The following is an 89,991-nucleotide window of genomic DNA, read 5'->3' as shown; positions in this document are numbered from 1 at the left end:
GACGCAGAAGTCGCTCTGCCCGCTGTGCCGCGCGAGCAGCACCTGATACGCCGCCAGCAGCACCATGTACGGCGTGCAGCGCAGCTTCCGGGCCAGCTCGTGCACGGCGCCGACCAGCGGGGCCGGGAGCGCGATCTCCGTCTGGCCGCCCGCGGACGTGCGCTCGGCGGGGCGCGGCCGGTCGGTCGGCAGCTCCAGGTCCGGCGCCCCCGCCAGCCGCTCCACCCACCAGGCGGGGTCGCCGGGCGGCTCGTCCGCGGCGGCCAGCTCGCTGTACTGGAGCGGCGGGGGCGGCAGCGTCCGGCCCGCGTAGTGCGCCGCGACCTCCTCCTGGACGACGTTGAGGGACCAGCCGTCGCCGTTGATGTGGTGCAGCGTCACGCACAGCACGTGGTCGTCCGCGGCCAGCCGTATCACCGTGACGCGGAAGGGCGGCTCCGCGGCGAGGTCGAAGCAGGTGTTCGTCCGCGCCGCGACGATCCCCCGGGCCTCCTCGGCGGACGCGGCGTCGAGCCGCTCGACGGTGACGGGTGCCGGGTCCTCGACGACCGCCCTCGGCTCGCCGTCCTCGTCGGTGAAGCGGGTGCGCAGGGCGTCGTGGCGGGCGACCACCGCGGTGAAGGCCGCCTCCAGCGCCGGGACGTCCAGCGCACCGTGCAGCCGGTAGGCGTAGGCGAGGTTGTGGGAAGGGTCCTCCGGGTCGAAGGTGTGCAGGAACCACAGCCGCTGCTGGGCGTACGTGAGCGGTCCGGTCTTCACTCGTCTTCTCTCCGGGATCAAGGGGGCGGGTACGGACGGCGTGCGATACGGCACCGGCTCAGGGGCCGGCTACGGCAGTGGTTCGGTTCCGGGAGCCGTGCGCGGCGCTGGGCGCCGGAGAGGCCGCCCCCGCTGCCTGCTCCGGCGCCGGTCGGCGCGCGGCACCCCCGACTCCACCCTCTCCCGAGGCACCCCCTGTGTTTCGGCACCGCCCGGGTCACGGGACGCTGCCCGCCGGCACCCCGGGCGGGGCCGCGAACAGCCGAACCCCGTGGGAGCGCTCCCCGCGTTCGGCCGCTATATCAGCAGCCGCGCGTCCCGCCGGTCAAGAGCCGACCGCCGGGTGGTTTCCGGCCGGACCCCAGGCGCCCGGCGGCGGCGCCCGCATCCCGCCGCATGCCCGGCGGCCGCCTCCGTGCCGCCTCACCTGCCCGTTCGGGCGGGGATTGACGGCCTGTCGGGCACCTGGCAGACTGACGCGCGTCCAACGATATTGGTCTAGACCAATGGTGGACGGAGTGCCAGGAGCGTGCCGAGCCGCCGGCCGCCCCGCGTGCACAATCCCTGCGCGTCCCCGCCCGCTACGGGGGCCGTTCCGTCGTGGGAGCACTTCCGTCCACCGTGCGGGCACACCGGCGCGCCCCGCCGCCGGTGCGGTCCGGTCCGACAGGAAGGCGGCAGCACATGACGACCGACGCGGCGGTGCCCGGACTCCTGCCCCGCCACCGTACGATCGACATCCACGCCGCCCCGGCCCCCGGGCCCGCGGACGGCCCCCTGACCTGGGCCCAGCAGCACATGCTCCTGCTCTTCGAGGAGCTGCACCCGCAGACCGACCCGCTCAACCTGCGCTTCGCCGCGAAACTGCGGACGGGCCTCACCGAGGACGAGGTGCTCGACGCCCTCGCCGACCTCGTCCGCACCTACGACACACTGCGCACCCGGTACGCCGCCACGCCCGAGGGCCCGGTCCAGCGCGTCTCCGCCACCGTGACGCTGGGCGTCACGATCCACGACTGCCCCGCCGAGGCGGGGGAGACCGTCGCCACGCAGGTCCTGGCCGAAGCGGCCGCCCGCCCCTTCGACATCGGCGTGGACTGGCCCGTCCGCGCCGCGCTCGTCTGCGTCGACGGCGCCCCCCGCCACCTCCTCCTCGTGCTGTGCCACCTCGCCGTCGACCACGAAGGCGCCGCGTGGATACGGCACCACCTGCGCGCCCTGCTGCCACCGCAGCCCGTCCGCGCCCCCGTGCCCGCGACACCGCACCGGATGCTCGACGAGGCCGCAAGGGAGCGCTCGCCCGCGGGTGTGCGCGGCGGCGTGCGGGCGGTCGCGCACCACGAACGCACCTTCGACGTGATGCCGCAGACCATGCTGCCGAGAGCCCTCGCCGAGGCGGAGCCGCCCCGCTACCGCTACCTCGAATTCCACTCGCCCGCCCTCGCGCTGGCCCTGCCCGCGCTCGCCGCCCGGCACAACTCCAGCCCCGCCACGGTGCTGTTCGCCGGTCTGGCCGCGGTCTCCGGCTTCGTCGCCGGCCTGCCCCGCGCCTTCCTCCAGCTGACCGTCGGCAACCGCGCCCGGACCCGGCTGCACGGCGCGGTGGGCATGTTCACCCAGGACGTCCCGGTCGCCGTCGACCTCACGGACGCCACCGTCGCGGACGTCATCGGCCGTGCGACCCCGACCGTCTTCCAGGCCGCCCGCTTCGGCGCCTACCCGCCCGCCGACCTGGCCGCCACGCGCCGCGACGCCGAACTGCGGCGCGGTTGCGCCTTCGACCTGTCGTGCTGGCTCAACTTCCGCACCTCCGCCGAGCACACCGCGCCCGCCACCGTCCGCCCGACCGCCGCCGAACTGGACGTGGCCGCGGCCCGCACCCGGTGGCGCTGGCTCGACGGCACCGACAACAGCACCAGCACGTACTTCGTCTTCGCCGACAGCAGGCCGCGCCGGGTCACCCTCACCACGATCGTCGACACGGCCCTGCTGCCCGCCGGGGAGGCCGTCGCGTGGCTGCGCGCGGTGGAGGGCGTGCTGTGCGGGTCGCTCACCGGCGACGTCCCGGTGGCCGCGATCGGCGACCGCACCGGCCTCGTCCCCGACCCGCGCGGCGACGACTGGTTCCTGGCGGACGCGGGCTGGGCCCACCTCCCGACCGTCACCGCCCTCGTCCGCCGCGCCACGGGCGCGGAGCACGCCGCCGTCCTCCCGGAGCCGTCCGCGGAAGGGCCCCGCCTCGTCGCCTACCTGCACGGTGCCCGCACCCTCCCCGACCCGGCCGCCCTGCACGCGGCCTGCACGGCGGCCCTCCCCGGCCTGCGCACCGCCGTGGCACCGCACGACTACGTGGTGTGCGCGGCGCCCCCGCCCCGCGCGCCGGACGGCACCGCCTGGCAGCAGGCACCCGTCCTGGCCCGCGGCAGCGGCCGTCCCCCGGCCGCGCCGCGTCGCCCGGCCCCGTAGGGCTGCCACGGCCGCCCGGGCCGCCGGGCGGGGGAGGGGCCCCGCTCACCGAGCCTCCGCGCCTCCGGCGGGCGGTACGCAGGACCGGCCCCCCGGGCGCTGCCGCGGGCCGGGCCCCGCGGACGGCCGGGAGCCGGAATGCCCGCAGCGGCGACGGTGTTCGTACCGTAATGAGCGATTCGCACCGGAAGGCCGCCCCCGCCGTCGACACCTCCGCCGTCCGCGAACGCCTGGCCGAGGCGCGGGAGGCCGCGGCCGCCCAGATCGCCGCGCTCGGCCGGGACATCGACGCGATCGTGGCCGCCAACGCCCTCGCGGCGGTCGACGACGAGCACGACCCGGAGGGGTCGAGCACCGCCTTCGAGCGGGCCCACACCGCCGCCCTGCTGGACCAGGCCCGGCAGCGGCTGGCCGCCCTGGACGACGCGCTGGAACGGCTCGGCGACGGCGCGTACGGACGCTGCGAGGGCTGCGGCGAGCCGATTCCGCCGGAGCGCCTCGCCATCCTTCCCGCCGCCGCCTTCTGCACGCGCTGCGCGGAGGTCCGCGGCCGCTGAGAGCCCCCCGCACCGCTGTCGGGAGCGCCACGCACCTGCCCCGGGGCGGCCGGACCGGGGGTGGGCCGGACCTGGAGGCCCGGCGCCCGGCTGCCGGCCCGGCACCGGCCCGGCTGTGCGCGCCCCGCGAGCTTCGCCACCCCCTGCTTCCGCCGCGTCCTCCGCGGTGGGACCGCCTGTCGCAGGGCGCCGCGCCCCGGCCGCCGGCGCGTCCCCGCCGTCCTGCCGGTGGAGCGGGGGCGCGGACGGAACGCCCGAAAGTGCCTTGTCCGTACCCCTGCTGTACGTCCTGCTGTACGGTCGGTTCATGTCGAAGCAGGTGACGATCCGGGTCTCCGAGGAACTCCACGCCGAGCTGAAGCAGCGGGCGCAGGCCCAGGGGACGACGGTGACCGCGCTCATCACCGAAGCCGCGCACAACGCTGTGCGCGATCCCCGCCTCGACGGCGCGGCCGACGCCTTCCGCCGGTTCGTCGCGGAGAACGCAGCCGACTTTGACGCCGCCTTCCCCGGCGACGCCCCGGCCGCCGAGGACGCCTCGCGGGCGGCGTGAGGTGGAACTGCTCATCGACATCCGCTGGCTGCTCGAACGCCAGGCGGAGGTCCTCCCCAAGCAGCCCGAGGTGCACGACTTCTCGGGCCTGGCCGCGGCTGTGGCCAGGCACCGGGTGAGCGTCCCGGCGGTGGGCGCCGCCGCCGACAGCGCCTGGCGCGCCGCCGCCCTCCTGCACACCGTCATCCGGCTGCGCCCGCTTCCGGCCCGCAACGCCCTGTACGGTGTCGCGGTCGCGATCGCCTACATGAACGCCGCGGGCGAGCCCGTCGACCCGCCGCGCGGCGCGGTGATCGACCTCGCCCGGGACATCGACGCCGGCCGTGCCGACGGGTACGGCACGGCGGACCGCATCCGCTCCTGGCGGCTCTGAGCATCCGGAGGCGGGAGCCGGAACGGCCGGCGGCGAGGGCCGGCAGCAGCGAGCGCGGCTGCGCCGCCGGCTCCCCGTCGAGGCGCTCCACGCCCTGCCGCTCCGGGCCCCGTTGGAGCTGCTGATGGAGGCTGTCCGGCTGTGCGCCGGGCACGGCGGCCGCACCGCCGGGCCGTAGTTCACCACCGGCGAGGAGCGCGTGGCCTGTTCCCCCCCCCCCCCCCGTGCTGCAGCGGGAGGGCTCGGCCTCACGGCCCTGACCGGTGCGGTGCGGCCCGACCGCGACGAACGCGTCCACCACGCCCTCGCCCCGCTCGGCGGCGGTGCGCACGTCAGGGGCGCGACGCCGAGCGCCTGCGCGCGCTGCGCGACGGGCTTGACGCCCCGCAGCACCGAGCCCGCGAGGAGGAGGCCGACGGCATCGCCAGGGTGTCCGGCGTGCCGACCCGTCCGGAGAGGACAACGCCCCGGCCGTCAGCCGTGGTCGTACACGGTGACCGCCACACCCGCGCCGACGAGCCGCGCCGCGATCAGCGGTTCCACCCGCGTCCATGTACCGCCCGCCAGGCCGCAGCCTATTCGGGGCATGTGGACGGAGGCGCCGAGTTCCTTCGCCCGGGTGGCCACGATGCCGAGGGCGGCGTCGATCGCCTCGTAGCGCACGGGCACCCCCTTGCTGCCGGTGCGTGTCCCGCGCTGTCCGACCATGTTGGCCACCCACACCAGCCGTTCGACCTGGACCATCTGCACCGCCCCGAGCCCGAAGTCGTTCCCGGCCCGCTCCCGGTGCCAGCGCCGGAAGGCCGCCTCCGGCTCGGCCCAGCGCCGCGAGAGCGCCAGCACGAAGCCCTTCCCCCAGCCCCCCAGGTCGTTGCAGACGTGCGCGATCACCTTCGGGCCCTTGCCCAGCGGCGTCGTGGCGTCCCCGCGCACATAAGTGATGCCTCCGGTCATGCACGGGACGCTACCCGCAGCCACTGACAAGGACCGGTGACCGACCGCCTCGTGGGCCTGTGCGCACCGGCGTGCGTCCGCCCGGCGGGCCGCCGGTTCCGTGGCCCGCTGTGCGCCCCCCGGACGGCGATCCCGTGGGCCGTGCCCGGGCCGCTGAGCGGCCCGGGCCCGGCGGCCTTCGCCGCCGCGACCGGTGTCCCGGCGTGCACCTCCGCCGCCGCGGTCCCGCCCGGTCGCGTCCTCGTCCGCGCCCGGGATCGCGGCGGGTGGCCGGAGCTTCAGCCCTGCCCGTCGAGCCACCGGGCGAGGACGGCGGCCTCGCTGTGATCCACGTCCTTGGTGGCGGTCAGGAGCGTGACGTCGTCGTGCGCCGCCAGATCGCGCAGCTTCTGCGCCGCCGCCCGGTGCTCCGGGTCGTTCAGCTCGGTGAGGTAGCGGCGGCGGAATTCGTCGAAGCGTTCCGGGTCGTGGTGATACCAGTGGCGCAGCTCGGTGGACGGCGCGACGTCCTTGAGCCACTCGTCCAGATCGGCGTCCTCCTTGCTCACCCCGCGCGGCCACAGGCGGTCGACGAGCACCCGCCTGCCTTCCTTCGGAGACCGCTCCCCGTAGATCCTGCGGTAGTCGACCTGTCCGGCCACGGCGGCACCTTCCCCGGCTTCTCCGTACCTGTTCCGGCGTGAACGCGCCCCGCCGGGCGGGCTCAGACCCCGGCCCGCGACGACGCGTCCCCCGCCAGTGCCCCCCGGAAGCGGCCTGCCGTCCTGGCCGCGGGCCCGGTGCGCCCGGGCCGCGGCCACGGGACGGACGGGGCGGCCGGGAGGACCTGCGTTGCAGGGGCCCGGGACGGGGCCAAGACTGGAGGAACGACGGCTCGGGAGGACGCGGCGCGGAGGGATGTGGGGCGATGGGCGAATACGCGCCGCTTCCCGGGCTCCGGACGTGGTACGAGGCCGAGGGGTCCGGCGACCCGCTGGTCCTGCTGCACGGCGGCCTGTGCACCAACGAGACGTGGGGGGAACTGCGCGCGGGCCTCGCCGCGCGGCACCAGGTCCTCCTCCCGGAACGGCGCGCGCACGGGCACACCCCCGACGTCGAGGGGCCGCTCACCTACCAGGACATGGCCGAGGACACCGCGGCCTTCCTGGAGAAGGTCGTGGCCGGGCCCGCGCACCTGGTCGGGTGGAGCGACGGCGGGATCGTGGCGCTGCTCGTGGCCGCCGCCCGCCCGGACCTGGTGCGCAGGGCCGTGCTGATCGGCACCAACTTCCGCCCCGGGCCGGAGTGCTTCGCGGCGCCGTCGATGCTGGACGCGATGACACCCGACGGCCCCGACCTGGCGTTCTTCCGCGAGCTGTACGAGCCGGTGTCGCCGGACGGCGCCGGGCACTGGCCGGTGGCCGCGGCCAAGGTCCTCACGATGTGGCGCACCCAGCCGGACCTCACCGCCGCGGATCTCGCGCGGGTGCGGACGCCCACGCTCGTCATGGCCGGGGACGACGACCTGATCACCCTGGAGCACACCTGCGCCCTCTACCGCGGCATCCCGGACTCCCGGCTGGCCGTCGTCCCCGGGGCCTCGCACCTGCTTCCCCTGGAGCAGCCGGACCACGTGCGCCGGCTCGTACTGGACCACCTCGCACAGGAGGGACCGGTCGAAACCATGCTGCCGGTCCGCCGTGCGACGCATCCGGACACCGGCACGAGCTGACCGGCGTACCGCCGCGCCCGCGCCGGCCGCGGGGTCCGGTACGCGGCCCGTGCCGGCCCGGCGCCGGCCGGCGGAGCACCACCGCCTGGGACATCCGCCGGCCACCTCGCCCCCGCGTATCCCGCAGGGCGTCCGTCACGGGCCGCCCGTCCGGCTTCCGCGCCGGCTTCCGCCGTTCTCCGGGCGACCGGGGCCGCTGCTCCCCGGGGTAATGTGACGGCATGCTTTGACGTCAGCAAGCCGCCCGGGCTCCTCCGTGGCCGACGCCGTTCGCCGTCCGTCCGACTGCCACGCGCGCCACCACGAAGGAGTTCCCTGTGCGCATTTTGACCGTTGCCCTGCTGCAACTCGCCCCGGCCGGTCCCGAGCTCGAAAGCGGCCTCGCCGCGGGTGAGGCCGCTTGCCGCCGCGCCCGGGCGATGGGCGCCGACATCGCGGTGTTCCCGGAGATGTGGAGCAACGGGTACGCCTCCGCCGTCCCCGACGAACTGCGGGGCGGCCTGTACCGGCATCCGCAGCGCTGGGACGCCGCCGCGCCGCCGCCCGCGCCCCTGCCCGAAGCCGTGTGGCTGGGGGAGGCGATCGACCGGGACTCACCCTTCGTACGCCACTTCCAGGCGCTTGCGGCAGAGCTGGACATGGCGATAGCGCTGACCTACCTCGAACGGTGGGACGGGCCGCCGCGCAACACCGTCTCGCTGATCGACCGGCACGGGCGGCCGGTCCTGCACCAGGCGAAGGTGCACACGTGCGCGTTCGGCCTGCCGGAAGCCCTTCTCACCCCGGGGGAGTCCTTCGGTACGTGCGAGCTGGACACCGCCGCGGGCACGGTGCGCGTCGGCGCGATGATCTGCTACGACCGGGAGTTTCCCGAGAGCGCCCGTGCGCTGATGCTGGCCGGGGCGGAAATCGTCCTGGTCCCGAACGCGTGCGAGATGGAGTTCAACCGGCTCACCCAGTTGCGGGCCCGCGCCTACGAGAACATGACCGCCGTCGCCCTGGCCAACTACGCCGGGCCCGGCTTCGGTCACTCGGCAGCGTTCGACGGCATCGCCTTCGCCGACGGGCGCTCCCGCGACACGCTCGTCGTCGAGGCAGGCGAACTCCCCGGCGTCTTCCCGGCGGTGTTCGACCTCGACGCCCTGCGCGACTACCGCCGGAGGGAGACGTGGGGCAACGCCTTCCGCCGCCCGAGGGCGTACGGATCCCTGACGGACACGACGGTGAGCGAGCCTTTCGTCCGCGTCGACTCCGCAGGTCGCCCGCTCCGCGGCCCCGCCCGACGGTGACGTCCCCGTCGTGGGGCCGGGCGCCGGCCCCACGCGGCTCCGTTCCCCCGGTCCACCGTTGCGGTCGTCCGGCCGGCCGCGAGGACCACGCGTGAGCTTCCGCGGGGCACGGGATAGGGTCGTCCGCTGCGGCAGCGGACGGCGGCGTGAGCTCTCGCGGTTCGGACTGCGGCGACACGGAGGGGGTTTGTCATGACGGTCGACGTGACCCGGGCGAGGGAGGCGGGGGAGTCCGGCGGCGTCAGCAGTGCGCGAGCGGTGGTCGCGGTGGTGGCGCTGTCCGTCGCGCTGTTCGTGTGCACCACGGTGGAGAGCCTGCCGGTGGGGCTGCTGCCGCAGATCGCGCACGGGCTGGATGTCTCGCTGTCCTCGGTGGGGCTGCTGGTCACGGGGTATTCGCTCGTGGTCACCACGGCCGCCGTGCCGCTGACCGCGGCGACGCGGCGGGTCCCCCGCCGCCGGCTGCTGGCCGTCACGCTGGGCATCTACACCACGGGCACCCTGCTCTGCGCCGCCGCTCCCGGATACGCCTTCCTGTTCGCGGCGCGCATCGTGATCGCGCTGACCCACGCGGTCATATGGTCGGTGGTGGCGGCGACCGCCGCCGGGATGTTCCCCGAGCGGGTCCGGGCGAAGGTGGTGGCCGCTCTGTTCACCGGGTCGTCCCTGGCGCAGGTGGCGGGCGTGCCGGCGGGGACGTGGCTGGGGCAGCAGACCGACTGGCGGATCCCGTTCCTGGTGACCGGAGTCCTCGGCCTGGCCGCCGCGTCGACCGTGGTGGCCCTTCTGCCGTCGGCGCCCGTGGAGGACAACCCGGCCGCCACGGCCCCCGAGCCGAGCCGCCTGCGTTTCGGCCTGCTGGTGTCGGTGATCGCCGTCGTCATCGCCGGCTTCTTCGCGTTTTACACGTACGTCACGGTCTTCCTCACCCGCGTCTCCGGCATGTCCCCGCACTCCGTCAGCGCCGTACTGGCCGTGGGCGGAGTGGCGGGCCTGGTCGGCACGACCGTTTCCGGGGCCCTGTCCGACCGCAGCACCCGGGGCACCATGATCGGGTCGGTGGCGCTGGTGACCGCCGCGCTGGCGCTGCTGGCGACCGCCGGGTCCCGGGCGGCCGCCGCCGTGACGGCGGTGGCGCTGCTGGCGCTCGCCATGGCGGCCATGATCACCGCTCTGACCAGCCGGATCCTGCGCATCGCCCCGGGCAGTGTCGACATCGCGTCCGCCGCCGGTTCCGCGGCCTTCAACGCGGGCATCGCCGCGGGCTCCCTGCTCGGCGGGCAACTCCTGAACGCCCACGGCCCGCACAGCACCGCCGTGGTCGGCGGCTGCCTTGCCGCGGCAGGTCTCGCCGTCCTCCTCGCCGAGGATCTGCTCGCCTCGTCGTTCACCGGGCGCCGCCCTGCGTGACCCGGGCCGGCTGATGCCGCGCCCCGGCGCGCCCCGGTCCCGGTCTCCCGGTGCGGACGCGCGTCCGGTGACGGCGGACGGCTGCTCCGGCAGTGTCAGCCGATCACCTCGTCCGCCGCACGTCCCGGTCGGGAGACGGTGAGGGCCCAGGGGGGCGGGTGGAGGAAGTCCCCGGCGTGCCACTCCGGGTGCTTCCGGAGGAACGTACGAGGTGGCGCGGCTCCGCCGTCCCACCCGCCTGCCGCCGCGGGCCGCTCAGTAAGCAGCCGGTGGCGTGTCCGGACGGGCGTGGCCGTCCGCCGGGCGTGCGGCGGCCTTGCGGCCGGGGGGTGTGGCTGTGGCGGAGGGGTCGGTCTCGGTGGCGTTGTGCCGGTCGGGGCCGCCCACGGTGGCCTCCTCCGCGTCGTAGCCTGCGGCCTCACGGGGCCGGTCGTCCCGCCGGCCGTCCCGCCGGCCGTCCTCGGAGGCCGGTGCGATGCCGGGGCCGCCGGCGGGGTCGGTGCCGGCCGGGGCGGTCTCGCGGGTGGGGTCGCTGCCGATGCCGTTGCCGGTGGCCGCCCGCGGGTCGTGGCCCGGGTGGGCCGCCGTCCGCCGGCGGGTGTCCGTCGGCCTGGGGGACCGGTCGGTCGTCCGGTCGCTTTCCGTGCGGTGGTTCATCGTCTGCCTCATCTGCCGGGTGTCGTGTTCTTCGGGTACCCCGCAGCCGCGGTATCGATCACTTCGGGAGCCCTGCTCCGCCTCGGCCGTACCAGCGGGGGCCGAGTACACGCGTCCTCGACGTCGACGTCGCTACCGGGCCGGAAGGGTCCGGGTGCGCGCAGAAGCCGTGGAGGCCCGCCCGCACCGTGCCGGCGAGGTCGAAGGCGGCGGCGGGGGAGCGACCGGCAACAGGCCGCCCGGGGCGCCGCCACGCACGCGACGGCCACCGGCGGGAACGGTCACCGCCTTCGTCCGCGCGCGCCGCGCCCGGCGTCTGTGGCGTCCGGGCCCTGGCGCCGAGCCCCCTTCCTGGCGCGTCCGCCGGCAGGGCGGACCGGTGCACGTGGTGCGGGGGAAGAGGAGCGGTGTGCGCGGTCTGCGTCAGGCACGCAGGACGACCTTTCCGGCGACGGTGCCGGATTCGGCCAGCCGCATGGCCTCGGCGACCTGGGTGAGGGGCAGTTCGGCGGCGATCTGGGCGGTGATCTCGCCGCGGCGCAGGGCTTCGAGGACGTGGGTGAGGTCGGTGCGCAGCCGGGCCCGGAAGCGGCGCGGGTTCAGGGCGCGGCCGCCCCAGACGTTGTAGAAGCAGGCGTGGCGGCGGTTGGGCAGGGTGTTCCACAGCCATACCCGGCCCAGCAGCTTGAGGACGGGCCACTGCTTGGAGCCCTCGTCGTCGCGGGTGGAGGCGCTGCCGTAGGAGACGAGGGTGCCGCCGGGCGCGAGCAGGCCCCAGGAGTCGACGGCGCTGCGGCCGCCGACGTGGTCGAAGACGGCGTCCACGCCTCGCGGGGCGAGCAGGCGGACGCGGGCGGGGACGTCCTCGGTGCGGTAGTCGACGGGGATCACGCCTCGTTCCCGCAGAGCGGGGTGGTGGCGTGCGGAAGCGGTGCCGATCACCCTCGCGCCGGCGGCTCGGGCGAGCTGGACCAGGACGGAGCCGACCCCTCCGTTCGCGCCGTGCACCAGGACGGTCTGCCCGGCGCGGACGTGGGCCCTGCGGTGCAGCATCTGCCAGGCCGTGATGCCGTTGACCACCACCGTCTCCGCCTGCGCCGCGCCGATCCCGTCCGGGACCGGCACCACGTCGGCGGCGTCGACGACCACGTGGCTGGCCCAGCCGCCGACCTTGAGCAGCGCGGCCACCCGGGTCCCGACCAGGCCCGGGCCGACACCGCCGCCGGCCGCCGAAACGGTGCCCACCACGTCGTAGCCGGGGACGAAGGGGAAGGGCGGCTGGTCGTAGTAGCGACCGCGGCGCATCTGCTGCTCGGCGAAGGAGACACCGGTCGCTTCCATGCGGACCACGACCTGGCCGGGCCCCGGGACCGGAACGGCGCTCCGGCGTATCTCGAGCCCTTCCGGTTCGACCTTGCCCGGCAGTACGACCTCGACCATCGCTGCGGCGTCCATGACGACCTCCTTCGATCCCACCAGCTCCGTTAGCTGGTAGCGCGTTCGTTAGAAGTTATAACTCGCCTATGCTGTGACAGTCAAACGTCTTCGCAAGAGGCTCTAACTCAGAGCGTGCGGCCGGCCGCCCGCCGGCCCTCGGGCCGACGGGCACGGCAGGGAAGGAACGAGCCCATGGCAGTCGCGGGCAGGGAAACTCCGCGCGAGCGCTACCGCGCCCAGTTGCGCGCCGAGATCAAGGAACGCGCCTGGGAGCAGATCGCCACCGCGGGAGCGCCCGGCCTGTCCCTCAACGCCATCGCCAAGCAGATGGGCATGAGCGGCCCCGCCCTCTACCGCTACTTCGCCGGCCGGGACGAGCTGATCACCGAACTGATCCGCGACGCCTACCGCAGCCTCGCCGACGCCATCGGCGCCGCCGCCGCGGCGGGTGCCGACCTGGCCGCCCTGGGACGCGCACTGCGCACCTGGGCGCTGGAGGACCCGCAGCGCTACTTCCTCGTCTACGGCACGCCCGTCCCCGGCTACCACGCACCGGACGACATCACGGTGATCGCCTCACAGATCATGGACGCCCTCCTCGATGCCGCCCAGGCGGCCGGTGCGGCCGTGCCGGACCCGGACGGCGACCGCCCCGGCGAACGCCTGGAAGCCCACCTGGCCGGACACCGCCAGTGGGCCGCCGACCATCCCGCGACGCCGGCCGCCCTGCGCCGCGCCCTGCTCGTGTGGACCCGTCTGCACGGTGTCCTCTCCCTGGAGCTGGCAGGTCACTTCACCGGCATGGGGTTCGACCCGGCCGAACTGTACGAGAGCGAACTGCGCCACCTGACCGCGTGAGCGCCCCGCCGCGGCGGCCGCGCTCCCGGCCGCGCCGCGGCTCGGGCCCCGCCCTGCCGGTGCCGTCCCCCAGCCCCCGGGCGGACGGCTCCGTTCACAGGGGTCCCCAGGTTCGGGCCTGCCGGCGCAGCTGACGCAGCACCAGGGCCACGGGCCCCGGCGGCGGTCCCGAGGGGGTGACGAGGTACAGCGTGTTGAGCGGCTGGACCTGCGTGTGATGCAGCAGTTCCAGCGAGCCGGCCGCCAGGGCGGGGCCGGCCAGGTAGCGGGGCAGCACGGAGATGCCGGCGCCGGCGACGACCGCGGCCAGCACGGCCCGCAGGTCCGGCACGGTCATCGAGACCGGGTTGGGCGGCCGTCGGCCGAATTCGCTGCGCCAGTAACGGCGGACGATGGGCAGTTCGTGGCTGTAGGCCACGATCGGCAGATGGGCCAGGGCGGCCGCAGGGTCCTCGGCCAGACGGGCGCGGTCGATCGAGCGGGCGGTCGTGGGGGTCGCCACCAGGACGAACTCCTCGTCGACGAACGGCATGGCGGTCAGGCCCCGGCGGTCGGCCGGGGGCCGGACGGAGGACACCACCAGGTCCGACCGCCCGTCGGCGAGGGCGGTGAGCAGGTCCTCGGCCAGCCCCAGCGTGATGTCCAGGCGCAGGCCGCCGCTGACCAGGGGGGCCAGTGCCGGGACCAGCCGGGAAGCGGTCAGCTCGCCCGCCGCGCCGAGCCGGACCGTGCCGCCACGGGCCCGGCCGTCGGCGTCCTCGTCCAGGGCGCCGCGCAACTGGTCCAGGGGAGCGGCGACGCGCCGGGCGAGCTCGTGTGCCTGCTGCGTCGGAACGGCCCCGCGCCGGGAACGTTCGAAGAGCACCGTGCCCATCTGGTCCTCGAGCCGGGCCAGTTGCCCGCTCACGGCGGGCTGGGACAGGCCGAGGGCGGCGGCAGCGGCGGTCAGCGAACCGCGACGGTAGATCTCCAGGAAGCCGGCCAGCAGATCGAGGTCGCTCACGCAAGCCATTTTACATAAGAAAACTTATGGATGATTCCGGATGGCAACAGGATGTTGATGGAAAGTGGAGGGCGTCCCGACGTACCTGAGCACGGAGAGAACCACCATGGCGAAGATCCTGATGATCGTCTCGGCCGCAGACACCCTGGCGCTGGCCGACGGCAGCGCTCACCCCACCGGCTACTGGGCGGAGGAGGTGGCCGCCTCCCACGAGGTGCTCGTCGAAGCCGGCCACCAGGTGGACATCGCCACCCCGGCCGGGGCCCGCCCGACCGTCGATCCGCTCTCGCTGGACGAACGCGGCGGCGTGCAGGCCGCCGACGGCGCCCGGTTCCGCGCCTACCTCGAGTCGATCTCCGCCACCCTCGACGCGCCCCTCGACCTGGGCTCGGTCCAGGCTGCCGACTACGACGCGTTCTACCTGCCGGGGGGTCACGCCCCGATGGCTGACCTGGCCGACAACCCCGCGCTGGGAGCGCTGCTCGGCGAGGCCGACCGGCACGGCCGGACCGTGGCCGCGCTGTGCCACGGCGTCGCCGCCCTGCTCAGCGCGACCGACGCCGCCGGGACTTTCCTGTTCGCCGGCCGCAGCCTCACCGGCTTCACCAACGACGAGGAGCGCCAGGGCGGCCTCGGTGACGCCGCACCCTGGCTCGTCGAGGACCGCCTCGGTGAGCGCGGCGCGCACTTTCGCGCGGGTGCTCCGTGGTCGGACACCGTCGTCGTCGACGGCAACCTGATCACCGGACAGAACCCGCAGTCCAGCGTGACCACGGCGAAGGAAGTCCTTGCGGCCCTGCAGGACGCCTGAACGCCGCCTGTCCGGCCGTGCGCGCAGACGGAGGAGCGTGAACGGCGCGACCGGACGCGGGCAGGCTTTCGCGGCCGCCGGCCGCCCGTTGCAGCAGCCCCCGCCCTGCTGAGGGCTGCCGGGCGGCCCGGCGGATGACCCGGCCGTTCACGCTCCCGTGGCGGGGGAGTGGCGCCCGGGACTGGTGGACCGGTGCCGTTCCGGTGGGCATGCGGAGGTCCGAGGAATGGGCGCAGTCGAGGACGGGACCAACGCCGGGGCCGTTGAGGAGCTCGCCGAATCGGCCGCACCGGGCGGATCCGCAAAGGCTGCCGGAACGCCTGTGCCCACCCCCGCACGGGCTCGCTCGCACAGGGGCCTCGACCGCGCGCTCGCCACAGCCCGCGCCGCACCCGCCCAGGTCGGCGACGGGGGGTGACGCCGCCTCAGGCCCGGGAGTCCTCAGCTCAGTGAACGGAGAATCCGCCGTCGACGAAGATGGCCTGTCCTGTGACATAGGCGGAGGCGCGGCTCGCGAGGAACACCGCTGCGCCCGCGAAGTCCTCGGCCAGACCGTTGCGCCCGACCATCGTGCGGGCAGCCAGGGCCGCGACCCTGTCAGGATCGGACGACAGCCGCGCGTTGAGCGGCGTCATGACGAACCCTGGGACAAGGGTGTTGCAGGTGACACCGTACGGCGACCAGGCCTCCGCCTGCGAACGGGCGAGCGACTCCAGCGCTCCTTTGGACACGCCGTAGGCGCCGCTCTGGACGAACGCCCTGTGCGCCTGCTGGGAGGAGATGTGGACGATCCGGCCGAAGCCCCGTTCGGCCATGCCGGGCCCGAAACGCTGTCCCAGCAGGTAGGGCGCCTCAAGGTTCACCGCCATCGTGGTGTCCCACACCTCCTCGCCCAGCTCGCCCATCGGGGGCCGCAGGTTGACCCCGGCGGAGTTGACGAGGATGTCGGGCTCCCCGAATGCTCCTGCCGCTTCCTCGGCCGCCGCGCGCACGCCCTCGCGAGTGCTCAGGTCGGCGCTCACCCAGGCCGCCCGGCATCCGTCGGCAGCCAGTTCGTCCACCGTCGCGACCAGCTCCGCCTCCTTGCGTGCCACGACCACGACGCCGGCCCCCGCACGCGCGAGGGCTCCGGCGATGGCACGGCCGATGCCGGAACTGCCGCCGGTCACCACGGCGGTCCGTCCGTCCAGCGAGAACAGTTCGGAGAGGTAGGTCTGCGAGGTCATGCTCGCACCCTAGACGGCGAGCCCCTGGCGGCGGTGGCTGGGGCAGCGCGGATCCGGAGGAGCTGCCGCCGTGGGCCGCCGGGGGCGCTCGGACCCGAGGGGACCTGGCGGACGGTCGGCCGGTGCCGGAGGTGGAGTGCGGGCCGGGGCGGTGGTGCGGGCACGTTCCGTGCGGCTGGGCAGGGCCGGCGGATTCCCCGGACGCTCGCCGGCGGGGAGGCCGCCACCGGGCGGGTCAGGAGGACGGGGACGCCGGCGCCGAGTGCGAAGGCTGCGGCGGGGGACCGAAGCTGATGCTGATGTCGGTGAAGCCGAGGGACGTGAGCATGCCCTGAAGCATGGACCGGGTGTTGGCCTCGGCCCGTGCCGTCAGCTCCGTCTTCTTGGCCGCGTCCTGGATCTTCTTCGCGGCCAGGATGCTGAGCTTCTGTGCGTTGCCGGTGTCGCTGCCGAAGAAGTCGCCGACGCGGTCGAACAGCCCGCGCTTCTGCGAGACGACGTAGGAGCGCTCGGGGTCGAGGTTCGTCCGCTCCAGCGCCGCGTGCGGCAGCCGGATCGCCGTCGACTTGCGGTCGTCGCTGACCGTCACGGCGTCGGACTTCAGCGAGCCCAGGTCGACGTACGCGTCCACGCTGCCCGCGCCCACGTACAGGGTCCGCTCGCCGTGCACGATGTCCGGCAGGTACTTGGCGTCCTTCTGGAGGTCCACGACGACCTCGAAGTTGCCGCTCGCACCTTCGTAGCGGCTCATGTCCTGGATCGACTTCAGCAGGACCGGCCCGCTGCGGTCGTTGGTCCGTTCGGCGAACGGGTTGGGCAGTCCCGGCAGCAGGTGCAGCCCGCCGAGCAGGAGGACCAGCACCATCAGCCCCGCCAGCGCGATGACGGCACGCGCCCACCACGGGGTGCGGCTCACCACGTTTTCTGCGTTCATGACATTACCTCCTTGTCGGTCCGTGTGCCCGCCGCGCGCCCGAAGATGGCCGGATCCCCCGGGGATTCCGTGCAACGGCCCTTTCCGGCATATGCGTTGTTGTCCACCGGCCCCACGCCGGCGCGTATGGGCCCTCGTGGGACGCGCGGGCGGGAACCCCCCTGGGCCCTGCCTCCGCTCTCACGCAGAACCTGAGAACCGGGGTCGGTTCGTTGCAGGGATGCCGCTTCGGTTGCCGTGTCGTCCGCGGCGCCCCGGGGACCTTCTCCGCCGATGTCCTAAGGATCCCGGGGCCGGACGCCCCGGCGTCCGCGTGACCGGGGTCGCCGAAGGGGCGGCCGACAGCGTCCGTCCAGTGGCGCCTCGCCCGCCCTGGACGGCCGGGCAGCGCTCCGCCGGGGGACGCACCGGTGTGCGGGCAGCAAGCCGGGCGGGCTCGTCTCGGCTCGGCAGAAGTGCGCGTCGGCCGGCGGCAGTTTGTGGCCGATCGCGCCGGGAAGCCGGGCAGGCATGACTGAAGAGACAGCCACCACCGCAGAAGAAGACCACCTGCTGCTCAGCGCCGACACCAACGGTGACGGAAAGCCGGACGTGTGGATGACCGATACCACCGGCGACGGGAAGGCCGACCTGTACCAGTTCGACACCACCGGCGACGGCACGGTCGACGTCACCATCACGGACGTGACAGGGGAGGGCGAAGAGCACCGCACCGTCATCGAAGGCGACGGCGGACACCCGCGCTCCTCCTGAACAACGGTGCGGCCACCGCCCGTTCGGCCCCTCCGGGGAACCCGAACCGCCGGACCCGGCCTTCACGTCCGGACCTCACCCATGTGATCCTCCGGGCGACACCCCTGCACGACCTGGCCCCCCAGGCCTTCGCCCGGCTTGGGCGTCCTTCCCGGCCCCGCCCCGGATCGCGGCGAGCCCGTGCCCTGCCCGTTCCGGCCGAGGCGCAGGCCGGCGCGCGCATGTTCACGCTGGGTGGCGGCACCTTCCGGGCGATCAAAGATGCGTCACGGTGATCAGTGCGACCGGCGGAGTCACATGGCCGGCTGCCTGGACGCCGCACTTCCCGCGCCGGTTTGGAGAGACCGCGTCACCGGTGGATCCCCCCGGCCGCCGCGGCCGGTGACGCATCGAGCAACGTTCGTCCCGCGTGCGGTGTGGGATATGTTCCTCGGCCATGGGCGAGTTGCTGTTGATCAGGCACGGTGAGACCGCGTGGAGCCGCACCGGCCGGCACGCCGGCCGCACCGACCTGCCGCTGACCGAGGCGGGGGAGGCTGCGGCACGTGCGCTCGCACCTCGACTGGCCGGACGGGAGTTCGTCGCCGTCCACAGCAGCCCGCTGACACGCGCCGTGCGGACGGCCGAGCTGGCGGGGCTGAGCGGCGCGGAAACCGACGCCCACCTCACCGAGTGGGACTACGGCCGCTACGAGGGGCTGACCGCCGAGCAGATCCAGGAGCTCAAGCCGGGCTGGGAGCTGTGGCGTGACGGCGTGGACGCAGGCGAGGACCTCGGTCACGTGACCTCGCGGGCCGACGCGTTCCTCGGCCGGATCCGGCCGCTGCTGGACAAGGGTGACGTGGCCGTCGTCGCACACGGCCACCTGTCACGCATCCTCACCGCGCGCTGGCTCGGGCTCGACGCGTCGGCCGCGCGGCAGTTCGGGCACCCGCATCCGGGGACGATCAACACGCTGGGTTACGAACACGGGCTGCCCGTCGTGCTCGGGTGGAACGTGCTGTAGCGGCGACCGTCCGCATCCCGTCCGGGACGTACCTGCCACCGCGTCACGCGACGTTCGCCCTGCACGGCCTCATGCCGCCCCTCGCCCGGCCTCCGGCCGGGCCGCCCCGGGGCCTGACGTCACCCGAGTCCCCCTTCTCCCGGCGCCGCATCTCGCGCCGTGCCGCCGCATCCCGGTGCCGGCCCTCCTCCCGGCGCCCGGCCCCGGAGCGCTGCGGGCGCTCCTCCTCGCGCTCTCCGACCGGCAGGCGGAACGGGGGGCCGGCCCGGCGCCCACCGATGCGCGCCCGCCGCTCACCGATCGTGACCGCAGTGGTGACGTCCCTGCGGGCGCCCGCCAGGTGCCGACCACGCATCCCTGCGGCATCGGCCCCCGCCGATACCGCGGGCAGGGCAAGGCCCCCATGGCCGAACCGCGCCCGGGCGGTCCACCGGGACGGCCGTACCGGGGTGGTGGCCGCGCCCTACGGCCGCCGTGGCGGCACGGGGACTTCGCGGGGTCGGCGGACACCCAACGGGAGCCGGCCGGGAGAGGCCGGAAGCCGGGCCGGCAAAGCGCCACGAACGGGACATCGGCACCGGCGCGCCGACCGGGCTACCGGCGGCCGCGCCGACCGGGCGCGTCGCGGCCGACGGCCTTATGCTCGGCTGCGCGTGAACGGTTCGCGTGGCTGAGGGCGGGGGGAAGGCGGGTTCGTGACAGGCATGGAGGATTCCGCCTTCGCGAAGGCGATGAGAGGTCTGCTGGAGCAGGCCCACACCTGTGATCCGGGCCGGTTGCCGGATCTGGTGTCGCGGGCGGCCGGCACCATGGGTGCGGCGTCGGCGGTGGTCTATCTGGCTGATCTGCAGCAGCGTGATCTGGTGCCGCTGCCGGGCAGCCGGGGGGCCGGAGGTGAGCCTGCCGGTCCGGTGACGATCGAGGGCACCCTTGCCGGGCGGGCCTACCGCACGATGACCGTGCAGACGTCCGAGGAGGGCGGGCCGGGGTTGTGGCTGCCGATCCTGAACGGTTCCGCACGCGTCGGGGTGCTGTGGACGGGGTTGCGTGAGGTCACCGCGGAGGTGACCGAGGACTGCCGGGCGCTGGCCTCGGCGACCGGTCTGCTGGTGGGCTCGCAGGCGGCCTTCAGCGACGAGCTGGCCCGGGTCACGAGGAGCAGGCCCATGCGGGTGGCCGCCGAGATGGTGTGGGCCTTCCTGCCACCGACGACGATCGGCAACGGCCAGGTGACCTCCACCGCGCTGCTGGAACCGGCCTACCAGCTCGCGGGCGACGCCTTCGACCACACCCTGACCGAGGACCGGCTGCACCTGACCGTGGTGGACGCCATGGGCCACGACCTCGCCTCGGGCCTGTCGTCGGCAGTGGCCCTGGCCGGGGGCCGGGCCGCCCGCCGCGCCGGCGGCACCCTGGCCGACATCGTCACCAGCATCGACGAGGAACTGAACCGGTGGGTGCCCGGGCGGATGCTCACCGGCATCTTCGCCGATCTCGACCTGTCCGCCGGCACACTGGAGTGGATCAACTGCGGCCACCTGCCCCCGCTCCTCATCCGCGAGGGCAGCGCCGTGCGCGGAGCCCTGGAACGCCCGCCGGTGCTTCCCCTGGGCCTGGGCCCGCGCTTCCCGCGTGAGCGCCCCGTCCACCGCGCGTCGCTGCAGCCGGGTGACCGCGTCCTGCTCTACACCGACGGCATCACGGAGGCCCGCTCGGCCGGCGGCGAGGTCTTCGGCGAGCAACGCCTGATCGACTTCGTCGTCAAGGCCACCGCCGCGGGTGAGCCCTCGCCGGAGGCCACCCGCCGCCTGCTGCACGCCATCCTGGAGCACCACGACCACCAGCTGCGCGACGACGCTGTCGTGATGGCCGTCGAGTGGCACCCCGCGTCCTGACCGGCACAGCCGAGGGGCGGCGCCCGGTGCGGTGGCCGCCCCGCCGCCCCGCACCGGCTGTGCGATCTCTACACTCGGCTGCCGGCATCGCAGCGCCGGTGCTCCCGGCATCCGGGCCGGAGCCAGACACAGCAGGGGGCAGGCGTGGAGCGAGACGACATGGCCAGACTTGACGTCCAGGTCGCCTACAGCGACGGCATACTGACCGTGACCCTGACCGGTGAGGTCGACCTCGACTCCTCGCCCCAGCTGTTCCGGGCCGTCCAGGAAGCCGGCGCGCCGTGGGGCACGCACGTGGTGGCGGACCTGTCCGGGGTGACGTTCATGGACTCCACCGGTGTCCGGGTGCTGCTGACCTGCTACGAGCGCGCCCAGGAGCACGGCGGGACGCTGAGCGTCACCGGTGCCCACGGCCTGGTCGAACGGATCCTGTATCTCAGCGGCGTCCTGTCCCTGTTCCGGCCACCCCCTCCCGGCAGCACCCGCCCCGGCCTGAACTGACCGGAAGGCTCGGGCCGGGCACCGGAGCGGCACGGCCAGGTGCCGCCGGAACCAGCGGCGAACACCCGCGCGAATACCCTCCCGCCCGGTGCGCGCACCCTGCGGGCACCTCTTCCCGCCCGTCGCTGTCGGCCCCGGGAAGTACCAGCTCAGGGCACCTGCGCATGGGCCGGCGCGGTGCTGCGGGGGCCGGCCTGCACAGCACCGGGCCCGGGGGTGTCTAGATCGACCGCGGGAGGGAAGGCGCCCGGCACCAGTTTCTTGTGACGATCGCTGCCTGGCGGTTCATCGTGTGCCCCGGCGCACTGCGTGCGGAGCGCGAGAGAGGAGCGGTCGTGACCAAAGCGCCCCACGAGGGAGAAATCGTGTCTCGTGACGGCACACTGCGGGCCACCACCACCTTCTCCGGGGCACCGCCATCCATCGCGCAGGCCCGGGACTTCACCGCCGCCTTCGTGGACCGGGCAGCCTGGGCCGACCCCCGGATCCAGCCCGGGCGGCGCGGCGACGCCCTGCTGGTGATCAGCGAGCTGGTCACCAACGTGGTGCGGCACGCGCCGGGGCCGTGCGAGGTGACGCTGGAGGTGACCGGCGTGGAACTGGTCATCACGGTTTGTGACAGCAGTGTGCAGCCGCCGACTTTCCACCCGCGCGCACCCCATCGCATCGGGCGTCACGGCCTGGAGATCGTCCTGGCCCTGTGCACGAGCGTGGACAGCCGCCCCACACCGCAGGGCAAGGCCGTACGGGCCGTCATGTCCCTGGCCTGAAGCCGCACCGCCCGCACAACCGCCCCTGGCAGGGGGCTCCCCACGGTGTGCGGGACGCCGGGAGATGCCGCACCGGCGCGCCTGCCGGACCGTCGCCGCCGCCGGTACGGCCGGTGACCCCACGTCCGTGGCCCCTCGCGAAAAGTGTGAGGAATACGTGGCCGGTTGGGGGAAGACAGTGAGTGTAGCGTGAGATCACCCCCGCTGCGGCGCTTTCTTCGGACTGTCAGGAGAGGAGTCACGGCCATGTCGTGTTCGAACATCAACTGCCGCAAGGGCGGCTGCACCACTGAGCCGCAGCAGCCCCGCATACCCACCACGGGCTGACGCTCCTGGGACACCCAACCCCCGTTACGGCCCGGCGGACCACGGCCGGGCCACTGTTCGGGCCTGGTTCCCTCCGAGGAGCACCGCGACGACCGGCTCCCGGTCCGACTGTCGGGGGCAGACGGACGACGGTCTGTGCGGCGGGGGCGGGGGACACGCCGGGACGCGACCGTGCTCGTAGGCACCCGGCCGCCCGTGCGCTGTCGGTGGTGGGCTGCGGGCCGAGTGGTCATGGACCGCGAGGTGGCTGCAGCGGTGGGTGCGCGGCGCCGCACAGGATCAGGACGAGCCGTGTGCCTGAGTTCCGGTGGAGGAGGCGACGGCTCGGACGCACGGCCGGGTATGCGTCGTCATCCGTCTCGGCCTCCGCTTTCCTGCCGGCCGTCGCCGTCTCCGATCCCGCCTCTCACCTGCCGGATGGTTACGCACTTCGAAGTACCTACTTCCCGTCAGAGAGTTTCTCTCCAATGCTGATGTGAGGGGGCTGGAGACACCGCCCCTGGCGCGAAGTGAAAGGCACCACGATGAACACGTCCTCCACATCCCTTCCCGGCGGGACCTGGACGCTTGGTAACTCGGTTGTCACCCGGTTCGGTTACGGCGCGATGCAGCTCGCGGGTCCGTGGGTCATGGGGCCGCCCGCCGACCACGACGGTGCCCTGGCCGTGTTGCGCGAGGCGGTCGGCCTCGGAATCACCCACCTCGACACCAGCGCCGCCTACGGGCCGCGGATCACCAATGAGCTGATCCGCGAGGCGCTGCACCCCTACCCGGAGTCGCTGTTCATCGCCACCAAGGTGGGCGCGACCCGCGACGCACAGGGCGGCTGGCCCACAGCCCGGCGCCCCGAGGATCTGCGCAAGCAGGTCCACGAGAACCTCGAATCCCTCGGCGTCGAGACCCTCGACCTGGTCAACATGCGCATGGGCGATGCCCAGGGCCCGCAGCCCGGATCGATCGCCGAAGCGCTCGAGACGCTCGTCGACCTCCGGAACGAGGGCCTGATCCGCCACCTCGGTGTCAGTAATGTCACCGCGGAGCAGGTCACCGAGGCGCGCAGCGTCGCGCCGATCGTGTGCGTGCAGAACATGTACAACCTCGCCCACCGCCACGACGACGACCTCGTGGACCGGCTCGCCGCCGACGGCATCGCCTACGTGCCGTTCTTCCCCCTGGGCGGCTTCACGCCGCTGCAGTCCGAGGCCCTCGCGCGGGTCGCGAACCGACGGGGGGCGACGCCGATGTCGGTCGCGCTGGCCTGGCTGATGCAGCGCTCGCCGAACATCCTGCTCATCCCCGGTACGTCGTCCACCGCCCACCTGCGCGAGAACATCGCGGGCGCCGGCCTCTCCCTCTCGGACGAGGACGTGGCCGAACTGGACAGCATCGGCCGCTGAGCAACGCAGGCCACCCGCGGGGAAGAACCGCCGGGCGGACCGGGCCAGGATGCCCGGGATGCGGAGACCGGCCAGGTGGACGGTGGCGGCCTTCCCGTGGCGGGTGGCGATGCCTCGCCACCCGCCAGGCGGTCGACGCACCGCTCGGCGGTGTCGCGCTGTTACGACCTCCGGGTGACGATCCGGGGGTGGGGCGGCTCGGCCGACCGGCAGCCAATGGGGACCGGTGCCCAGGGCCGGCCGTCCCCGGCCGAGCCGCCACGCCGTCATGGTGCGACGTGCCTGCCGACCGGTGACGCCCCCGGCACGTTCAGGCTCCGAGTCCGAGCCCGAGCCCGCCGGCGACGGTGACCTCCTGACCGGTGACGTAGCCGGCGGCGTCCGATGCGAGGAAGGCCACGACCTCGGCCACCTCCTCGCTCGTCGCGAACCTCTGGAAGGGGATGCCCGCGCTCATGGCCTCTCGCGCCTGTGCCGGAACGCCGAGCTTGTCGTACAGCGGGGTCTCCGTCGATCCAGGGCTGACGGCGTTGACGCGGATGCCCCGTGGAGCCAGTTCGAGCGCGAGCGTCGGCAGCATCGCCAGCAGCGCCCCGCGGGTAGCCGCGACCACGGTGGCGCCGGGGGCTCCCCGGCCGGCCCCGACGATTCCGGCGGTCAGGACGACTGCGCCGCCGTCGGCCAGCAGGGGCAGTGCCTTCTGCAAAGTGAAGAACTGGCCCTTGAAGTTGACCTCGACCGACTCGTCGAAAGCCTCTTCGGTCACCTCGGCAACGGGTGCGGGCCGGAAGACGCCCGCATTGAGGAACAGCAGGTCCAGCGAGCCGAAGTGCTCACGGACCGTCCGGATCAGGGCGTCGGTGTCTGCCATCACGCGCGCGTCGGCGCGGACGACGAGCACGTCCTGCGGCAGCTCACGCCGGGCTCTCGATATCGACTCGGGGTTCTGGCCGGTGACCGCGACGCGGTATCCGCGCTTGTGCAGCAGCTCGGCGGTCGCTCTGCCGATACCGCTCGTGCCGCCGGTGATGAGGGCCACGGGCATGAAGGGCTCCTTGGGTGAGGGGGTGAGGGGGTGAGGGGGTGAGATGAGAGTCTTCGATCGGCAGCGCCCGGTGCGGGGCGGTGACGACAGAAGTGGTCGGGCGTGGTGCACGGGTCGGTATGAACTGCTGCAACACCTCTACCGTTCGCCCGCGGGGCCGCGGCCGGCGTGATCGCCCGGCAGCGTCACAGCCGTCTCCTCGATCCGGACGAAGCGGCCGTCGGAGTCCCGCTCGGCGAACACGTACACCTCCTGGACAGCCCGGACTCCGTCGCGCCGCACCAGTTCCACGATGTGGCGTTCGGCGTAGCTGTTGCCGTCGGTGAGCTCGTCCAGGACGGTGACGGTGGCGTGCGCGACGGTCCCGCGGAGCCGGACGACGCGCGCGAGGAACCCGGGACGGTCGTCCCAGCTTCCGTCCACGCGCTGGCGGAACGAAGGGGCGAAGTGCCGTGCGACCGCCTCGTCCGCCGACAGCTGTGGGTTGTTGAACAGGTCGTCGATGGCGGCCTTGACCGTTGTCATCGAGGTCTCCCGTCGTCGTGGCGGCTCGCTTCTCGTTGCGGCGTCCGCGAACGGCTCGCCCTCATGCGACGGTGAGCACGATCTTGCCCTGGAGGTGCCCGCGAGCGGCGCGTTCGTGCGCCTTCCGGGCATCGGCGAGCGGGAAGGTGCTGTCGATGGCGACACGGAGCACGCCCGTGTCGAGCAGGTGCCCGAGCTCCTGGAGCTGCCGGCCGTTCGAGCGCACCTGGGTGCCCGAGGTCGTGACGCCCAGCCTCGCGACCTCAGCCGGGTCGTACGCGGCGACGAAGACGAAGTACAGCGCGCCGCCGCGCCTGAGCGTCTGCAGGAAGCGACCGCTCCTGGGGCCGCCGACGGTGTCGAGCACCAGGTCGGCGTCGCGGACGGCCTCCTCGGGGCGGGTCGTGGTGTAGTCGATGAACTCGTCCGCGCCGAGCTCGCGCAGGAACTGCTCGTGCACGCCCGAGGCGACCGCGATGACGCGCGCGCCCTTCCACTTGGCGATCTGCAGCCCAAGGTGCCCGACACCGCCGGCCGCGCCGTTGACCAGCACCGTCATCCCCGCGCTCAGCGGCACAGGGCGGTGCTGCGCCTCCTGAAGGGGGTTCGGACGGTCGTGCCCGAGGTCGACCAGGTGCTGCCACGCGGTGAGCCCCGACATGGGCGCCCCCGCGGCGTGCACGTGATCGATGCCGGCGGGCTTGCGGGCGAGGTCGGCGGCGGGTGCCGCCACGTACTCGGCGTACGCGCGGCCGTCGAAGCTCGGGAAACGGAGCATCCCGAAGACTTCGTCGCCGACCGAGAAGTTCTCCACGTCCGCGGCGACGGCTGCGACGACGCCCGACACGTCCGACCCCGGAACGGCGGGGAAGCTCACGGGCGGCCTCAGCTCAGGAGGGATGCCGGGCATCCCGTCACGCAGGTACCAGTCCGGGGGGTTGAGGCCGACGGCGTGAACCCGAAGGAGCACCTCGCCCGGTTTCAGGTCGGGGATCGGCACTTCGTCACAGCGCAGCACCTCAGGACCGCCGAACTCATGCAGCCGGATCGCCTTCATCGTGTTCGCCGGCATCGGTTCTCCTTCTTTCCCCCGGAGGGGCTAGGCTAAGTGTAGCGCTGCTACGAATATACGTAGCACTGCTACGTTTGTCAAAGGAGGGCCCATGCGAGCCGATGCCAGGAAGAACCGCGAACACCTGCTCGCCGTCGCGCGCGTCGTCGTCGCGGAACAGGGCGCCGATGCGTCCCTGCGCGACATCGCCCGGAGGGCCGACGTCAGCCTCCCCACGCTCTACCGCCACTTCCCGACGCGCGAGGCGTTGCTCGACGTCCTGCTCCGCGAAAGCTTCGACGAGCTGGCGGGACGGGCGGTCGAGCTCGAAGCGTCGGACTCGCCCGAGGACGCCCTTGTCACGTGGCTGCGCGACTGTGTCGCGGTCGCACGTGAGTACCGGGGGGTCACCGAGCTGATGGCGGCCGCCATCGAGGACACCGGATCCGCACTCCACGCCTCGTGCGTCACCATGCGCGCGGCGGGCACCCGGCTCCTCACCCGCGCCCAGGCGGAGGGCGCAGCACGGGCCGACCTCGACGGCAGGGAACTGTTCGCCCTCATCGCCGCCCTCGCATGGCTCGGCGACCAGGACTCGTTCGCACCGCTCGCCGATCACCTCTTCGCTGTCGTGGCGAGCGCGATCCTGACCGGGCAGGCGAGCCGCGGTGTCAGTGAGGATCGCCCCTGAGGCTCTGACGGGTGCGGTGCGAGGGCGCAGCCCTGCCCTTGCACCGGCGCGAGGACGGCCTCGGCGCCCTGCATCCCCCTGGCGGTCCGGGGGTTCGTTCCGGCGTACGGCGGAGCGTGCGCTGCTGGTACAGCCCAGACGCACCGCTGGGAGACTCCGCGTGCGGTACGGCACGGTGTCCGCGTCTACGCAGCCGGTGCCGCCAGGCGGAAGCCCACACCGATCGCTTCGAGATCCGGCTCGTAGGCGCCGTGGCGGCGAGCGCACCGCGCCAGGTCCCGATCGTGACGGAAGGCGCCGCCCCGGGTGATGTGCCGGTCGAAGGCCCAGGGCTCGGTGGCCGGCACCTCAGCCGGCGCACCGGGGTAGGGAGCATAAGGGGTGGAGGTCCACTCGTCGGCGTTTCCCGCCATGTCGAGCACGCCGAACGGACTGGCGCCCTCGGGAAACGCACCGACCGGTGTCGTGGTGCCGATCCCGAGGTCCACCAGGTTGGCCAGGCCGGGGCGGTACTCCTCGCCCCAGGGGAACTCCCGGCCGTCGTCACCCCGGGCGGCGCGCTCCCACTCGTCCTCCGTGGGCAGCCGCACACCGAGTCCCAGCCGTCCGCCGAGCCAGCGGCAGTAGGCGACCGCCGCCGCCCAGGGGATCCCGATGACCGGGTGGTCCTGCGCCCCGTGGGGGACCGGAGCGCCGGTGGCCTCCGCGAAGAGTGCCCACCGGCCGACGGTGACCGGGGTACGAGCGATCCGGAACGCAGGCACATGGATCCTCGTCCGTGGGGACTCCTTCATGAACCACTCCGGCAGCGCTCCGGTGTCCGCGTAGCGGCCGGCCACTGCCGTCACCTCCTCCGCCGGCGTGCCCCGGTGCAGCAACCCGGCCGGGACCTCGACCCAATCCACCTGCTCCGCCCGCATGGACCCTCCTCGACTCGGACCGGCAACCCACATGATCACCTCGACGGCGGTGGACGCGTCGGTCGATGGACCCGTCTCGGAAAGCGACCTTCGGCCTAGGGCGTGGGCGCAGAGTCGGCGAGCCGGAGTCGTGGCGGTGTCCGTGCCGGCGCTGCGACGCTGCCGTGCAGCGGCCCGGCCCGTCCACGCCGCTCACGTCCGCGCGGGCCGCCGCACGCCCGGGAGGAGCGCCTACGCGCGGTCGTGGACAGGGCGAACGTCGCCCGAGGGGGCCGCATCCCGACGGAACAACGCGGTCCACAGGAAGGTCGCGCCGAACAGTGCCGAATCAGGGGGTTCCTCCCGCATGCGGCGCAGTTCCACCTCGACCAGGTCGGAGAAGATCCAGCGCAGCGATTCGGGGGTGTAGGCGAGACCGCCCTGCAACTGGTGTGCCCGGTAGAGGTCGGCGTCGCCGAGCTCCGACCCCATTCCGGCCTCGCCGGCGGCGAAACTGGTGAGCGCGAGGTGACCGCCAGGGGCGAGGACCCGGTCGAGGAGGGCCAGGTAGCTGACCCGGCGGTGAGGCGGCAGGTGGTGGAAGCATCCTGAGTCGACGACGAGGTCGTACGGGCCGCTCAACTCGGCAGCGGGGAGAGCGAAAGCGTCACCGCACAGGAAACGGACGTCGAGTCCGGCCGCTTCAGCCCGGTCCTCACCCCAGGCGACGGCCACCGGGGAGAGGTCGACGGCGTCCACCGTGAAGCCGCGCGAGGCGAGGTACAGGGCGTTGCGGCCGGGTCCGCTTCCCAGGTCCAGGGCCCGGCCGGGAGCGATCAGGCCCTGGTCGAGACAGGCGGCCAGGTTCTCGTCGGGCTTGGCCACGAAGAACGGGACCGGCCTCGACCGGTCGGCGTAGAAGCGGTCCCAGAAGTCCTTGCCGTCGCCCGTCGCCAGGCGGCCGTCCTCGGACTCAGAGGCGAAGAGCCCGTCCAGGAGCGCGAGAACGTCCTCGACGGTGCGTACGGTCCGGTCCATCCGGCCCCCCTTTCGACCGATGCCGACCATAGGAGCGGGAGTGGTCGAAGACCAGTTCCGGCGGTGTGGGGCGACGGCTGGAACGGGCTGTTGCGAGCCGGGAAGCCACCGGCGAGCACCCCCATTCCGCCCCCTGGGCCCACGTGCGCCCAGCCGGCTGCCAGGGGCCGGCAGAGGGCCGTCCTCGGCTGCCGCGGCCAGGCCTTTTCGGCGAGTTTCCCGCGGTGCCGCAGGGCGCACGTTGCCCGACGCGGCACCAGCAGCCCCGCGGCCGACGGCGGGCACGCAGGCAGGCCGCCTCGCGCGGCGACAACGTCATCGAGACGATCCGGTGGGGGAGCGGCGGCAAACACCGCGCCCGGTGAAGGACGCGGTGGCCGTCGCGGTGTTCCGGCACGACGAATCCGGGAAACCTCTGCTGCACGACCACATGGCCGCCCTGGTGGTCGACCGTACGGACGTGCAGGGGCATCCGCCGGGGGAGCGGGCCTCCTACGCGCTGGGCCGGCAGGCTGCCGACGGCTCCCGCCCGCCGAAGCGGGGGCGACGTGGTCGCTGCCACCCCTGCGGGCACGGTGGCGGCGATCCCGCGCGGCCACCGCGGCCGTACCGGGCCCTGACGAACGAATCGTGCAGACGGCGATGGAAGGCTCCACCCGGCCCGTCGGCCGCGGCCGGGCGATGACAGCCGATCTGCAGGCGCTGTACCCGCGCGGGGGCGGGAACCAGGCCGTGGTGCGGCCGCTGACCCGGGCCCGCCGGCGGTGGTTTCTTGCCGGCAGCAGCGCCCGCCGCCGTACGAAAGCCGTGGCGGACATCTGCTGTCCGCTCACGCCCGGGAGGGGAATCTGCCAGAGTGTGGTGCCCATGAGGACGTCTTGCTCGACGCGCCGGTTACGCATGATCGCCGCGGCGGCCGCAGTGGCCGGCGCCGTGGCGGCCTGCAGCGGGAACACGGTGCCGGCGCCCCCCGCCGCCACGTCCCCGGGCGCACACGGCGGCGCCGAGCCGCGGGCGAAGCTCCAGGACCCGCCGCAGGCCTTCGCGCCCGACCACGCCTCGGTCCTCCGGGGGAACTGGTTCTCGTCGGTGCGCAACCAGGATGCCGGCGACGTCATGACGGTCGGCGACGGACGCGCGTACGCGTACGACACCGAGCTCGTCGGCGTCACCGGCCTGCGGCTGGCGGACGGCGGAACAGCCTGGCGTACCCGGGTCCCCGACGCCGACACCCTGGTGGGCGCGCCGCGTTTCGGCGGTGGGATCGTGGCGGGCGCCTTCCGTACCGACGTCGCGGGGACCGGCACCGCCGAGGACCGGGCCGCGAACGTCGTCGTCGGCTTCGACGCGGCGAGCGGGAGGACGCTGTGGTCGCAGGACGTCGGCGGCGCGGAGAACGACGACGGCGACATGCTGCTCGCCCAGGACGACCCGGTGCCCGAGGTCGTCGGCATGGACGCCGGGCACGTCCTGGTCACCGTCGCCTCCCAGGGCTCCTCCGAGACACCGGCCAGGTCCGTGCTGCTCGACGCCCGTACCGGAAAGGTGCTGTGGACCGACGACGACCTGGGCGCCGTCGACCTGGACGGCTCCGCGGTCGACGGCCTTCGCCGCGACGGCGACTATGCGGGCGTGTCCGTGGCGGACGGACACCAGCTCTGGGAGCGCAGCCTCGGCGTCGGTGAGGCGCAGACGTCGGACGCGGGACCCGGGCTGACGCTCGCCGTGGCGATCGAGTTCGACCTGCTGATCGACCCGGCCACCGGCAAGGTCGTCGTCGACTTCGGCGACACCTCGATCACGCGCTGCGACTACGACGGCAGGGACACCACCGTCTGCTCGGGCCGCGGCGCCGATCAGGGCGCGGCCGTGTGGGCCGTCGACGTCCACACCCACCAGGTGCTGTGGCGGCTGCCGGACGCGGCCGCGAACCGCGAGGCTCCGGGCGTGACGGCGGCCTGGCACGGCGTGGTCTACGGCGTCGGGCACGACCCGATGACGCTCGACGCCAGGACCGGCAAGGACCTGCGCCCCACCACAGGCCTGGACGACTCGCCCTTCCTGGTCACCGCGGGCTACGGCCTGGTCTACGACGACCTGTCGCACTCGGTCACCGTCTACCGGGCAGCGGGGGGCTGAACGGCGCGTCGCCGCACGTGCGTTGCTCCGTCCACGCCCGCCTCCTCCCGGGCGGACAGCGAGCGCAGGGCGCTCCCACACCATCGGATTCACCTGCTGAGGCCTCCGTGCGAGGCCGAGCTCCCCGGGAGCCTCGACTGAGCGCTCCACGACCGGCCGGCTCAGCCACCTCGCGCCGTCGTGTGGACTGCTGTGGGCAGGACCGAGCGTGCCGCCGTTGTTCGGAAGCCGGTCGGGACCGGTGCCGGTGCGGCGGCGTCACCGTCACCGTGCCCCTGGGACTGCGGGCCAGGAGGACGGGCGCCAGGCTGCTGAGCAGGGCGGTAGGCAGGGTGTTACCCTCCAGGGCGATCTCCACGTCCGCCGCGCCGACGACGCCTTCCGGCCTGGGACCGGTGGACGCCGGAGGCCTTCCCCCGTCCGGGCTGCGGCATATGCCTGCACGGATCTTCCTGATCCCCTCTTCCGGCGTCTAGAGTCCTCTCCGGTGATCGTTCCGGCCACCACCCCGACCTGTCGCCCGGGAGAACCCCTGTGCTTTCGACCTCGTTCCGCCGCCGGGTGCTCGCCCGTGTCGCCGTGCCCCTCACCGCCGCCGCGCTGGCAACCGGAATCGCCGCCGCGACGGCCACCCCGGCTGTCGCGAGCGGCAGCTACAACGGCAACGCCTACATCTCGGGCTCGGGTTCTCCGGATGACGACCTCAACGACGAGGGCGCCCTCAACCTCACCACCAACACGGTCTCCAACGCCACCTGCTTCTGGCAGAACATCCTCTACGTAGACGGGCAGCTCAAGGCCACCGACATCGACGGCTCGTTCGGCCCCGACACACAGGGCGCCACCAGGACATGGCAGTTCCTCCACGGCCTGACCCAGGACGGCTCCGCGGGGAAGGCCACGTTCACCAAAGCGGGTACCAACGTCAACCTGCTGAGCCTGGTCGGCAGCGACGTCTACAACGGCAGTTACACGGGCGTGAACAGAAACCTGCCGATCAGCCGCGCGGCGAACGGCGTCTGGTCCTTCTACAACCTGCGCGACGAGAAGTGGTACACGACGAGCTACAACACCCGCACCTGCCCCCACCCCGTGTGAGCTGCAGCCGTCTCGGCCACGGCGGGGCGCCCAGGCATGCGCCCTTGCCCCGCACCGCCGATCGGACCGGCACGCGTTCCACCGCCCAGCTCGTTTTGAAGTGACCAGGAGGCCCGCGGCGGCGGTCTCGGCGCACATCGGGTCGAGGCCGCCGGCGCCGACCGGATCCTCCAGCCGGTCGTGCACCGCGGTCAACCGGGTGCGGGGGCGAGATCGACGGCGTACTGGCGCGGGCGGCCGCGCACACCGCGACACGGCTGGTCCCGAGGCCCGCGCAGCCGCAGACGCGGTTTCTGCTCAAGGCGAGAAAGGGCTCCACCCAGCGCCGTGGCGGCACCGCTCGGCGTCACCCGGCGCACGGTGGAGCGCTACCTCAAGGGCACCCTGCGGCAGCCGCGGCGGGCCCTGGCGGCCCGTCTGGAACGCGGGGTCCGCAAGGACCGGCAGCCCCGTGTCCAGCAGCGCGCCAGGAACACGCCGCCCCGCGACGGCACCGTGATCGGGCTCCGGGGGCCGGGCCCCGATCCCGGCTCAACCCCCGCGCCCGGATCGACGGACGACGGGCGGATCCGCCGGATCACCCGGCACCGGCCGCCCGCCCACGCCGGCCGGCTGTCCGACGCGCAGGCCGCCGGCGCCACCGAGCAGCAGCTCGGGGCCCCGCGCTACGGAAGGCCTCCAGGAGATCTCGTGCAAGGACCGCGGCCGCCGCGCCCAGGCTGAGCCCCAGACCCCGGTGCCCTTGCCGTTGGCCCGATCGCACTGGCCGGCGCTCAACCCGCTTCGCCAACAACGGGGTGGCTGCCGCAGAACGTGGCCACAGAAAAGTGCATGCAGGCAACCACGACCAGTACCGCGGTGTACGAGGTCACGACGGCGACCTGCAGCAAGTCCAATCCCTGGCAGAAATGGGCCTTCCAGAGCGGCCACGCTGTCGCGATCGTCGGCGGTACCCAACAGGTCTGTACGGGTGTGCAGAAGTCGCCTTCGGGAGACTTCGCCCGCGAGGTCGTCACGACGGCATGCGCCTCCAGCAGCGCCTGGGGCATCAACTTCAGCACGGGCATCACCTCCAACTACCCCGTCGCGTCCATAAGCCCCGCGTGCTCCGTCCTGGGACGGCTCACGACCTGTCCGTCAGCGTCCGGTCGTGCGGTGGCTCGGCGCCGAACCAGGCGCGGGTCCGGCGTCCCGCTCCCCGGGCGCATCCAGAGGTGTCCCCTCCAGCGGCGGCGACCAGGGCCGGCCCATGCGGATACCGGTGGACGGCCGCCTGGGGAACCGACTTTCCGGCGGTTCATGACCCGGTCCGCAGGGACGGGGACGGTTGCCCTGATGCCGCGTCCTCGCAGGCAGGCCCGGTCAGCGCGGGATTCGTACGCCTGTCAGCAGCCCCGGCCGGGTTCGTCGTCCCGCGTCGGCGGGGCAGTCGGCGCCGTGCACAAGGGCCGGGCCAGGACCCCTCGGCGTAAGTCCGTGCCCGGCACTTCGCCGCGCAGCTCCACCCGCGCGTGCCGAGGGCGCCGGGTTCCGCGCGCCGTTCTTCGCTTTCCCCCGGCTTCGAGCAGTGGATACGTTGGAGACCGTGAAGCGATACTCGATCCGTGGGCGGGACGGCCTCGATACGGGCCCGGGGGCGGGTCTGCTGGCATTCGGGCAGGAGCGCGCCGAGGTCACCCGCGCGCTGGGCGGCGACCCGGCGGTCTTCCGTGTGGAGGGCCGGCTGAGGGACTACTTCAACCAGTGGTCGCTGAACCTCTTTTACGACGAGGCGGAGCGCCTCGGCTTCGTCTCCGTCGAGCTCGGGCCGGAAGTGCGTTACCGCGGCGTCCAGTTGCTGGGCCCGCCGTACGAGGACGTGTACCGCGAGTTGACCGCGCTCGGCCTGCGTGGAGTCGAGGGCGAGGCCGGGATCGTCTTCAACGACCTCGGCTTCGCGATCCTCGGCGCTCCCGAAGACCCCGGAGTCCACACCTGGGGTGTCGAGGTGTTCCCGCCCGGCACCGACCTGGACCTGGACGACTACTGAGCGGGTGAGCGCCCGCGCGGACCGACCGGAGGGTACGGGTGAGGCCAGGCCCCGTCCCGCAGAAGGCAACCTCCCGGCAGGTGGTGCGCCGCGCGGCCTTCCCGCTGACCACCCCCGCTCCTTGGAGGGGCTACGACGTCCACCTGACCGCCGTGGTGGTCGACGGCGGGCAGCTTCGACGGTGCGGCCTTCTCCGCAGCACGGTCCTCCTCGCCGGCGCGTCGGCGAGGAGGCGGGTGATCTCAGCGCAGGAGGTCGCGCAGCAATCTGGCGTGCTTCACCGTCCGGCTCGTTCCGGTGCGGGCGGCCACCGCCTCGACCTCCGGGATAGCGCCTTGGGCCGCGCAGCGCGAAGCACACTCGACCGCGAGGGTGGGCTGGGAACCCGAGATCCTCATCAGCCTTCTAGGACGGGAGGAGGGCCGTCGCCCTGGCGAGGGCCGGGTCCTTGCCCGCGGACAGGTCGGCTGCGGTCAGCGGGGCGTAAACGTCCGGGGGGACGCCGACGCCGTCGGTGAGCTCGCCGTTCGCGCTGACGGCATGCTGCGAGGGCATGCGGATCAGGGTGCCGTCGCCGAGTTGGTACAGGTAGGCCGGGCCGGAGTTGACGCCCGCGGTGCGGGTGCCGACGAGGGTGCCCAGACGGAGGTCCTTGACGCCTGCCGCGAACACCTCGCACGCCGAGGCGCAGCCGTCGTCGGTGAGGGTGGCCATCCGCAGGTGCAGCAGCGGGGTGCTGTTGTCGACGGGCTGGGGGACGCAGTCGCCCTCGGCGTCGCAGAAGGAGACGGGCGCCGCGTCGTGGACGAACGCGCCCAGCAGCGTGTTGCCCTCGGCGGCGACGCCACCGTGGTTGCCGCGCAGGTCGAGGACGACACCGGTGAGTTCCGTGGTCGCCCGGAGGTCGGTGATGGCCTTCAGCACCTCCTGGGCGACGCCCGGGGCGAAGGCGTCGAGGCGGATGTCCGCGACGCCGCCGGCGACCAGGGTGGCGGTCACGTGCGGCCGGGGCTGCGCGGGCAGCTCGCCGGGGGTGACGCGTACGTGCCGGGTCCGGCCGGTGGAGGGCCGCCGTACGGTGAGGGTCACCGGGGTGCGCTGGGGATACGCGGGGTGGAGGAGGTCCACCACTCCCGGGTTGAGCTGCCCGCCGGTGAAGACCGGGACGCCGTTCACCGACTCGACGACGTCCCCCGGCCTGAGCCCGGCCGCGGCGGCGGGCGTGCCGGCGGCGACCGCGGTGAGGAAGAGCGGACCCGTGAAGTCCGGGGCGGTCTCGGCCGCGGGGAGGGTGCGGTTCAGGGTGACGCCCAGGCCCCAGGGGTGGGCGTCCTGCGTGCCCGGGCCGCCCGGGGCGTATCCGGCGTGGTTGTCGTGCAGGGCGGCCAGCAGTCCCTGGATCGCGGTGACGCACAGCGCGGAGCGCAGTGACGCGTCGTCCGGCACCGCGTCCAGCACCTCCTGGAGCCGCCGGGCGAAGAGCGGCCAGTCCTTGTCGTGGTCGCCGGTCAGCGCCGGCAGTACGGCGACCGGGCGGTCGACGCCCCGCTTCCGCAGTTCTCTGACGACGGCCTGGAAGGCACCTTGGAGCAGCGTACGGTCGTCGAGCCGGGAACCGCCGTAATAGTGGTCGAGGACGCAGTGGTACGCCTGCTCCACGGTGCTGACGGAGGTCGGTGCCGGGGTGTTCTGACCGGGCTGCCCGGGGCCGCCCTGCTGCACGCAGCCGCCGGCCCGGCCGGCGTCCTCCGGCGCCGCCAGCGGGCTGGCGGACGCGTTCAGCGCGGTGACGACCAGGCTGCCCGCGAGTACGGCGATCGCGGTCACGGCCAGTGCGCGCCGCTGCCGCGGCAGCCCGATCCTCCGGTGCCCGCGCCCGCGCCCTGCCGGCGGGTCTCCCGCCGCAGACGGCACGTCAGCCGGTGCGCTCGCCACTGACTGCGGGTCGGACGGCAGGTCGGGCGGTGTGGTGCTCATGGGGGTGCTCCTGAATCGCGTCAGTCGGTCGGGGGCGCCGCCGCGGACGGTGCGGCGGCGCTGACCGACGTTCTACGCGGCGGGCGGTTTCAGGAGGGTTGCGTCGGCACGGCGGGGAAGCCGACCGTGACGACCAGGCCGCCGCCGGGGCGCGGGGCCGCGGTGAGGGTGGCGTCGTGGGCGGACGCGACGGCCGAGACGATGGACAGGCCCAGTCCGAAACCCTGGGACGGCGTGCCCCGGGGGCCGCCGCCGGTTCGGGCCCGGCCGAGGCGCTGGAAGGGCAGCAGGATCCGCTCGACGGCTTCCGCGGGTACTTCCGGGCCGGTGTTGGCGACCGTGAGGACGGCACGGCCGTCCCGGGTGCGGGTGGTGACGTCCACCTGCCCGCCGGGCGTGTTGTAACGGATCGCGTTGTCCAGCAGATTGGCCACCAGCCGTTCGGCGAGCGCCCGGTGGCCGGAGGACACGGCGGCGCCGGTCGTGGGGCGCAGCGTCACCTGCCGTTCGCGGGCCGCGTCGGCGCGCGCGGCCACGGCCTCCCGGACGAGCCCGGCCAGGTCCAGGGGGTGGCGCTCGTCGAGGCCGGCGTGGCCGCGGGCCAGGGTCAGCAGCGCCTCGATGAGCCGTTCCTGCTGCCGGCCGGCGGCCAGTATCCGTTCGTGGGCGGCACGCAGCGACTCGACGGTCGGATCGGGGTCGGCGAGGGCGACCTGGCCCAGCACGCGCTGGCGGGCCAGCGGGGTGCGCAGCTCGTGGGAGGCGTTGGCGACGAACTGCCGCTGCGCCTGGAAGGAGGTGTCGAGCCTGGCCAGCAGGGCGTCGAAGGTGTCGCCCAGTTCGCGCAGTTCGTCGTGCGGCCCGTCCAGGGCGAGCCGCCGGTGCAGGCTCGTCGCCGAGATGTCGCGGGCGGTGGAGGTGATGGTCCGCAGCGGGCTCAGGACGCGGCCGGCCACGGCCCAGCCCAGCAGCACGGACGCCACCGACATCAGGCCCAGGGCGATCCCCGACTGGGCCAGCAGGGTGTGCAGCATGGCGGTCTTCTGGTGGTCCACGGTCCGCTGGACGTCCTTCCGGAGGGCGGTCATGGACGGGTCGGGTCCGGCGGGCCGTGCGGCCGGTCCCGGGGCGGCCACGCTCACCTCCCGCTTCAGGACCGTCGGCGCGCGGTGAAGGGCCCCGGCCACCAGCCCGTACGTGACCGCGAGCAGTACAGCGCCGGAGACGAGGAGCAGCCCCGCGTACAGGGCGGTCAGCCGCAGCCGCACGGTGCGGCGGGGGAGGCCCGCGCGCACGATCCGGCCGGTGAGACGGCGCAGAGCGGCCGGAAGCGGGAGGGGTACGGGCATGGCGGCCACCTTTCGGCTGGGTCCTGCGCCGTGCTGGGCCGGAGCGGCGCAGGCTCGGGGATCGTCGTTGCGGTCGTTGCGGTACGGAGGGTCCCGAGCGGCAGGCGCGTCCTGAACGGCGACCGGCCGGGCCGCGGCCGCACCCCGGGCACCGGCCGGGTCCGGCGGCGCCCCGCCGCCCCTCAGATCCGGTAGCCGCTCCTGGCCACCGTCTCGATGACCGGCGGCGCCCCGAGTTTGGCCCGCAGCCTGCTGACCGTGATCTTCACGGCGCTGGTGAAGGGGTCGGCGGCCTCGTCCCAGACCCTTTCGAGCAGCTCCTCGGCGGAGACGGTACGGCCCCCCGCGGCGAGCAGCAGTTCGAGGACGCCGAACTCCTTGGGCGTGAGGGCCAGGGCCCGGCCCGCCCGTACGGCGGTGCGCCGTGCGCTGTCGACCAGGAGGTCGCCGTGCCGCGCCACGGGCGGTACGGCGGGGTGGGCGCGGCGCGCCAGCGCGGCGATCCGGGCGACGAGTACGGGGAAGTCGAAGGGCTTGGGGAGGTAGTCGTCGGCGCCCAGGCCCAGCCCGTCCACGATGTCGTCCGCCGTGCCCGCGGCGGTGAGCATGAGGACGCGCGCGCGGCACCGGGCGGTGGTGAGCGCCGCGCAGACCTCGTCGCCGTGCGTCCCGGGCAGATCCCGGTCCAGGACGACGACGTCGTACGCGTCGCCGTCCGTGGCCAGCCGCTCCAGCGCCGCCGTGCCGTCGAACACCACGTCGACGGCCATCCGTGCGCGGCGCAGGCCCACGGCGACGGCCTGGGCCATCTCCTCGTCGTCCTCGACGATGAGTACGCGCATCCCCCGGCCCCCCTCTCGCGCCGCCGTACGCGGCAGATGCCGTGCGGGGACGCGGACCGCCAGCGTATCCGCACCGGCCGGGGCCGGGCGGGCCACCCGGGGGGCCCGGCGTTCCCGCTCATCGCGCCGAACCCGTCCTGGCGGCGGCGTTGTTGAGCATCGGATGCCTGCCGCGCACGAACCCGCGGCGAGCCCGGGCCGGTCGGGTCCGGCCCAGGGCTCCGCTCGTCCGCCGGTGACCTCAGGTCACCAGGAACCGCCGCCGCCCCCTCCGCCGCCCGAACCGACCGAGCCGCCCCCTCCGCCACCGGAGGAGGAGCCGCCCCCGCCTGAGGAGGTGGCGGAGTTGCCGGAGGCTGCGGCGGTCGCGGCCAGGGTGACGGCGAGCGCGACCGTCGGGAAACGGCGGTGCCGGTCGGCGGGGGCGGCCCGCCGGGCCGACGCCTCGGCGGCCGCGGACCAGGCACGGGCCACTCCCAGCGCCACCGCCCAGCGGGTGTACCGCTCCACCTCGTCGTCGGAGAGGGTCTCCAGCAGCGGCCCGGTGCGGGACGGGTCGGACAGGAACGTGCGGAACGCGGCGACGCGCAGCCACAGGTCGGCCCCGCGCGTGGTGGGGCGGAGCAGTTCCCAGCCGAGTACCAGGAGTGCCAGCGCGGTGCCGCCGGCGAACGCGCCGGGTATCGCGTACGCCCACCACGCCTGCCCGGGGTGGCCGGCGAGCACGGCGCCGGCGATCGTCAGCCCCAGCGCGGGCAGCACCAGCAGCAGACCCAGCAGCAGGGCGATCCCGTCGGCGGCGGGGCGGCCGGGGCGGGGCTGCTCCCGCAGGTCCGCCGTCCGGCTGTCCCGTTCCAGCCAGTCGCCGAGCCGCTGCCAGCCGAGGCCGAACTCGCGGTTGTAGCCGCCCAGGGTGACCTGGTTTCCGGGGAGGACGATCCAGTCGAGCGCCTCGCTCAGTTCCGGGGCGGCCGCGTCGTCCGCGGCCCGCTTCTGCTCGGAGGTGCGGGAGAGCACGGGCGGATCGGTCCGGGAGATGGAGAGCCAGCCGCGGCCCGCGGCCTCCATGAGGAGGGCGGTCCGGTGCTCGGGAAGGACGCGCCCGGCGTAGAGCACGCCCGCGCGGTCGGCGCTCAGGTCCTCGGGCGGGGCGTCGGCGGGGAGGAGCTTCTTCTCGCGGCGGGTGAGGTCTACCAGGCGGACGGGGGGCCCGGATCCTTCGGGATCGGCCTGCCCGGCGGACCGCGGGGTGCTGCGCTCGCCGAGGGGGCGCTCGGCGAGCGGGGCACGGCCGAGGCGGCGAAGCAGCAGGGCGGTGAGTGCCGTGCCGAGGAGTGTGGCCCCGGCCACCCAGGCGGCGACCGCCCAGGGGTGGGGCCGGTCGGCGGCGCGGGGGCCGGTGACGGGCCCGGAGGCGGGTGCGGCCGCCTCGACCCGTTCGGCGGTGGTCCCGGAGAGGGTGACGCCCCGGTGGGCGGCGAGGGTAGCGAACTCGGCGACCAGGTGACCGGGCCGGGGCTGCGCCACCGGGCAGCCGTCCCGCGCTCCGGAGGCTCCCCGTACACAGCGGACGCCGGTCAGCCGGAACGGCGCGATGACCTGCACCTGCACGTCGTCCACCCGGACGTTCCAGCCGGTGCCGACGGCGTTCCAGGCGAGCCGCCGCCCGGACACCAGGGTGGCGAGCGGGTAGGTCAGCCGGTAGCGGTGCACGCCGGGCGTGACGGTGCGGTTCTCGTCTCCGACGCGGATGCGGGTCTCGTGCTCCGACAGGTACTCGGTCTCGGCCGTGACGGGCTTGCCGTCGACCGTCGCCGTCACCTCGGCCCTGTCGTCGAGGTCCGGGACGTCGCGGTAGATGCCGTGTTTGGGTGCGTGCGGGTTCCCGAAGTCCCAGTCGATGATCTCGGTCACTCGTGCGCTGCCGTCCGCCGCCACCGTCGCGCTCGCCTGGAACCGGGTGATCCGCTCGGTGTTGCCGACCGTCGGCAGCACCCAGGCGACGCATCCCATCGCGAGCGCGGCGATCACCAGCCAGACGGCGTTCACCCGTCTCCGCGAGCGCGGCGCGGCATGCCCCTTGAGTTTCAACGGCCCTCCAGGCTCATCCATCGAACTTTGTTCGACGGTCCAACGGGTGAGCTTAGGGGGCGAGGCCAATCGGGTGACCACCACCGCCGTCCGACGCCCGCCGGCGAGTTGTCGCCGACCGGGCAGACGCCGAACCATGCCCACGTCCACGCCCCTCGCTCCTGCCGAACGAGGCGTCGCCCGCGTGAAGGGCACGGGAGGTCGACGGCCATGAGGTTCGCGTCGTCGAGGGGGGAGCGGCTGGCGTTCGGGAGCGGGGCGGGTCCTCGCCGCATGAGTTGCGGGCCCTATCCGGCGCGCCCGGCCGACGCCGACCCGCACCGGACGACTGAAACGACGAGTAACACGTAGGCTCCGCATCGCCCGGTGACTTCAGAGCTTTCCCGGACGCCCGCAGCCGCGGGGTCGTCTCCGGCGAGCCCGTCGCCTTCCACCCACGTGGGTCGAGCCCGTTGCTGAAGCGCACGCTCAGGACCCACAAGCTCGGCCGGGCTGTTTCAGCCGAGGCTGTCCGTGGTCGTGGGCGCAGTGGTCGTCGCGGTGGGGCTGGGCTCCGTAGTGGCGGAGGACGGCGGGGTCGTCGGCGGAGCGGTGGTGGGAGACGAATCAGGAGCATCGAGTGTGGGCGAGGGGGCGGGGGCGGCCGGCTCGCTGCTGCCCGGCGTTCGCCGAGGCGCGACCACGGATGTGTCGACCGGGCCCGTGGTGGTGCTTGGCGCGGCGGATCGTGACGTCTCCTCGTCGCTCACGGGCAGGGTGTTTTCTCCCGGCGCGGAGGTGCGGGACGGGTGGGAGCCGGAGTCCGGTGTCGCCCGGTGGGGGGTGTCGGTGGTGACGTGCGCCGTGGAGTGGGCGCCAGGCCGCGGGGGCGGGGTGTGCCCTTCGGAAGCCGGCCAGGCCAGGGCCATGACGGCCGTCGAGATCACGGCCACGGCCGCGGTCGCGCCGACGGCGGTGGCCGGGCCCTTGCGGTGGACGCGGGCGGGCGACGGGACCGTCACCGGCGCGGGGCCGCGGTCGCCGGGGCGCGGGCCGGGCGGCAGGTCAGGGGCCTGCACGGTCACGGGGACGGCCGGAACAGCAGGCGCGGCGTTCTGCTGGGCCGCGGCCGCGCACCAGTCCCGTACCTCCAGCGCTGTCGGCCTGGCCTGCGGGTCCTTGGCGAGCATCCGCCGGACGAACGCCTCCAACTCCTCCGGCAGCCCGGGCCGGAACTCCCGCAGCGGCGGGGCAGAGCACTCCACCTGCTGGCACAGCACGGCCAGCGGGTGCTCACCGACGAACGGGGGCCGGCCGGCCAGGAGCTGGTACAGGGTGCAGCCCAGCGAGTAGATGTCCGCCGCGGGAGTGAGCGCGTGCCCGCGCGCCGCCTCGGGCGCCATGTAGGCGCTGGTACCGGTGACCGTGCCGGCGCGGGTGATCCGGGTGGTCGTCTCCTGGTCCAGGCTCTGGGCGATCCCGAAGTCCGCGATCTTCACCGACCCGGTTCGGTCCAGCAGGATGTTCGCCGGCTTGATGTCCCGGTGCACCACTCCCAGCCGGTGCGCCTCCGCCAGACCGTCGGCGATCTGGGCGCCGACATCGGCCACCCACCGTGCCGGGCGCGGCTCGCGCTCCTTCACCACGTCGGCGAGAGTGGGGCCGTCGACCAGCTCCATCACCAGGTACGACCGGCCGTCCTGCGTACCGAAGTCGTAGATCTCGGCTATGTGCCGGTGGTGGAGGTGGGCCTCCGTCCTGGCTTCACGCCGGAAACGCGCCACCGTCTCGTCCGAGGCCCGGGGGGAGACCAGCTTCACGGCCACGGGCCGCGCCAGCCGGAGGTCCCAGGCCGCCCAGACCTCTGCCGTGCCACCCCGTCCCACCACCCGATCAAGTCGATACCGTTCCGCCAGCACCACCAGGACCACCTCCTCCGCCTCCGACCCCCACAGTCGGCTTGCCCCGAAACCCGCAGGCAAACAGCGGAGCGTCCCGGCCCTGCGGAACGCGCGCCCCCCGGCCGCAGGACCGGGGCGCCTGCGAGGACGGGTCGCGGAAGGGGAGGGCGGACCACGCTCTGATGCGTTCGTGCCCGCGCCAAGGACCGTAAGGACCGTATTTCCTCCGCTCGGGTGCGCCGGACGGTCGCGGCGCGGCACCGGCCGGGCCGGTCCGTGGGGCGATGTCCCGGGCGCCGCGCGGTGCCCGCGAGAGGCGTACGTGGGGCCCGCCCGCCGCGGCCGGCGGGCCCCACGTCATGCGTGCCTCAGCGGCTCAGCTGCATGCGGTTCCGTTGAGGGTGAAGGAGCCGGGCGAGGTGTCGTTGGACGTCCAGGTGCCCTGGAAGCCGAAGTCGACTGTGCCTCCCGGGGCGATGGTGGAGTCGTAGCTGACGTTGGTGGCCTTGACGGTGTTGCCGGACTGGGTGACGGTGGCGTTCCAGCCGTTGGTGACCTTCTGGTCGCCGGGGAAGGAGAAGCCGAGCGTCCAGCCGTTGACGGACGTGGTGCCGGTGTTGGCGACGACGACGTCGGCGGTGAAGCCGCCCGCCCACTCGTTCTTGGTGTAGGTCACGTGGCAGTTGCCGCCGGTGCCACCGGTCGTTCCGCCCGCGCTGGTGGTGCCACCGGTGGTGGTGGTCCCGCCGGTGGTGGTGCCACCGGCGCTCAGGGCGTTGACTGTGGCGTTGTAGGCGGGCTTGGGCTGGTAATTGCTGTCGTACATGGTGGCCGCGCCGTAGCCGGGGAAGGTGCCGGGGATCCAGGAGTGGCCGTCGTCCACGCCCCACTGGCTCACGCCCACGCAGCGCGTGACCGCCAGGCAGTCGTTGACCACGGTCGCGTAGTCGTTGCCCTGCTGCTGCAGGGTCGCGCTGGAGGTCGGCAGCTGGATGCGGTCGTCCAGTTCGGTGATGGCCACGTCGAGGCCGAGGTCGGCGAAGCGCTGCATGTTCGCCAGCATCGAGGACGGGAGCTGACCCTCGATGAAGTGGGCCTCCAGCCCGATGCCGCCCAGCGGCACGCCCTGGGACAGCATCTGCTGCGCCAGGGTGTACAGGGCGTTGCTCTTGGCGTTCTCGCCCTCGATGTTGTAGTCGTTGATGTACAGCTTGGCGTTCGGGTCGGCGGTGTGCGCGGTGCGGATCGCGTCGGCCAGGTAGCCGGAGCCCATCGCCTTGTAGAAGACGTCCTGGCGCAGGCTGCCGTCCTCGTTGAACGGCTCGTTGATCACGTCCCAGGCGTAGACCTTGCCCTTGTAGTGGGTGGCCTCCGTGGTGATGTGGGACTCCATCACGCCCTGGACCTGGGTGAGCGGCAGGCTGCTGACCCAGTTGGGCAGCTGAGAGTGCCACACCAGGTTGTGGCCGCGCACACGGGCGTTGTGCGCCTGTGCCCAGTTGACGATCTGGTCGCCCGGGCCGAAGTTGTACGACCCGTTGGACGGCTCGGTGGTGTCCCACTTCATCTCGTTGCCCGGGGTCACCATGTCGAACTGCGTGTTGGCGATGGCCATCTCGCCGCTGATGTTCAGATCGCCGTCGGTCAGCGCGGTACCGAAGTACTTGCCCTTCCCCTCGGCCAGTGACCGCAGCGGGGAAGCGGCCTGGGCGGGCGTGGCCGACAGGACGGCCAGGGCCGTCGCGGCGACCACGGCCACCGTGGCGGTGAGCGCGCCCAAGCGGCGGCGTGGTGTGCGGGGCGTACGTATGCCCGATGTCATCGCGGACCTCCATGTCTTCGTTGCGGATCGTGCTTCGGGGCACGGGTCCGCACCCACCGGAGCGGGCACGGCGGTGCCAAAAGGGGTGTCGCACGGGCGCCGTCGGCGGACACGTGGCGGCTTCCGCTGTCGGTGCGGGCGGCTGCCCGTCCGCTGCGGCCACGGCCGCGTCGCCTTGCGCCGAATCGGTGGACGGCGACGGGGCGAGGCGGGCGGCAGGGAGGGCAGGCTCGGCGTGGCGGTTCTACGGGGTCCCGCAGGACCGCCGCCTTCCCCGCCGATGCGGTCCTCGGGTCAGCGGTTGCCGGTCGGCGGCAGGACGCCTGATGCCTGCTCCTCCGCCGGGCTGTGCCGGCCGGGCAGCGCGCCGCCGCGCACGGTGATGGGACCGCCGGCCCCCGCGTCGCCCCGGCTGCGGGCGGGTCGCGACGTCCCGTCGTCCGCCGGATTCGCGGGCCGGCGCTCGCGGTGCGGCGGGCTTCCGGGCGAAACGTATGAAGGCTGCATGGTTCTGTTCCTCGAAAATGTGGGGGACCAAGGTGACAGAGTGCGTGGCCGTCCAAGGCTGACCGTCGGCTGGGACGCACCGCGGTGCGGGGTGTGGGGACCCCTTCGGTGGACTGTGGCCGCGAATCGCGACCCAGCGACATGGGATGAATGTATAGAGGCAACCGGGGTGCAGTCCATACCGCGCCGGACACCGGCAGGGGCTCGGGAGACCGGCGCGGCGGCCGCTGCCGGTCGGCGCCGCCCCGCGTGCCGCCGGTGGTCGACGGGCTTCCTCCGGGGCGCCGCACGCCCACCGCGACCGTCCTGCGCGATGGCGAGGTCCGGTCTTCGTCATGTCGGTTGTTCGCCACGGTTTCCGCTGGTCACGGCGATCGGGCGCCCGATAGACCCGTGGCATGCGATCCCTCTCAAGACGCCGGTACCTCCCGGCTGCTACGGCGCTCGCCGTGGCACTCATCGGATGGCCGGGAGTGTCGACCGCGTCGGCGGACGCTCGGCCGGCGGCAGGCGATCCGGCCGCCGTCGGCCCGTCCTACGACGTCACCCTGGTCACCGGCAACCACGTGCACTTCACGGACGTGCCGGGCGCCCAGGACCTCGTCACGGTCGACCCCGCCGACGGGAGCACCGGCGGGGTACAGGTCCAGACCCACGGCGGTGACACCTATGTCGTCCCCCGGCAGGCCATGCCGCTGCTCGCCGCCGGCAAGCTGGACCCACGGTTGTTCGACCTCACCACCTTGGTGGCCATGGGGTACGACGACGCACACGCCGCTTTCCTGCCACTGATCGCCACCGCCGCGGGCAACGGCCGCTCCGCCCGCCCCCCGGCCGCGCCCAAGGGCTCCACGTCCCTGCGCACGCTCACGTCGATCGACGCGACCGTCCTGCGCGCCGGCAAGGACGACGCCCGTACGTTCTGGAAGGCCATCGCGCCTGGCTCCGCGCCACGCACGCTGAACGGCGGAATGGGCAAGCTGTGGCTCGACGGCCATGTGAAGGCACTGCTCGCCGACCAGACCGCGCAGATCAAGGCCACAGACGCCTGGCAGCAGGGCTACGACGGCAAGGGCGTCAAGGTCGCCGTCCTGGACACCGGCGTGGACCTCGACCACCCCGATCTGGCCGGCCAGATCGACGCGACCGCGAATTTCGTGCCCGGCCAGACCGTCGACGACGGCCACGGCCACGGCACGCACACCGCCTCCACGATCGCCGGCACCGGCGCCGCGTCCGGCGGCAAGGAGAAGGGCGCGGCCCCGGGCGCCCACCTGCTGGTCGGCAAGGTGCTCGACGACGCGGGCAGCGGCGACGAGTCCTCCATCATCGCCGGGATGGAGTGGGCGACGGCGCAGGGCGCGGACATCGTGTCCATGAGCCTGGGCACTCCCGAGGGCTCCGACGGCACCGACCCGATGTCCGAGGCCGTCGACGAGCTGTCCGCCGGCGGCGGACCGCTGTTCGTGATCGCCGCGGGGAACGCGTACGACCCGGGCACCGTCGGTTCCCCGGGGGCCGCGGCCTCCGCGCTGACCGTGGCCGCCGTCGACGCGCACGACCAGCGGGCGGACTTCTCCAGCCAGGGCCCGCTGACCGGCAGCCACGGCCTCAAGCCGGATGTCTCCGCGCCCGGGGTGAACGTGACGGCCGCCGCGTCCCAGTCGGTGCCGGGCTGGACCGGTGGCCTGTACCGCACGTTGAGCGGTACGTCGATGGCGACGCCGCTCGTCGCCGGCGCCGCCGCGATCCTGAAGGAGCGCCACCCGGACTGGACCGGGCAGCGACTCAAGGACGCGCTGATGTCGACGTCGGACCGAACCGGTCAATCGCCTTATCAGGTCGGCACGGGCCGCGTCGACGCCGCCGCGGCCACCGGCTCGTCGATCGAGGCCACGGGCTCCGTCGGGGCGGCCGCCTACGACTGGCCGAACGCCGATGCGAAGGCCACCGCACGTACCATCACCTACCGCAACGACAGTGACGCGGACGTGGTCCTGGGACTGTCCCTCGACACCGGGGACGACGCCTACACCCTCTCGGCGTCCTCGGTGGCGGTGCCGGCGAACGGCACCGCCGAAGTGACACTGACCCTCGACCCCTCGAAGGTTCCCGCTGGCACCACCTTCTCGGGCCAGGTCCTCGCCACCGACACCGCCGCCGGCACGGTGGCCGCGCACACCGGCTTCGCCCTCTTCAAGGAAGCCGAGATGTACGACTGCGCGATCAAGGTGACGGGGCGCGACGGCAAACCGCTCACGGACACCGTGGCCCTGTACTCCACGGCCTGGTCCGGACCCCGGTACGTCGACGTCGCCGGCGAGACCACCCTGCGCCTGCCCCCGGGCACCTACACCGCCACGTCCTACGTGGACGTGCCCGGTGAGAGCTCCGGCTCGCTCGGCGAGGCGCTGCTGATCTCCGACGACATCACGCTCGGCAAGGGCCACGCCGCGGGGATCGCGGACCTCGACGCCACCAAGGCGCGTAAGGTGTCGTCGGTGCCGAAGCGCGAGAGCGACACGTCCGAGGTCGTGTTCGGCCTCCAGCGCACATACGGCAGCGCTCCGGCCGGCGGCTGGACCAGCTCCGATCTGCTGCCGGCCGCGTACGACTCCTTCTACCTCTCGCCGACGCGCACGGTGAGCGACGGCTCGATGCGGGCCTTCGTCCACTCGAAGCTACGGGAGAAGGCACTCGACGCCACGACGGGCACCGGACACGGCGTCACACTCACCGCCCAGCCCGGCACCACCTACCACGACGGCACCCGCACCCTGAGGACCGTGTACGCCGGCCGGGGCGCCGCCTCCGACTACGTAGGCGTGGACGCGCGCGGCAAAGCCGTGGTCATCGACCGCAGCGCCGATGTCACCGCCACCGAACGCGCCCAGGCGGCAGCCGATTCAGGAGCCGCGATGCTGCTCGTGGCCAACAACACCCGCGGCCGCCTCTCCGAGAGCTACCTGGGTGCCGACGGCCTCACCGTCGCGTCCGTCGAGCAGGACGAAGGGGCACAGCTGACGGCCGAGGCGCGGTCCGGCACCGGCACGCTGCGCGTGACGCAGCGGCAGTACCCGGACTACACCTACGACCTGGTCCAGAAGTTCGACGGCTCCATCCCCGACAGGCCGCTGGTCTACACGCCCAAGGACAGCGAACTGGCCCGCATCGACAACTCCTTCTACGCGGCGGACGGCACGCTCGGCTTCGGCGGCCGCTACTTCATTCCCGCCTGGAGCCCGGGGCTCGGCGGCGACTCCTACGAGCGTTACGCCCGCACCACCGCCGAGTACGTCACCGGCAGCACGGCGGACACGGGCTCGTGGTACGAGCAACACGAAGGCCTGGGCGCCGCCGCCGGCTACTTCGAGCGCGGCCAGGAGGCGTCGTACGCGCCGGGGCGGCGCTACGACGAGCAGTGGTTCAAGCCGGTACAGGCGCCGCGCTTCGGCGGCGGCACGTACGTCCCGTACTACACCAGCAGCAACACTCTGAACTGGAACGTCGCCATGTGGTCGGGCGGCGACGACGGCCACGTCGGTACCGGAGGGGGGACCAGGAAGACCACCCTCTACCGCGGCGACACGCCGGTGGCCGCGTTCAACGCCCAGTCCGGACGCGCCTCCGCCATGACGGCGGGCCCGTACACGCTCGTGGCAACAGGAACGCGCTCGACCTCCGCCTGGCCGGGATCCGCGCGGACCAGCACCACCTGGGGCTTCGACTACACGCCGCTGCCGTCCGGCCCCGCCGCACGCGCCGACCTGCCGCTCCTCGACCTCTCCTACGACGTCGACACCGATCTGAACGGCCGGGCGCGAGCGGGGCACCGCCTCGAACTCGGGCTGCACTCGGCCACCTACACCGGCGACATCGCTGCCACGTCAGCCACCCTCCAGACGTCCTACGACGGTGGCGCGACCTGGCAGGAGGCGCAGCTGAGGCCAGTCGGCGACGGCCGCTGGTCGGCGGTGCTGAGCATCCCGCCCACGGCGGGGTCGCTGTCCCTGCGCGCCATGGCTGCGGGGCCGGGCGGCCTCTTCGTCCGGCAGGACGTCGTCGCGGCGGTCACCCTGTCGTGAGCCCGGGCACGTGTGGCGGGCAGGCCGCCGGCCCGCCACACGTCCCCGCGGCCCACCCGGGCCGTCACACCCACCCGTGATCCCGGGCGTACCACCCCAGCTGAAGGCGCGTGGTCGCCTCGGCGCGGGTCATCAGGGCCTGGAGCCTGCGCTGCACGGTACGTGCCGACATCTTCAACTGCCCGGCGACCGCGCTGTCGGTCAGTCCCGCGAGCAGCAGCCGGAGGATGTGGGCGTCGACCGGGTCGATACCCGGATGCGGCTCCTCCTGGTACGGCCGCCCGCGCTCCCAGACCTGTTCGAACAACTCCCGTGCCACGTGGGCCAGTCCACCGCGCAGCACGACCGCGGGGTTCACACCGGCACCGCGGCCGTGCAGCGGCAGCATCGCCACGGAGCCGTCACCCAGGATCAGCTTGTACGGCACCTCCGTGACGGTACGCACATGGACACCGGCGGCCAGCGACTGGGCCACGTTCTCCGCGGCACCCGCCTCCCGCAGGAATCCCTGGTCGATGACCGCGCGCACCCGCACGTTACGGGAGATGGCCGTCACCTCCTCGCTGTCCGCGGGGGTGACCGCTCCCGGTTCCCCCGCGGAGAGGATGTCGATGGTGTGCTGCGCGGAGAGCTGGAGCTGGAGGTAACGGGTGCGGATGGCCTCGGTGCCCTCCACGATCTCCACGAGTTCGCGCTGGGCCCGGTCCGCGGTCACCATCCGGTACGTCTCGGCGAGCCGCGCCACCGTGAGCTCGGCGCGCTGCACCCGCTCCCTGCGCGCCGCGAGCTCGGCGCCCAGGGCAACCGCAGGCGGAGCGGCTGCGTACCCCCGTCCGTCGGCCGGCCTCACGACGACCCCCCTTGCCACCAGGGCGCGGAGAGCGCCCTTGGTCCGCTCGCCCGGCAGGGCCACGATCTCCGCGATGCGCTCGTACCGGGCGGTCGGCAGCCCTATCAGCGCCTGGTACACGGCATCCTCATCCGCCGTGAGTCCGAGATCCTCCAGGCTCACTCCCGCCCCCACCTGTCCGTCCACCCGCGCCACACGGCTTCCCCGAAGTGTCGCACCCGCTTCCGCCCGCCTGGCAGGCACCTCGCCGGCGGCCTCCCGCGCGGGCCGGGGGCCGGATCCACCTGACGCGCAAGGAGATGGCCGCTGTCCCGGACGTGTCGCGCACCACGGCGTCGCAGACGCTGCAGGTGGTCGTGGGCCGTGGTCGGTGACTGCCCTGTGCGTGTGGCGATCCGCTCGCGAGGGGCGGCGTCCGCCCCCTTGCGCCCGTCGCGTCACCGTTTTCCGAGGTGGGGAGGGGCATGGACGAGGACGGGGCGGCGCCGTTCGAACGACGTCATGACGGGGGAGCGCCCCAGCCCGTGGGCAGCGTGTAGCACCAGCCGTGCGGCTCCCACGCGAAGGGCGCGGCGAGCAGGCCGGGCAGGGACGCGCCGGTCAGGAGGCAGTCCAGGGCCCACTTGTTCGCTGTGTGGGCGATGACCAGGACGCGCCGGCCGTCCTGGTGGCGGAGCAGGTCCCGCAGGAAGGACTCCGTGGCATCGAGCACCTCCCGGTAGCTCCGGCCGCCGGGGAACGGGGTGTCGATACGCCGGGCCCGCTCGGCGTCGACGAGGGCGGACGGACTGCCGTTGAGGTCGCCGTAGTCGCATTCGCGCAGACGCGGGTCCTGATGGATCGGGGGCCGGCCGCCGGGGAAGGCGATGCGGGCGGTCTCCACGGAGCGGTGCAGGTCGGAGGTGTAGACGGCGGCGATGTCCTCGTGGCGCCGCCGCTCGCCGAGGTCGAGCGCCTCGCGGACGCCCTCGGCCGACAGCCGGCCGGGGAGCCCGCCGGTGGAGATGCCGGCTTCGTTGTCGGTGGTGAGGGCGTGTGTCTCGTAGACGATCTGGACTGCCATGGCATGACTCCCGGTCTCGCACGTCCGCTCCACAAAGGACCACTGGCTGTGGCACACACCCGTCCGCAGGCAGCACCACGGCTCGCGCCCCTCCCGCCGCCGACAGTCTCGCACGGTGGTGTGGCCCACCAACTGCCCTTTTGTGCGGCGGCGTTGGACGACCATAGGTGTCCCGTTGGACCCGTCGCCGACGATCGGGGCCGAGGTCGCCGGACGGACCGGCGGCCTGATCCGGGAGCGGGGACGGTGGCGGTGAGCTGGGTGGCGCCGTCCACGGAGCTGAGCTGGGCCGGGAGGGTGAGGGCGCCGTCGGGGAGGGGCCGCACGCAGGCGCCGACCGGGACGGAGCGTCCTGCCCGGACCAGAAGCTGGAAAGGGCTCATTGCGCCGGGAACGGGGCACCCCAGGGCTCTTCCTCAAGGAGGAGCCCGTTGGCCAGATAGCTGATGGTTCGGTACCAGCCGGCCAGCACGAGGAACTCCAGGAGTTGGGCGTCTTCGTAGTGGGCGGTCAGGCCGTCCCAGGCGGGTTGGGAGAGTTGCGCTGTGTCGTGCAGTTCGTCGACGGCGTTGAGCAGTGCCGCATGGCGAGGCGACCAGGTGGTGGTGGTTGCGGTGTGGATGTCGGTGGTGGCCTGGAGCTGTTCCTGGGTCAGTCCGGTCTGCCGGGCAAGGGTCGCGGCATGTGCACCCCATTCGTAGGCGCAGCCTGTGCGTGCGGTTACTCGGGCGATGATGATCTCGCGGTCGATGGCGGGAAGCAGTCCGTGAGTCAACAGGCCGGACCCCAAGGCGAACATGCGCGACGCGAGTTCGGGGTTGCGATGCAGTACCCGGAACAGTGTGAGCGGCTCATGTGTCACGCCCGGCGGCATCCATCGGCGCAGTGCCTGGTCGATGGGCGCCGGGTACGGCGGGGTAAGCGGTTCGATGCGCGGCACGGCACCTCCTGTTTCGGTTTTCGAATCACTATGGTGCTTCGAAACTCGAAGCGCAAGGAGGGGGCGTGGAAGCGGGAACGACTCGGCCGGGCTCACCGGTACGAGGATCCGGTTCAGGGCGCCCGGCAGTGGATGCACCCGATGCCCGGGCGGCGCTCCACGCGGCGCACCCTTCGGGACCGGGCAAACAACGGCTGACACAATGAGTTGGTGTGTCGCAGGACGATCAGGCAGATGGCGAGTTCGGGGAAGGCTTCGTGGATGCCGGCTCGTCGCTCCGAGTGGCGGCCTCGCGGGGTGGGCCGCCGATCTGCCTATGCTCAGACCCATGGCACTGGAATGGGAACAGATCATCGTCGACTCCGCGGATCCGGTCGCTCTCGGGCGCTGGTGGGCCGAGGCTCTCGGCTGGGTGGTGGTCGACGAATCCGAGGAGATCATCGAGATCCGGCCTGAGCCGGACCGGATGCCGGGTCTGCTTTTCGTGCCCGTCCCCGAAGGCAAGACCTCGAAGAACCGGCTCCATCCCGACTTCCGCCCCGACGACCAGGCGGCTGAGGTCGCCCGGCTTCTCTCCCTCGGTGCCCGGCGCGTCGACACCGTGCAGGACGGGCAGCGCTGGGTGACTCTTCTCGACCCGGAGGGCAACGAGTTCTGCGTCCTGGGGGAGCGTAAGAGCTGAGCGGAGACCGGGCAACCGTCCATGCCCCGACGTCCGCCTCGTTGACACGCAGGTCAGGTCACCCCTGACCGACGACCTTCGCTGGCACAGGACATCACGCACCGGTTCCTGCTCGACGGCCCGCACCCTCACGGGCGGCGGGCCGTCTCACGCCGTGACGTCATTTCCCAGGCTCTGGCACACCTTCTGCTGTCGAAAACCCTGCTCAGCCGGGCTGGGTCCCAGGTTGTGTCCCACCCGTCCCGGGGACCTTGCAGGCGTATTCCGCCCCACGCCCTCAGCCGCGTGCTCGTCGCGAGAGGATGGGGTGGTGATCCGCCACGATCCCGAGATACAGGCTCTGTACCGCCGCTACTGCCTCCCGGCGCGCCGCTACCTGAAGCTTGGCGGAGCGGTACTTCGTATGCCGCGCGAGGAGTACGAGCCGTTCGTTCATGCCCTGGCCGCTGATGCGAAGGCTGTCTCCGACGCCGAGCTCACCACCCTCTTCGAGGGCAGCTGGCGGGAACGGCGCACCGCGGCATGGCTTGCCGCCGTCTCGCGCCGCGACCACTTCCGGGAGTGTCTGGGAGCGCTGCTGCTGGAGAGCGAGGTCTGCTGCGCGGAGTAGCCACGTCACGGATCTTGGCCGCGGCCATCGGATCGCGGCTGTGACGCGCCACTCATCCAGCAGCGAGGCCCAACCCGTATCGGCTGACCCAGGTGACCGGGCCGTCGTCGTTGCTTCATCCAACATGCTCAGCACGTCCGCCATGCGCTCGACGCCGGCACGCAAAAAGACTGCGTCGCCATTGCGATCAGATGCCATGCCACTCCCTCCCACCCGCTCAGTCCGACAGCCATGTCCGACCCAAGCCCTGCCAAGTGCCGGCGGAGTTTCGAGCGCGCCGTCACCCGGGCCGCACGGGTATCAGCCGGCAGAATCCCGCTCGGGCATCCCGCCGCCCACGGTGCCGGGCCGCCCGCCGTTGTGGTGCGCCGGTTCCGGGTCGAGCATCGCCGCCCAGCGCTCCGACCACTGGACGAGGGGGCCGAGTGCGAGGCAGGCATCCCGCCCCAGCGGAGTGAGCTCGTACCGGCTGTCGGGTAGCTGGTGAACCACGAGGGCATCCACCAGTTCGGTCAGGCGCTGCCGCATCACACTCGAGGACATGTCGTCGCACTGCTTCTGCAGCGGGCGGAACCCCACGGCGCCCCCGCGCAGCTCCCAAATGATGCGCAGGCTCCACCGCCTGCCGAACAGGTCGAGTGCGGCCATGAGGGGGCGACCGGTGGTCGAACCACGAACCGGATTGCCAGGCTTGGGGGTTGACATGGCGTGGGGTCCAGCCTCCAGGATTGATGCTTCGAATATCGAAACGGTACCATCGGCGATCGCGTCGGAAAACGAAACGACGGTGACCGTCCTGGGGCCCACCCGCCCACCCGCCCACGCCTCGCACCGTGCGCTGTGCGGGCGTCGCCGAGGGCCGCGACCAAGGCCCGCATTCCGGACACCTGCAAGACAGCGCCGGGTCTGCGGGCCCTCGACAAGTACGCGGTGACCGCCGGCGGTGGCCGCAACCACGTCGACAACGTGCCGCCGGCCGACATCGAGCAGGTGGTGAAGATCCGGGCCGGACGTGCCGAGGCTCCTCGGATCCTGCTGGAGGCCTCGGGCACCGTCCGTCTCGACAGTGTCCGCGCCATCGCCGAAACGGGCGTCGACCTCATCTCGGCCGGAGCGTTGACACACAGCGCGCCCGCACGTCCAAAGCTCGGATCCGCCGGCGAGATCGCCCGGAGGGGAGTCCCCGCCCCGGTCCAGGCGGGCAGGAGGCGGGTTGTCGAACGCAGTCACGCGGGGTTGAACGGCTTCGGCAGGCGCCGACGCCGCACCGCGAACCGGAGCAAGGGTCGTCGCGCTGTTCCCGGTGGCCCCGAAGGGCGGCACGTCGGCGCCGGCCTTCGCCAGTCGCCGTACCTCTCCGGCAGGTGCAGCCGCTGCGATCGGGTCGGGAACGTTCAGGCGATCGCATCGATCACCCCGCGGTGATCGCGCCATCACCTACCCCGCCAGGGTGTCTGTCAGGTAGCGACGGCTCGGTCCGCGCCCGCTGCGCACCGCCAGGCGAGGGTGTGGTGGGTGGCTGTCGTGAGGGGGCCTGCGGGTGGCCGCTGGGGAGTGGGTTCGTGAGGGGTCCCGGTAGCGGCGGGCCCTTCGGCCTGATTCATGACACTCCCGACGGCGGCGGTCACAACGTGCTGAGGGCGCTGACGATCGCGGTGGTCAGGCGGGGGAGGTAGTCCTCGTCGATGCGGTCGGCGGTTGCGAACAGGCGTGTGAGCAGGGGTGAGATGAGCAGGTCGAGGCCGAGTTCGCGGTCGAGGTCCGCGGAGAGTTCGCCCCGGTCGATCGCGCGGGTGAGGACTTCGGCCCCCGCGGTGCGGCGTGGCTGGGTGACGACGGTGTGCAGCGCGGTGGCGAGTTCGGTGGTGCGGGTGGTCTCGACCAGGAGGTCCAGGACGATCCGGCGGACGCGGGGGTCGGCGGTCTGCGCGACGATCACGTCGAGGAACGCGTGGACGTCGCCGGCCAGCGAACCGGTGTCCGGCACCCGTGGCAGGTTGTCCCGCATCACCGCCCCCACCACGTCGACCAGCATGGCCTGCTTCGACGGCCAGCGGCGGTAGACCGCGGCCTTGCCCACGCCCGCCCGCCGCGCCACGGCGTCCATCGACATCCGCGCGTAGCCGGTCTCGGCCAGCTGGTCGAACATCGCGCCGGTGATAGCGGTGGTCACCGCCTCCTGGAACACCGCCGCTCCCGCAGGTCTGCGGTCTTTCGACCCGCCCTCGGCCGGCGCGTCCTCGCGCACGCCGGCCGTACGCGGACCGGACTCAGGGGTCGGGGTGGTGCGGGGCGGGTGTGCGCGTCCGGTGGCCATGCCTCGATGCTATCGCGACGGAACGGTTGCGTTCCATCGGTGAGAGCGTTAGCTTTCGTTGCGACGGAACGGACCCGTTCCAACGTTTAGACCGGAAGGCCCGCCATGAAGATCCATCCGCTGGGCATCGGCCGCACCAAGGTCCCCTTCGGGCAGTTCTACGGTGGCCTGGCCGGCGCCGACTTCGACGAGTTCGTCACCGACAAGGACCACTTCATCTGGGTGCCGATCCACGCCTACCTGCTGGAGCACCCCGTCTGCGGCCCGATACTCGTCGACACCGGGATCAGCCCCGAGCAGACCGAGCACGTCGAGTACTACCGCGGCTCGATCATGGAACACGTGATGGACGTCGACGAGTACGACCTGCCCGCCGACCAGACCCTGACCGCGCAGCTGGCCCGCTTCGGTCACACGCCGCAGGACATCAGCGCCGTGATCGTCACCCACTTCCACGAGGACCACGTCGGCGGGCTCAACCTGCTCGGACACGCACCGGTCCACCTGGGCGCGGACGAGTACGCGGCACGCGGTGAGAAGGCTTTCGGCCTGGTGCCGCTGGCGTTCCCGCCGTCGATCGAGTCGATTACCGACTGGCGGCCGATCGAGTTCACCGGCCCCGCTCTCGGCGGCTTCGACGGCTCGGCCGACCTGTTCGGCGACGGCAGCGTGATCGCCCTGCCGACGCCCGGACACAGCCCCGGCAGCACCAGCGTCCTGGTCGACCACCGCTTCCTGCTCACCGGGGACGCGATGTACACCGTCCGCCACCTCGCCGTCGACGACGTACGCGCCATCCAGATCGGCCGGGAAGACCACTACGTCGACTCGATCCGCCGGATCCAGTGGCTGCGCCGGGCCATCCCGGACCTCCTCGTCGTCCCCGCGCACGACGACACCGAGTACGGCGTGCGGCTGACCGCCGGCCTGGCCACCGGCGAACTGTCCGACCAGGACGCGCGCTGGGCCAAGGACTGGGAACGCGACACCTTCGACGAGGCGGTCCGACTCAACCCCGCCCGTCGCCCCCGCTTCATCCCTGACCCCGACGGCGGTCCCGTCGGCGCGGTCTCCTGACCCCCCACCCCCCACCACACCAGCCGACACACCCCACCGCGCCGGCCAACGCACAGAGCAGTACGAGTAAAGAGGAAGAGCGAACGTACGGCACCCTGATCGCCGGCCACCTGAGGCTGCGGTGCTGTTGCCGTTCCGGCGGGCTGATCGAGTACGGCCCGCGACGCTTCCGGCGAACCGGGTCCTCTGAGGCGTCCGCAGAGCGGCGCGCAGGCCCGTGCTCGGTGGCGGTGGCGGTGGCGTGGGCGCCGGGCGGACGCCCTGCTCCAGTCCGGCGTGAACGACTCGGCGAAGAGTGGCCAGTCCGGCGGCTTCGCGGCCGCCGCCCTCTGATGCATCTCGTGATGGGGCGTCGCCGTGTGACGCGGGGTGGTCAGGTGCGGCGGAAGCTGTCGGCGAGGGTGTTCGTTTCGGCTTCCGGCAGGGTCCCGGGCCGGTGGCCCATGTCGCTGTGGTGGCCTCCGGCTTCGAGGCTCACCGCGCCCTGGATGTGGGCCCATGCGATGGCGGCTCCGGTCGGGCCGCGGCCGGTGCGCTCCCGTGGCCCGTCGTCATCGCCGTTCCTCCAGATCTGACCCACAGTTTCCGGCGCGGGGTCACTGCGTCCTTGTCTGACGCCTGACCGCCCGTGCGCGCATCGAAGAGGCCAGGCGTCCGGGGACGGGTGCATCGCCGCCATGCCCGGCCCGGCCAACCCGTACGCGAGCGTCGCGTACAGGGCGGGCTGCTGCTGCCGCGCGGGGATCCGCGTGCTGCCGACCGCGTGAGTTGTGTTTGTCTGTAGCGATAGTTATAGTCTCTAACAGAAGCGAGCGGCCATAACGGCCACTCGGTTCCACCCGGTCTTCCGGGTGCTCATCTCGGCTCCATTCGAAGGAACACACCATGCGCGCTTTCACCGCCGTCCCGCTCGCCGCCCTGTCCGCTGTCGTGGTCCTCGCCACGCCCGCTCTGGCATTCGGCCACGCCGGCGAGCACTCGCACGACAGCCACCAGCAGGCCGTCTCCTCCGGCCAGTCGCTGACTTGCGGCGGCGTCCACCCCGACGAGACCGCTCCCGTGGTCACCCGCAAGAGCACCGTGGTCCACGCGCCGCTGAAGACCGTCTGGAAGGTGCAGACCGACGTCGAGAACTGGCCCACGTGGCAGCCGAACGTCACCTCGCTGGTCAAGGAGACCCCCGGCGCGCTGCGGTCCGGGTCGGTGTTCCGCTGGGCCACCGAGGGCCTGGACATCACCTCCACCGTCAAGAAGGTCGAGCACGGCACGTGCCTGGCCTGGGGCGGTCCCGCCCAGGGCATCGACGCGATCCACGTGTGGACCTTCACCCCCGTCGAGGACGGCGTGCTCGTGCGCACCGAGGAGTCCTGGACCGGCGCCCCGGTGGCGGCCAACACCGCCTACCTGCAGGCAGCCCTCGACACCTCACTCCAGAACTGGGTGAACAACCTCAAGACCAAGAGCGAGAGCGGCCTCTGACCGACCGCCTCGCCCACCGCCATCAGCATCAGCCGGCAAAGGACCCGGTGCCGTGGACGCCCTGCGCGTTCATCGCCCCCCCCCGTGCAGACCGGTCCACCCGGGACGGCGCCACCGGCAGAGCCTTTGAATTCCGCCCCGCAACCTCCCTCCCACGGCCAGCACCAGCTCCACACACCTGGAGGACACCACCATGAACGCCACCGCCACCACGGACGCCCCGCAGTTCCGGCCGGCACCGGTCACCACCGTCGACGAGACCGCCCCCGTGATCGTGCGGGTCTCCACCACCGTCAACGCCCCGCTGAGCCGCGTCTGGGACCTGCACACCGACATCGCGGGATGGGCACGGTGGAACACCAACGTCGAGCGCGTCGACGTCACCGGCCCCCTGGCCCCCGGAGCCAGCTTCCGTTGGCTCACCCACGGCCTCGACATCACCTCCACCCTCTTCCAGATCGTGCCGGGCAGGCGCACCGTCTGGGGCGGCCCCGCCCACGGCATAGACGGCATCCACGTGTGGACGTTCGAAGAGCACGACGGTGTGGTGACCGTCCACACCGAGGAGTCCTGGAGCGGTGCCGTGGTCCAGGCCCAGCCCGAACAGCTGAGGCAGGTTCTCGAACAGTCCCTGACCGACTGGCTGCGCCAGCTCAAGGCCGAAGCCGAGAACCAGTAGGACGGTGCTCGAACGCAGCCGCCGCACCACGCACCACGCCCCCCGGCCACCGGCCGGGGGGCGTGGTGCGCGTCGGTCAGCAGCGCGGGCAGCCAGCACACCGCGCGCGCCCTCGGCGGTCTCGGCCGCCTGGACCGCGACGTTGTGCCCCGAGGCTTGTTTCGCAGTGGCCTTGGTGCTGTTCGTCGCGGACCTGGCCGGCGCGCAGCTGGAGCCAGCGCTCACGCGTGATCCGCAGTGCGTCCTGGCATTTCCGTGCTGACACCTGCCGGCAGAAGCCCGCTGTTCAGGAGGCGGTGAACGCCAGCGAGGTCGGGTTGACGCTGAAGTCTCCGGTGAGCGCGGCCGCGTCGCCCGAGCTGAACCAGCTGCCGCAGTTGCCGGCGTTCCAGATGTGCAGATCGCCGCTGCCGTCCAGTTTCAGGCCACCTGGGTTGGTGAAGTAGCCGCCGACCGTGGCACCTGTGGTGGCCGACGTTCCGGCGAGGGTCAGACTGCACGGCGCGGGCAGCCCGGACAGCGAGACGCGCAGCCCGCTGACGGTGGCGGGGGTCCGGCCTCCGGCAGCGGTCGGTCCGGTGAGGTTGAGACTCCAGGGGAGGGCTTGAGGGGTGCCGTAGAAGGTGTACGAGAGCGCGCACATCAGCGAGGCCGAGGTGACGGTTGCCGCCCGGGGGAGCGGCGGGGAGGAGGTATAGGTGCCGTTGGTGAGCGTCTGGCCGGCGTATTCCGGGCTGGCGGAGAAGTAGCAGGGCATCGTGAAGCCCGTGACGGAGTCGGTGAGGGCCGCGTTGCTCGTGGACGCCGAGAAGGCGCCGTTCACGGCGGCCCCGCTGACCACGACGTGCGTGACGGTCGCGGAAACCGGGCCGGCCGTGAGGCCGATGAGCGCGAGCAGCGCGACCCCGATGGTCGCCACCGCCCGGGCGGCACGCTGGATGAGCAGGCGCATGGCCGGAATTCCTTTCTGCCCGGTCCGGTAGGTGCCCGGCTGTCCTCGGCCGGCCCCGGCGGGACGGGGATCCGCCGGGTGGGGAGAGCCTCGGCGTAGGACGCGGGGGCGGGAGTGGGATCGCCTGGAGATCGGAGAGTAGGGGCACGGGGGGCGGCGGGCAACGTCCCGGCCGGGCAGGGCTGTTCGCGTGGCCGGCAGCGGCGTTTCCTTGTCATCCGCGTGCGGGGCCGGGGGTGCGTTCTTGTCCGGGGATGAGGGCCGGACCTGGCTGCCCGTGCCCGTTCCCCGGGACGAGCAACACCCGACCAGCAGCCGGGCGCGCGGCCCGACCCGCTGCCGGGGCCGGCTGGCGCGTGTCTCCCGCGCGGGTGGCTGACATGGTCGCCCTGGCCCGTACCGCGGTCGGCCGTCGGGGCCTTGCCGGTGTTGTCCTGCGCGACCGGGCAACTGTGTCTTCTGGTGCCAACGCACTCGTGAAGAAATCCGTTGAGGTAGGGAGTACTGCGCGGTTCGGTAGATCAGTAGCGGTGGCCGGGCCAGTGAGGGTCCCCCCAGCGATCGTCGCCGGTGAGGCCGAGCAGCCGGATTCGGTGGAGCAGTTCACCTGATACGCCGTGGGCCCGGAGCCGGGCAGGGGCATGGCGGACCAGCCAGGCGGTCAGCTCGGTGCGTGTCTCTTCCTCGTTCTCCCAGGAGTGCCAGGGAAGTTGGTCTCCGAGCAGGTCGTACTCCCATCGTGCTGCCGCCTCGGCCAGGTGGCCGTCGGCCGGGCGGTCAGTCAGGGTTTCCCATGTGGTGAGCCATGGGGTGAGCGTGGCAGATGCCTCGGTGATCAATGCCAGGACCTCGTACGCGGGGACTGCCGGATCCGGATCGTCTAGCGTGTCGGCCCACCAGGCGTGGAGGAAGCCCCTGACTGCTTCGGCTTGCACGGTGGGCCACTGCTGCCAATGACCGCGAGCAAACGCGCGGCCGGCTTCCTCCATGCCGAAGAGCGGCTCGACGGAGCCTTCGACGAGGGCCGTGGCGAACTGGGGCAGGATCCGGCGTAGTACGAATGCGTGGTCGTTCCAGTCCGGGGCCTGCCAGACGCGGCGTAGGAGGTCAAGGTCCAGCTCCGTATTCGGAAACTTGAGCTGCGCGAGTTCTTCGGCGCTGCCCCAATGGCACTCGCAGTTGTGCTCGTCGGGATGGGCTGTCATCCCGACGAAGGCGGCGGCAAGGCCGTCGAGCGCGGCAGTGAGGCGACGTCGTGCGGGAGGCTGGTCGGGGTTCGTCATGGCGTTCGCATTCAGGGACTCCGGGAGCTTCTGCCATCCGAAGATCGCCAACTTACCCGCATGGTTCTCAGGCCGCCATCGACATGGTGCATCCCGACTCCCGCGCCGCTTGTGACCGCCCCGAGGCGGGCCACAAGGTCGGCGGCAGTGAGCCGTCTCCAACCTGCTGGTAGCGGTGTGCAGGTGGGGTGACAACGTGGCGAAGCCCCTGGTTCAGGTTTTCGGCCAAGAGAGCCGTCTCCACCAGTGGCTTCGCATGCTTGTTCACCCGTCCGGCGCGGACGTGTCCGGCTCCATCCCCACTTCCTCGCCGAGTATGCGATCAGCTCCTGTCGGAGAGGGCTGAACGCCGGCCGACAGGCGCTGCCGCCGAACCCTCCCGCCGACGTCCTGCCGTAGAACTGCGGCGGGAAGCCGACACCCGGCACGTCACGGCTCGGCGTCCCGCACCAGAGAGCTGTTCTGGGCTGTGGCGCTCCTGGAGGCTCAGCACAACCCCGCCTGGCACATCAAGGGCGACGACATGCTGGACGACGGGGAGTAGGCCGTCGGCGAGATCGAAGACGCGCTGGCGCGAGCAGCCGCGAGCACCGCGACCCGCCACATCCCGAAGTCCGCGCAAGCCCAGATACGGTTCCTGGTCAAGGCGGAGAAGGGTGTCGGGATGACGACGGTGGATGATCAGGCGGTCTCCGGCGAGGCATCCGCCGACGAGCGCCCGGCGAACTGACGGATCGCGAGATCCGCTGCGGCAAGGAGTTCGTCACGAGGGACGCCGAGGTTGGACTGGACAGACAGACCGTGCCAGACGGCCTGGACGAGTCCGGTGAGCGCGCTCACGGAGGCGCCGACGGGCAACTGCCCTTCCCCCGCCGCTCGCTGGATGCGGGTCAGGAGCGTGTGCTCGTTGTCCCGGTGGAGATCGGCGATGTAGGTGCGGACGTCGATCGTCTCCGCACTGTCGGCCAGCACCGCGCTGGTGACGAGGCATCCGGGGTGGCGATCGGCGGGCTGGGTGAACTCCTGGACCGAGCGGGTCAGGATACGGTCGACGACCACGTGGATGTCGCGTTCACCGACGGCCTGCCGGTAGATCTCGCGGTAGCGCTCGGCGTAGGTCCTTACCGCTTCCTCGAACAACCCCGCCTTGCTGCCGAAGGCGGCGTAGAGGCTCGACGTGGAGATGCCGAGCGCGTGGGTAAGGGCCCGCGTCGATGTGCCCGAGTAGCCGCTCTTCCAGAAGAGGCATGCGGCAGCGAGGACGGCCTGCTCCCGGTCGAAGGCGCGGGGCCGGCCAGGGTGCGGGTTGGGGCGCGGGTTGGGCATGACTTGCATTGTAGAGCAGTCGCTCCATAATCGGGTTATGGAGCGAGCGATGCAGAAAACGGTGGCCGTCTCTTCGGACAGCTGGGTCACGATCGACGTCTACGGAGAGGTGGACGCCCCGGGCCTCGTGATGGTGCCGGGGGTCATGAGCGACGCCCACGCCTGGCGCCACATCGCCCGTGAGATCCACGCCTGGCCGTCAGTCGCCGTCGTCAACCGGCGCGGGCGTACACCGTCTGGGCCGCTGACCCCCACCTACACGCTCCGGACGGAGATCGCGGACCTGGTGGCGGTTCTGGACGAGTTGCAGGGCACGGAAGCACTCTTCGGCTGGAGCTACGGCGGACTGATCGCCTTGATGGCAACAGACGAACGTCCGGTGCAGCAGGTTGTCGCGTACGAACCCGTCATCCGTCCCTTCGCGCGCGACGCGCTGCCCGCGCTGGCGGCGGCCGCGGTCGACCAGGACTGGGACCGGAGCGTCGAGATCGTCAACATGCACATCTCGGGATTCCCCAGCGACCACGTCCAGGCCCTGCGCGCGGACCGGCAGGGCTGGTCGACGCTGCGGCGCTTGAGCGAACCGCTTCACGCGGAGCTGGCCGCCCTCAACGCGTCGCAGGCTCCAGACATGCTCGCGCGGCGCGCGAAGCACATCGACCTCGTCATCGGTGAGGCCAACCTCGGCTCAGGCCCCTACGGGACGCCATTCGAAGAGATCCGGCGCCGCGTCGATCAGCCCCACGTCCAGGTACTTCCGGGCCAGGGCCATCTCGCCCACATCCATGCGCCCGCAGAGCTTGGCCGATTCCTCGACCGCCTGGCCCGGTGCTGACGGCCAGGGCAGGTTCGGGAAGCAGGCTTGTGGCGTGACGGTGCCGGCCGCATGTCAGGAAATCCCCTTGCCCGAGGGCGCGCGTGCAAGGTCGGATGGCATCCGTGGATTCATCCGACGATCATGTGGAACGCAACCGGCGGCACTGGGACGAGTCGGCGGCCGGCTGGCACGGTCCGCTGGCCCGGGAGCACTGGAGCAGGCATGAGCCCGCCTGGGGGTTGTGGCAGTCGCCTGAAGCGGAGGTGACCGTGTTCGGCGGCGGGGTGGCCGGGCTCGACGCGGTCGAGCTCGGCTGCGGCACAGGGTACGTTTCCGCGTGGCTGGCCCGAGCCGGAGCCCGTCCGGTCGGTGTCGACATCTCGCGCGAGCAACTGGCCACGGCCCGGGCGATGCAGCTGGAGTTCGGCCTCGAGTTTCCGCTTGTGCTCGCCGACGCCGAGCGGCTGCCGCTCTGTGACGGCTCCTTCGACCTGGCCGTCAGCGAGTACGGGGCGTCGTTGTGGTGCGATCCGTACCGGTGGATCGCGCACGCCGCGCGGGTGCTTCGACCGGGTGGCCGCCTGGTCTTCCTGCGCCGCTCGCCGCTCGTCGGGCTGTGCGCGCAGGTCGGCGGACAGGTCGAGGCGGTGTTGCGGCGTGCGCAGTTCGGGCTGCGGCAGGTCGGAGACGAGACCGCCGTCGAGTTCCACCTGCCGCACGGCGACATGGTCAGACTGCTGCGTTCATGCGGCTTCGTCATCGAGGACCTGATCGAGATCCAGGCGCCGGAGCGGCCGGAGCGGGATTTCGGCAACGTCCCGGCGACCTGGGCGCGCCGGTGGCCCAGCGAGGAGATCTGGAAGGCGCGGCTGCACCCGGACGGCTGAGGGCCCCAGAGCGCGTTCAGGTGGCGCGAGGTGTGAGACGGCTGGTCACCGTCTGATCGCTGGTGCGTGTCGCAGCCTCCATGCGAACGAGGTCTCCAGCGGGTGGTGTCGTCGACCAGGAAGACGCTCACCTGCACGGAGACCTCGGGTGGAGACGGCACCTGCTTTCGCACGCCACCACCCGACCGACGCTCAGTGGACGGCGCTCGGGCCGCTGCCGCCGGTCGGCAGGAAGCCTGGGCGTCCGCCGATCCGTACCGAAGGGCGGTTGACCGGCGGGATTCGGTGGCGCGTGCGCGCCGGGGTGCCGTGGCGCCGTACCACGGGCCCACCCGTTCCTGGCGCGGGACGGGTGCGGGCGGTGCGACTCGGGCGCGGTGTCAGGGGCGCTCGATCTGCGCGGCGGCCCCTTCCATGTCGGCGACGGTCCCCGACATGATCGTCCGTACATGCCTGGTGATGTGCTGCAGGGGCCAGTCCCACCACGCCACGGCGAGGAGCCGGGCGATGTCCGCGGCGTCGTAGCGGGTCCGGATGAGCCGGGCGGGGTTGCCGCCGACGATGCCGTAGTCGGGGACGTCGCCGGTGACCACGGCCCCGGCGGCGATGATCGCGCCGTGACCGATGCGTACACCGGGCATGACCGTGGCGCCGTGACCGAACCACACGTCATTGCCGACGACGGTGTCGCCCCGACCGGGCAGGTCGCTGATCAGGTCGAAGTGCTCCGCCCAGGAGCCCCCCATGGTCGGGAACGGGAAGGTGGAAGGACCGTCCATGCGGTGGTTGGCGCCGTTCATGACGAACCGGGTGCCCGTCCCCAGCGCGCAGTACTTGCCGATGACGAGCCGCTCGGGACCGTAGTGGTACAGGACGTTGCGCGTCTCGAACGCGGTCGGGTCGTCCGGATCGTCGTAGTAGGAGAAGTCACCGACCTCGATCAGCGGCGACGTCACGAGCGGCTTGAGCAGCACCACGCGCGGGTGCTCGGGCATCGGGTGGAGCACGGTGGGATCAGCAGGAACGGGCGGCATCGCGGAGGCGGTTCCTCTCCAGTGAGTCCAGAGCGACAGCTGTCGCGTTAAGATGCTGGCACGGCCCTGCCGCCTTCATCAACCGGATACTGATTGCCGATGACAGACCCACTGGAGACAAGGACGGATCGCCGTCCTGGCGGTCGCACCGCCCGCATCCGCGCCCAGGTTCTCGATGCGGTGCGCGCCGAACTCGCTGAACGCGGTCACGAAGGACTCACGATGGAGGGCGTCGCGACACGGGCCGGAGTGCACCGCGCCACGGTCTACCGCCGCTGGCGCGATGTCGGCGGCCTGCTTGCCGACGTCATCGCCGCGGCCGGCGAAATCGACTGGCAGCCGCCGGACACCGGATCCCTGCGCGGCGATCTGACGGCCCTCAACCACGAGATCCAGGAATCCCTGTTCGTGCAGCCGTCGCTCGCCGTCGCCCTGATGGCCGCCTCGTTCCACTCCGAACAGGCCGCCCGGGCGCAGACGCGGCTGTGGACGGACCGGTACGCCCAGTGCGAGATTCTCGTCGAGCGCGCCGTCGAGCGCGGTGAACTCCCCGCACACCACGCGGACGCGCGGAGCCTGCTGATCGCCGCCACGGCGCCGCTCTACCACCAACTGGTGCTCCTGCGCGCAGATCCGGACCCGCAACTCCCGGAGCGGGCTGCGGAGGCGGCAGTCCTCGCGGCAGCCGGCGGCGCCTTCTCCGTCCGCCGGGAAGAGAGCGTGCGATCGAGGAGACGGGGAGCAAACGCAAGCGTGTAGGAGCCGCCAGAAGGCGCTGCGAGCGGCGCTGGAGGAAGAGGCCACGCGGGACTGTCGGGCGGGCGTGCGCGCCCGGGTCCGCGAGCAGGCCGCCTCCAGCGCGGGCCTGCTGATCGAGGCTGCGGCGCTGCCGCTGGCGTGGCTCCTCGGGGCGGCGCTGCCGCCGGTAAGCGCGGGAGTTCCCTCCCTGCTCATCCAGGTAATGATCGTGTAAATTGGGCTCCGGTGTGCCGGGAAGCCTGGTCGGCGGTACGAGAGAACTCTCTTCGCTGATCGGGGGCCTGCCGTGGTGCTCATTGTCGTCTTCGGGACGGCTTTGCTGGTGGCGGTGCTGTTGTCGGGTCTGGCGGCCCGCTCGGTGCTCTCCACGTCCCTGCTGTTCCTGCTGGGTGGGGCGCTGGTCGGTGACGGCGCCCTGGGCCTGGTCCACATCCACCCCGGCAGCCCGATCGTGGCGATCACGGCGGACCTGGCGCTGTTCACGGTGTTGTTCACCGACGGCCAGCATGTCTCCTTCCCTTCGCTGCGTGCCGCCTGGCGCAATCCGGTGCGTGCGCTCGGGGTGGGGATGCCTTTGGCGTTCGCGGGCATGGCGGTGATCACGCACTTCCTGGTGGGGTTGGACTGGACGACGTCGTTCCTGGTGGGGGCGGTGCTGGCGCCGACTGATCCCGTGTTCGCCTCGGCGATCGTGGGCCGCCGGGAGGTCCCGGCCCGCTTGCGGCAGTTGCTGAATGTGGAGAGCGGCCTCAACGACGGCCTGGCACTGCCGGTGGTGCTGCTGCTGATCGCGATGGCTGGACCGACCGCGGGCGGCGCCGATGCGTCGTTGTCCAAGATCGCCCTGGAACTGGTGGGCGGGCTCGCGCTGGGCGTGGTGCTGCCGCTGGTGGTCGCGCTGCTGGTACGGGTGCCGCTGCTGGGTGCGGAGCCGAAGTTGCAGCCGCTGCTGCCGCTGGCGACCGGGGTGATCCTCTACGCCGCGTGCCACCTGACCCACGCCAACCCCTACCTGGCGGCGTTCTCGGCCGGAGCGGTGCTGGCCTCGGTGTCACCGGAGTCGAAGAAGACGTTCGAGCCGCTGGGGGAGGCGCTGGCGGAGCTGTCCAAGTTCGCCGCGCTGCTGGTCTTCGGCTCCCTGCTCACCCCCGGTCTGTTCGGGGACCTGTCGATCGGCGGCTACGTCGCGGTGGTGCTGGCGATCGTCTTGATCCGTCCTGCTTCGCTGCTGGTCTCGCTCGCCGGAACGGGTGTCGACCGGCGCGAGAAGCTGACCGCGGCGTGGTTCGGACCGAAGGGCTTTGCGTCGGTGGTCTACGGCCTGCTGGTGCTGCAGGCCGGGATCCCGCACGGCCGGCAGGCCTACACGCTGATCGCGGTGTGCATCGCGTTCTCGATCGTGGCGCACTCCAGCACCGACGTGCCCATTGCCCGGATGTTCGATGTGGAGGACCTGGTGGGCATTCCCGACGACGACCCGGACCCCGGCGGCGACAGGACGGCAGTCGGTGGTGTCGCCGCAGCCGGTGGTGGCCCGGCGCGGGGTGAGACTTCTGATGACGCCCGGGCGCCGATGCCCGCGGCCGACACGAAGGAGACCGGCGATGCGCGCATCTGACCTCGCCACCGACTACCCGACAGTGACACTCGACAGCGACGCCCTGGAAGCGGCCCGGATGCTGGCCACCCAGAAGCTGCCCGGGGTGCTCGTGATCGACGCGGACGGCGCACCCTACGCGGTCCTGCCCGCCTCCCGGCTGGTCAAGCTTCTGGTGCCCGCCTACGTCATCGAGGACCCCGCCCTGGCCGCGGTCGTCGACGAACACCACGCCGACCGGCTGTGCCAGACCCTGGCGGGCCGGTCGGTCGCGGACGCCCTGCCGCGCGAACCACGCGACCGTACCAAGGCGTCGGTCGCCGACGCCGACGACACCGCGCTGGAAGTGGCCGCGCTGATGGCCCGCGAGCGCAGCCCCCTGGTCGCCGTCGTCGACCGGGCCGACGGCGACCGCCTGCTCGGCGTGATCACCGCCGCCCACCTGCTGGACCGACTTCTCGAGGTGACATGAACGACTGGCACGCCTGGGCCGCCGTCGCCGTTTTCGCCGGCACCTACGCGCTGATCATCAGCGAGAAGATCCACCGGGTCGCCGCCGCCCTGGGCGGCGCCGGCCTGATGCTGCTGGTCGGCGCGACCGACGACACCTCGGCGTTCTACTCCGTGGACTCCGGGATCGACTGGAACGTCATCTTCCTGCTGATGGGCATGATGATGATCGTCGGAGTGCTCAAGCGCACAGGGCTGTTCGAATACCTGGCGATCTGGGCGGTCAAACGCGCCCGGGCCCGCCCCTTCCGGGTGATGGTGATGCTGATCGTGATCACCGCGGTGGCGTCCGCGCTGCTGGACAACGTCACCACCGTGCTGCTCGTCGCCCCGGTCACGCTGCTGGTGTGCGAGCGCCTCGCGCTGCCCGCCGCGCCGTTCCTGATCGCCGAGGTGTTCGCCTCGAACATCGGCGGGACAGCGACCCTGGTCGGCGACCCACCGAACATCATCATCGGCAGCCGCGCCGGCCTGACCTTCAACGACTTCCTCGTCAACGTCGCCCCACTGTCGGCCGTCCTGGTCCTGGTCCTGATCGCCCTGGCCAGGGTCATGTTCCGCGCGGCGTTCACCCTTGACGAGCAGCGCGCTGCCGAGGTCATGGCTCTCGACGAACGCGAGGCGATCCGCGACCGGCGCATGCTCGTCCAGGGCCTGGCCGTGCTGGCCCTGGTCATCGCCGGCTTCGTCCTGCACCCGGTCCTGGACTTCGCCCCCAGCATCGTCGCCCTGCTCGGCGCCGGGCTGCTGGTCGCCGTCTCCGCCGCCGACACCAACGAGGTCCTGTCGGAGGTGGAGTGGCCGACCCTGGCGTTCTTCGCCGGGCTGTTCGTCATGATCGGCGGCCTGATCGACACCGGCGTCATCGGACACGTCTCCGACGCCCTGGCCGGCGCGGTCGGCGACAAGGAACTCGGCGGGTCGATGCTGATGCTCGGCGCCTCCGGTGTGCTGTCCGGCGTGGTGGACAACATCCCCTACGTGGCCACCATGGCCCCGGTCACCGCCGACCTCGTCCACCACCTCGGCGGCGACAAGCACCACGTCATGTGGTGGGCGCTGGCCGCCGGCGCCGACCTGGGCGGCAACGCCACCGCGATCGGGGCGTCCGCCAACGTCGTCGTCCTGGGCATCGCGGAGCGCGCCCGCCAGCCCATCACCTTCTGGCAGTTCACCCGCTACGGCCTGATCGTCACCGCCGCCACCCTCGCCGTCACCGCGGCCTACCTGTGGTTGCGCTACTTCGCCCTCGCCTAACCGGCTCGTGAGGCCACCGCCCGAACCCCGCACCGCAGCGGCCCCCCACGGCCGCGGTCAGGGGACCTGGTCGCTGCAGCGCAGGAGACGGCCCAGGCCGTACCGGCGCAGCACGGCCCGCTGCCCGGCACTGGCCCGATGCACCGTCACCCGCGTGTGGCGCCCCTGCGCAAGGGCCGCGACCGAGGCGAAGACCCCGCCGATCCCCACGGTCTGATCAGTACCGGCGAGATCGGTACGGGCCTGCCCCGGCGCCGACGACACCAGATCAGCCAGGACCAGACCCACCCCCGCGGTCCGCTGCGCACCGGGTTCCCCACGCACGCTCACCACCAGCTCCCGGCGGACATGGCGCTCCACCAGGACGGCACGGCGCAGCTCCCGGGCCCGCCAGGCGACCAGGCGGTACCGGCGGGACACCGGCACAACACGGCGTCGGCCGCGATCGAGTAGCCGCAGCCCGGCCGGAAGGGACCCCGGCTGTCAGCCGGCGGCGCGGAGTCCTCGTCGCGCAGGCGTTCCAAGGTGGCGGCGACGTAGCCGCGGTCGTCGGAGCCGGCCACGAGAGCGGTGACGAAGCGGAGCAGGCTGTGGGCCAGTCCGATGATGCTGCCGGTGGTGGGGGAGTCGTGCTGCCGGTCGCGCAGCGCGGAGGATGTCCGCAGTGCGGCAGCGGCCCGAGATGTGGGTCCACCGCAGTGTGCGCGGACACGTGGGCGGACGTCATGGACCGGCCGGGAAGTTGTGTCCAGGCCGGCCCTGGGCGGGTCCGTACCGCAGGTGGATTCAGTTGCGCGTTGCGAGCTCGCACGAAGGCCGTGAGAGGAATTCCGGAACGCCGAAGTCATCCCGTGCGACCTTCACACACGCGTCCGCGCCTTCCCTGGCGCCTACGACGCACGCTTCGCCGGCCCCGAACTGCGCCATGAACTCGGAGCACTCGCTGACGCTGGCGTGAGCGGCCGGAGCCGTCGCCACGATGCCGGTCAGGGGCACGATCGCGGTGGCAGCGAGCACTGACAGCGCGCCGAGCAACTTACGCATGGGGGCCTCTTTCTCTCGGGCGGCGCACCCGCGGAAGCTGATGCGCGACGGTTCGTGGGAACGTGCCTGGTGGTACGTCAGCCACCTACCCGTCCGCGCAGCCGGCGCCACCCCACATCACCCCTGTGGCCGACAAGCAGGGCCGGCGGCACCGCGCCGGGCGGACCGAAGCGCCGGCTCGGCTCCGCAGCTCAGGCCGATGTGGGTGTGTGAGGGAGGTGGGTCACGGACCCCAGTCACTCCTCATACGCCAGGGGTGCAGCCCAGGACCGTACCTGCTGGGCGAGCGCAGTTTCGGTGTTCCGGCGGATCCGGCCGTGGACCTGGTCATCCGGTCACAACGGCGACGGGGGCGCGAACATGCCGCACCCGTGGCCTGGGCCGAACGGCCCGGTGCGCCAGACCGCTCGGCCCTGGTGCCGCGGCGCGGGCGGGACAACGATGGTCGTGGATCAAGGAGGCGAATGAACCACAGCCATGAGCCCGCCAGGGTGCACGTGCAGGTCCAGGTCCGCGGAAGCACCTCGGCGGGCGATTCCGACTACGCGCGTGCCAAAATCGCTCCGGTAGTGGCGCGCCTGCGTGCACCGGTGCACGCGGTCGGGGTCAAGCTCACCCAGTCCGCCCGCCCGGCCGGCAGCCCCGCGTCAGCCGTCGCCTCGGTCGACCTCAACGGACGCCCGGTGCGGGCCCAGGTGACGGCGGCCTCGATGCCCGAAGCGATCGACCTGCTCAAGGACCGGCTGACCAGCCGCCTGTCCCGGATCACCGATCCCCAGGCCGGAACCTGGCACCGATCGGACCCCGCGCCGAACCACCACGGGCACCGGGTGCCGTTGCGGGAGCGGCGCATCGTACGCCGCAAGTCCGTCGCGCTCTCGCCGCAGACGCCGGACCAGGCCGCCTTCGACATGGAGGCTCTCGACCTCGACTTCTACCTCTTCACCGACGCCGCCACCGGAGCCGACAGCCTCATCCACCGCAGGGCCGACGGATACGGGATGGCCCAGCTGGGCGGCGCCCCATCCGGCTACATTTCGCCCCCGGCCATCCCCCTCACCCAGAGCCCGGACCCCGTCCCCCGGATCTTCACGGCCGAGGCCGTGCGTCGCATCGAGGCCACGGCGGCACCCCATCTCTTCTTCGCCGATCCCACAACCGGCAGGGGACACGTCCTCTACCACCGTCGCGACGGCCACTACGGCCTGATCACCCCGGCCTGACGGCACCAGTTCCGCTGGGACACCGGTACGAGCACCGGCGGTCGCACGGTCCGCTCATCGGGCCCTGCGACCGTCAGTGGCGACGCCCTGCCACCGGGGCGTCCGGGCTGAGACGGGCGACCTGCCAGAGTGAGCAGTCGCCGGCCCTGGTCGCCACTCGGCGCCGGCCGGCCAACGTGTTTTCTCGCCCCCGTGGGAACGACGCACGCCACCGTCGTGTGCCAGTCGTCGTCTTCAACGGCGGCAGGTGCTCAAGCGGTGTTCGCACGTGCCGGTGCGCTTGGTGCCTCCCGAACGGGTGTCCGTTCTCGTGGACAACGCCCCACCGGGTGAGCGGCGGCTCGGCCGCATCATCGCCATCAGGGCATTTCGTCCTCACAGAAGGAGACCGCACCTGGAACTCGGACGAGCTGGCAACGGTCCACACCGCAACAGCCCAAGGTCTCAGCCGGCTCCAGCTCCGAGCGGCCGACCGAGCCTCGACGCGTGCCTCAGGGCGATCGCCTCCGGACGTTCACGCCCGCGCTCGCATCGTGGCCCCCGGCGCGCCGCCGCGCACCCCGCCGCGACCGGGAGACTCGGCCGCGTGTCAGAGCCCGTACCCCGGACGTCGTCGATGCGGTGGGCAAGCCGTCCCGCCGGCTGCGACGCCCGCACGAGGCGCGCGTCGCGGCCGGCAGCCGGAAGCGGTTACGCGTGGGTGTCAGTCGGCGGGACCGCCCCGGACCACGCAGGAGCGGTTGTTCTCCCAGCCCCAGCCGTCCCCGTCCGGGTCGGTCGCGCTGCCGTTGGCGCAGTACGGGTACCCGTTGGGGGCCGTTCCCGGGGTCGAGCCGCTGCTGCCGTACACGGCGGCCCTCCTGGCCGTGGAGGAGATGCCGTTGCTGCCGTAGAAGATCCGGTTGCCCCACCAGGTGAGGGAGTTGGGGTTGAAGCCGTTGCTCATGTCCAGGTATGCGACGTCGCCGCCGTTGCCGCTCCACGACCAGCCGAGGTACCCCAGGCCCCGGGCCTGGGCGGTGGACATGATGGCGTCCTCCGCGACGTCACCGTCGCTGTGCTGGTAGCCGAACTCGCCGACGACCACGGGCAGGTGGGCGTTGACGTAGGCGTCCAGGTAGCCGGTGACCTTGTCGGCGGTGTTGTAGACGCCGTACATGTGCACCGAGAAGATCGTGTTGCGGTCGGGGTCGGCGGCGAGCACGGACGCGGCGTTCGCCTTCATCGTGCCCGACCAGTCCTGGCCCCAGTTCGGCCCGTCGACCATGAGCGCGTGGTGAAAGCCCGCAGCGCGCATCTGCGCGACGGCGCTCTTGGTGGCGGCGGTCCACTGGGCGTAGTTGGTGTTGCCCCACGGCTCGTTGCCGATGTTGATGACGGTGTAGGCCTCCTGGCCGTCCAGCGCGCTCTTGACGCTCTTCCAGTACGCAACTGCCTGGTCGAGGGACGCGGCGGCCGCGTCCTCGCCGTATCCCGTGGTGTCGTGGTCCTCCAGGACGCAGACGACCTTGCTCTGCTTGCACTGGCCGATGAGGGACGCCACCTGGGAGGCGTCGGTCCTGGTCCAGCGGTTGCCGCCGCCCAGGACGACGCGGACGGTGTTGGCCCCCTTGGCGGCGATGTCGCCGATGGCGGCGCTCTGGCCGGGGTACCAGACGTATGCGTGGCTGGCTCCGCGCATCACGAAGTCCGCGCCGTCGCCTTCAACGATCCTTCCGTTGCTGACATGCAGGCCGGTGCTCGCGGCCTGCGCGGTCGTGACCGGACCGGCGGTCTGGACGAACAGCGCCGCCAGTCCGGCGAGCACGGTGGCGACGGCCGCGCGCGGCACGCTCGAACGTAGGGTTCTTGCCATGGTTCGCTCCTGTGGGGGGTGGGTGGGGGGAGGGGGCGAGCGCTGCTCACCACCTGGTCATGTCGGGCAGCTGGTCGACGGGGACGGTCCTCGGGTCGCCATGGCGGTCCTCCACAGCCCCTGGACGTCCTTGCCGCTTCCGGCCCAGTCCCGGGACGCCCACACGACGACGTACGACCACGCCGGGCGGTGCAGTGCCAGATCGCCGGCGGGGGCGCTGTCCGTGGGGGTCGGCGCGGGAGTGGCCGCGGTGTCCGTCGGAGTCGGAGTGGGCGTCGGCCCGCCGCACGGGGTGCCGTTGAGGGTGAACGCCGTCGGTGAGGGATCGGCGCCGTCGTAGGCGAGATCGAGGCCGAACGTGACTGTGCCGCCGCCGGCTGCGATGACCGCGTCGTAGGCGGCGTTCGTCGCCGTGACAGCCGCACCGGTCCGGGTCCTGGTCGCGTTCCACCTGTCGGTGACGGTCTGACCGCCGGGACAACTCCAGCCCACCGTCCGAGCTTTGACCCCCGTCGAGGCGTTGTTCGTCACCTCGACGTTCACTGTGGCGCCGCCGCCCCAGCCGTGGGTCACCTCGTACCGGACGTCGCAGGAAGCAGCTGCGGCGGCGGGCGCGTCCGGCGTCGACGCCGCCGCTGCCGGCACCGCGGCGGGGACCGGCACCGCGGCGAGCCAGGCTCGCGGTCCTCTTCCTCGCTCGAGCATTGCCTACTTCCTCTCCTGGGTGGACCGTGACGCGGTCCCGGCACCGAGACGCGTCCCTGGCGGCGGGACGGGAGGGCAGGGCGTCGTCGTCACAGGACGTGTGACATGAAGCGCTTCAGTTCCCGTTCAGGCATGGCGGAGCCGCCCGCCTTCGGCCCGCAGGGGGCGAGACGTGTCGGTCAGCCAGCGGAGATCAGGAAACAGAGACTCGCAGCGAGGTGGCGAAACTTTTCGTGATGAGAGTGATGGTGAAGCGGTTAATCTGTCAAGGGGCCCGGCACGGAGTCGACGGCACGAGGCGGGCGGCCCTCGCGCGTCCGGCTGCCTGCTCCCCGGGCGGACTCCGGGCTCACGCCCCCTCCGGGTCGCGGTCCTGCCCCCGGGGCCGTCCGGCGGGGCCGTATCCGCCACCGCCGGGGGTCTCGATCACGAGGACATCCCCCGGCTCCATGCGCACCACGTCGCTCGCTGCCAGGACGGACACGGTGCCGTCCGCACGCTCCACCCGCCCGGCTCCCGGCGCGCCGGGAAGCCCGCCCGCCATTCCGTACGGGGGCACACGGCGGTGCGAGGCCAGGGTGCTCACCGTCATGGGCTCCAGGAAGCGGATCCGCCGCACCGCCCCGTCGCCACCTCTCCAGCGGCCGGCTCCTCCGCTGCCCTCGCGGACGGCGAACTCCTCCACCCTGACCGGATGGCGCCATTCGAGCACCTCGGGGTCGGTGAGCCGGGAGTTGGTCATGTGTGTCTGCACGACCGAGGCGCCGTCGAAGCCGTCGCCCGCACCCGCTCCCGAGGCAACGGTCTCGTAGTACTGGTGCCGGTCGTTGCCGAAGGAGACGTTGTTCATCGTCCCCGAGCCTTCCGCCTGCACGCCCATCGCCCGGTAGAGGGCCCCGACCAGCGCCTGCGAGGTCTCGACGTTCCCGGCCACCACGGCGGCCGGGTAGACCGGCGCCAGCATCGACGCGTCCGGCACCTCGATGCGCAGCGGGCGCAGGCTGCCGTCGTTGAGCGGGATGTCGTCGTCCACCAGCGACCGGAAGACGTACAGGACCGCCGCCGTCACCACGGCGGTGGGGGCGTTGAAGTTGCTGGGGAGCTGCGGGGAGGTTCCGGTGAAGTCGACGGTGGCGGCGCGGGCGGCGCGGTCCACACGGATCTGCACGGCGATCACCGCGCCCGAGTCGGTCTCGTAGCGGCACGATCCGTCGCCGAGCCGGTCGATGACCCGCCGGACGGCCTCCTCTGCGTTGTCCTGCACGTGCCGCATGTAGGCCTGGACGACGTCGAGGCCGAAGTGGTCGATCATCGCGCCCACCTCCTCGGCGCCCTTGCGATTGGCGGCGACCTGTGCGCTGAGGTCGGCGACGTTGGTGTCCGCGTTCCGCGAGGGGTGGGGGCCGCTCGCGAGCAGTTCCCGTGTCTCGGACTCGCGGAGCCGGCCGTTCTCGACGAGCAGCCAGTTGTCGAAGAGGATGCCCTCCTCCTCGATACGGTGACTGTCCGCGGGCATGGACCCAGGGCTGAGACCGCCGATGTCCGCGTGGTGGCCACGGGAGGCGACGTGGAAGAGGACCCGGGCAGGCCCGTCCGGGCCTCTCTCGTCGAAGACGGGGGTGATGACGGTGACGTCCGGCAGATGTGTGCCCCCGTGGTAGGGGTCGTTGACCGCGTAGCTGTCCCCGGGCCGCATGGCGGCCCCCCTGCGGCGGATGACCTCCTTGACGCTGGTGCCCATGGACCCCAGGTGCACCGGGATGTGCGGGGCGTTCGCCACCAGGTTGCCCTCGGGGTCGAAGAGTGCGCAGGAGAAGTCCAGCCGCTCCTTGATGTTGACCGAGTGGGCGGTGGACTCCAGCCTGGCTCCCATCTGCTCGGCGATCGACATGAACAGGTTGTTGAACACCTCCAGCATCACGGGATCGGCCTCGGTCCCCATACGCTGCCCGGACCCGGACGCCACGCGCCGCACGAGGAGTTCGCCGTGTTCGCCGGCCTGCGCCTGCCAGCCGTCGTCCACCACCGTGGTGGCATTGGCCTCGACGACGATCGCGGGCCCGGTGACGACGGTTCCGGCGCGCACCTCCTCCCGCTGCAGCAGCGGCACGTCGCGCCAGGATCCGCGACAGTACATCGGCGCGGTGTCCTGCGCCGCGGCCCCGCCCGCCAGGCGCTCCGGATCCGGGACGGTCCACTCGGTGGCGCACCGCGCCTCCACCGAGAGGGATTCCACGGTGAGGGGACGGTCCATCAGGAAGGAGTACCGGGCAAGGTGCTCCGCCTCGAAGGACCGCCTCATGTCGCGGGCACCGGAGAGTTCCACCGGATGGGCGGTGTCCGTTCCCTCGTAGCGCAGCATCGCGCGGTGCACGACGGTGATCCGGCCGGTGTCGACGCCCTCGTCGCGCAGCTCGTCGCGGGCGGCCGCCTCGAGTGCGCCGGCCACCGAGCGGATCGGGGGCATCGACGCGTCGGCGAGCGGGAGCTCGACCGACTTCTCCCGCATCGCCGTCACGTCGGCCAGGCCGATGCCCAGCGCCGAGAGCACCCCCGCGTGCGGAGGTACGAGGACGGTGCGGATTCCGAGCGCGTCCGCGACGGCGCAGGCGTGCTGACCGCCGGCGCCACCGAAGGTCGTCAGCACGTACTCGGTGACGTCACGCCCCTTCTGCACCGAGATGCGCTTGACGGCGTTGGCGATGTTCGTGACCGCCACACGCAGGTAGCCCTCGGCCACCTGCTCCGGGGTGCGGTCGTCCCCTGTCTCGCGGCGGATCCGCCGGGTGAGTTCGGTGAAACGCCGGCGGACCGCGTCCGCGTCCAGCGGCAGGTCGCCGTCGGGCCCGAACACCCGCGGGAAGTGGCCGGGCTGGACACGGCCCAGCATGACGTTGGCGTCGGTGACCGTGAGCGGCCCGCCGAGGCGGTAGCAGACCGGCCCCGGTACGGCCCCGGCGGAATCCGGGCCGACGCGGTAGCGCCCGCTGTCGAAGTGCAGCACGGAGCCCCCGCCAGCGGCGACCGTGTGGATGTCGAGCATGGGAGCCCGCAGCCGTACCCCGGCGACCTCTGCGGTCTGGACGCGCTCGTACGCCCCCGCGTAGTGGGACACGTCGGTGGACGTGCCCCCCATGTCGAAACCGATCACCCGGGTGAACCCCGCGCGCCCCGACGTCCGGGCCATTCCCACGATGCCGCCCGCGGGGCCGGAGAGCACCGCGTCCTTCCCGCGGAAGTGCCCGGCTTCCGCCAGCCCCCCGTTGGACTGCATGAACATCAGCCGCACCCCTGGCATCTGCCGTGCGACCTCTTCCACGTAACTGCGGAGGACCGGTGACAGGTAGGCGTCGACGACTGCCGTGTCGCCGCGGGGCACCAGCTTCATCAGCGGGCTGATCTCGCTGGACAGGGACACCTGAGGAAACCCGACACGGCGGGCCAGCTCGCCGACGGCGTGCTCGTGAGCAGGGTTCCGGTGACTGTGCAGGCAGGCCACGGCCACGGACCGGATGCCCGTGTCGTAGGCGGCCAGCAGGTCGTCCTCCAGCCGCGCGAGGTCGGCGCGGCGCACCACGGTCCCGTCGGCGGCGATCCGCTCGTCGACCTCGACCACCCGCTCGTAGAGCTGCTCGGCTGTGCGGATGCGGCGTGCGAAGATCCGCGGCCGGTTCTGGTACCCGATCCGCAGTGCGTCCCGGAACCCCCGGGTGACGACGAGGAGGACCCGCTCCCCGGTGCGCTCCAGCAGCGCGTTGGTCGCCACCGTCGTACCCATCCGTACGGTCTCCACCAGCGACGCGGGCACGGGGTCGTCCGTCCCCAGGCCGAGCGCCCGGCGGATGCCGGCCACCGCCGCGTCGCGGTAGCGGGCCGGATCGTCCGACAGGAGCTTCTGCGCCAGCAGCCGCCCGTCCGGGCTACGGGCCACGATGTCCGTGAACGTGCCGCCCCGGTCGATCCAGAACTGCCAGCGCCGATCCGTCATGGCCCCAGTATCAAGGTGGGGCGGATATGGGTGCAAAAAGGAAATATCGGCACCATGCTCCCGGGAATCGGGTATCCCTTTCCGGAGAGGTGGTCGAAGTGGCGTCGTTCATGGTCGGCGTGTGTGCGGAGACCGGCCCGGGCGAGCGGCGCGTGGCCGTCGTACCGGCCGCGGTCGGCGCGCTGCGGGCGCTCGGCGCCCGGGTCGCCGTCGAGGCCGGCGCCGGACACCCGGCCGGTTACGGTGACGGCGCGTACGTGCGCGCGGGTGCCGAAGTTCTCTGCCGGGCGGACGTGACGGGCCGAGCGGACGTTCTCCTCGGGGTCGGGCTCCCCGCCGGTTCGACCGGGCCGGGGACACGCCGCGGCCAGATGGTGGCGGGCCTGCTCCGCCCGTTGCGGAACGCGCTGATCGTCCGCTTCTGGGCGGAACGCGGGATCACCGCGGTGAGCTTCGACCTCCTTGCCGAGGCGCCCGGTGACCTCGCCGACATGGACGCCGCCGCCCAGCAGGCACGCATCACCGGACGTCAGGCGGTACTGACCGGACTCCTGCACAGCGGGCGGCACCTGCCCGGATCCGACACCGGACGCCGGTTCCCGCCCGTGCGGGTGCTGGTGGCCGGCGGTGGCCCCGCCGGCCTCCAGGCCGCGCACACCGCCCGCACGCTGGGCGCCGTGACGACGGTCTGCGACACCGCCGGCCCGCGGGAGCGGGACGGCACGCCGCGTTCCCTGCTGAGGGTGCTGCCCGATGCCGACATCGTCGTCGTCACGGCCCGGGACCTCTCACCGGGCATGCCGGAGGTGCTGGTGGGCGGGGGTGCACTCGCCGCCATGGCACCCGGCTCGGTCGTCGTGGACACCACGGCCGAGCCCGACGGTGGGAGTGTCGCCCGGGTCCGCCGGGGCACGGCGGTGACGGTACCGCCCGGCGTCACCGTTGTCGGCTCCGGCGGTCTGGTCACCGAGGTGGCCCACGAGGCCTCGGCGGGCTACGCGCAGAGGGCCGCGGCGCTGCTGGGCCGCTTCGCCGTGGACGGGCGGCTCGCGGTCGACCTGGAGGACCCCCTGCACGCCACGCTCGTGGTCGCACACCGCGGTGACGTCCTGCGACATGACGTGCAGCGTGACCTCGTCCGTCTGACGGAGGTCGCGGGGCTGCCGTGAACCCGGGCAGCGCCGTACCCGCGGCGGGCGAGGGTCAGGACGCCAGCAGGACGAGATGCCGGACGGCGGCAACGGAGTGCCAGGCACAGCCTTCGTAGCAGCGCCCCAGGAGGGCGATGTCGACGGCATCCGGTGCACTGGTCCGCGGCCCGTCGGCCACCAGGGCTTCGTCCAGGGACCGCTGGCGTCCGGAGATCCCCGCGAGCCGCAGGTCCAGCTCTTCCAGGGGGTCGGCGTCCGGCGGCGCCCCGCCGGGCCCGCCGGTGCGCTCCACGACCTCCGCCGCGCGTTCCACGAGCTCCGTCGCCTCCCCGCCCAGCGCCGTCACCGCCGCGTGAACGGCAGGCGGCACCCCCTGTCCCCCCGGATGCCACGACCAGGCCATCTCCGCGACCTGCTGGACCAGCTCGCCCACCCGTCCCATGTCACCCCCGGCATGCGCCGCGGCCACCGCCGCACGCAGCCCGGCGGTCGCCGTACCGTCGAGCAGGAGGCATTCCACGGCGTCGCGCAGCTCGTGCAGGGCGGCGTCGGAGGCCTTCACGCGCTCCCCGTCCCCGTCTCCTCCGATGACCTCCGTCGCAGCGCCCAGAGCCGTCCGGGCCGCCCGCAGGGCCGCCCCGCACAGAGCCGCGACCTCGCGGAGCCGATCGTCTTCGGGCCCGGTCATACGCCGCCTCCTCTCGCCGCGGAAGGCACCCGCTGACCGCGGAACGTGCTCAGTTAATCACGTTCGGCGACGGCTGCGGCGATGGGAGAGCCCGTGTGATGCGCCTGTCCGTTCGGTCCCGCCAAAGCCGGGCATCCCGGGCCCCGGCGGGTCGCACAGGGCGCGCTCACCCGGGCGCTCCGACCCGTGACGGTCACCCACCACCACGGACCGTGACGTCCACGTCCTTGCCGGAGCGCATCCGGGGAACTCGTCCCCCGTGGGCATCGTCCTCGGCGTCTCCTCGGGGGCTCACCGGCGAGCGGCCGGAAGGCTCGGAGGACATCCTCGAAGTCGCCGGGCCACCAGCGTTCGCGCGTCCTTTCCGCGGGGTCCCGCCTCCCGGGCGGTGCCTACGACTGCCCACGCTCCCGCGTGCGCCTGTCGGCGGCGAACCGGCGCCCTGAGGCCGGGGCCAGGTGCGCCTCCGGACCCGGGAAGAAGACCGTCTCACGGTCGTTCTCGGTCCAGTGCACGACGTACGGAGGTGTGCCGTCGGAATGCTCCACGCCCACGATCTGCCCCCTGCGCCTCGGGCCGTCGAGATGCAGGGCCTCGACCACGATCCAGTCTCCTACCTCGGCATGCATGGCGTGCTCCCTCCTGCTCTCTCCAGCCTCCGCACTCCTGGCGGAAGCGGCAAATGCGGTGCGGTCCTGCCGGGCTGGAGCGGCCGTCGTCGCACCGGCACGTGTGCGCCGGAGCCCATGACCCCCACCTCCGAGGAGGGTCGGCAGCGCCGGACACGCCCACCGCGTGGGCGGTTCGGCGACGGCCGCGGCAGGCACGGCCCCTTCCCGCGGTTCGGGACCGCGCGGTGGCCGCACCGCCGAGGCGGCTCGTCGCAGCAGGGCTGACCTGGCCGGGGCCAGCGCCGCTCGGCCCGGTGCGGCGGCTCCCGGGGGGCCCGGGAGAAGGGACAGAATCAGGGCCGCCAGCACACGACAGCAAGGGAGCCCGCCCAACGTGGCAGAGGTCAAAGTCACCTACGACAAGACTGTGGACGCAGCGTACGTCTACCTCACCGAACCGCCGGCCCTTGTGAAGTCCGCGCGCACGTATCCCTGCGATCCGGTGGACGTTGACGGCATGATCAACCTCGACTTCGACGAGCAGGGCCGCCTCTTCGGCATCGAGGTGTTGGCGGCCAGTTACTAACTGTCCACGTACCTGCTCGACTCCGCGGAGCGGCTGGACACTGAAGGCTCATGAACCGGCGGGCACGGATCTGGGCGGCGGCCGCGGTGTGACCTACCGCAGGTTGGAACAGCTCCGTGGCCGTCACCCGCCAGACGGCACCGGCCTCATCGGTACGCGCGCGGTCGCCGCCGACGGCATCCTCCAGATCGCGGACGTCCCCCATGGCGGCGGGCCCGGCCGTCTACACCGTCACCTTTTCCGGTGACGACACGTACAACGGCAGCACCGTCGCGCAAACGGTGCAGGTACCTCCCCAGGAGGGGCCGCTTCCCCTTTGCCCGGACGCCGGGCGGTGCGCCATGGCGATGCCGGACGGCCCCGGGGGTAGGCCGCTGCCGTGTTCACCGCCCGGCCGGCCCGTTCCCGGGCACGTGCGCACGTCGATCACGCTGCCGCCGGTGGGAGGCCCCTGCCGCCCTACTGGACGTGAACGGGCGGGACGGGACCCGCGCGGTGAACCTCCGGGCCGGTGCGCGCCCCCCGGGCGCTGTCGAGCCGCCCACCATCCTCGGTGACGCCGGCCGCGCGAGGTGCACCCCCAACGGCCCATCCGCGGTCGGCGGCGACGCGTAGGCCTTCCTACCGTGGAGTCATGCCGCCCGCCGATCCCGACGCCCCCGCCCGGCTCGCGCCTCCGGTCCCCGGCTCGAGGATGACCGACGAATACCTGCGCACCCTGGGCCGCAACGCCTATCTGTGGGGTTGGCCGCTGGTGAACCTGCACAACCGGCTGACGATCATGGAGAAGGTGCCCGCTCCCGGGCTGCTGGGCGGCACGGTGCCCGCCGGGCCGCCCGGGACGGTGGGGATGCTGCACGACTACATCACCCCCGACGAGCGCATCGTGGCCTGCCCGAACCAGGACGTGGTCTACGGCTTCGGCATCCTGGACGCCAGGCGCGGCCCCTCGGTGGTGCAGGTCCCCGACTTCGGCACCAGGTTCTGGGTCTACCAGGTGGTCGACCAGCGCACTGACGCCTTCGCACAGCTCGGCTCCATGTACGGCACGAAGCCCGGCTGCTACCTCCTGGCGCCGTCCGGCTGGAGCGGACAGGTCCCCGACGGCATCGCCGGCGTGTTCCGGTATGACACCCGGGCCGGGGCGTGCATCCCCCGGGTCTTCATGAACGACACCGACGAGGACCGGGCCGCGGTCCGGCCGGTCGTCGACCAGATCATGGCCTACCCGCTCGCCGAGTACACCGGACAACTCCGCAGGACCGACTGGTCCAAGGCCCCGTCCTATCCCGCGGGTGACGCCACCGGCGGAGAGCGGGAGACCCAGTGGGTCGACCCGGGTACCTTCTTCGACATCCTTCCCGAGGTGCTCGACGAGGTACCCGCCCGCCCGGGCGAGGAGGCCCTGTACGCGATCTTCCACTCGCTACTGGACGCGGCCGCCGTCAGCCGGCACGCTGCCGACGTGCTGCGTCAGGCGGCAGCCGACACGGACGCCACCCTGGTCCGGGAACTGTTCGAGTTCCGCAACATCGGTGTCCCGCTCGACCACCACTGGAGCACCCAGGCCAACGGCGCCGCCTTCGGCGGCGACTACCTCAACCGCACGGCCATGGGCAAGGCCAACATCTTCGTCAACACCCCGCGTGAGACGGCGTACTTCTACCAGGACTGCGACGCCGAAGGGAACCTGCTCACCGGGGACCACGCCTACACGCTCACCTTCCCCGCGGGCGCCCTCCCGCCGGTGAAAGGCTTCTGGTCGGTGACGCTCTACAACGAACACCACTTCTTCCACCCCAACGACCTTGCCCGCTACTCGCTCGGAACCAAGAACACGACCCTGGTGCTCGACGACGACGGTTCCCTCACCCTGTACGCCGGCACCCGTGCGCCGGCCGACAAGCGATTCCACGCCAACTGGCTGCCGTCACCAGCCGGCCGGTTCTCGCTCTATCTGCGCGCGTACTGGCCCGAGCCGGCCGCTCTCGACGGCACCTGGCGCCCTCCGGCGGTCCTGCGGGCATCGAACTGACGCAGGGCCGCCGACGGGCCCGGCCCGCGACGGAGGGGGAAGCCGTGGGTGAAGCCATCGGCTCCCTGCCGGCGCCCGCCGCCGGCATCGCCGTCAGCCCGGTTCCCGCCCCCTCGCCGTGGACCTGCGCCGGCCGTGGGAGAAACCGACCACCTCCGGCCGGCTCAAGACGTCGACTCCCGAGAACCGGCCCGCTGGCGGGAAGCAGCGGATGAACCCCTGGGACCGCTTCCATGACGTCCGCGTCGCCGTCATCGTCGCCGTCTGCGCCCCGTGGGCCGCCGCCCTCGCCTGACCCCGCGGACCGACACCGCGCTGGTGGCGCACGATGCCCACTCCTGGGCGGCAGCAGAGCCCGCAACTGTGATCGCGACGAACGCGCGTACGCGCATGCCCTCCCGCCAGACGGCTCACCGTTTCTGCACAGCAACCCCCGCCCCAGGACGCCCTGGCCGGGTGGAAGGCCCGGCGGACGGGGCTGCCGTCTTTCTCACGCCCGCCGTGTCCTTTACCTCATGCACCGACGCTGCGTCACCCCTGCTCCGCGGCGGAGCGCAGGCGAAGGGTGACCGCCGCGGTCCCGAGCGCGGGCACCTCGACCGGGACCACGCCGCCGGGTTCCAGGCCGAGTTCGTGCCCCGCGAGGCCGAGGTAGTTGGTGCAGAACGCCTGGGTGACGGGGAACGGCGTTGCCAGTCGGCAGGTGATCGGCACCTCGGTCAGGGACTGCAGACGGACCATCAGGACACCCTCGTCCGGGGACGTCAGGCCCACAAGGCGGACGCGGGGATCGTCCACGGTGAGGAACCGCACCTGCGCAGGTGACGGCCCGCCGGCCTCGTCGCGGGCGCGCACCGTGACCAGCGGGTGGCCGGTGACGGCCGCAGTGCGCGCCGCCAGTCGTTCCCCGGCCGCTGTGGCGGGGCTCGCGGTGGCCTCGGTGGCCTCGGTGGCCTCGGTGGCCTCGAAGCCGACGCTGTAGCGGAAGCTCTGGTCGAATGCCTGCTCGGCGGGGAAGTTCGTGTCCCAGATGTTGTTGTGCACCCACGAGAAGACGGTGGCCGGCTCCTCCTGGGCCAGCGATTGCGGGTAGGGGACGTAGGGGATGGCGATGCCGCCGAGTTGGACGAGCGGGGCGTCGGTCGTGGTCAGCACGGCGTGCTGGGTCCCGTCGGTGAGGGCGATCCAGCGCCGGACGGCACGCATGTGGGCCGCGGATCCCGGTACCGTTGCCAGCCCGGTGCCGGTGACACCGCCGGTGGCCTCCATGCGCACCGCGGGGTCCTCCAGTGCGAAGGGGAAGGCGAAGAAGGCGCTTTCCTTGGTCAGCGTCGCGGGCTTGTCGATGCGGTTGTCGATGTCGAGGCGTGCCGCACCGTGCGGGAGGTGCACCGTGACGCGCAGCCGGCGGGTGCCCGCGGGGGCGCACTCGTACACCAGCGTGTGTCCCGTGGCGTCGCAGGTGCGCTCGACGAGGGCCGCGGGCGGCGCGACGCGACGTGAGGCCAGCAGGTGCATCGAGTCGTCGGCGACGGTCTTGCTGGACTGGTGGTTGAAGCCGCCGGCAGTGGCGTACTCGTCGTACACGTAGCCGTTGAAACCGATGGTGGCGTCCTGCCGGACGAGTTCGCGTCCGGTGTGCTTGTCGATGACGGATCCGATGCAGGCCCCGCCCAGGTCCACGGTGACGCGCAGGTGGTCGTTCTCCAGGACGGTGGCGTCCGCGGGCGTGCCCGTGGTGCACGGGACGGCAGCGGTGGTGCCGGCGGCGGTGTCAGCGGCGGGGACGATGTCCAGCCGGACGGCGCCGCATGCCGGCACGTCGGCCACCGGCACGTTCAGGAACCGGCCGGCCGCCCGGTGGCGCTCGTTGCTCTGGGCCTCCTCCGCCACGGGCAGGGGCGCGCCGGTACGTGCGTCGAGGACCCGGACGGCGTCGCCCAGCCCGGCGGTGCTCTCCGGCAGGAAGAGGCGGGCGGTCTCCGTGCGCGGCCAGCTGCAGGTGTTCACCACGTAGAAGGAGGCAAGGGCGCCCGGCTCGGGCGGGAGGGCCTCGCCGAGGAGGGCCCTCGCGGAGTCGAGCAGCGTCTCCGCCTCGTCGTGGGCGCGCAGGGCCTGGGCGTACTTCCAGTGCCACTGCGTCTCGCCGGAGCCGTGCCCGTGGTCGCCGTGGGTCCAGGGATCCCCGGCGCCCCAGGTGTGTTCGTTGAACAGCGAGGCCGCGCGGTAGACCGTGGGCGCCGCCTCGGTGACGGACGTGCTGCCGGGCACGCCCAGCAGTTGGGCGTAGCCGGCGACGGTCTGCGCCTCGGCGAGGGCGGCCTGGCCGCGGCGGGTGGCGGCCAGCGGGACCGCGCCGGCACCGACACCGTCGACCCACCAGTCGCTCCAGTCACCCTGGTAGGTCTCCAGGCGGTCGCCGACCCGCTTCTCGGCGTCCTCGAAGAAGTCCTGGTGGCGGGAGGCGCGCAGCTGGGGGTAGGCCCACTCCTCGTTCCACCGGCGCACCGTGTCCGAGATGATCCGGCGGGGCGGGCCGTTGTCGGCGAACTTGCCCAGCACGCGCAGGTGCAGGACATCCCACGGGTACGGGTCGGCGTCGGGGGTGTGGCCGAGGGCGGGGAAGCCGGGTATCCCCGGACCCTGGTGCGGGTACGGGAACAGGGCCATGGCGCCGAGGTAGGCGGGCAGGAGGTCGTCGACCCGGTCGTAGGACTCGTCGAAGCCGAGGATGGAGCCTTCCATGTAGGCCAGGCCGTGCGGGGTGTCGGTGCGCCAGACCAGGACGCTGTTGCCGCTGGGGGCCTGCCAGCGGAACAGCCGGGGCAGCCGCTCTCCTCCGACCAGGTGCGGCTGGGCGCGTCCGGCCCAGTTGTGGGCGACGGACAGGTAGCGGATGCCGTTGCCGGCCAGGACGTCGGGCAGGCCGACCACCTGGCCCGGCACGTCGGTCTGCATGGCGGTACGGATGTCGAGGCCGTGCCGGTCGCGCAGTTCCGTCATGGGGCGCAGGAGCTCGTGCAGCTCGTCGGTGGAGCAGGTCTCCGTGTGGAGGTTGAACGGCATGGCCGTCAGCTCGATGCGGCCTTCGCGGACCCGGTCGAGGAAGCTCCCGATCTGGCGGTCGGGGCGGTTCGCCCGCCAGTCCTGGAAGGAGTGGAAGCCCTCCACGGCCCAGCGGAAACGGGCGGCCTCCGGCCAGTCGTCGGTGTCGTCGCACAGTTCGAGCAGCGAGTCGAGGTAGCCGCGGTGCTCGGCCAGCACCCGGCCCTGGGGGTCGGTGTAGCCGATGTCGAGGTGGGAGTGCTGCACCAGGTGCAGCGTCCAGTGACGCTGCGGGTGCGCCTGGAAGTCGACGACGAAGTCCTCGCCGAGGTCGGGGAGTTCGATCCGTACGACCGTGGGGGCGTCCACCTCCGGTATCAGGATGCGGACGTCGTCCCCGGGGCCGGGAAGGATCTCGCAGTGCAGGGGGGCGCCGCCCTCGGTTCTGACGCGGGCACGCGTGATCAGCGGCGCGCCGTCCCCCGTGCCGGAGCGGCGTACGCCCAGCCGGACGGACTGGAGGAGGTCGCCCCTGCTGCTCCGGCGCAGCAGGGGCTCCCCGGTGAGCCGTACCTCCCAGCCGCTGATACCTGTGGTGACGGCCACGCGGTCGCGCAGGAGATCGCGCGCGATGTCGGAGTCCCACCAGGAGGGCCTGGTCAGCGGTGGCTTGGGCATGGCCGTGGGTGTCCTTCGTGTCGGGTGTCGTGGGTGGTACGTCGGGCGGCTGGTGCGGGTGTTCCTGCCGCCGCGGGTCAGGAGGCCGCGGTGTGGCCCGGCTGACGGCCCTGCCCGGTGGCGCGGGCCAGGGTGGCGAAGATCTGGACCATGGCGGACTGCTCCAGGGTTTCGGCCGGCGCGGTGGCGTCGTAGTCGCCGCCGCCCGAGGGCTGGAAGCGGAACAGACCGGTCGCGGTGTCCCGGTTGGTGGCGTAGGTGCTGTCCGCGTAGCCGGTGGCCGCCTGCAGGTACGACGGGTCGGGTCGCACGGCGTCGAGGGCGAGCAGGTCCTTGAAGTAGAAGGCGTTGAAGATCGCCGGCTGGTCGTGCAGGCGGGTGGCCTGGGTCCAGTGCGCCAGTGAGCCCCGGGCGTCCTCGACGGCCTTGTCCAGATAGCCGGCGTCGCCGGTGCCGCGGTAGAGGGCCACGGCCGCACCGATCATGGAGCCCGAGTTGTAGCTCCACAGGGTCGGGTCGGTGCTGCCGTCGTCGCCGCGGTCGTTGACGTAGAGGCCGGGGGACTGCCGCATGCACGAGTACACCCAGCCGTACCACGTCTCGGCGGCGTGCAGGTAGGCGATGTCGCGGGTGTCCTCGTACAGCCTGGCGGCGAGCTGGGCGGACAGCGCGGTGACGTTGGTGGCGCGGACGGTGTTGCCGGGCGAGTCGAACCAGTCCATGCCGCCCGGGCAGGCCTTGGCGCTGTCGTCGTCCCAGGCGCGGGCGACGATGGGTACGATCTGCTCGGCCCGGTCGAGGTACGTGCTGTCGCCGGTGGCCTCGTACTGGTCGAGCTCGCTCAGGCCGACCACGGCGTTGTCGTCGTAGTAGGCGTCGCCGCCCGATCCGAGGGGGGCGGGCAGGTAGGACTGGTAGCCCGGCCGGTCACCGGGGGCGAAGTACAACTCGACGGTGTCGAAGCGCTGCGTCGCGTCCCGGCGGTAGGACGGGCCGGTCTTCGGGAGCTGCTGCATGTCCACGGCCGCGGCCGCGGCCTCCCGCATCGGCCACAGGTAGGAGTGCGCGGGATCCCCGGCCTGCCGGGGCGCGCGCTCCAGGTAGAGGCCGTGACCGTCGGCGCCCTGGTAGAGATTCGCCTGCAGCGCCCGGTAGGCGTCGGTGGCCCGGTCGGCCCACTGGGCCGAGGCGACCGTGCGAGGGGAGTGGGCGTCGTGGGCGGACTGGGCGTGCGCGGGGACGGCGGTCCACAGCAGTCCGGCGCAGAGCGCGGTGACCGTGGTGTGGCGGAGCGTCGATCTCAGCATGGCGTTCTCTTCTCGAACGGAGGAGGAGGGGTGCGGATCAGCTGTGGATCTTCAGGCTGCTGACGAAGTAGCGCTGGGCGGAGATGAACAGCACCAGCGTCGGCAGCGAGACCAGGAGGGCGCCGGCCAGGACGATCGGGGGTCCTACGTTGGAGTAGTTGCCCTGGAGGTCGGCGAGCGCGGCCATGACAGGCCGGATGTTGCGGCTCGTGGTGAGCGTGATGCCGAACATCAGGTCGTTCCAGACGGCCACGAACTGGAACACGAACACGGCGACCATCGCGGACTTGGTCAGCGGGACGTGGATCTGCCAGAACACCCGCCACCACGACGCGCCGTCCATACGCGCGGCCTCCACGACCTCGCGCGGCAGCGTCAGCGCGTAGTTGCGCATGACGAAGAACGCAAAGGGAACCGCGATGGCCGTGTAGATCAGGATGAGGCCGATCTGGGTGTCGTACAGGGAGGAGCGGGCGTACTCGACGAACAGCGGCCGGATGAAGACCTGCAGCGGCAGCAGGGTGCCGGAGTAGATCACCCAGAACCACAGCACCCGCCGCTTGACCGGCATGATGATCGTGGCGAAGGCGGCACCCGAGGCCACGACGGCGGCGGCCACGGCGCTGACGGTGGCGTACAGCGCGCTGTTGCCGAACGCCGGTCCGAGGTTGGCCTTGTCCCAGGCCTGGGACATGTTGCCGAACAGCCCGAAGTGTCCCGGCAGCCAGTGCGGGCTACCGGAGTAGCTTCCCGCGGGCACCATGGCGTTGACCACGAGGAGCCACGTGGGGATCAGCCACAGTGCGGCGAGCACCACGACGGTGCCGTTTCGCAGAACTCGGCCGAGAGACATGGTCATTCGCCTTTCACGTCCAGTTGGCGGCGCAGGTACAGCCAGGAGGCCGCCAGCACGATCACGGTGAGGACGACCGCGATCGCGGCTCCCACGCCGGGCCGCAGCTCAAGGAAGGTCTCGTTGTACATGGACACCGCGAGTGTTTCCGTGGCCCGCCCCGGACCGCCCTGGGTGAGCACCCAGATCAGGTCGAACGACTTGAGGCCGTTGACGAGGCTCATGCCGATCACGATGATCGACACCGGCCTGAGCTGCGGGAGCACGATGTAGCGGAACTGCTGCCAGCTCCCGGCGCCGTCCAGCGCGCCCGCCTCGAGCGTCTCCGGCGGGATGGACTGGAGGCCGACGAGGAAGAGGATGACCGCCACCCCGGTGGCCTGCCAGGCGTTGGCCAGGATCATCACGATGGTGTTGCCCGGCCACGTCAGCAGCCAGCCGTGTGCCAGCGAGCCCATGTGCAGGTTCGTCAGAACCTGGTTGACGGCGCCGTCGGTGGTGAGCATGAAGTTCCAGACCACCGCCACCGCGGCACCCGAGAGCGCGTAGGGCAGTACCACGCACAGCCGCGCGGCGCGGGACCAGCGGGTGGCGTTGGTCATGACGGCGATGGCCAGACCGAGCACGAAGGGCAGCACGACCGTGCCGGCGACCCACATCAGTGTGTTCTGGACGGAGCGGGACAACGCCGGGTCGGAGGCGAACCGCGAGTAGTTGTCGAACCAGCTGAAGGGCGAGGTCCGTGAGTCGCTGAAGAAGCTGCGGTAGATCGTCCAGACGAACGGGAGGATCAGGAAGGCCACGACCAGGAGCACCGCCGGGGCCATGAAGGTGCCTGCGGCCATCCGTTCACGCGGGTCGAGCCGGGAACGTGACAGGAGGGGCCGCCGGGCGTCACCGGGGGACTGCGCCTGCCTTCCGCCGCCGGCGGCGGGGAGGTCTCTTTCGGTTGTCGAAGTGCTCATGCCTCGTCGCGCCTCCAGGCCGCCCATTCGTCTTGTGCACGCTCCTGCATCCGGCGCAGCGTGGTGGCCGGAGAGGTCTGGCCGGCCATGAAGCCGCCCAGGTCGTCGGTGTTGCCCTGGATGAGGCTCGGAGGGCTGGCCTCCCAGTAGCGGATCAGCGGGATGCGGCGCTCCCGGGCGATGTCCTGCTGGAGTTTCGCCACGACCGGGTTGCTCGCACGTACCGTCGGGTTCGCCGAGCTGTCCTGGAGGAAGTCGCTCCAGACCCGCTGCACCGAGGGTGTGAGCCAGGCAGCGGCGTTGGCCATCGCGGCGCCGTGCGAGGAGGCGCGTTGGGGGACGACGAACACTCCCGACTCGGCGATCACGCTCTTGGGGGTGGACGTCCGCACGGTGGGAAGGATGCAGGCGTCGTAGTCGACA

Annotated in this window: 79 protein-coding genes and 3 pseudogenes (1 of these 82 cut by a window edge); 40 read left to right on the top strand and 42 right to left on the bottom strand. The window is 72.6% G+C overall.

The window, feature by feature from the left end; genetic code table 11:
- A partial coding sequence (locus tag ACH4SE_RS32430; RefSeq protein ID WP_398547118.1) for a condensation domain-containing protein occupies positions 1-759 on the bottom strand: 759 nt, incomplete at its 3' end.
- A gap of 684 nt (positions 760-1,443) precedes the next feature.
- Between ACH4SE_RS32430 and ACH4SE_RS32425 the strand changes: the two genes are divergently transcribed.
- The 4 genes from ACH4SE_RS32425 to ACH4SE_RS32410 all read left to right on the top strand — a co-directional run bounded on the left by ACH4SE_RS32425 (position 1,444) and on the right by ACH4SE_RS32410 (position 4,708).
- Positions 1,444-3,225, top strand: coding sequence for a condensation domain-containing protein (locus ACH4SE_RS32425; RefSeq protein ID WP_398547117.1), 1,782 nt, complete (start codon positions 1,444-1,446; stop codon positions 3,223-3,225).
- 170 nt (positions 3,226-3,395) lie between these two features.
- Entirely contained in the window at positions 3,396-3,782 is a 387-nt protein-coding gene (locus ACH4SE_RS32420; RefSeq protein ID WP_398547116.1) for a TraR/DksA family transcriptional regulator, read from the top strand.
- Positions 3,783-4,089: 307 nt separating this feature from the next.
- Positions 4,090-4,335 carry a toxin-antitoxin system HicB family antitoxin gene (locus tag ACH4SE_RS32415; protein ID WP_398547115.1) on the top strand — a complete coding sequence of 82 codons (246 nt, stop codon included), beginning with the start codon at positions 4,090-4,092 and terminating at the stop codon, positions 4,333-4,335.
- A gap of 1 nt (position 4,336) precedes the next feature.
- Entirely contained in the window at positions 4,337-4,708 is a 372-nt protein-coding gene (locus tag ACH4SE_RS32410) for a toxin Doc (RefSeq protein ID WP_398547114.1), read from the top strand.
- A gap of 474 nt (positions 4,709-5,182) precedes the next feature.
- Here ACH4SE_RS32410 and ACH4SE_RS32405 read toward each other — a convergent pair whose 3' ends face one another.
- Both ACH4SE_RS32405 and ACH4SE_RS32400 read right to left on the bottom strand, forming a co-directional pair.
- Positions 5,183-5,662 (bottom strand): macro domain-containing protein, encoded by a 480-nt coding sequence (locus tag ACH4SE_RS32405; RefSeq protein ID WP_398547113.1) that lies wholly within the window; start codon positions 5,660-5,662, stop codon positions 5,183-5,185.
- 278 nt (positions 5,663-5,940) lie between these two features.
- Entirely contained in the window at positions 5,941-6,303 is a 363-nt protein-coding gene (locus ACH4SE_RS32400) for a DUF488 domain-containing protein (RefSeq protein WP_398547112.1), read from the bottom strand.
- A gap of 266 nt (positions 6,304-6,569) precedes the next feature.
- Between ACH4SE_RS32400 and ACH4SE_RS32395 the strand changes: the two genes are divergently transcribed.
- The 3 genes from ACH4SE_RS32395 (at position 6,570) to ACH4SE_RS32385 (ending at position 10,072) form a co-directional block, all read left to right on the top strand.
- On the top strand, positions 6,570-7,373 hold the full coding sequence (locus ACH4SE_RS32395; protein WP_398547111.1) for an alpha/beta fold hydrolase: 804 nt from the start codon (positions 6,570-6,572) through the stop codon (positions 7,371-7,373).
- 317 nt (positions 7,374-7,690) lie between these two features.
- Complete coding sequence (locus ACH4SE_RS32390) at positions 7,691-8,662, top strand: carbon-nitrogen hydrolase family protein (protein WP_398547110.1); 972 nt, start codon at positions 7,691-7,693, stop codon at positions 8,660-8,662.
- A gap of 192 nt (positions 8,663-8,854) precedes the next feature.
- Positions 8,855-10,072, top strand: coding sequence for an MFS transporter (locus ACH4SE_RS32385; RefSeq protein ID WP_398547109.1), 1,218 nt, complete (start codon positions 8,855-8,857; stop codon positions 10,070-10,072).
- A 255-nt stretch (positions 10,073-10,327) separates the two neighbouring features.
- Here ACH4SE_RS32385 and ACH4SE_RS32380 read toward each other — a convergent pair whose 3' ends face one another.
- Positions 10,328-10,741, bottom strand: a complete 414-nt coding sequence (locus tag ACH4SE_RS32380; protein ID WP_398547108.1) for a hypothetical protein — start codon at positions 10,739-10,741, stop codon at positions 10,328-10,330.
- A 411-nt stretch (positions 10,742-11,152) separates the two neighbouring features.
- The gene (locus tag ACH4SE_RS32375; RefSeq protein ID WP_398547107.1) at positions 11,153-12,184 is read right to left on the bottom strand and encodes a medium chain dehydrogenase/reductase family protein; all 1,032 of its coding nucleotides are present in this window, start codon (positions 12,182-12,184) and stop codon (positions 11,153-11,155) included.
- A gap of 174 nt (positions 12,185-12,358) precedes the next feature.
- Between ACH4SE_RS32375 and ACH4SE_RS32370 the strand changes: the two genes are divergently transcribed.
- The gene (locus tag ACH4SE_RS32370; RefSeq protein WP_398547106.1) at positions 12,359-13,024 is read left to right on the top strand and encodes a TetR/AcrR family transcriptional regulator; all 666 of its coding nucleotides are present in this window, start codon (positions 12,359-12,361) and stop codon (positions 13,022-13,024) included.
- Positions 13,025-13,118: 94 nt separating this feature from the next.
- Here ACH4SE_RS32370 and ACH4SE_RS32365 read toward each other — a convergent pair whose 3' ends face one another.
- Positions 13,119-14,036, bottom strand: coding sequence for a LysR family transcriptional regulator (locus ACH4SE_RS32365; RefSeq protein WP_398547105.1), 918 nt, complete (start codon positions 14,034-14,036; stop codon positions 13,119-13,121).
- A gap of 97 nt (positions 14,037-14,133) precedes the next feature.
- Between ACH4SE_RS32365 and ACH4SE_RS32360 the strand changes: the two genes are divergently transcribed.
- On the top strand, positions 14,134-14,838 hold the full coding sequence (locus ACH4SE_RS32360; RefSeq protein WP_398547104.1) for a type 1 glutamine amidotransferase domain-containing protein: 705 nt from the start codon (positions 14,134-14,136) through the stop codon (positions 14,836-14,838).
- Positions 14,839-15,284: 446 nt separating this feature from the next.
- Here ACH4SE_RS32360 and ACH4SE_RS32355 read toward each other — a convergent pair whose 3' ends face one another.
- Positions 15,285-16,064, bottom strand: coding sequence for an SDR family NAD(P)-dependent oxidoreductase (locus tag ACH4SE_RS32355; protein ID WP_398547103.1), 780 nt, complete (start codon positions 16,062-16,064; stop codon positions 15,285-15,287).
- A gap of 235 nt (positions 16,065-16,299) precedes the next feature.
- Complete coding sequence (locus ACH4SE_RS32350) at positions 16,300-16,998, bottom strand: DUF4230 domain-containing protein (RefSeq protein ID WP_398547102.1); 699 nt, start codon at positions 16,996-16,998, stop codon at positions 16,300-16,302.
- A 510-nt stretch (positions 16,999-17,508) separates the two neighbouring features.
- Between ACH4SE_RS32350 and ACH4SE_RS32345 the strand changes: the two genes are divergently transcribed.
- The 6 genes from ACH4SE_RS32345 to ACH4SE_RS32320 all read left to right on the top strand — a co-directional run bounded on the left by ACH4SE_RS32345 (position 17,509) and on the right by ACH4SE_RS32320 (position 23,647).
- Positions 17,509-17,751: a hypothetical protein gene (locus tag ACH4SE_RS32345; RefSeq protein WP_398547101.1), complete on the top strand. Its 243-nt coding sequence runs from the start codon at positions 17,509-17,511 to the stop codon at positions 17,749-17,751.
- 436 nt (positions 17,752-18,187) lie between these two features.
- A complete protein-coding gene (locus tag ACH4SE_RS32340) occupies positions 18,188-18,757 on the top strand; it encodes a histidine phosphatase family protein (protein WP_398547100.1) in 570 nt (189 codons plus the stop codon).
- 704 nt (positions 18,758-19,461) lie between these two features.
- Complete coding sequence (locus ACH4SE_RS32335; RefSeq protein WP_398547121.1) at positions 19,462-20,652, top strand: PP2C family protein-serine/threonine phosphatase; 1,191 nt, start codon at positions 19,462-19,464, stop codon at positions 20,650-20,652.
- A gap of 159 nt (positions 20,653-20,811) precedes the next feature.
- On the top strand, positions 20,812-21,153 hold the full coding sequence (locus ACH4SE_RS32330) for an STAS domain-containing protein (RefSeq protein WP_398547099.1): 342 nt from the start codon (positions 20,812-20,814) through the stop codon (positions 21,151-21,153).
- A gap of 335 nt (positions 21,154-21,488) precedes the next feature.
- Positions 21,489-21,923, top strand: coding sequence for an ATP-binding protein (locus ACH4SE_RS32325; RefSeq protein ID WP_398547098.1), 435 nt, complete (start codon positions 21,489-21,491; stop codon positions 21,921-21,923).
- Between the two features lie 851 nt (positions 21,924-22,774).
- Positions 22,775-23,647 carry an aldo/keto reductase family oxidoreductase gene (locus tag ACH4SE_RS32320; protein ID WP_398547097.1) on the top strand — a complete coding sequence of 291 codons (873 nt, stop codon included), beginning with the start codon at positions 22,775-22,777 and terminating at the stop codon, positions 23,645-23,647.
- Between the two features lie 310 nt (positions 23,648-23,957).
- Here ACH4SE_RS32320 and ACH4SE_RS32315 read toward each other — a convergent pair whose 3' ends face one another.
- The 3 genes from ACH4SE_RS32315 to ACH4SE_RS32305 form a co-directional block, all read right to left on the bottom strand.
- A complete protein-coding gene (locus ACH4SE_RS32315; protein ID WP_398547096.1) occupies positions 23,958-24,692 on the bottom strand; it encodes an SDR family oxidoreductase in 735 nt (244 codons plus the stop codon).
- A 138-nt stretch (positions 24,693-24,830) separates the two neighbouring features.
- On the bottom strand, positions 24,831-25,217 hold the full coding sequence (locus tag ACH4SE_RS32310) for a nuclear transport factor 2 family protein (protein ID WP_398547095.1): 387 nt from the start codon (positions 25,215-25,217) through the stop codon (positions 24,831-24,833).
- 61 nt (positions 25,218-25,278) lie between these two features.
- On the bottom strand, positions 25,279-26,289 hold the full coding sequence (locus tag ACH4SE_RS32305) for an NADP-dependent oxidoreductase (RefSeq protein ID WP_398547094.1): 1,011 nt from the start codon (positions 26,287-26,289) through the stop codon (positions 25,279-25,281).
- A 91-nt stretch (positions 26,290-26,380) separates the two neighbouring features.
- On the opposite strand from ACH4SE_RS32305, the gene ACH4SE_RS32300 reads away from it, so the two are divergent.
- Complete coding sequence (locus ACH4SE_RS32300) at positions 26,381-26,959, top strand: TetR/AcrR family transcriptional regulator (RefSeq protein ID WP_398547093.1); 579 nt, start codon at positions 26,381-26,383, stop codon at positions 26,957-26,959.
- A 185-nt stretch (positions 26,960-27,144) separates the two neighbouring features.
- On the opposite strand, the gene ACH4SE_RS32295 is transcribed toward ACH4SE_RS32300, so the two are convergent.
- Together ACH4SE_RS32295 and ACH4SE_RS32290 are read right to left on the bottom strand one after the other, a co-directional pair.
- Complete coding sequence (locus ACH4SE_RS32295; RefSeq protein WP_398547092.1) at positions 27,145-27,879, bottom strand: formylglycine-generating enzyme family protein; 735 nt, start codon at positions 27,877-27,879, stop codon at positions 27,145-27,147.
- Positions 27,880-28,110: 231 nt separating this feature from the next.
- Positions 28,111-28,896, bottom strand: a complete 786-nt coding sequence (locus ACH4SE_RS32290; protein ID WP_398547091.1) for a class I SAM-dependent methyltransferase — start codon at positions 28,894-28,896, stop codon at positions 28,111-28,113.
- An 867-nt stretch (positions 28,897-29,763) separates the two neighbouring features.
- Here ACH4SE_RS32290 and ACH4SE_RS32285 point away from each other — a divergent pair.
- The 3 genes from ACH4SE_RS32285 (at position 29,764) to tpg (ending at position 32,856) form a co-directional block, all read left to right on the top strand.
- The gene (locus ACH4SE_RS32285) at positions 29,764-31,035 is read left to right on the top strand and encodes a hypothetical protein (RefSeq protein ID WP_398547090.1); all 1,272 of its coding nucleotides are present in this window, start codon (positions 29,764-29,766) and stop codon (positions 31,033-31,035) included.
- Between the two features lie 534 nt (positions 31,036-31,569).
- On the top strand, positions 31,570-32,133 hold the full coding sequence (locus ACH4SE_RS32280; RefSeq protein ID WP_398547089.1) for a peptidoglycan-binding protein: 564 nt from the start codon (positions 31,570-31,572) through the stop codon (positions 32,131-32,133).
- 327 nt (positions 32,134-32,460) lie between these two features.
- A complete protein-coding gene (gene tpg, locus ACH4SE_RS32275) occupies positions 32,461-32,856 on the top strand; it encodes a telomere-protecting terminal protein Tpg (RefSeq protein WP_398547088.1) in 396 nt (131 codons plus the stop codon).
- 50 nt (positions 32,857-32,906) lie between these two features.
- Here tpg and ACH4SE_RS32270 read toward each other — a convergent pair whose 3' ends face one another.
- Positions 32,907-33,194: a hypothetical protein gene (locus ACH4SE_RS32270; protein WP_398547087.1), complete on the bottom strand. Its 288-nt coding sequence runs from the start codon at positions 33,192-33,194 to the stop codon at positions 32,907-32,909.
- 524 nt (positions 33,195-33,718) lie between these two features.
- Between ACH4SE_RS32270 and ACH4SE_RS32265 the strand changes: the two genes are divergently transcribed.
- On the top strand, positions 33,719-34,162 hold the full coding sequence (locus tag ACH4SE_RS32265) for a hypothetical protein (RefSeq protein ID WP_398547086.1): 444 nt from the start codon (positions 33,719-33,721) through the stop codon (positions 34,160-34,162).
- A gap of 405 nt (positions 34,163-34,567) precedes the next feature.
- Here ACH4SE_RS32265 and ACH4SE_RS32260 read toward each other — a convergent pair whose 3' ends face one another.
- The 7 genes from ACH4SE_RS32260 to ACH4SE_RS32230 form a co-directional block, all read right to left on the bottom strand.
- Positions 34,568-36,139 (bottom strand): S41 family peptidase, encoded by a 1,572-nt coding sequence (locus tag ACH4SE_RS32260; protein ID WP_398547085.1) that lies wholly within the window; start codon positions 36,137-36,139, stop codon positions 34,568-34,570.
- 89 nt (positions 36,140-36,228) lie between these two features.
- Positions 36,229-37,488: a sensor histidine kinase gene (locus tag ACH4SE_RS32255; protein WP_398547084.1), complete on the bottom strand. Its 1,260-nt coding sequence runs from the start codon at positions 37,486-37,488 to the stop codon at positions 36,229-36,231.
- A 182-nt stretch (positions 37,489-37,670) separates the two neighbouring features.
- The gene (locus tag ACH4SE_RS32250; protein ID WP_398547083.1) at positions 37,671-38,330 is read right to left on the bottom strand and encodes a response regulator transcription factor; all 660 of its coding nucleotides are present in this window, start codon (positions 38,328-38,330) and stop codon (positions 37,671-37,673) included.
- Positions 38,331-38,576: 246 nt separating this feature from the next.
- Positions 38,577-40,379 (bottom strand): DUF2207 domain-containing protein, encoded by a 1,803-nt coding sequence (locus ACH4SE_RS32245; RefSeq protein WP_398547082.1) that lies wholly within the window; start codon positions 40,377-40,379, stop codon positions 38,577-38,579.
- Positions 40,380-40,918: 539 nt separating this feature from the next.
- Positions 40,919-42,319, bottom strand: coding sequence for a protein kinase (locus ACH4SE_RS32240; protein WP_398547120.1), 1,401 nt, complete (start codon positions 42,317-42,319; stop codon positions 40,919-40,921).
- A 358-nt stretch (positions 42,320-42,677) separates the two neighbouring features.
- Complete coding sequence (locus tag ACH4SE_RS32235) at positions 42,678-44,123, bottom strand: endo-1,4-beta-xylanase (RefSeq protein WP_398547081.1); 1,446 nt, start codon at positions 44,121-44,123, stop codon at positions 42,678-42,680.
- 294 nt (positions 44,124-44,417) lie between these two features.
- Entirely contained in the window at positions 44,418-44,630 is a 213-nt protein-coding gene (locus tag ACH4SE_RS32230) for a hypothetical protein (RefSeq protein WP_398547080.1), read from the bottom strand.
- A gap of 449 nt (positions 44,631-45,079) precedes the next feature.
- Here ACH4SE_RS32230 and ACH4SE_RS32225 point away from each other — a divergent pair, with 449 nt between their 5' ends.
- Positions 45,080-48,715 (top strand): S8 family peptidase, encoded by a 3,636-nt coding sequence (locus tag ACH4SE_RS32225; RefSeq protein WP_398547079.1) that lies wholly within the window; start codon positions 45,080-45,082, stop codon positions 48,713-48,715.
- A 64-nt stretch (positions 48,716-48,779) separates the two neighbouring features.
- On the opposite strand, the gene ACH4SE_RS32220 is transcribed toward ACH4SE_RS32225, so the two are convergent.
- The 3 genes from ACH4SE_RS32220 to ACH4SE_RS32210 form a co-directional block, all read right to left on the bottom strand.
- Positions 48,780-49,727, bottom strand: coding sequence for a helix-turn-helix domain-containing protein (locus ACH4SE_RS32220; protein ID WP_398547078.1), 948 nt, complete (start codon positions 49,725-49,727; stop codon positions 48,780-48,782).
- 337 nt (positions 49,728-50,064) lie between these two features.
- Complete coding sequence (locus ACH4SE_RS32215; RefSeq protein ID WP_398547077.1) at positions 50,065-50,628, bottom strand: histidine phosphatase family protein; 564 nt, start codon at positions 50,626-50,628, stop codon at positions 50,065-50,067.
- A gap of 379 nt (positions 50,629-51,007) precedes the next feature.
- On the bottom strand, positions 51,008-51,568 hold the full coding sequence (locus ACH4SE_RS32210; protein ID WP_398547076.1) for a carboxymuconolactone decarboxylase family protein: 561 nt from the start codon (positions 51,566-51,568) through the stop codon (positions 51,008-51,010).
- A 328-nt stretch (positions 51,569-51,896) separates the two neighbouring features.
- Between ACH4SE_RS32210 and ACH4SE_RS32205 the strand changes: the two genes are divergently transcribed.
- Entirely contained in the window at positions 51,897-52,250 is a 354-nt protein-coding gene (locus ACH4SE_RS32205) for a VOC family protein (protein ID WP_398547075.1), read from the top strand.
- Between the two features lie 310 nt (positions 52,251-52,560).
- Positions 52,561-52,854: pseudogene (locus tag ACH4SE_RS32200) on the top strand (DUF6000 family protein); the annotation flags it as partial.
- A 306-nt stretch (positions 52,855-53,160) separates the two neighbouring features.
- Here ACH4SE_RS32200 and ACH4SE_RS32195 read toward each other — a convergent pair.
- On the bottom strand, positions 53,161-53,508 hold the full coding sequence (locus tag ACH4SE_RS32195) for a winged helix-turn-helix transcriptional regulator (RefSeq protein ID WP_398547074.1): 348 nt from the start codon (positions 53,506-53,508) through the stop codon (positions 53,161-53,163).
- A 192-nt stretch (positions 53,509-53,700) separates the two neighbouring features.
- On the opposite strand from ACH4SE_RS32195, the pseudogene ACH4SE_RS32190 reads away from it, so the two are divergent.
- Positions 53,701-53,985 (top strand): annotated as a pseudogene (locus ACH4SE_RS32190) (hypothetical protein); the annotation flags it as partial.
- Positions 53,986-54,015: 30 nt separating this feature from the next.
- Positions 54,016-54,141, top strand: a pseudogene (locus tag ACH4SE_RS32185) (IS5/IS1182 family transposase); the annotation flags it as partial.
- A gap of 343 nt (positions 54,142-54,484) precedes the next feature.
- Here the strand turns inward: ACH4SE_RS32185 and ACH4SE_RS32180 are convergent.
- A complete protein-coding gene (locus ACH4SE_RS32180) occupies positions 54,485-55,033 on the bottom strand; it encodes a TetR/AcrR family transcriptional regulator (protein ID WP_398547073.1) in 549 nt (182 codons plus the stop codon).
- 249 nt (positions 55,034-55,282) lie between these two features.
- On the opposite strand from ACH4SE_RS32180, the gene ACH4SE_RS32175 reads away from it, so the two are divergent.
- The 3 genes from ACH4SE_RS32175 (at position 55,283) to ACH4SE_RS32165 (ending at position 58,412) form a co-directional block, all read left to right on the top strand.
- Complete coding sequence (locus ACH4SE_RS32175) at positions 55,283-56,254, top strand: N-acyl homoserine lactonase family protein (RefSeq protein WP_398547072.1); 972 nt, start codon at positions 55,283-55,285, stop codon at positions 56,252-56,254.
- A gap of 885 nt (positions 56,255-57,139) precedes the next feature.
- Entirely contained in the window at positions 57,140-57,733 is a 594-nt protein-coding gene (locus ACH4SE_RS32170; protein WP_398547071.1) for an SRPBCC family protein, read from the top strand.
- A 193-nt stretch (positions 57,734-57,926) separates the two neighbouring features.
- Complete coding sequence (locus ACH4SE_RS32165; RefSeq protein ID WP_398547070.1) at positions 57,927-58,412, top strand: SRPBCC family protein; 486 nt, start codon at positions 57,927-57,929, stop codon at positions 58,410-58,412.
- Positions 58,413-58,698: 286 nt separating this feature from the next.
- On the opposite strand, the gene ACH4SE_RS32160 is transcribed toward ACH4SE_RS32165, so the two are convergent.
- From ACH4SE_RS32160 to ACH4SE_RS32150, 3 genes are all read right to left on the bottom strand, one after another.
- On the bottom strand, positions 58,699-59,364 hold the full coding sequence (locus tag ACH4SE_RS32160) for a hypothetical protein (RefSeq protein ID WP_398547069.1): 666 nt from the start codon (positions 59,362-59,364) through the stop codon (positions 58,699-58,701).
- A 521-nt stretch (positions 59,365-59,885) separates the two neighbouring features.
- Positions 59,886-60,647, bottom strand: a complete 762-nt coding sequence (locus ACH4SE_RS32155) for a hypothetical protein (RefSeq protein WP_398547068.1) — start codon at positions 60,645-60,647, stop codon at positions 59,886-59,888.
- A 681-nt stretch (positions 60,648-61,328) separates the two neighbouring features.
- Positions 61,329-61,973, bottom strand: coding sequence for a TetR/AcrR family transcriptional regulator (locus ACH4SE_RS32150; protein ID WP_398547067.1), 645 nt, complete (start codon positions 61,971-61,973; stop codon positions 61,329-61,331).
- A 37-nt stretch (positions 61,974-62,010) separates the two neighbouring features.
- On the opposite strand from ACH4SE_RS32150, the gene ACH4SE_RS32145 reads away from it, so the two are divergent.
- Together ACH4SE_RS32145 and ACH4SE_RS32140 are read left to right on the top strand one after the other, a co-directional pair.
- Positions 62,011-62,808, top strand: coding sequence for an alpha/beta fold hydrolase (locus tag ACH4SE_RS32145; RefSeq protein ID WP_398547066.1), 798 nt, complete (start codon positions 62,011-62,013; stop codon positions 62,806-62,808).
- Between the two features lie 95 nt (positions 62,809-62,903).
- Positions 62,904-63,677: a class I SAM-dependent methyltransferase gene (locus ACH4SE_RS32140; protein WP_398547065.1), complete on the top strand. Its 774-nt coding sequence runs from the start codon at positions 62,904-62,906 to the stop codon at positions 63,675-63,677.
- Positions 63,678-64,057: 380 nt separating this feature from the next.
- Here ACH4SE_RS32140 and ACH4SE_RS32135 read toward each other — a convergent pair whose 3' ends face one another.
- Positions 64,058-64,711, bottom strand: coding sequence for a CatB-related O-acetyltransferase (locus tag ACH4SE_RS32135; protein WP_398547064.1), 654 nt, complete (start codon positions 64,709-64,711; stop codon positions 64,058-64,060).
- Positions 64,712-64,810: 99 nt separating this feature from the next.
- Between ACH4SE_RS32135 and ACH4SE_RS32130 the strand changes: the two genes are divergently transcribed.
- The 5 genes from ACH4SE_RS32130 to ACH4SE_RS32110 all read left to right on the top strand — a co-directional run bounded on the left by ACH4SE_RS32130 (position 64,811) and on the right by ACH4SE_RS32110 (position 68,834).
- Positions 64,811-65,470 carry a TetR/AcrR family transcriptional regulator gene (locus ACH4SE_RS32130; protein ID WP_398547063.1) on the top strand — a complete coding sequence of 220 codons (660 nt, stop codon included), beginning with the start codon at positions 64,811-64,813 and terminating at the stop codon, positions 65,468-65,470.
- Between the two features lie 64 nt (positions 65,471-65,534).
- The gene (locus ACH4SE_RS32125) at positions 65,535-65,684 is read left to right on the top strand and encodes a hypothetical protein (protein WP_398547062.1); all 150 of its coding nucleotides are present in this window, start codon (positions 65,535-65,537) and stop codon (positions 65,682-65,684) included.
- Positions 65,685-65,756: 72 nt separating this feature from the next.
- Positions 65,757-67,088 carry a cation:proton antiporter gene (locus tag ACH4SE_RS32120; RefSeq protein ID WP_398547061.1) on the top strand — a complete coding sequence of 444 codons (1,332 nt, stop codon included), beginning with the start codon at positions 65,757-65,759 and terminating at the stop codon, positions 67,086-67,088.
- Positions 67,075-67,539: a CBS domain-containing protein gene (locus ACH4SE_RS32115; RefSeq protein ID WP_398547060.1), complete on the top strand. Its 465-nt coding sequence runs from the start codon at positions 67,075-67,077 to the stop codon at positions 67,537-67,539. Before ACH4SE_RS32120 ends, ACH4SE_RS32115 begins: the two co-directional genes overlap by 14 nt.
- Positions 67,536-68,834 (top strand): SLC13 family permease, encoded by a 1,299-nt coding sequence (locus tag ACH4SE_RS32110; protein ID WP_398547059.1) that lies wholly within the window; start codon positions 67,536-67,538, stop codon positions 68,832-68,834. Before ACH4SE_RS32115 ends, ACH4SE_RS32110 begins: the two co-directional genes overlap by 4 nt.
- A 57-nt stretch (positions 68,835-68,891) precedes the next feature.
- Here ACH4SE_RS32110 and ACH4SE_RS32105 read toward each other — a convergent pair whose 3' ends face one another.
- The gene (locus ACH4SE_RS32105; RefSeq protein ID WP_398547058.1) at positions 68,892-69,254 is read right to left on the bottom strand and encodes a hypothetical protein; all 363 of its coding nucleotides are present in this window, start codon (positions 69,252-69,254) and stop codon (positions 68,892-68,894) included.
- A gap of 366 nt (positions 69,255-69,620) precedes the next feature.
- Entirely contained in the window at positions 69,621-69,878 is a 258-nt protein-coding gene (locus ACH4SE_RS32100; protein WP_398547057.1) for a hypothetical protein, read from the bottom strand.
- A gap of 464 nt (positions 69,879-70,342) precedes the next feature.
- Between ACH4SE_RS32100 and ACH4SE_RS32095 the strand changes: the two genes are divergently transcribed.
- Positions 70,343-71,101 (top strand): sigma 54 modulation/S30EA ribosomal C-terminal domain-containing protein, encoded by a 759-nt coding sequence (locus ACH4SE_RS32095; protein WP_398547056.1) that lies wholly within the window; start codon positions 70,343-70,345, stop codon positions 71,099-71,101.
- Positions 71,102-71,804: 703 nt separating this feature from the next.
- Here ACH4SE_RS32095 and ACH4SE_RS32090 read toward each other — a convergent pair.
- The 3 genes from ACH4SE_RS32090 to ACH4SE_RS32080 form a co-directional block, all read right to left on the bottom strand.
- A complete protein-coding gene (locus ACH4SE_RS32090; RefSeq protein WP_398547055.1) occupies positions 71,805-72,956 on the bottom strand; it encodes a cellulase family glycosylhydrolase in 1,152 nt (383 codons plus the stop codon).
- Positions 72,957-73,013: 57 nt separating this feature from the next.
- Complete coding sequence (locus ACH4SE_RS32085) at positions 73,014-73,661, bottom strand: cellulose binding domain-containing protein (protein ID WP_398547054.1); 648 nt, start codon at positions 73,659-73,661, stop codon at positions 73,014-73,016.
- 349 nt (positions 73,662-74,010) lie between these two features.
- Positions 74,011-77,649: a hydantoinase B/oxoprolinase family protein gene (locus ACH4SE_RS32080; RefSeq protein ID WP_398547053.1), complete on the bottom strand. Its 3,639-nt coding sequence runs from the start codon at positions 77,647-77,649 to the stop codon at positions 74,011-74,013.
- 98 nt (positions 77,650-77,747) lie between these two features.
- Here ACH4SE_RS32080 and ACH4SE_RS32075 point away from each other — a divergent pair, with 98 nt between their 5' ends.
- Positions 77,748-78,818: a hypothetical protein gene (locus ACH4SE_RS32075; RefSeq protein WP_398547052.1), complete on the top strand. Its 1,071-nt coding sequence runs from the start codon at positions 77,748-77,750 to the stop codon at positions 78,816-78,818.
- A 34-nt stretch (positions 78,819-78,852) separates the two neighbouring features.
- Here ACH4SE_RS32075 and ACH4SE_RS32070 read toward each other — a convergent pair whose 3' ends face one another.
- Positions 78,853-79,488, bottom strand: coding sequence for a hypothetical protein (locus tag ACH4SE_RS32070; protein WP_398547051.1), 636 nt, complete (start codon positions 79,486-79,488; stop codon positions 78,853-78,855).
- A 392-nt stretch (positions 79,489-79,880) separates the two neighbouring features.
- The gene (locus ACH4SE_RS32065; protein ID WP_398547050.1) at positions 79,881-80,117 is read right to left on the bottom strand and encodes a DUF1918 domain-containing protein; all 237 of its coding nucleotides are present in this window, start codon (positions 80,115-80,117) and stop codon (positions 79,881-79,883) included.
- A 376-nt stretch (positions 80,118-80,493) separates the two neighbouring features.
- Here ACH4SE_RS32065 and ACH4SE_RS32060 point away from each other — a divergent pair, with 376 nt between their 5' ends.
- The 3 genes from ACH4SE_RS32060 (at position 80,494) to ACH4SE_RS32050 (ending at position 83,015) form a co-directional block, all read left to right on the top strand.
- The gene (locus ACH4SE_RS32060; RefSeq protein WP_398547049.1) at positions 80,494-80,685 is read left to right on the top strand and encodes a DUF2283 domain-containing protein; all 192 of its coding nucleotides are present in this window, start codon (positions 80,494-80,496) and stop codon (positions 80,683-80,685) included.
- Positions 80,686-81,319: 634 nt separating this feature from the next.
- The gene (locus tag ACH4SE_RS32055; RefSeq protein ID WP_398547048.1) at positions 81,320-82,720 is read left to right on the top strand and encodes a DUF1254 domain-containing protein; all 1,401 of its coding nucleotides are present in this window, start codon (positions 81,320-81,322) and stop codon (positions 82,718-82,720) included.
- Positions 82,721-82,838: 118 nt separating this feature from the next.
- The gene (locus ACH4SE_RS32050) at positions 82,839-83,015 is read left to right on the top strand and encodes a hypothetical protein (protein ID WP_398547047.1); all 177 of its coding nucleotides are present in this window, start codon (positions 82,839-82,841) and stop codon (positions 83,013-83,015) included.
- 236 nt (positions 83,016-83,251) lie between these two features.
- Here the strand turns inward: ACH4SE_RS32050 and ACH4SE_RS32045 are convergent, their stop codons facing one another.
- From ACH4SE_RS32045 to ACH4SE_RS32025, 5 genes are all read right to left on the bottom strand, one after another.
- Positions 83,252-86,443, bottom strand: a complete 3,192-nt coding sequence (locus ACH4SE_RS32045) for an alpha-mannosidase (protein WP_398547046.1) — start codon at positions 86,441-86,443, stop codon at positions 83,252-83,254.
- Between the two features lie 77 nt (positions 86,444-86,520).
- Positions 86,521-87,750, bottom strand: a complete 1,230-nt coding sequence (locus ACH4SE_RS32040; RefSeq protein WP_398547045.1) for a glycoside hydrolase family 76 protein — start codon at positions 87,748-87,750, stop codon at positions 86,521-86,523.
- Between the two features lie 37 nt (positions 87,751-87,787).
- Positions 87,788-88,609: a carbohydrate ABC transporter permease gene (locus tag ACH4SE_RS32035; protein WP_398547044.1), complete on the bottom strand. Its 822-nt coding sequence runs from the start codon at positions 88,607-88,609 to the stop codon at positions 87,788-87,790.
- On the bottom strand, positions 88,606-89,568 hold the full coding sequence (locus ACH4SE_RS32030) for a carbohydrate ABC transporter permease (RefSeq protein WP_398547043.1): 963 nt from the start codon (positions 89,566-89,568) through the stop codon (positions 88,606-88,608). Before ACH4SE_RS32030 ends, ACH4SE_RS32035 begins: the two co-directional genes overlap by 4 nt.
- Positions 89,565-89,991 carry the final stretch of an ABC transporter substrate-binding protein gene (locus ACH4SE_RS32025; RefSeq protein ID WP_398547042.1) on the bottom strand. Its footprint extends 887 nt past the window's final position, so only the last 427 of its 1,314 coding nucleotides appear in the window; its start codon lies off the right edge, out of view — the gene reads right to left on this strand; it ends in the stop codon at positions 89,565-89,567. The genes ACH4SE_RS32030 and ACH4SE_RS32025 overlap by 4 nt, the downstream gene beginning before the upstream one ends.

The organism is Streptomyces sp. NPDC020983 (assembly GCF_044333485.1).
Lineage (GTDB): Bacteria > Actinomycetota > Actinomycetes > Streptomycetales > Streptomycetaceae > Actinacidiphila.
This window is presented reverse-complemented; position numbering and strand designations above follow the sequence as displayed.

Excerpts from the sequence above, each read along its gene's own strand:
- ACH4SE_RS32425 (WP_398547117.1), top strand. The coding sequence starts at position 1,444 with ATGACGACCGACGCGGCGGTGCCCGGACTCCTGCCCCGCCACCGTACG.
- ACH4SE_RS32420 (WP_398547116.1), top strand. The coding sequence starts at position 3,396 with ATGAGCGATTCGCACCGGAAGGCCGCCCCCGCCGTCGACACCTCCGCC.
- ACH4SE_RS32415 (WP_398547115.1), top strand. The coding sequence starts at position 4,090 with ATGTCGAAGCAGGTGACGATCCGGGTCTCCGAGGAACTCCACGCCGAG.
- ACH4SE_RS32405 (WP_398547113.1), bottom strand. The coding sequence starts at position 5,662 with ATGACCGGAGGCATCACTTATGTGCGCGGGGACGCCACGACGCCGCTG.
- ACH4SE_RS32395 (WP_398547111.1), top strand. The coding sequence starts at position 6,570 with ATGGGCGAATACGCGCCGCTTCCCGGGCTCCGGACGTGGTACGAGGCC.
- ACH4SE_RS32385 (WP_398547109.1), top strand. The coding sequence starts at position 8,855 with ATGACGGTCGACGTGACCCGGGCGAGGGAGGCGGGGGAGTCCGGCGGC.
- ACH4SE_RS32380 (WP_398547108.1), bottom strand. The coding sequence starts at position 10,741 with ATGAGGCAGACGATGAACCACCGCACGGAAAGCGACCGGACGACCGAC.
- ACH4SE_RS32375 (WP_398547107.1), bottom strand. The coding sequence starts at position 12,184 with ATGGACGCCGCAGCGATGGTCGAGGTCGTACTGCCGGGCAAGGTCGAA.
- ACH4SE_RS32370 (WP_398547106.1), top strand. The coding sequence starts at position 12,359 with ATGGCAGTCGCGGGCAGGGAAACTCCGCGCGAGCGCTACCGCGCCCAG.
- ACH4SE_RS32365 (WP_398547105.1), bottom strand. The coding sequence starts at position 14,036 with ATGGCTTGCGTGAGCGACCTCGATCTGCTGGCCGGCTTCCTGGAGATC.
- ACH4SE_RS32360 (WP_398547104.1), top strand. The coding sequence starts at position 14,134 with ATGGCGAAGATCCTGATGATCGTCTCGGCCGCAGACACCCTGGCGCTG.
- ACH4SE_RS32355 (WP_398547103.1), bottom strand. The coding sequence starts at position 16,064 with ATGACCTCGCAGACCTACCTCTCCGAACTGTTCTCGCTGGACGGACGG.
- ACH4SE_RS32350 (WP_398547102.1), bottom strand. The coding sequence starts at position 16,998 with ATGAACGCAGAAAACGTGGTGAGCCGCACCCCGTGGTGGGCGCGTGCC.
- ACH4SE_RS32345 (WP_398547101.1), top strand. The coding sequence starts at position 17,509 with ATGACTGAAGAGACAGCCACCACCGCAGAAGAAGACCACCTGCTGCTC.
- ACH4SE_RS32340 (WP_398547100.1), top strand. The coding sequence starts at position 18,188 with ATGGGCGAGTTGCTGTTGATCAGGCACGGTGAGACCGCGTGGAGCCGC.
- ACH4SE_RS32335 (WP_398547121.1), top strand. The coding sequence starts at position 19,462 with ATGGAGGATTCCGCCTTCGCGAAGGCGATGAGAGGTCTGCTGGAGCAG.
- ACH4SE_RS32330 (WP_398547099.1), top strand. The coding sequence starts at position 20,812 with ATGGCCAGACTTGACGTCCAGGTCGCCTACAGCGACGGCATACTGACC.
- ACH4SE_RS32320 (WP_398547097.1), top strand. The coding sequence starts at position 22,775 with ATGAACACGTCCTCCACATCCCTTCCCGGCGGGACCTGGACGCTTGGT.
- ACH4SE_RS32315 (WP_398547096.1), bottom strand. The coding sequence starts at position 24,692 with ATGCCCGTGGCCCTCATCACCGGCGGCACGAGCGGTATCGGCAGAGCG.
- ACH4SE_RS32310 (WP_398547095.1), bottom strand. The coding sequence starts at position 25,217 with ATGACAACGGTCAAGGCCGCCATCGACGACCTGTTCAACAACCCACAG.
- ACH4SE_RS32305 (WP_398547094.1), bottom strand. The coding sequence starts at position 26,289 with ATGCCGGCGAACACGATGAAGGCGATCCGGCTGCATGAGTTCGGCGGT.
- ACH4SE_RS32300 (WP_398547093.1), top strand. The coding sequence starts at position 26,381 with ATGCGAGCCGATGCCAGGAAGAACCGCGAACACCTGCTCGCCGTCGCG.
- ACH4SE_RS32295 (WP_398547092.1), bottom strand. The coding sequence starts at position 27,879 with ATGCGGGCGGAGCAGGTGGATTGGGTCGAGGTCCCGGCCGGGTTGCTG.
- ACH4SE_RS32290 (WP_398547091.1), bottom strand. The coding sequence starts at position 28,896 with ATGGACCGGACCGTACGCACCGTCGAGGACGTTCTCGCGCTCCTGGAC.
- ACH4SE_RS32285 (WP_398547090.1), top strand. The coding sequence starts at position 29,764 with ATGAGGACGTCTTGCTCGACGCGCCGGTTACGCATGATCGCCGCGGCG.
- ACH4SE_RS32260 (WP_398547085.1), bottom strand. The coding sequence starts at position 36,139 with ATGAGCACCACACCGCCCGACCTGCCGTCCGACCCGCAGTCAGTGGCG.
- ACH4SE_RS32255 (WP_398547084.1), bottom strand. The coding sequence starts at position 37,488 with ATGCCCGTACCCCTCCCGCTTCCGGCCGCTCTGCGCCGTCTCACCGGC.
- ACH4SE_RS32250 (WP_398547083.1), bottom strand. The coding sequence starts at position 38,330 with ATGCGCGTACTCATCGTCGAGGACGACGAGGAGATGGCCCAGGCCGTC.
- ACH4SE_RS32235 (WP_398547081.1), bottom strand. The coding sequence starts at position 44,123 with ATGACATCGGGCATACGTACGCCCCGCACACCACGCCGCCGCTTGGGC.
- ACH4SE_RS32230 (WP_398547080.1), bottom strand. The coding sequence starts at position 44,630 with ATGCAGCCTTCATACGTTTCGCCCGGAAGCCCGCCGCACCGCGAGCGC.
- ACH4SE_RS32215 (WP_398547077.1), bottom strand. The coding sequence starts at position 50,628 with ATGGCAGTCCAGATCGTCTACGAGACACACGCCCTCACCACCGACAAC.
- ACH4SE_RS32205 (WP_398547075.1), top strand. The coding sequence starts at position 51,897 with ATGGCACTGGAATGGGAACAGATCATCGTCGACTCCGCGGATCCGGTC.
- ACH4SE_RS32195 (WP_398547074.1), bottom strand. The coding sequence starts at position 53,508 with ATGGCCGCACTCGACCTGTTCGGCAGGCGGTGGAGCCTGCGCATCATT.
- ACH4SE_RS32175 (WP_398547072.1), top strand. The coding sequence starts at position 55,283 with ATGAAGATCCATCCGCTGGGCATCGGCCGCACCAAGGTCCCCTTCGGG.
- ACH4SE_RS32170 (WP_398547071.1), top strand. The coding sequence starts at position 57,140 with ATGCGCGCTTTCACCGCCGTCCCGCTCGCCGCCCTGTCCGCTGTCGTG.
- ACH4SE_RS32165 (WP_398547070.1), top strand. The coding sequence starts at position 57,927 with ATGAACGCCACCGCCACCACGGACGCCCCGCAGTTCCGGCCGGCACCG.
- ACH4SE_RS32160 (WP_398547069.1), bottom strand. The coding sequence starts at position 59,364 with ATGCGCCTGCTCATCCAGCGTGCCGCCCGGGCGGTGGCGACCATCGGG.
- ACH4SE_RS32155 (WP_398547068.1), bottom strand. The coding sequence starts at position 60,647 with ATGACGAACCCCGACCAGCCTCCCGCACGACGTCGCCTCACTGCCGCG.
- ACH4SE_RS32150 (WP_398547067.1), bottom strand. The coding sequence starts at position 61,973 with ATGCCCAACCCGCGCCCCAACCCGCACCCTGGCCGGCCCCGCGCCTTC.
- ACH4SE_RS32145 (WP_398547066.1), top strand. The coding sequence starts at position 62,011 with ATGGAGCGAGCGATGCAGAAAACGGTGGCCGTCTCTTCGGACAGCTGG.
- ACH4SE_RS32140 (WP_398547065.1), top strand. The coding sequence starts at position 62,904 with ATGGCATCCGTGGATTCATCCGACGATCATGTGGAACGCAACCGGCGG.
- ACH4SE_RS32135 (WP_398547064.1), bottom strand. The coding sequence starts at position 64,711 with ATGCCGCCCGTTCCTGCTGATCCCACCGTGCTCCACCCGATGCCCGAG.
- ACH4SE_RS32130 (WP_398547063.1), top strand. The coding sequence starts at position 64,811 with ATGACAGACCCACTGGAGACAAGGACGGATCGCCGTCCTGGCGGTCGC.
- ACH4SE_RS32115 (WP_398547060.1), top strand. The coding sequence starts at position 67,075 with ATGCGCGCATCTGACCTCGCCACCGACTACCCGACAGTGACACTCGAC.
- ACH4SE_RS32110 (WP_398547059.1), top strand. The coding sequence starts at position 67,536 with ATGAACGACTGGCACGCCTGGGCCGCCGTCGCCGTTTTCGCCGGCACC.
- ACH4SE_RS32100 (WP_398547057.1), bottom strand. The coding sequence starts at position 69,878 with ATGCGTAAGTTGCTCGGCGCGCTGTCAGTGCTCGCTGCCACCGCGATC.
- ACH4SE_RS32095 (WP_398547056.1), top strand. The coding sequence starts at position 70,343 with ATGAACCACAGCCATGAGCCCGCCAGGGTGCACGTGCAGGTCCAGGTC.
- ACH4SE_RS32090 (WP_398547055.1), bottom strand. The coding sequence starts at position 72,956 with ATGGCAAGAACCCTACGTTCGAGCGTGCCGCGCGCGGCCGTCGCCACC.
- ACH4SE_RS32085 (WP_398547054.1), bottom strand. The coding sequence starts at position 73,661 with ATGCTCGAGCGAGGAAGAGGACCGCGAGCCTGGCTCGCCGCGGTGCCG.
- ACH4SE_RS32080 (WP_398547053.1), bottom strand. The coding sequence starts at position 77,649 with ATGACGGATCGGCGCTGGCAGTTCTGGATCGACCGGGGCGGCACGTTC.
- ACH4SE_RS32070 (WP_398547051.1), bottom strand. The coding sequence starts at position 79,488 with ATGACCGGGCCCGAAGACGATCGGCTCCGCGAGGTCGCGGCTCTGTGC.
- ACH4SE_RS32065 (WP_398547050.1), bottom strand. The coding sequence starts at position 80,117 with ATGCATGCCGAGGTAGGAGACTGGATCGTGGTCGAGGCCCTGCATCTC.
- ACH4SE_RS32055 (WP_398547048.1), top strand. The coding sequence starts at position 81,320 with ATGCCGCCCGCCGATCCCGACGCCCCCGCCCGGCTCGCGCCTCCGGTC.
- ACH4SE_RS32045 (WP_398547046.1), bottom strand. The coding sequence starts at position 86,443 with ATGCCCAAGCCACCGCTGACCAGGCCCTCCTGGTGGGACTCCGACATC.
- ACH4SE_RS32040 (WP_398547045.1), bottom strand. The coding sequence starts at position 87,750 with ATGCTGAGATCGACGCTCCGCCACACCACGGTCACCGCGCTCTGCGCC.
- ACH4SE_RS32035 (WP_398547044.1), bottom strand. The coding sequence starts at position 88,609 with ATGACCATGTCTCTCGGCCGAGTTCTGCGAAACGGCACCGTCGTGGTG.
- ACH4SE_RS32030 (WP_398547043.1), bottom strand. The coding sequence starts at position 89,568 with ATGAGCACTTCGACAACCGAAAGAGACCTCCCCGCCGCCGGCGGCGGA.